Origin of the sequence: Chitinophaga rhizosphaerae (assembly GCF_003958645.1) — a bacterium.
Classification (GTDB): domain Bacteria; phylum Bacteroidota; class Bacteroidia; order Chitinophagales; family Chitinophagaceae; genus Chitinophaga; species Chitinophaga rhizosphaerae.
Genome location: NZ_RXLO01000002.1, coordinates 115,343 through 230,685, shown reverse-complemented (window position 1 = coordinate 230,685; position 115,343 = coordinate 115,343). Strand labels below are relative to the sequence as shown.

Sequence of the window (115,343 nt, the reverse complement as noted above, 5' to 3'; positions counted from 1 at the left end):
TTCTTACGAAACGCTGGAGCAGGTGAAGCGGGAACCCGGACTGGAAAATATTCCCATCATCGTGTTCACCGGCAAGAACCTCAGCCGCGACGAAGAATCGAAAATCCGCGGTTACGCCGATTCGGTGGTGGTGAAAGTCGCCAATTCTTACCAGCGGATCATGGACGAGGTCTCGCTTTTCCTGCACCTGGTGGAAGGGGAGAAGAAAGACGCGGAACGCCCGGGCAATGGGCTCGGCAGGCTGGCGGAAGTGCTCCGCGGGAAGAATATTCTGCTGGCAGATGATGATGTACGCAACATTTTTTCGCTCACCCGCGCGCTGGAAAGCTTCGGCATGAAAGTCATTTCCGCGACAGACGGCAGCGAGGCACTGCAACTTTTATCGAACAACAGGGACGTAGACATCGTATTGATGGATATGATGATGCCCGAAATGGACGGGTACGAATCCACCCGCCGCATCAAAGCCGATCCGGCCACGCGCCACCTGCCTGTGATCGCCGTTACGGCCAAGGCCATGAAGGGCGACCGCGAGAAATGCATCGCGGCGGGCGCGTCTGACTATATCAGCAAACCGGTCGATATAGACCAGTTGCTGTCTTTATTACGGGTATGGTTATACGATTCCGGAAAATAAAATATGCGAATGCAGCAGATAGATATGAAGGATGAGTGGCTGGACGGGTTTCTGTACGATGTCTTGGAGACGCATGGGTATAATTTCGTCAATTATGCGCGCCCCTCGCTGCGGCGGCGCCTCGGCCGGCTCATTGCGCTCGACCGCTTCGGTAGCCTCGACGATTTCCGCCGCCGCGTGCTGGACGATGAAACGTATTTCCGGCATTTCGTGGAGGAAGTGACGGTGAACGTGACGGAGATGTTCCGCGATCCGGCGTTTTACCGTTTGCTGCGGAAGGAGGTATTGCCGGCCATCGCGCATGCGCCGCTGATCCGCATCTGGCATGCCGGCTGCTCAACGGGCGAAGAGGTGTACAGCATGGCGATCCTGCTGCGCGAAGCGGGATTACTGCACCGGTCGCTTTTGTATGCTACAGACATCAATCCGGCGGTGCTGGAGAACGTGCGGAAGGGGATCTTCCCGCTCAGGTCCATGAAACAGTATTCGGAAAACTACATCCAGTCGGGGGGTACACAGGATTTCAGTCAATATTACACCGCCAAATACGACCTGGCCAAATTCGGCGAAGACCTCATCCGCCGGATGGTCATTTCCCCCCATAACCTTGCTACAGACCGGTCTTTCAACGAATTCCAGCTGATCCTTTGCAGGAACGTGCTCATTTATTTCGATAAAGACCTCCAGAACAAGGCGCTACAGTTGTTCGACGACAGCCTGGAAACGGGCGGGTTCCTGGCGCTGGGCACCAAGGAAAGCCTGCGCTATTCCCCGATAGCACCGAGGTACAGGCAATTGCCGCAACGGTTGCGGATATGGAATAAAATCAATTGAAAAATTTACGGAGGATTTCTTTCAGCGACGTGATGCTGTATTGCTTCACCACGTAGTCCGTGGCGCCAAGAGCTTTGGTATCCTGGATGTCTTTCGGGTCGGAAGAAGTGGAGTAGATCACGACCGGTATGCCCGATAAATTCGGCTGGCTGCGAATGGCTGCGAGGCAATCTTTGCCGGTCATCCTTGGCATGTTCAAATCGAGGAAGATGAAGGATGGCGTTTCATGTTCGCCCGACTGTAGGAGCTGAAGGCCTTCTACGCCGTCGTCGGCAGCCAGAAAATGCACTTCGTCGTTCACATCCTGCAAGGCGATTTTAAATATTTCCTGATCGTCCCTGTCATCATCAATCAAAAGGCAGCTAATTTTTGGCTTCATCGTCAGGACGGGTTTTGTCTTTTAGTATCAGCAAATGTAACAAAAAGACAGTTAAATCCAATAGGCGCACACGTTTGACTATATAAGTTGCCACATACAAAAAGGCCGGAGATCGACTCCGGCCTTTCGCATGTATGTATTATTTCTCCAATCCGCGGTTTTTGAGGAGGAATTTCACTTCCGGTGCGCGCATCCTGAACGCTTTGTAGAGGTCCATCGGTTCGGCCGTTCCTCCTTTTTCCAGTACGTTTTTCCGGAAAGAGTTGGCGGTGGCGGGGTCGAAGATATTGCCCGTTTCCTTGAACGCTGCGAACGCATCGCTGTCGAGCACTTCAGACCAGATGTAGCTGTAATATCCCGCAGAATACCCGCCGGCGAAAATATGCTGGAAATAGGTGCTGCGGTACCGCGGCGCGATCTGGGGGATGAGGCCCAGTTTGTCCATCTGATGCTTTTCAAATTGCAACGGATCTACCTTTTCGCCGGGAGCAAGGGTATGGTATTGCATATCGAGGAGCGAGGCGGCGAGGTATTCTACCGTCACGAAGCCCTGGTTGAATTTGGAAGCGTCGTCCATTTTCTTCACGAGGGATGCGGGGAGTTGTTCGCCGGTTTTGTAATGTTTGGCGTACATTTTCAGCACTTCCGGCTCAAAAGCCCAGTGCTCCATGATCTGTGACGGCAGCTCTACGAAGTCGCGCGGAACGGAGGTGCCGCTGAGGGTTTCGTATCTGACGTTGGACAGCAGCCCGTGCAGGGCGTGGCCGAACTCGTGGAAGAAGGTTTCCACTTCGTCGGGCGTGAGCAGGGCGGGTTGGTCGCCGGCAGGTTTGGTGAAGTTGCAGACGATGGAAACCACCGGCGCCACGCGCTTCCCGTTTTCGGTGGCCTGTTTGCGGTAGGAAGTCATCCAGGCGCCGCCGCGCTTGGAGCCGCGGGGGAAGAAGTCCATATAGATCACGCCGATATGGTCGCCGTTGGCTTCATTCACTTCATACGCCACTACGTCTTCCTGGTAAACGGGAATGTTTTTCAGTTGGGTGAATGTAATGCCGTAGAGCTTTTTAGCCACGGCGAAAACCCCTTCCCGCACGTTCTCCAGCTGGAAATACGGGCGCAGTTCTTCGGCGTCGTAGTTGTATTTTTCCTTGCGCACTTTGTCGGCGTAGTAAGACCAGTCCCACGCTTCGAGCTTTTCACCTTTTCCTTCCCGGTCCATCACCTGCTGCATTTCCGCGGCTTCGTTTTTGGCTACGGGCAGGGCGGCTTCCCAGAGGCGGTTGAGGAGATCGTTGGCCTGGGCGGGCGTTTTGGCCATGTTTTCTTCGAGCACGAAATCGGCGTGGGAGGCATAGCCGAGCATGCCGGCTTTTTCAGCACGGAGGCTGGCCAGCCGGCCTGCGATTTCCTTGTTGTCGCGCTCGTCGTTATTGTTGCAGCGGTTGATGTAGGCTTTGTACATTTTTTCGCGCAAGGGGCGGTTGGCGGAGTATTGGAGGAACGGCATCACGCTGGCGTTGTGCAGGGTGAATCGCCATTTCCCTTCCTGGCCGGCTTCTTTGGCGCTGATGGCGGCGGCGGTTTTCAGGGAAGCCGGGAGCCCGGCGAGGTCGGCCTCGTTGTCGACGATCAGCTCGAACTGGTTGGTTTCCGCGAGCAGGTGCTGGCCGAATTTCACGGTCAGCAGCGAGGTTTCCTTATTGATCTCGCGCATCCGGGCCTGTTTGGCGGCATCGAGATTGGCGCCGCTGCGCACGAAGGCTTTATAGGTTTTTTCGAGCAGGCGATGTTGCTCGGGTGTGAGTTGTAAGGCGTTGCGTTTTTCGTATACGGTTTTCACGCGGTGGAAAAGCGCTGGGTTGAGATAGATATCGTCGCTGTTCTGGGCCATTTTCGGGGCGATCTGCCGGGAAATGCCTTCCAGGTCCGGATTGGTATTGGCCGAGGTCAGGTTGAAGAATACGGCGCTCACATTGCGGAGGAGATCCCCGCTTTTTTCCAGCGCGGCCACGGTATTTTCGAAAGTGGGCACGCTGCGCTGCATCGTGATGGCGCCGATGCGCTGTTGCTGCTGACGGATGCCTTCCTCGAACGCGGGCAAGAAATGTTCGGCCCTGATTTCGGCGAAGGGCGGTACTTTGAAGGCGGTGTTGAATTCCTGCAGAAACGGGTTGGTAGCTGCCGGCGCCTGTGCCATGGCGGATGGTCCTGTCGTCATACTCACTGCAATTATCAGGTTTCGGGTAATATTGGCTATGCGCATTGTTGTAACAAAGTTGGCTTGGGGTAAAAATAGGGAAAAAAAGATAAAGCCCCGGCTGGCGGAGCTTTTGACATGTATTCAAAGGGTTTGCGGGGTCAGGGGGCCCGTTTCAACCGGAAATATTCCCGCTCGGTATCGCTGATCGTATTGATGAAAATGAGTGAATCTTCCTTGATGGTGTACTTGTATTCCCGCTTCAGCTGGGTGGCCGTGGGCAGCAGCATGTTTAAGGTGATTTTATCCGGCGGGGTGAGGAAAAATCCCTTTCCGCCCTGGTTGTAGCTGGGGTAATTCACCACATCCGAAACCCCGAATTCGTACTCCCACCCGTCGAACCGGATGCTGATGTTGGAAATGTTATAACTGATGCCGCCTTTTTCCACATAAAACTTGCCGGCATATTTCCCGCGGAAGGCTTCCGGGGGCTTGTTCCCGTCTTTCTTGCAGGCGGTCATTACCAGGATGGCGGGTAGGAATATGTAGAAAATTCTCATCGCGGTGTTTTCGGGTAAAACGGCGGTCCCCGTCTTTTTGTTACTCTTTCCATGGAAATAGGGTAAAAATGCGGCTGCCCTGCCACGCAGGCAGGGCAGACCGGAAATGTTTTGGGGCTGCAAGACCGGGTTGAGGTCTGAATGGATGTTTGGGATTAGATGGATTTTTGGGGTTAGCTGGATGATAGCTGTTGAATAATTTTTGAGGCAACGGATGGATGTTGGGGCTGGATGATTGCAGGTAAAACGGGCAGTAACGCGGATTTGTTACTTCGTTTCCCCGCTAATCGGCCGCCCTGCCGCATTTGGCAGGGCGAACCGGAGAATTTCGGGGCTGAACCGCCATTTTCATGGCCTGAAATGGATGCCGTTTTTGGGATAGATGGATGAACGCAGCGGTATTGAGGTCACAGCATGGATGTGCGGGGTATGGATGAATTTTTTTTTGGGGAATGGATGCGTCGGGGCTGCGGATGAAATGTATGTTCCGATAAAATCAAAGATCATGCCTTACGCAGAAGTATCCCTCGATATTGTTTTTGCCGATAGGCTCCTGGTCGTTGTCGATGAATTCGCCGCCGCCGGTCATGGTAAAACTGCCGCTGATGAATTCACCTTTGGCACCGAGCTCCACAACATGGAGCGCACCGCCTGCGGGAACGTATTGCTTGAGTGCTTTGTCGTAATAGATGCTGGCGGTTTGTTTATCGGCCCCGTCCACATACACCAGCGCCGTTTTCATGAGCCTGTCCCAATGGAAAGCCCCGGTGCCGCCGCCCCATGCCAGCACGATGTACCTTATCCCGTTGGATGCGGTGACCTCGAATCCTTCGTCTCCCGCGCCACCATCGGCCGGTAACAGGTGCCAGGGCCCGCCATTGATCCTGTACACGAGGCCCTGCGGGATCACCGTCAATGTGCTCACCACCATCAGCTGTTGCTTCCTGTCTTTGAGCGTAGCCGTCACGTTCGCGATCTCGGGCTTCTGTACGGTCGCGGGAGCGGAGTAGGTGCCCTGTCCGCCGTTACCATTCACCGTTCCCACGCCGCCTACCGTCCACGACTGTATGAAATTCCCGGGCAAGGGCCGCCCTTCGCCCAATGCGATATCCTGACCGTCGGCAGGCACCAGCGGCGTGAGCAGATCATCGCCCGAAAGCGGGATGTACGACTTCACCGTAAGTTGCGCCTGGCCGCCTGCTTTCACGGTAGTGGCCACGGGCTCGAGTTGCAGCCATTGCAGCAGGGCCCAGTTGGAGAAATGGTCCGTCTGCACGGAAACGGTTTTCTTTACCTTATCGATGACCGGCGCTTTGGCCAGCCGCCAGAAATTTTTCTCGTCCTGCCGCGCAATGCCGAGCGCTTCGGGAATGTTCACCCAGCTTTCGTGGCCTTCCCACGAAAATTCCAGGGTCACGGGTTTCTGAAAAACGGTACCGTGCGGCTGCAGCTCGAAACTTCTGCCCACGGCGCCTGGTGCGGTGTTCTTCACTTCCTGGATCAGGATGTCGGTATTGGCGTTCACCGCGCCAACGGGTATACGCAATTTGAACGAACCGTCGGCCGAAGTGATGGTGGCGCCGGCCGGCGTTACCATGGCGATTACGCCGGGGCCGATGGGCTCACCAACTGGACGGGCTTTCGGTTCCGAGGGGATTTTTCCCGGTAATTCCGTTCCCGGCTCCGCCGGCTTCGGATCTTTTTTACAGGCTGCCAGCAGCACAAAGGCCGGCAGGAATACGCATAACAACTTTTTCATTTGGGGGTTCATTTCTTTTCAGCCGCAAATATAGTTTGTGGGAAAAGCCGGCCTATAGGTAGTGCTACCTAGTTGTGGAGGTGGCGGTTATGTGCGGTTTTAAGGGCTGGATAAAAGGAATGCCGCCCGGATGGGCGGCATTCTGGTATAGGGATTTTCAGGGATGGCAAAGGTTATTGCTTTTGCGCTTCGCGTACGGCCTTGAACAGCGCCTTGAAGGCTTTTACGTTCTCTTTCGCCAGCGGACGATACTCGCCGCGCTCATAATACGCATCGATAAACTCTTTGGAATTGAACCACATCGTCTCGAAAACGCCCTGCATGCGCTGTCCCAGCGGCAGGGCCCATTCTGCACGGGTGGCGTCTTTCCGGATCTGGAGCACCTGCTTCAGCTGGTCGAGCGCAACTTCCGTGTTGGAACAGGGGCTGGCGAGCACATTGAAGCCTTTCAGCGCGAAGTAGCCCGGAGTGGGAGGGGCGCTTTCATATTTCCAGTCGGTGATCACGATGTCTTTGGAAATGCGGTCGATGGCGCGGTGCGTGTCGTTCATGCTGGCCTGCCAGGCGAGGAGGTTGGTCGTTTTGCCGTCGATGAGGCGGTCGCTCCACATCCACATTTCCACGTTCTTCTCTTTCAGGTGTGCGTGCAGCTTGTTGACGTACTCGGCGAAGATTTCCGATTTGTCGCCCCCGCCGCAGCGCGGACATTTATCGTAGCCGATGATCCACACTTCGTCCAGCCCCACATGCAGCGCGTCTGCCTCGAATGCTTCCACGAGCTCGTCCATCATGGGGAAGAACACCTTCAGCAGGTCGGGGTGGCGCGGACAGATGCTTTTGCTGTAGAAATCGAACATGCCGCCGCTTTTCCAGGGAACGGGCGGGTTGTAGTCGGGCGATTCGTCGAATTGGGGATAGGCTTTCAGGAGCGGCCCCATTTCCGTGGCTTCCGACTGGTGGGCCATGAGGTTCATGATGGGGATGAGCCTGATCTTCGCCTCCCTGGCGGCTTTCACGATCTGTTTCACGTCGCTTTCGGACAGGGCGTTCTTTTCCGCTACTTCCGGGTGCGATTTGTACTGGTATCCGTATTCGATGCGGATGGCCAGGGTGTTGACACCTTCTTTCGGCAACGCTTTCCGGACGAAATCACAGAAAACGGCTACGTCCTGCTTCGCCGGAGCGCTCATCAGCAGGCCCCTCACGGGCAATTCGTTCCATTTGTACGCGGCCGTCTGTGCGGCGGCGGTAAAGCTGGCGGTTGCAAGGATGCATACCGCCAGGAGATTTTTTAGAATGCTTTGCATAGTTGATTATTCGGCTATCACTTTTCTGATCCTGTCGTTTTTCCTGTCTACCACGTACACCGCCCCGTCCACCCCAACGGTAACGCCGGTGGGAGCGCTGAAGAGGGCTGCGGAGCCGGTGCCGTCTGCGAAACCAGCCGTGCTGCCGCCGGTGAAGGTGCTTACTTCCCACGAGGCCGTGTTCACGAAGCGGATACACTGGTTGGTATTGGTGGAACTGCCGTCCCAGGTGCCGTTCCCGGCGATGAAGAGGTTGTCGTTGGCGTCTACGGCCACGCTCCAGGGCAGGTCGAATTTCGCGGAAGCTGCCGGGCCGTTCACGAGGCCTGCCTGGCCGGGGATGCCGATGGTAACGCCGGGTTCCCAGCTGCCGGCTTTGTACTGGCGGATGATGTGGCTGCCGTTCACGACCACGTAAAGGTTGCCTTTGCTGTCTACCGCTACGTCTGACGGGTAGCTGAGGCCGCCGATGATCTTTTCGGAAGCGCCGGTCCCGGGGTCCACTTTATACACACTGCCGTCTCCACGCGCGTCGGTGTAAAAGAGCGTCCCGTTGCGCCGGTCGATGCCCATTCCCCAGGCTTCGAACCAGCCTACGAGGGAGGTGGTGCCGTTGGCGGTAACCTTCCGGATCGTCCAGGCTGCGGGGTCGGAAACGTACACGATCCCGTTGCCCGCGGCCACTACGTCGAATGGCATATGGAATTCCGCTTCGGCGGCGGTGCCTTCCTTATAGCCGCTGTTCCCGTTCCCCGTGAGCGTGGTCACCGTTCCGTCCGGCGCGATTTTGCGCACGCGGAGGTTGCCGGCTTCGGGAACATACAGGTTGCCGTTTTCGTCGATATCGATACCGCAGCGATTGCCGATGTTGAACGATGCGGCGGTGCCTTTCCCGTCTACGTAACTGGAATTGCCACTGCCGGCAAAAGTGGTTACGATGGTGGAGGGTCGGTATCCGAAGTCGTCTTTGCTCGAACCTTTATGGCCGCGGATGTTTACTTCGATTTTACCGGTCCCGGCCTTGGGAGGGATGGCGATGAGGATGCGGTCTTCCACCACACCGGCCACGAACGCCGGAACGCCGTTCACGGTTACGGAGACGCCGCTGGTATCTTTGGTGAAATTGCTGCCGTAGATGAGCACTTCCACGCCTGCGCCGCCCACTTCCGGCGTAAATTTCTCGATCACCACGGGCGCGTTGGGATCGTGCCCGAAGCCTTTTTCTTTTTTGCAGCCTGCCGTTGCCAGCAACGCCAGCGCGGCTATGAGGGAGAATGCGATATGTTTCATCATTGATGTCGGTTTGATAGGTTTTACCATCCGGTGTTTTGCTTGAATTCCGAATTGCGGCCGGCTACCTTGTCGATCTCGTTTTGCGGAACGGGCAGCCAGTAGTCGCGGTTCTGGTTGTTGTTGAAGATGCGCTTTTCCACGACCGGATATTCATACGTCACGTTCCCCTGGCCGGTCACCTTCACGCCATGTACCTCGCGGTTGTCGACGATGTGGGCGATGTTCCAGCGGCGTACGTCCCAGAAACGGTGGTCTTCCAGCGCCAGTTCCACCCTTCTTTCATTACGGATCTTCTCGCGGATCTTATCGCGGTCGGTGCCATTGTAATCGGGCATGTTCACACGGCTACGCACTGCGTTAATGGCTGCGTTGACATCTCCCGTGGGACCATTCGCTTCGTTCAGCGCCTCGGCATAGTTGAGGTACAGTTCGGCAAGGCGGATCAGTACCCACTTGCGGTCGGTAGCGCCGGTGAGGTTGAAGAGGTTCACGTTTTCGAGGAGGTATTTGCGGGGCCAGTAGTTGGAGATGACCTGGCCGGGCCGCGGAGCGTCTGCGCCATTGGGATCGAGCGCACGCCCTTTCCACATGGCGCCGGGGAACAGGATGGTTTCTTCGAAACGTTTATCGCGGCCTTTGTACGGCTCCAGCGGATTGTACCCGGATACGGGATCGGTGATGGGAAGACCGGTGGCTTTCATTTCATAAGCATCCACCAATTCCTGCAGAGGATTGATGTTGCCGTAACCGCCGGCACCGCGCGGGTTCATTTCCTGGTCGAGCCCGCCGTCGCGGTAAGCCCCCGGGGCCGGGCGGCTCCAGATCACCTCGCGGCTGAAATACTGGGTGAACGCGTCGCTGTACCTTGCATTCAGGACGTAGCCGTTGTTCAGCGCGGTGTCCAGCGCAGCGCGACAGGCCGTTGCCGCCGCGGACCAGCGCGGGCCGGCGTTGGTGGGGTTGTAGAGCGGACTGGCGTAATATAGCAGCAGCCTGCCTTTCAGCGCCAGGGCGATGGTTTTGCTGGCGCGTCCCCAGTTGTTGGGGCGTTGGTCGTAACCGGCGGGCAGCAGCGCCGCGGAAGCGTCGAGGTCGCTGGCGATCTGGGCTACCACTTCGTCGATGGAATTCCGTTTGTAGTAAATATCTTCCGGGTTATCGAACGGGTTTTGCACGGCCGTGAGCAGGGGCACTTTCCCCCAGCGGATCATCAGCTGGAAGTAATAGTAGCCGCGCAGCAGGAGCACTTCGCCGCGGAGGCGCGACTTGCGTTCGGGATAATTCGGATCGTTGGGAATGATGTCGTAGTTGGACAGGAAAAGGTTGCAGGAACGGATCTTCCCGAAGAATTCCGCCCACTGGCCCTGCATGGGGAATGCGGACGGGCTCATGGACGAATTATTGAAGCTGCCGGCGTCCGGGTAGGAGGCCGATGCGTCGATAGACTGGTTGGTTTCGTCGGTTGCGCTGCCGAGGACCCAGGCGCCGCCGGGTTTGAACATATTCGGAAGGCTCTGATAGATCACGTTCACGAACTTTTCAGCATTCTCGATATTCTTGAACACTTCCCTTTCGGTGATCTTGTCGCTGGGCTTCCGGTCCAGGAAATTCTTGTTGCATGCGCAGCAAAGGGGCAGCAACAGCCAGATGAATCGCTTCGTAATGCTTGTTATTTTCATGGTGCTGGTTTAGAGGTTGATGGTGATGCCTGCGTTGTAGACGCGCATGAGGGGATAAGGTTGCCAGCCCCAGCGGTCGCCGGTATTGGATTCCGGATCGATGCCCAGCTCGCGGACGTTGTCCCAGCTGATGAGGTTCATGCCGTTCACGAAGATGCGTGCGTTCTTGATCTTCACACGGTTCATCCAGTGTTTCGGCAGGCGGTACCCGATCTCCACGTTTTTCAGTTTTACGTAATCGGTTTTGCGGATCCAATAGCTGGAGTTGATGAAGTTGTTGCCCATGTTGCTTTCGCTGTAGTGCAGCGCGGGGAACGTGGCGTTGGCGGCGTTTTCCGGCGTCCAGCGGCCTTCGTGGATGGGGCGGTAGCTTTCACGGTAGTTCCATACCAGCTGTGCGGAATAAATCTGCCGGCCTCCGAGGGCGCCCTGGAAGAGGGCGCTGACGTCGAGCCCTTTGTAATCGATGCCGAAAGTGGCGCCGAAATAGCTGGTAGGCACGTTGAGCATGGGCATCATCACACGGTCGGCTTCATTGATCACGCCGTCTTCCACAACATCTTTATACTTGATGTCCCCGGGGATGAGCGGCGCAAAGTTCTGCTTCGCGTGTTTGGCGATTTCGTCCCTCGACTGGAACAATCCTTCCGCCAGATATCCGAGCCCGTAACCGATGGGCAGGCCCACCACGCTCTGGTGCGCATATTCCAGCTTGGGTTCGTCCATTTCCAGGATTTTATTCTTCACGAACTGGTAGTTGATCTTGGTGAAGATCCCCACGCGGCCCACGTCCATATTCACATGCAGGTCGCCTTCGATGCCGCGGTTCACGATACGGCCGCGGTTGCGGTTGATGTCTGCCGTGATGCCGAGATAGGAAGGGATGGTACCGGCGTAGGTGAGGATGTCTTTGCGCAGCTCGCGGAAGATGTCTACGTTAAACCTGATCCGGTCTTTCAAAAAACCGGTTTCGAAACCGAGGTTGGTTTTCGATGCTTTTTCCCAGGTGATGGCGGTGTTGCCGATCCGGCTTTCGTAATAACCGCCGTTGCCGGTGGCTACGCTGCCGAAGGTGAACCCGTCGGAGCGGGAGAAGTCAGACATATACAGCCAGCGCCCGCCACCGATCTGGTCATTGCCCACATACCCGTGCGAGAAGCGGGCTTTCAGGAAACTGAGCGCGCCGTTTTTCGGCATGAAATCTTCGTTGCTGATCATCCACGCGGCGGAAAATGCGGGGAAGAAGCCGTAACGCTTGCCCACCGGGAAGTTCTCCGACCCGTTGTACCCTGCGTTGAATTCGAGGTAATATTTTTTACCGTAGTTATACGTCACGCGGCCCACATAACCTTCATATACGCGGGGCAAATCGCCGGCCTGCGTGCGGAGGTTGCGATTGAAGAGGAAAAGCCCGCCCAGCGAATGTTTCCCGAAATCACGGTCGTACATCAGCTTCAGGTCATAATAGTAATAACGCTGTCCGCTGGTGGCGCCGGAACGTTGCAGGCTGGTGGCGGTGCGGTGCTGGAAATATTCGCCGTTGAACGTGCCGGGCTTCGATTTGTACCGGTAGGAATCGAACTCCTGGTCGAACGCGGTGTTGATATCGCCGAAATTTTCGAAAGTGAACAATCCTTTCACTTTCAGGCCGGGCGTGATGAAATCCAGCTTGCGGGTGAGCGCCACGGAACCGCTCGTGCTATGCCAGTAGGCGTCGAGGTAGCCGTTTTGCGTGAGCACGCCGTAGAGGTTATAGAAATCTTCCCGCATGTTCCCGGAAGAGATGCTGCCGTCGGGGTTTTTAACGGGTGTGAGGTGGTTGGTCATTTGCGACAGCAATACCCAGAACATTTCACCGCCTGCGCGGTCGAGCGATGGACTGGTACGGTTTTCCAGGCGGGAGGCCAGGTCTACCTGCAGGTCGGTGTTTTTGTCGAGCGTGATGTCGATGTTGGAGCGGAAGTTGAAACGGTCGTATTTATATTTGATACCATATACGTTTTCGTTGCCGTGTTTGTAGAGGGGCTCCTGGCGCAGGTACGATCCGGAAACGAAGTAGCGGACATATTTGGAACCGCCGTTGATGTTCACGTTCACGGTTTTCTGCGGGGAATAATCGCGTACCATTTCGGTGTACCAGTCGGTGTTGGGATAATCGTAGGGCTTGAGGCCGGTACGGAAATATTCCAGTTCCTGTTCGCTCCAGCGCGGGGCCATACCGTCGTTTTTAGCCGCTTCGTTCTGGAGGAGGCCGGAGCGGTAGGAGTCGAGGAACCGGGGGAACGTAACGGGCTGCTGGAGGGCGGTTTGCGCGTTGATCTGGATATTGGGGGGCCCTTCCTGGCCGCGACGGGTGGTTACCAGCACGATGCCGTTGGCGCCCTGGATGCCGTAGAGCGCCGTGGCGGAGGCGTCTTTCAGGATGGAGACAGACTCGATCTCATTGGCGTCGAGCTGGCCGAGGTCGGCGTTGCCGCGGGGAAGACCGTCGATCACGATGAGGGGATTGGTAGAGCCTGTGGTATTAATGCCGCGGATGAACAGCTGCGAATAGTCGGAGCCGGGCCGTCCGCTGCGCTGCACCGTGATGAGGCCTGGGAGGCGGCCGGCGAGGGCGTTGGTCAGGTTGGCTACCGGGCTTTGCTTCAGCTCCCTGGTCTGGATACTGCTGATCGCGCCGGTAACGCTCTGGCGCACCTGTTTCTGTCCGTAACCCAGCACCACGACTTCGTTCAGGCCGGAGCTGGAAGGTTTCAGCACGATGTTGGGGAGCTGCGTGCGCCCGTTCACCGGCACTTCCTGCGGTTCGTACCCGATATAAGACACAAGGAGCACGCCGTTGGGAGGCACGCTGAGACTGAAATTGCCCTGCTCGTCGGTGGCCGTTCCGGTAGCGGTGCCCTTCAGCTGGATGCTCACCCCGATCAATTCGGTCTGTTCGGCGGAAAGTACCTTTCCCTTGACGGTGATCTTTTCGTCCTGGCGGGGAGAAATGACCACCAGCCCGTCGTCGAGGATGCGGTAAGTGTGCGCCCGGCCTTGCAGGATGCGGTCGAGCACGGACGGCAGGGTGGCGTTGTCGAACTTGACGTCCACCTTATCCGCTGCGGGAAAGGTCTTGATATTGTACAGGAAGCGATAGGAACTTTTCGTTTCGATCCACTCCAGCAGCTTCTTCAGCTCGATCTGCCGGCTTTCGATGGAAAACCGGTTCTGCGAATATCCCACGGCTGCCTGCAGTTGCAGAACGGTCACAGTCATGAGAATCAGGCATAGCTTCATAAACAATAATGTTTTTCGCAAGAAATGCTTGGGTAATGCTGGTTTTGAACGCAGCGTTTTTTTCATAAATTTGGATTGAGTGTTGAACAATTTGAAACAAAAACCTTCCCGCACGGAAAACTTGTTTCATTCCATGTTTAGCTTAAAGGGTAGTGTGCCAGCACTATCCTTTTTTTAATTTGATGGCGGCCGGAGAGCGCCTAGTCTGATGTAATGCAAGGTGTGAATCGTTCCATAGCTGTTTTTGTTGGTTGACTATTGCTTGATGATGACGGTATCCCCTCTCATGTCGTACGTGAAATTTGCGATCAGCTGCAGGGCATTGAGCGCATCTTTGATCCCTTCCTTGCGGAATTCCCCCGAAAACCGGTTGTCGTTCAGCGCAGGATCGGCGATGATGATGCGTTTGTCGTACCACCGTTCCATGATTTTGGCCAGTTCGGTGAACGACTGGTCGCGGAACTGGAGGCGCCCTTTGCGCCAGAGCGTTTCTGTGGCGATCGTATCCTTTGTTTTGGTATTGTTTTGTACTTGTGCGTAGAAGCTGCCCCAATCTTCCCCGCCGGCGCCCGGTGTATTTTTCCGGGTGAGGAGGAGTTTCTGGCCGGGGGCCAGGAGCTGCCGGCGCGCGGGGGCGCTCAGCAGGGAAACGGCGACCTTGCCTTCGATGAGCGCGGTTTCCAGTGCGGCGTCTTCGTTATAGGCTTTGAGGTTGAAGGCGGTGCCCAGTACCTGGACAGACAGGTCTTGCGTCTGTACCTCGAACGGTTGTTGCTGGTCGGGCGCCACTTCGAAGTACCCTTCGCCTTTCAGGCGCACAGTGCGGCCGTTTCGGGCCATGTTGCCGGGGTATTCCAGGCTGCTGCTGGCGTTGAGCCACACGCGGCTGCCGTCGGGCAGTTCCACGAAGGTGCTTTCGCCGGCGGGCGCGGAGGCCAGGAGCATGGCGGGTTTGCGTAAAACGTTCCAGGTAACGGCGGCCCCTGTGATGAGGACGGCCGCAGCGACGGCGGCTTTCCACCAGCGGGCGCGGATGTGGCGAACGGGCGTGGCGGGGGCTTCGGGCATTTCGCCTTCGGCTTTCAGCCGGGCCGAAATACTGTCGTACACTGCGGCGAGCCTGGGCGAAGGGTCGGGGGCGGCATCCCGGAACGGGGATTCGTACCGCTCGAGCCAGGTTTCCAGGGCTTGTTTTTCCTCCGGGGAACAGTTGTTCCGGAGGTATTTATCCAGCAATTGCAACAGATGTTGGTCGTTCATTACGTGGGCTTGTGTGAGGATAAGACACGGTATTAATGCCGTACCCTACCCCTAACTGCCGAAAAACCTGATTTTTCTCCTATTTTTACCACCGATCATGGGATATACCGCACTGTCTGATAGGGAACTGGTGACGTTGCTGGCCGGAAACGATGCGCGCGCGTTCGAGACGCTGTACCAGCGGCATGCCGGGGCGATGTATGCCTATGCCTTCCGGAAAGTGCCCGTTCCGGCGATCGTGGAAGACCTGCTGCAGGAGGTTTTTACCAATGTGTACCGGCGGCGGACGGAGCTGGCCCATGTCGAGAACGTTCCTTCCTATTTGTACAACGCCCTCCGCAACCGGATCTTCAACGAGCTGCGGAACTCCCTCCTTCACGAACAGCATCACCAGCAAATGCCCTCCGGGCAAACGGCCGATCTGCATATCAATTACGACCTCCGCGAGCTGGAAAAGGCTTTCGCCGCGGCGCTCGACAAGCTCACGGAGCGCAGCCGGGAGATTTTTCTCCTTTCCCGCCGCGATCACCTCAGTTATAAAGAGATCGCCGAGAAACTGGGGATTTCCGTAAAAGCCGTGGAAAAACACATGACCCGATCCCTGAGCCTCATGCGCGAAGAACTGAAGGGATTCGGTATCATCGGCGCCGTGGTGATCGCTTCCGGCGCGCTGTACTGACGCGGAAAACCCTAAATTGCGAACATGAACATCCGAAAAGCGACCTCCGCCGATCATCCCGGTATCATGCAGGTTTGGGAATCGTCCGTGTTGGCCACCCATCATTTCCTCCGACTGTCCGATTTCGAATTATTCAAGAAGATCATTCCTGATCAGTTCCTGCCCGCGCTGGATTTGTACGTGACCGGCGGCGATGCGCAGCTCACGGGCGTGCTGGGCGTTTCCGGCGAAAACCTGGAAATGCTGTTCATCGATGCGGCGTCACGAGGGCAGGGGATCGGGCAGCAGCTCGTCCGTTTCGCGCTGTCGGAACTGGGCGTAACGAAGGTGGACGTAAACGAGCAAAACCACCAGGCCGTTGGCTTCTACCGGAAAATGGGGTTCGTGGAAACAGGGCGGTCGGAAAAGGATGGCATGGGGAAGCCTTATCCCTTGCTGCATTTCACCTATCCACGACAATAGCGTGAAATGAAATGCCCGGCGCTACAATCGTTATAATTACTGCTGCGATCTTAAACCCCACCTTGAACGATTTGCTGCTTGCTTAGCAGGACGTAGATGCGTCCGTTCATCTGTAACGCTGACTTCCGGCATGGAGATCACCGCAACGGGCGTCAACAAGTATCTGGCGGATACAAAAACTTCCCTGTTTCGAAATCAGTACGCTAGTTTCTGCGTTTATAATAGGTGGTCCTCGAAATGTTCTTCGGTGATATTATTGCCTTCCCAGATGTAATTGAAAAGTAGCAATGGCTTTTTCACAGGTTTAGCCATGGCAAATTCCGTAATACGGGAGTTGCGGTTGGTCGAAGTAATGGTCAACGGATCTGTGATCGTCGGTACAGTGCGATTATGCCAGCGTATATGGGTCAGTTGCCGATCCTTATAGTCAAAGATCGCATGATGGTTGAGGGAGTTGTCGTAGTGAGTGGCGAATGATAATTTGGTAAGCAAGCCATCGTCATCAATCCTAGTAGATATTTCATCGGTGTGGGATTGAAAGGTTAACAAAAAAAAGAGCCTTCCAGATTTTACTGAAAGGCTCTTTCCGATTGTGGAGGATAGGGGATTATCCCCTAACATTAATAATCAATCAGTTGCAAAAAAAAGTTGTTCCGTGGAACAGTGGTTTGATTTAATATAAAACTGATTGATTATGAACTCCTCTCAAGAAAACCCGAACAGTATCAGGACCAGGTTAATAATGATAAATTTTCTGAAAAGGGATGGCCTTTTGCCACCCCTCTAATTTGGCATTAGGCAATTCGTAAGGGACTTAGCTTTTCGACGGCATCCCGGATTTTTTCATTCAGTTCTTTCATAATTTGGGCTTTGTAGTACTCAATGATGAGTTCAGGTTTGTGTTTGAGCGTTTTTTCGCCCAGGAATTCGCATAGTTCCTGATGGGCTTTGTCAATGGTGAATGTATGCATGGTATGTGGGTTATTTGTGATCCGCCGCATTCCGCGGTGAATTACAATTAACCTGCGGCTTTCACGTTTGGGCTTTTCGCCTCTAGTAAGTCTATTAGTTTTTGCTGATAGGATATCTGCTTTCGTAGTTCGTCGATTTTTTCCAATGTTTGCTTCATGCTAATTTGATCATCATGCAAGATTTCCTTTAGCCTGTGATTTTCATCTGTGAGTAATTGAATAGAATCTTTTAGGCCTGTAATCTCCCTTGCATATGTAGCGGATGGTGGCAGGAGGAATGCGGCTCCATACTGTCCCCCGGTTGTAAGGTAATTGAGGTCGACATTAAATGTTTGGTGCAGGATCTTAAGCACCCTGTTCGATATGCTCCGCTTTCCATCAATCATTTCATGAAAATGGGATGTATTAACCCGCAAGATCCTTGCTAGATGGGCTTCAGACTTAACTTTATCAACTTCCCTAAGCGCATCGAAAATTTCCTTAAGTGCTTTCCCCATTTCGCGGTTGCTCTCTTTTGTTATGTCATTCATAAACTTATGCTTGACAGTAATAAATATATGTAAATGTGGTTCAAAATGAGGACAATTTGAACCAAAAGTCTATATTTACAGAACCAAATTTCAAGATTTGAAAACCAAATCTCTGAATTTGAGATCCATAGCTATGATAATCTCAGCCCATCTTGGGCAAATAATCGCCGCCTGGCCCCGTTTTCAGGACAAGAACCAAATTTCTACCAAGTTTGAACCAAAAATAAGCATTTTATGATTGCCCGCGAAAAATTAATGTGGATCCGAAAAAATTTAGTCCGAAGAGACATCAGCCGAATTGCTGGATCCCTTAAAATTCCCTACCACGTTGCCTACGACGTCTTGAAGCGCAATTTGGAGGGTAAACATTACAACGATATTCTCAATACCGCGGAGCGACTGATTGTTGAACGCGAAAAGGAAGCGGAGGAGGAACGTTTGAAATACGGCACATAAAAAGTGACTATGTATAACACCACTAAATTATCGGTATTCGTGCTGCAGGTCATAAAACAGCTCGTCGCAGGTGTCGAGGATGACTACCGAATTGCCCGGGAAATGGCACTTCTTCACAACCTGGACGAAGGCGCAGGGAGAGATTTTGATTATGTAGACCCCCCTGAGCGTCCAGCATTTCTTGATGCAATAAATGCCGTATTAAATGAGCATTGAGCGGTACCGGTCTGTTTTGTTGAAATATCGCCTCATCATGCGTGACCGAATATTATCGCAGCACCTTGGCGGACAGATCAGAAGGAAATATAAGAGCATCCTTTCTCGACTACATGATTTATATAAAATTGAACAAAATGGGAAAGCGGGATCCCCACGAGCGGGTCGCAGCAGCAATTAAATGCGGCATCGTGTTATGCGTGGCTACCGCCTACCTGATATTGCTTTCCACAATGCCGAATAGCTTACGAACAGGGGTGATATTGGCCTCGATATTTTTCATCACATATCTAAAAACGAAGAGATGACCTATATCCCCGAAGAAACGGTGACGAAGGTAAAGGAACAGGTAGATCTCGTCCGGGTGATTGGGGAGTTTACCGTTTTGAAGCGAAATGGAAAAGACTATAGCGGCGATTGCCCGTTTTGCGGCGGAAAATTCTCTGTAAATCCCAATAAGGGTATATATAAATGCTGGTCCGGCTGTGAAGAGGGTGGAAATGATCCGATATCATTTGTAATGAAAAAGACAGGAGTAGATTTCCCTGCAGCGATAAAATGGTTAGCTGATACGTATAATATTATTATTTCAGAACCTCTCCGTGTCGTAAAATCGGCTTCACAAACCCGTTCCGAAATTAAGAAGGGAGCATTTCTCAATAGTACAATGGAGATGCTTGGGTTGACTTCAGCCAGAAATAAAATATGGTTGAAAATGCCATCGTCGCAGGGCAGCGACGTGTATCCACTTATTGCAGAAGATCGAGATGGGAATCTTGAGTTCACCGTCTACGACATACACGGTTTTTTAATTACGTACCCCCGCGCACTGAATGGGATGACAAGAGACGAACCCTACAAGGTAGTTCGATATCAGAATCCGCAAGTAGATAGCAAAGGCGGGGTTATTAAATACAGGATACCAAAGGGTGTCGGAACTCGCCCTTTCTTCCCGCCTGGATTGTTAAGAAAATTCAGGGAAAAGGAAAGCATAACGACACTGTTTATTACTGAGGGATACAAAAAAGCTATTGCCGGATGGATCCATGGAATGGATATAGTTGGACTAAGTTCAATAAGTACATATCGGGATAAGGAAACCCTTCAGCTGCACCGCGACATCATTGAGCTTATTTTGGCCTGCGGCGTAAGAGATATAGTGTTTTTGTATGATGGTGATTGCCGCAATATCAGTTTAAAGGCGCTGGAAGAAGGGAAGGATATTTATATGCGGCCGAACAACTTTTTTTCATCTGCCCGTGGGATGAAGGAGTTGCTGAAAGACTACCTTTCCGATCATGAGATAAGCCTGTATTTTGGATATATTTCTTCAGAATCGGTTGTCGGCAATCCGAAAGGGCTGGACGACTTATATGAGGCGTTGCGAAAAAACCGCGAATCGGAATTTCCCGTGGGGAACGATATCAGTTTCCGTCGTAAAAGATCCAAGGTAATAATCCGTAAGACTGTAGCGGCTGAAGTTCTAGCCGATGCATGTGCATTTAGCCGGGAGGGTACTTATATAAAAAAGATCAATATTACCTATGGTTTTCAGCATTTGATCTCACTTCTAGCCCTAGATTCGGTGAATTCCTTTTATCACCGACATCAGGATGTGATTCAGGAAAAGCAGTTTGTCTATAATGGAACACAATATAGATATGATAAGGAAAAATCCGAATGCGAAATAATATTACCCGGCGCCTCCAAGTTGTACCTCCGGGTTGGTGATGATTATTATGAGAAGGTGCCTGTCCCAAATAAGTACAAGGATTTAGAAGTGCAGCTGCACCGCCGAAACAAGATTACCATTAGTGATGATCATGGAAAGGCTTTTTTAAATCATATTAAGAAGTACAAGGCTTTTTGCAACGTACCCGACCATGTTAGTTATCAAGAAGTTATACACAATTGTTTTAACATGTACTCCCCCTTCGATTGGGAGCCGGATGAAGGTGAATGCCCTGTTACCCTTGATTTCCTGAAGCACATTTTTGAAGAGCATTATGATTTTGGACTTGATTATGTGCAGCTTTTATATCAGCGACCTACCCAAATATTGCCGATACTTTGTCTGGTTTCGAAGGAAAATGCCACAGGAAAAAGCACGTTTGCCAAATGGCTGAAAGCGGTGTTCAAACAGAATATGGCAATAGTTGGTAATGCGGAACTTAGCTCCGATTTCAATGGCGCCTACGCCACGAAATTATTGACGGCTTGCGATGAAGCCTTTATTGATAAAAAGACTGTAATTGAGAAGATAAAATCCCTGAGTACAGCAGATCGCATAACCCTGAACCAAAAAGGAAAAGATCACGTCGAAATAGAGTTTTTTGGGAAATTCCTTCTCCTTACCAACAACGAAGATAATTTCATTTATGCATCCGAGGATGATATCCGGTATTGGGTGCGGAAAATTCGTAAGCCGGAGAAAGAGCGCGTATCAGTTCTTTCCGACATGATTGCAGAGATCCCATCTTTTTTGAATTTTTTGAACAAGCGGCCCATGAAATCTCAAAATGAGACGAGAATGTGGTTCCACCCGCGTCACCTCGTTACTGACGCACTAAAGCGTGTGGTAGCTCACTCCAAACCAATGATCGAAAAGGAAATCAGGATCAAATTGGAGAATATGTTCCAGGACTTTACCGAGAACATAATTTACCTGACACTCGGCGATGTGCGAAAGGAGCTGCTGAATAATAGATTCGAGGAAAAATATATTGATAATGTTTTACGGGAAAACCTTGGAGTGGATAACTATTGGGAGCCGGATCCTGCTGGAGGTAAGAAGTATAAAGTAAAGCGGTATAGCTTTCCGAAGTGGCATACCATTTATGTTAGTGGTAACCCGGAAAGCTCCCGCATCGATGTGAAAGCGACAGGACGACCGTTCGTTTTTTTCAGACCGGATTTTATATCGGCAGAGAAGGAACGGTTCCTCCAGCATGATCCGGAAATGCTCCAACTTGCCAATTCCGTACCGGAACATTACTGGCGCGAAGGAATGCTGGATATGAATAAACTGACTTCTCCAAATGTTGAATTGCCTTTTTGATGAAGTTTACAGAGCAACAATATCGCGGACTTATTGAGCATTGCCTTCTGTTTGAGGTAGTGGCCATTGATTTATTTGCCGGCGCCGGCGGTGTGAGCTTTGCGATAGAGAACGCACGAACGCCAGATGGTAGCCGCTTCGCAACGGTTGCTGCGTGTGTTAACCACGATGCATGGGCAATCCGAAGCCACGCGATGAATATGCCTCATGCAATCCACTTGAACGAAGATATCCGGACAGTTGAATTGGGGCTGATTGTTCAGGTAGTAGAAGAAATTCGTCGGCGTAAACCACGAATTCAAGTCGTCTTGTGGGCATCACCTTCCTGTCCTGGACATTCCGTCGCACTTGGAGGCCGGTCGCGGGATGAGGATAGCCGCTCATTGGCGGAACACCTTATAAGATATATTCTGGCAATTCGCCCGAATAAGATAATGGTTGAAAATGTAAGGGAATTTGAATTTTGGGGGCCGCTTGTTCCCAAAATTACATTCCTCCGCGATTCAGATGGATTCAAACGAGAGATTTGTCCGTTAGTAGTTAATAAAAAGGCCAACCGATTGGAGCCATGGATGGTTCCGGACCCGGAAAAAAGAGGGGAGAATTTCAGCCGTTGGATCCGCGAAATCGAGGAACACGGATATTGTTCCAGCTGGAGAGTTTTGAATTGTGCAGATTTTGGTTGCCCGACCATACGCAAGCGTTTGTTTGTCCAATTTTCTGCTGGGAACGGAGTGATTACTTGGCCAGTTCCAACCCATAGTAAAAATGGTGACTTGGGCCGGAAGAGATGGGTTGCCGTGCGAAACTTTCTGGATGTCATGGATACCGGTGAAAGTATTTTCAAAGATGGGCGAATTTCTTCGGAAGCGACATTTCGCCGATTGGAAATAGGGGCGCGAAAGTTTTGCCTGCAGGAGGATAACCTTGGCACCACTCAGTTTCTCGATGTGCAGTATGGGAACGGATTTGCTATTTCCCTTGATGCTCCGGCAACCACCCTTACAACAAAGGATCGCCTGAGTCTAGTTACGCTTGTGTTTGATGAAGAATTTATCACCTGGGCGGGTCAGGTTCAAAGTGGGATATTTTTTCCATCTCCGCCTGGTTGTGCAAAACACTCACGAAGCGGGAACGTAGGAAGGACATTAAACTATCCGCATATGAACTCCGATTCGCCAGCGGCAACACGGTTAAAGAAGTTGATGGCAGAATCCGGGATAATTGACATCAGGTCACGCCATCTGACGGATATTGAATTTCGCCGGATTACCACCCTCCCGGATAACTACCTTCTTTTGGGAGGGATTACCCGCAGTAAGAAGTTCATTGGCAATGCAGTTCCTGCGGAGATGGTACGTGTTTTATTTGAATCCGCATTTACTAAAAATAGACACATATGAACCAGCACATTTTAATCTACGGCGAAAATGCTGCAACCCAGCAACACCTTTTGCAGATGGTACTCTCCCCTTATCGCCCACGACAAATCGCTAGGGTTAGGAGTCCGAAAGATTGGCGCAGCCTGTGTTTGGAGGCGCAACTTACGGCTGAAACTGCCGTTGTAGTCGTGGAAGAGGCTACCGTGCAGTTGATTAGCAGGATGATATATTTTGAAGCATTGGAAACACCGTCCGGTGAGAAAATTACGCCAAGATACATATTCAAAGTTGTAGCCAGCATTTCATTTACTTCACCTCACATCCTACACAAATGTCTGATCACCCAAGTTATGAACTAACGGCGGACGTAAAGTTTCTGCATATCCAGCCAACCATGCTTTACCTGGTGCGCATCAGCGGCTGGCTCCTTCGTGCTGCATATACTCCTGAATCTGCCCACGGGATCGTAGTGGCTCACGCAGGTGCCCTCGAGCTGGAAGCTCCCACCTTGGAGGAATTTAAAAAGAGAATGAAACGGGAACATTACTTCGGAATTTCCGGTGGACGAGATCTTGCCGCTTATCTGATACCTGTCATTGAATAGTTATGAAGAATTTGAATCGACTCGGTGCGGCGCCGCGGCGTAGAAGGAAAGGAAGAACCCGTATTCGGGATTGTCTATAATGTCACCAAATGCCATGTAAATATGAAGTAGGTAAAATTCAGCAGGCCCGGCCCCTCAATTAATGATTTTATTTAAATTTGGGATCAATACTAGGACAGAAACGTCGGGCCTGCTTAAATCAAAATCTCTTATGGACGGTCAGTTAAAAATTCGGGACTTCACCCCTTGGTTTTCTTCAACAGATTTAGGCGCGGTATATTCGACTTACACCTGCGATTGTTGTCTGCAGGCTTTTCGGCATGCACCCTCACGAATTTCCCGAGGCGACGAAACTGTTTATTCGGCCTGCTGCGGATATTGTACGAATGCAATAATGTTTGCGGACAGAGGAATAGAGCCTTATTACGAGAAAAAATAATACAACATGGGTATAATCATAGACTGGTCCAGGAACTACAAACCACAGATCAAATACCAATCAACGCGCTTAGTTTGGAAGATATGGTTTGTATTCCCACAAGTTTGGCATCAGCGTAAGATCGTCACCTTGGGAGATGGAGTCGATTATTGGGTGCCGGTTGCTTCAACTTGGGTTTGGCTGTTTTTTCGTGTGAGGTATACACATTTCGTCGAGGTGGACTATGAAAAGAAAAGTCAAGATACTGATGGATTTCAGAATAATGATGGCCGCTCACGATAGCGGCCTTTTTTTTGCCTTCACCGCGTCATCGCCGGAGTAGTAGTAGCAGTAAAAAAAATATCTGCCTTTTTTGCAGTTGCAATTCTCGGGAAATTGGACTGTAACCCTTGTCTGAAAAGGATTTATGCGGTAACTGCATTGTAACAATCTAATTTGTTTGGGAGGGAAATAGCCATTTTAGTTACATCAGAGTTACAGGCAGTTACAAACCATTTATAATGTAACTATTGTAACTAAATGTAACTAGGATGTTACAAGGTGGGCAATTTACCTATAGTCGTTACTGATAATATGGCCTGCTGTGGCTAGTTTGATGGGATTTGTAACCGAGGACGTTGGAAATTTCCATACTCCAAATTCAATTTTGTTTAACATGGCGGAGATTAATTTGGGAAAATACCCTGGCAAAGAAGTCAGAAAAATAAAGTTGGTAAACAGAAATAGAAAAAAAAATAACAATGTGTTCTTTGAAATCAATTTTGCCCCCGTCGGCCTGGTGCCTGAGCGATTTTTTGCAGATACTATTTTCGCAGTATCTTGGGATGATGGGACAATAACATACACAAAGATGATTGACCTGTATAGACTGCCATTTGAGCGGATTTCCTCAGCATTTACTTTGCCCAGCCACTGCATGGTCGGTTCCGAATTTAAGAGATACTGGTTAGGACTCCATCCCACAACTCATGGGGGAACTGAAATGGCTGTGTATGTTTATCAACATATTGAGTTTTTTTCGTAATTTAAGATAAACGTAAAGCATGGTTGAATCGAGGATCTATCTTTCAAATATGCATACAGCAGCGAAAATTTCGTTCGAATGCGTTTACCTTACTGACCATCAGGCGATGGAAGTTTTGGCTGACCTATTAAAATATGTACGACTATCGATCCCGGCGCGCGCCGAATTTACTATTGTGGTTCAGCGGAAAGCGGGACCAAATTTATGGGAGGACAGGTCAAGGTTGATTTTTATGGCCAAACCAACGGTGAAAGAGTGGGAGCAAATAGTGAGCTGCTTGAATTTATCACAGGCTGGAGTTTTGCATGCCGCATTGAAGAGAGGGTTAAAGGTATTGGAGCAGGGTTTTCAGGCGAATTAAATAAATTTGAGATTAATTTCCATCGGTCTATTCAGCCATGGATTCAACCTCGCCCTATTCAAAATCTCTACCATTTTTTGTGGTGTAATGGGCTTGTGGAAGTAGTCCCTGGCCCCCAGCTGTATTGCGAGTTCGTGTCTGTTGCCGTTTTCAGGTTTCTCGTGTATTATAAGATATTGTCGACGCCATACGCCATAGGATTGCTTTTCCTTTACCCAATCTGGCCCCATTCCTTTTATGTTCCAATCCAAAAAAATAATTCCCCAATCTCTCTCCAGTAAATGGTTGGCGAATTCTATGTCTTCCGCCATCATGAATTCAAAGCAGTTTGGAAAAAAAATCCAATGGTTCCAAATAGCGCATGATTCCATAACCGGATCAATCATCAGTGCCGAATATTTTACCTCCATATGCAGTAATAGTACGTAATTAACTTAAAGTGTATATTGTTTGCCCGTATATGTCAAAATAAAATGTAATTATAATAGAGCCTATATAAAGGTACTAATAAAATACCACTAATATAATAGTGGTATTTTAACATTGTTTATTTTATGGAGGTGATAAAATGGTAATATTATAAAGTCTATGCGATAAATTCGCAAAATGGCGCCTGAGCAAACTCCCAATGAAGAACAAGTTATCCTGGATTTCCTTAAAAAGGTTGGACTCCGTATTATCGACAAAAGGATAGAAAAAGGTCATGAGTCTGTGGCTGATTTATCATTTGAGGCGAAAATAGGAGCGAACCAACTTCGGAACTACGAAAAGGGTAACAATATGACGATGTATTCTTTCGCCCGCATTTGTTTGGCGTTGAAAGTTAACCCCGAAGAATTCTTCAAAGGAATCAAGATTGTAGATGAACAATCTTAATTGTAAGGCGTATTTTGTACTGCAGAACCACGCCACTGATATCCTTCTTTAATTATCTCATAAAATATCTCAGCTGTGAAACAAGCCGAGATTTCGTTCCAATCTATCACTTTTATTAGGTTGAAGCTGTAAGGATCACCAGCCGCTTCGGCTTCTTCTTTAAATAAACGACGAGGAGGCTCGCCGTCTTTGGAAGGAGCATACATTGCTGGAATTTGATCGAGGTATCCTTTTTCACGAAAAAGGCAGAAGCGATCTGCCATTAGCTGCTGGCTTACCCCTTTCTTATTATTTGTTTCAAATGCGTAAATCTGCGGAATAGTGGAACGGTAGTCCATAATTTTTTGTTCGACATACGACTTTGCGCCAGTCAGCTCCATGTCTATAATTAGGAAATTGGGTGTAAAAGCAAACCCGCCGACTTTTTTTGCGTTGAACACTGAGTCAGTTTCAATTATCTGCATCGTTGGGTTGAACATTTTGAGGCTACCCCGCGCAATTCTGCGCCTGTGCGGATCTTTGTCAACAATGAGTGAATGCATTTTTGGGAGTTTTCGGCAAGTTTAATTCATTGGGAAGAACTTGGTGTTAAAAAGTCGTTATTATGGAATTTCGGCGGTGTCAAAACGTAGCTTTGCGATGACGTAAATAATCGCTGAAATACTTGCTGGTAGCGGTATCTAGTGTTATGTTTGCTTTGAAATAAATGTATGAAAAAAGTTCCCAGGTGGTTTGCCAGGGCAATCCCCCTGCATTTTACAATGATGGGGGATTATTCATAAAATGGGATTAATTTTGGTTCGGCCGGTCCGATCCCGGATCGGCAATTCACAATTTTACCGCCCTGAAAACGTAGCTTTAGGATGACAATAAATCGCCTGAAAGACTTGCTGGTGGCGGAATGTAGTGTTATGTTTGCTATGTAATAAACAACGAGCAAAATGACACTTCAAGAAATTTTAAACCTGAATACAACTAAAGCCGCGAAGGCAAGGATGCTCTTCGAGATAGGTAAAACGGTAAAGGAGGTTGGAGATCTTATATGTGGTGGAAACTACGGATGGTCGTATAATATTCACAAGGCATGGAAGGAAAAACTGAACGGCTCCGCCACATTTGACCCGCGCTTCGGTATAGAGATCGAAGCCTACAATATCCCCCGCGTAACCCTTTCAGGCGCCCTGCGTGAGGCCGGACTTTCAAATTGGACCGTAAAGTCCGACGGCTCCCTGCACGGTATTAACGCCTTTGAATTGGTTAGCCCGGTTCTTTCGGGAGTAGAAGGGATGGAGCAGGTAAAAAGGGTGTGCGAAGTGCTGGAACGCCTCAACGGCCGCGTTGACCGGAGCTGCGGACTCCATGTTCATCTTGAGGCCCGCACTTTTACAATCGATACATGGAAGAGGGTTTATAAAAATTACCTGCGGCTGGAAAGCGCCATTGATTCAATTATGCCAAGAAGCCGCCGCGGTAACACCAATCAATACTGCAGGTCAATTGGAAATGAAAGTAATATTAGGAGAATTGATACAGCGACAACGGTAGCGGAGCTGGTTGAACGAGTTGGAGACGGAACGCGCTACTGCAAAGTTAATGGCAGGGCCTTCGCGGCGCACGGTACCATCGAATTCCGCCAGCATTCTGGAACAGTTGAATACCGGAAAATTTCAAATTGGGTAAAGTTTTTGAAAGCCTTGGTTTCGGTTTCAATGCAACGGGAGGTAAATGATTTCAATTTTCTCTCCGACGAAATAAAATCATATATTAATGAACGTAAAGAAGAACTCGCATGATACAATTTAGAATTCTAACTCCGCGCGAAGGCGCGGAGATGACGGTCGCCGATGAAAAGGCGCTTGTGGCGAAGATGAACGAGCTGGCTAAATTCCCAAGCGAAACGCCAGACGCCTACATGAAGGACTACGCTGATAGGTATTATACCTATGCCGGTGTACGCCTGCGAACGAACGATTTTAAGCAGTTTGTGGAAGACTTAGTCCGCAATGGGCAAATTCATATCATATTTATTTAGTTCGTCTTTTTGCTTGTTTGTGTATTACGCAGGCCCGTGGGTGACCACGGGCCTTTTTTAGCAGTTGCGTTCTTCCGCCAGTTGTCGTCACCGGGTAATTTCGCATATGCAATTGCTCACAATATCAAATTGGCTTTCAGAGGGGCGGGATTTTCGAACTGGAATAGTTCTGTTGCAGAACATAAGCCGAAATCAGTTGCTCGTTCGGAATCTTTCGCGCAGGGAAACTCGATATAGCCGGGAAAAACTGGAATCGGAACTTCGAAAGTATTTGAACTATTCGGATTCCACCGACCACCGGACGGCGGCGGGCGACTCTTTCGGGGTCGGTATTTCCTCCGGATCGAAAAATAGTGAGTTATCGACGTCGGCACCTGGCAATCCAGTAAAAGTGTCGGTCGACGCGGCTGCCGAGGAGGGTGTGACTTCCGCCGCACCAGGTGGAAATGAGTTATTGGCATCGGCGCCTGGCAATCCCGTCAGATCAGCGGTGAGCGAGGCTTCCGGGGAGAATAGCCCCTCCGTCGCACCTGGCGGAAATGAGACATTGGCGTCTGTGCCTGGTAATCCCCTCGGAACTGCGTTGGGCGCGGCTCCTGGGGAGCATAACTTCGCTGCCGCACCGCCAAGTATTGAGTTTTTGGTGCCGGCGCCCCGAATTGACACCAGTGAGGAGGCGAATGAGTCGGACGATACTGTCGCAGTGGAACAACTTGAAATTACCCTCGCCCGGATGCATAATAAAAAGGGCTTGCTTTCGAACTCTCTGCGGGAATGTTCTCCACATGATAATGCCGGCCGGCGTTCGATTCTTCAGCAAATAGATGATTTGGGAAGCGCGATGGCAGAAATTCGCGGAAAACTTCTTCATTTCAGGCAACACGGGCGCCTGCCACCAATTTCAGCGAGAACGGAGCTTCCTGAAAAACCAATCCCTGACGATCCATTTCAGTTGTCCAGGATGCTACACAATGAAAGGAGTTCGCGTTCGAAAATTAAAAGCCGTTTGCACTTACTTCCGGCAAATGATCCTTTACGATTCGAGCTTGAATCACGACTTCGGATCGTATCGGATCGAATAAAAACCATTGAACAGCGTATTCATGGGAGCAGTTGAGTTGGCAAATCAGCATATCAATGATGTGTTGTCATCCTGGAGCAAGGATGTTACTTTAATTCTTCAACGCGCAATACGTGAGCGTGGGCTTGTTCTCACAGAGGAATTGGTTCGTTCGCTGCATTGGGAGCTGATTAAAGCATCTGAAGGTCAGGTTGCCCAAGCGAGGCTGGGATTTCGGCTACATGGCAGATGGCGTGATATGAGGACGATTGCAAGATACCGTAGGCCTCCTGTGGAAGTGATTCTTCAGGACTTTGTGGCGAGGCTGGGAACCGGTGCCTTTAAGTATATTCCCGGGTATGCGCCCGGCCGTGTGCCAACAGAATCCGTCGCCCTCCGCCGCCTCGCATGGGGTATTTCTTCGGGAATTCTGAAGCGAAAGCAAACCGCAGCTCGAAAATGGTATTCTAAAAATTTTTATTCATCAATAAATTCGCTGCTGGAATCCTTGCTCGTGAAGTATCAAGAGCTGCCTGCAGCAGCATTAAAAACTGAGTAGGATGGAATTAGTGTGGTCGACGGAAAAGAGGATGGTATGTGAATTAGTTCCTTACGAAAAGAATCCAAGATTCCTCACTGAAAAGCAACGCCAGGATCTTACGGCTTCGATGCAGAAATTCAATCTCGTCGAGATCCCGGCGATAAATTTGGACAATACCTTAATAGCAGGGCATCAGCGATGTAAGATATTGATGGCGTTAGGTCGCGGCGAGGAATTAATTGATGTACGTGTTCCCAGCCGGATGCTTTCCGCCGAGGAGCTTCAGGAGTATAATATTCGCTCAAATGCCAACACTGGCAGCTGGGATCTCAGTTTGCTCGAGAATGAGTTTGAAATTGGCGACCTGGCGGGCTGGGGGTTGGACTTCGAAAAGGCAGTAAAGCAAAATAAGCTGTTCGAGGTCGATATCCCTTTGGAGATGCACCCGGAGGAGGATCCTGTGCCAGATGTAAGCAGCAAGACACCCATTGTTTCCCCGGGCGACCTTTTTCAGCTCGGGTCGCACCGTGTACTTTGCGCTGATTCTTCTGTGGAAGGGAATATTCAAGTTTTGCTTGCAGCAGATGGCGCTCCTGTCGTTGGGGATTTGGTATTTACAGACCCACCGTACAATGTCAAAATAGATTCCATCGTAAACCTCGGCGCCGTTCAGCACAAGGAGTTCGGAATGGGTTCGGGGGAGATGAGTCCGGCTGAGTTTACGGGATTTCTCCGTACAGTTTTGACTTCGTTCCTACAGAATACCAAGCCCGGATCCATTTTTTTCGTATGCATGGACTGGAAGCATATGACCGAATTGCTCTCCGCAGCAGAAGGAAATTCTCTTGAAATGAAGAACCTGGTCGTTTGGGTTAAAGATAACGGCGGGATGGGATCATTTTATCGTTCCAGGCATGAGTTGATATTCGTTTTCAAGAACGGTGATGCTCCCCATATCAATAACTTTGAATTGGGCCAGTATGGCCGCTATCGCACGAATGTTTGGGAATATACCGGGTCGAATAGCATAGGTAATCCCGACAGAGAACATGCGCGATTGCACCCCACAGTGAAACCATTGAAACTTGTGGCGGATGCCATACTTGACTGCAGCCGCATAAATGGTATCGTACTCGACTATTTTTTGGGTTCGGGTACCACTTTGATTGCGGCCGAACAGACGCAGCGCCGGGCCTACGGCCTTGAGCTCGACCCATCGTATGTCGAACTCATAATTCGCAGGTACCACAATTATATGACTCGTCAATCGCAGCCGGTTGTATTCCGGCATATGAACGGACGAATCGAGCTTAATGACATAATTCGCAACGGATGAGGTATATGGCGGACAGCCGGAAACCTTCCGCCCTTGACAAGATCCGGGCGCACTATTTGGAAGGCCGGAAACTGTCGGAGAAACAGGAGCTTAAAAGGAAACAGTATGAACAGGCCAATGCGTATCGTGTGCAGGGATATTCTGTCGAACAGTGTGTTCATTTGCTCAGGGAGTTAGGAGTTGTTGGTAGTGTTGCTGAGGCATATCGGATCATCCGGTCGGCGGAGGAACTTTTTGGGGATGTGACAAAATCGAACAAAGACGGGTTGCGGCACATTCTCTCCGAGAATTTCATGCGGGTATATAGGAAGGCATGGAAGGACAACAACCTAAAGGAAGCCAACCGGGCGCTGGAGAATATAGCGGAAATTAACGGGTTAAGGGATCTGGATGGGAACCCCATCGATTGGAATCGCATCTTAATCCCAATTCCCGTATTTTCTTCCGATCCCGACGTGCTTCGCCGGCAGGAAACAGTAGATATTTCTCACCAAAATATCGGCGGAGATGAGTAACATATTACGGCCCTCACGGCGCCACGTATATGTTAATCCCAAGCAGGCTCAACTGTTGCAGTCGGTTCAACGGGTGAAAGTTTTCCTCGCCGGGCGTGGAGCCGGTAAAACTACCGTTGCTGGATACTTCATCCGTCTTGCATTGGCGCACCTACCCCGCGCGAAGTTCTTTATGCTGGGCCTTACCTACAATCAAATACAAAGCATTTTTTTGCCACCGATCCTCGCGGCACTGGAAAACTGTGGTTTTTTTGAACACCTGTCTGAGGATCGACCCGGTCACTATGTGGTTGGTAGGCGCCCACCTCCGCATTGGCAATCTCCTTGGCAAAAGGTAAAGAACTATGACAACACCATCACATTTTTTAATGGATTCACAATCGTATTACTTTCGTTTGACCGGGCGGACCGGAACCGTGGCGGGAATTACGATGGCGGAATAGTTGACGAGGCCGTGCTTATCAATAAGGATCGTTTCGATAAGGAAATTCGGACGATGATACGGGGTAATATATATAAATATCCAACCAATCGTTTCCACCACAACCTATTGCTAGTTTCCAGCCAGTCCTGGACGGCAGCGGGAGATTGGGTGCCGGATATGGAAATCGCGGCCGTGGAGAACCCCGAGGACATATTCTACATCGAGGGGACGGCATACGACAATATCGAAGCACTCGGTCCCCGGTATGTAAAAGACCTGCAGCGCGACTTGCCCATGTTAATTTTTCAGGTGGAAGTGCTGAATCAGCGCCGCCGGAAACTTCCCAATTCGTTTTATGATGAATTCGACGAGCAGCGGCACTGTTATTTTGATTCCTTTCTTTACGGGTATAGCGATGAAGGGCGGCTACAGACAGTTTCCGACAGTACTGATTATCGCCCTGATCTGCCTTTAGAAGTCAGTTTTGACTTTAATGCCGCATTTAACTCGTGCATTGTAGGCCAAGAAGCCCGCCGAGGGATCCAGCTGGAGGCGCGAGTTATTAATACTTTCTTCGTGAAGAATAAGACCTTTACTCATCTTGTGGAGCAGGTTGTGGAGTATTACGCCAGCCATAAAGCACCGATATTGATTTTCGGCGATAGAAATGGAAATAATAAGCAGGCAAACAGTGAACTTACATACTATGAGCAAATATTGAAACAATTTACTGAAGCGGGTTTCATGCCTAAATTGATGGTTTATGATCGACTGGATCCTTTCCATCCTTTGAAACACCATGTCATAAATACAATTTTGTCGGAATGTCGTCCTGAATTGCCAGTTATTCGGTTAAATCAGAATAAATGTAAAGCGTTAATTGTCTCAATTCAAAACGCTCCAATTACAGCAGAATTTAAGAAGGACAAGTCTGCCGAAAAGTCCAAAGGTATCCCGCAGGAGAAAGCAACGCACCTGTCGGACTGTTTTGATAATTGGATTTATCCTAAGTATCATGACCTCGTAGAAGGCCGGGACTACCGCTATGAAGTACGTTTATTATAAGCCCGCTTCATTAATTCTTTAGGATTTACCCCTACTGTATGCGACAACAGAACAAAGTTACTTAGTTCTAAATCCGCAGCGCCTTGCTCCGCTGTTTCGATTGCGGTAAGAGAAAGTTTGGTAATTTCGCTTACATCTTCCCTGGTTAATCCCGCAGCCATCCTGGCAAGGCGGAGTTCAATTCCAAGTGATTTGAAGAACGTCTCCCATTTCATTTTTTATAGCGAGTATAGGAATTCTCTTTGTTAAGATTGTTGGCTAACAACCCAACAAATTAGCTTATTGTGTTAATTATAAACGCTTAACAACGGAATAACAAGCAATGAGATTTTCCAGGTGTAAGTTGCGCCCACGTGTAAAAATTCTGTAATTCATTCTAAGCCTTCCACTTCTGTGGCGGGCTGTTTAATTAAATATGATATATGATTAATCCATCTCGCGGCTTTAAAATTATCACTTTGATGACACTCGGAACAATTGCCTGCAGTCTTATCATTTGGGGGGTTCCACTTGTATACCTTTTCACAATGGCTACAAAAATGGGGGTGATTAGGTTAAGACTTGGTGTGATGGAAACATTATGGAATACATATTTGATGGTGTCTTCCGGTGGCAGAGTGTTTGTTACCATTTTTGGCTGTCTCGGCTTAATTCCATTGCTTATAATCTCCAGGTTGATCTTAATGATATTAACAAGGCAACTGACAAATGAACAATTCGAAGAAGCTGCTGATTTCGCGGCGGAGGAAATGAAAGCAAGGTATAACATGACCGTCCCACTGGCTCAATATTATTCGGACGAAAGCGAAAAGGATAATGACAGCAAAGTAACCCATGGTGATTAAATGGCATATCCCCGTTTCATATTTCACCGTAACAAAAGATGCGGGTAATTGCCATCCCGTCAAAGCGCGTGCGGTGTACTGCGTCTGAAGTGGTAATATTAAATGTTTTGGTTCCGATAATCAATTGTTTATCAAATGATTATCGGATTTTTTTTGATAATTGAATCTGTGCAGATGCGTTCTTTTGCCAGAAGCCTTCGCTCGTTACCTTGCAACAGATTTATTTTTTAATGAAACAGATCAGTGTTGCAGTAATGTTAGCGCGGATGGAAATCACGCATGAGGAGGGGCGTCCTGTGTCTTTCTCTATTACTTTCATAAAGGAAAACGGGAGGACCCGCGAAATGGTTGCACAAAACCATGTGAAACACGGCGCGATAACAAAGCAACCGGAAGAAAAAAGTAAGTTTCGATTCAACCTGAAGAAGGCGGGGACAATTTTGCTATTCGATACGAAGGCAAATGGTTACCGTACCGTAAGGATTGACCGAATTTTAACATTCAACGGACTCGAAGTGATACATTGATGGTGACGAGGTTTGATGGTGGAGTTTATATTGTAGGAGGGCCGGTAGCGGCCAGCTACGTGTCGTTTGAAGCTGCGCCTATTGCTGGCCGCAAAGGCAAAGAGAAGCATTGGGCATATTGGTTCCAATCCTCAGATAGTGCTGAAGTGGATCGTGAACCTGGCATTTTATTAAATCTTATCAAAAACAATAACCTCCAGCTTCCCCTTTTGAATACCAACGTCGATTTCTTGGTGGGAAATGGAGTTGGTATATTCAGGAGAGATTTCTCCAGCGGGAAGTCTAAATTGGTTCCAGCCTTAAATCCGGAAATTGAAGCCTGGCTTGACCGAAATGATGTGGATGACATAATGGATAAGCTTGCGACGGACTTCTTTTACTTGGGGAATTTTTTTCTTGAAGGTCGCCTGCAGGGAGATCGTCGGGTATATTCTGTAAAGCACCAACATGCAACTGATGTCCGGGCGGAGCTGATCAACCAGCGCACCGGCAAAATTGAGCATTATTACCTTGGGGACTTTTTATCAGGTAAAGCCAAATATGTCGAAGGGAACCCGGAGAGATCGACGGTGCAACGTGTCCGTTCATTTAATGCAATTTATCCTCCGGCGAAATTCATATGGCATGGCAGGAAATACTTCCCCGGCCAAAAGTATTACGGCATCCCTTCTTGGTGGGGAGTGAAAACTTGGATTCGGCTTGCAAACCAAATTCCGATTTTTCATCTTTCGGGCCTCACCAAAGGATATAATATTCGCTGGCATATTAAGATCCCATTATCATATTTTGACCAATTCCCACCAGGAGAGAAGAGCGCCCGAGAGGAGGAGCTTATGGTGCAGCTTGATCAATTGTTGTCCGGCGCCGAGAACCATGGGAAAGCCTTTATAAGTAGATTCCAGGACGGAAAATATCCGGAATGGAAGATCGAGCCGTTGAAGGGAGAACTTTACGATGAGGCATACCGTGACACATATCAGCAATCCAATACTGCGCTTTCATCCGCGAACGGTGTTGATCCATCTTTGGCGGGTTATGATACCACAGGCAAGCTGTCCTCTGGAAGCGAAAAGAAGAACAGCTATAATATTCACGTAGCATTAAAAACTCCCCGGCCGAGGAAAATACTGCTCAGTTGGCTATACGATGTAGCCAGGTTGAACCGATGGGATCCGACAATTGAGTTTGGGTTTAAGGATTTCGAGATTACCACGCTGGATGAAAATCCGACGGGGGTACAAAACGTAATAGCAGGGCCATGAGTTTATTGAGAAGCACCGCTGATTTAAAGAAATACGTCGATATCCACAAGGCTACGAGCTGGGAATCATTACGTTTGTACGTTGTACAGGCGGAAGCTACCTACATAATTCCAGTCATTTCCCAGGCCTGCTTTGAGCAAATGGCTGGAGTAGTGGCTCTTCCGGACTTCGATCCGGAAACATCGTTTCCGACCGTGGTGATGAAGGGGCTATATACCCGGGTATGTTTTGCGCTTGCAAATTATACGCTATACGAAGCGCTGCCATTCCTTAACACACCTGTTGGAGATCAAGGTGTAATGCAGCAGTCGAGTAAAGAGGGTACAGCGGCTCCTGCCGCCCAATGGCGTTTTGATAACCGGCGCAATTCCCACCTCGAAGTTGGGGACAGGCACATTGAGATGGTTTTGGAGTTCTTGGAGAATAATGATGACGCATTCCCTGATTGGAAAGCAAGTAGTTCATACTCAATCACCAAAGACTTGATCATCTCATCCTCGGCGGCTCTGGGGGGTATTTTAAATACGCAAGGGGCGCGGCGGGCTTATTTAGCGATGCGTCCCTTCCTTCGCTTGGCGGAGAAGAAGTTTATTGTACCCGCCTTGGGAGAGCCACTTTTTTTAGCGGTTAAGGCGGAATTATTGGCTGGTGTGCTTTCTCCGCCAAATCAGCGCCTCTTCCCTTATGTAGCCGAAGCCGCAGCATGGACGGCACTCGTTGAGGCGTTACCTATTTTGCCCTTCAGGATTACAGGTGATGGGTTATTGATGTTGTCGAAATCTGACGGTATCGCTTCGACGTCGCACGGATCCGATAATCAGCGATCCCTGGCGTTCAACAGTGCAAAAGGGAATGCGGACAGCTTCCTCGCCGCGCTCAAATCATTCTTGGTAAAAAACAAGAATGACTATCCTCAGAGCCTCCCAAATGAGGTTGTTCCACAGCCGGAGTACGAATTAAAAAGAAATAAAAAATGTAGCGGCCACTTTAGAGTTTAGGTTATGGCAGCATGTGAAGTAGCGATAGAGGAGATTGGGCTGAATCCAGATTGCCCTGCCGGCGGCGACAAAGTATTGTTTACCCGTCCTGACGGCTTATCCGAGATGCGGGAATGGGCAACGATAAAGGCATGCCTTAACAATGGGCTTGTATCTCGCGCTGACATACGATTTCAAATTGGAGATGGAGGCTCACTTACACCTCCACCGGGCGCCGTGGAATACAGCAATCCAGACCTGGTTGGTAAGCGTTTCCGGGTTTTTCGGCGCGGTGTAGGGTATCTGTCAGAAGGTGTCGAGTTTTCCATACTTGCTACAGGTGGTTTCCGATTACTTTTACCCGGCGATGTGTTCTCGGAATCAGAAGTGTTTCACGTCCAGGAATATGAAACGATTGTTCAGGCCGGAGACGGCGCACTTTATCGAGGAATAATCCCGCTGTCAGCCGATACTGAGCTGCAAGCCACGGATGCGAACTTCCTTTTCGATCTTCGCGGCGGAAATAATCGTTTGCGTATCCTGCTGCCAGCCCATGCCGTTGTTCCAGTGGGATCACATTGGACTTTCCTCACCAATCATTATTGCAAGTTTCAGCCAGTTATCGAGGCCTCCGGCCCAACCATTTCTTTCAGAAGCCAGCTGCGGCAGCGGCTTTTCATGGGCCAGAACGAGTATGTAAGTCTTGTGGCTGGGGAAGATGGATGGCATGTCTGGCCGTCTTCCACCGGATATGAAGTTGTTGGCCGGCCATGTTTCGACTATATCATCCGTCCCAACACGGCCATCGCGGAAGGGCAGATTGGGCTTCGGGAGGATTATCCACGTATTGCTGAATTCCTTCAGGAAAACGCTACGGTAGCTGTATCAGAAACAGTATGGCAATCGACTCCGGTCCTCCAGCGACAATTGTTTTCTCTCGGCGACGGGATTACCACGTTTCGCTTTCCCGATTTGCGCGGCCTTCACTTTCGAACCCTTGACCGCGGCCGCGGTCTGGATACCGATACCCCTGCAGGTTCATTACCGGGTCGGTACCAAGCCGACGAAATTAAGAAGCACACCCACCAATCCGAGGAGTTTTCGGACAGGGGATGGCCGAGGCAGTCTGCTGATAGGACAAACAGCTACTATTTTATAAACAGGAATCAAGACAATGTGCTTCGGCGGCTCGAATTATCGGAAGTCGGCGGAGAGGAATCCCGTGGGAAAAACGTGGCGTTTTATGGATTAATTAATTTTTGATTGAATATGAGGAGACTGATTTTAGTTTCATTAATCTGTTTGCCACTGCTCAGTGCGGCACAAATTTTACAGGAAATCCCAGGAGCGGGATATATCTGGCAACGAGGCGTTTTTAAACAGGGGCTGCAGCTCCCGCAATCATCCTCAAGCCTATCAACAATTCCGGGGAGTCCTGCTGGTGCGATCCGGTGGAACCCATCTTTGGATTCCGTTCAGGTCTGGAATGGGACGGAATGGGTTGCCGTTGGCACCGGTGGATCGGACAGTTCAATTGACAGTATTCGTGTGAGCAACGACACCTTATACATAAGGCGACCTACTGGCGAAGTCGCTATAGCGTTGAACGTATACACCAAACCGCAGTCGTACTCCCGTACAGAACTCGCTACGCCTGGTCAAGCGGTGGTTGATTGGGGAAACGTAGTTAAGCCGGTGCCAATTATACCGGTGCGCAATGGAATAATGTGGGATCCCACAATGAGTATGCTCTCACTCGGTTATCGGAGCCAGGATGAAGTGGACTACGGGAGGCCGAGCTTCGAGCCAGATGCCGCGGTGATTCTCGTTGATACAGGTCAATCACATTCATTTTATTGGATAACTACCTCACTTCACAAGGGGGACAACACTCAGTTCGTTCTCGATTCTGTTTCCGGCGGGTTTCTTTCTCTGCAGGCGAGGCAGCTGTCCGAGGAATTTGGTGTAGGTCAAACTTATTTCAGACCGACGTCAGCATTTCGGTATGTGAATGACAGGAGTGGGGCGGGAGGAATGAGTTTTGAGCATGTTTCAGGAATGCCTGCGTTCGGGCCTTCGGTTTCCTCGCGGGTCTTTCAGCTGGGAAACGGTCGTGGCTGGGTAATGGCTGCACATAAATATTCTCCATCCAACCACTTAACTGTTCGCCGTTCTTATTTCCACCTGGGTACAGATTCCACGATTTCTTTTGGGTTTTCACTTTCGGATGGAGGAAATGATCCATTTGATCCATCATCAACACCGATCTTGGTAGTTGAAGGTATAGGAAACCGTGTAATTTCTAAGGGAGACTTTAAAGTTGAGAAGGCGGTATTTTCCAACCTTATCCATACCGGGTCTTTCAACTATACGGTTCAGGCAAGCGACTACATCATTTATTTAGATCCCGTAACAGTTGAACGAACCCTTACACTACCCACGGTTTCCGCCGGCAACCATGGGAGAGTGCTTATCCTGAAACTCGGGTTCGAGTTTTCATCGGCGCCGGCGACCTGGCGGACTTCAATGCCATTTTACTATTCCAATACAAGTAATAGTGATTTGATAAATAAGAGTATCAAAATTCAAGCAGATGCTTCCACCGGCAGGTGGGAGGTAATACCTTAATTATGAAAAAGACGCAGAAACTAGGTTTGAGCCAGGCAAATGCAGATACGCCGGCCTGGATAGTGAAGTTGGTAGCAGTAGTCGCTGTTGTTAATTTGGTGAAGGATGCCGTGGTGACAGGTTTTCCCGCGGGAAACACAGAGGTCATAATGGATTGGGTCGACTGGTCAATTACTGTACTCAATGCCGTTATTTCCGTGGTGGCGGCATTTTTGGGCAGGGCTATTTCTGATAAACGAAAGTATTATCAATGAAAAACCTCATTTTGATATTGCTGATCCCTTTCGTATCATGCGTTTCTTCCCGGAGACTTGCGGAACTTTGCGCTGAACGATTCCCACCCAGGGATTCCGTTCGAGTCGAGACAACTACGGAGATTGACACAGTTTTTTTCGTGGATTCAATTAGTATCGTGGACACCGTTGAGTGTCCGCCGGCGGCAATCCCCCAAAAAATCGGTGTAAATCTAAAGGCACCATGTCCTACAGCGAAGATCGTCACCCGCACCGTAAAGCGCGACAGTATTGTATTTCGGACCAATACGGCAGGTTTGGCAGTGCTAATGCGGGAAAAAGAACAGATGGTCATGGAATTGGCTAAATCCAGAACCGTGTCGAAGTGGCTGGGAATCGTTGCATTGGCATTATTTGCAGTAATTATATTTTTGAAATTTTTAAAGTGAATGTGTGGCGGAATTTGAACCTGCTTATTCAATTACGTTTCAGCATGAAGGTGGATACGTCCGGAATCCCAAAGACAGGGGCGGCGAAACAATGTGCGGTATTTCCAGGAGGAATTTCCCAGGATGGCAAGGATGGAGAAAAATTGATGAGATGAAGGTAGGTGTCGGCTTCCCTGATAACTTGCTAAAAGATACTGAGCTGATGCTGATGGTACAGAACTTTTACCGGGAAGAGTTTTGGAATTCAAATCGCTTGGGAGAAATAGTACATCAACCAATTGCTAACGAATTGTTCGATACAGGAGTAAATATGGGGGTTCGAACTGCTGCAAGATTCTTGCAGACGGCATTGAATTTCGCAAATCGTAGTGAGCGCGATTACAAGGATTTGCCTGTTGACGGATCCATCGGGCCACTTACTTTGGATTGTGTAAATCGGCATCGGTTTATCACAAAAATTTTCAACATCCTTAACATCCTGCAGGGAGAGCGTTACTTGTCTCTCGTTCGCCAGGATCCTACTCAGGAGGGATTCTTATTGGGCTGGTTAAACCGTATTGAAATTATGTGATAATGCAGGAAGTAATAATAAATAATCGCCGTTATTGGGTTCCCGCGAACTGGCATGAATTGGAATCTCCGACATTTCTTCGGATTGCACCATTCATACTTGGCCCAGCTTCTACATCACTTGACCGCCAGGCCAAAGTACTGTTCACCCTGCTTCCGGCAATAATGCATTACTGGACTCGGTCGAAAATCCAGACCTGGCTTGTTCAGCGGATGCCATTTCTCCGATGTGCCTTCCCCGTTTTAAGCCCGGCCCAGAAATGGGATCTTCTGGATACCGTGATATGGGTTTTCAACAGCCTTTCTGGGGAAAGTATCATGCGGGAATTCCGGCATAAAGGCGTGCGCTACCACCTCCCGGAATCAAACTTGGTAAAAGAGAGCGTTGTGGCCTTTGCTTTTGCCGATCATTATTTTACGAAGTTTGTAGAAACTGGGGATCAACTACTTATTGATTGGCTGGTGGCTTGTATAGCTCGACCCGTAGGAAGAGTTGAAAAATTTAGAGAGCATGCTTGGGAAGGTGATATCCGTGAACCGTTTTCTACCTCTCGTACAGCTGAACGCGCAGCTGCGTTTTCTGATTTGCCTGAAGGGATAAAGTTTGCGGTATTGCTTTATTTCATGGGTTCCAAAAAATTTCTACACGAACAGTATGCAGTAATATTTCAGCCGGAACAGGATGAACCGGAGGATGCTGCTGACGGGTTCGCACGTCGTCGGGCGTCTTTTGGCGTGAGAAAGGTTCCGCGTCCGGAAATGGGATGGTTCGCCGTGTTATATGACTTGGCAGAGCTTGGGACATTTGGTTCCTTTAACGAAGTAAAGCATATGTTTCTCCATACCTGCTGTTATTACTTGGCAAAGAAGAAGTATGATATTGAAGAACTGAAGAAATAGGGAAATATGTTTATTCGCTCATTTTCAGAATACCTTGGTTATTTTCGGCAGCTTGTTGAAAGCTCCACATTTGTGGATGGCTTCGAGCATGGGGGCGCCGAAAAAATTATATCTGAGCGCCTGGTACACAGCACACGATCTGAAGCAGAGTACCCACTAATGTTCTTGGAATGGCCAGAGGTTTTTCTATCGAAGGATACAGTCGTTTTGGTAGGTGGAATGGTGATCCTGGATAAGGTTCCCAAGGACGACTGGCCGGCTCAGGATATCGCAATGGATCAGACCTTAAATGCGATGCTCGAGTTTTTGAAGCATCTCATCAAGGATTCACAGGGTATTGGAAAGAAGTTTTTACATTTTGATGTGGAAAAGGCGATCTGTCAGCCCTTAGATAGTTTAACTATAGATGAGGCTTTAGGTTGGAGGGCGGAGTTGAACTTAACAATTCCGTTCTCAAACTGCCTGGATCCTCTAAAATGGAGATAATTTAGAAATAAGGTTCAGGAATATTGAAATATGGTTCAAAATGTACCAAGTGTTCGTACATTTATATGAAATTCACCAAATTATGTATGAAAAGTGCAATCTGGTAGAAATTCCCATACTTCCGCATGTTAAGTCATTTGTGACAGGTATGTTTGGTCCGGAGCCGATTCCGGTCCACGAAAAGCACATCTTAGGCCGTGAATTAGAGAATTTTATAATACAAAGACGGCGTTTAACTCCAGATAAAATACGTGGAAATACGCTTCAGTTGCGACTTTCGCAGAGAATTGCACCTTTTTATATCAAATTTAAAGAAGCCCTTAGCCTGGGCTGCTTTTTTGAGAAAACCTTTCATTCTTGCCTTTACTTCTATGTTAGCGCCCAGGAAGAGCTGGGGGTGAGCCAGAATGTAGCAATTCGCAGCTTCTTACAAAGGTTTAACATTGACGAGGAAACTTATGATACTTCTGCAGCCCGCATGGTATTGATTCGCATGAAAAAGCATCAAAAAAAGCGCGGCCTCACCGCAGTGTTCTTTAACGCCTGATTAACATTTGTGTCCGAATAATTGTCTTAACGTTGGCTTGTAAACCCACCCCAGCCATGCATATTACAGAATTTCGACACGCATGTGAAGCCTACATAGATTCTCTTGAGAAACGCACCCATAATTGGATTGCGAAATTCATGAAGAGATCCGATAATTTAATGAGGTTTTTACTCAATGATGCCAACACGGCTCAAATGTTATCTGTTATTACTGCAGTATTGGCATTTTTAGTTCTAACTTACGGAATCGTATTCTTCACCCTAACAAAGGAGTGGAGGGTTTTAATTGCAACCACAGTCGAATTCCTGTTTTTTTGTCATGCATTTTTTATAAATCGAGCTGGACATACACGGGCGGCGTCTATTTATGTATATTCGATCAATTTGGTAGCAATCGTATACTTTTCCGGCCTATTGGGAAAGACCACGGAAGTCCACCTGCTGGTAATATTCTTTGGCTTTTATGCCCTAACTTTTTTCAACAATACTTTGTCTAAAGTGCTGGCGATTTTTCAATGTATACTCGCGCTGACGGCATGTGAGGTTAATTATTTGTATCACATTGTCGAACCTATGGAAATGCGGCAGATGACAACGAGATGGATAGCCATGCCTCCTATTTGGGTCTTGGATTTCACAATGGTTTTTTTGTACCTGAAGAAAATGCAGTTCACAAGGGATAAAAAAAGGTCGGTCGCTTGCCATGAAATGAAATCACCAATCGACTCCTTAATAGCTATTGCTGAAGAGTTGAAATTTAAAACGGAGGAACCCTCGAAACTAGAGCTTTTAAGACATATACAGGTAATTGCTTATCAATGCAAGACTAACATTGATCTTACTTTAAGTAATGATGTGGATAAATTGATGGCCGCTGATAACCTGAAGGCTGTCGATATTAAGGAACTTATCGAATGTGTTGTCGAAGTCAAGTCAATACCTGCAAATAAAAAGGGCGTCGCTATTGAGTATGATATTGATCCGGCATTGGAAACGGCCATATCTACCAATTCCGGCGCACTGTCCATTATTGCAAATAACATCGTTGCAAATGCCATTCATTTTTCCCCGATAGGCTCAATCATTCATATTGTTTGCGGAGTTCGTCTTTCGGAAAACACTTTCTTTATGACTATTACAGACCAAGGCCCGGGAATCAAAAAGGAGGATCGAGAAAGGGTCTTCTCTTCCTTGTTCAGCAAACGAGAGGGGGGAACCGGGTTTGGATTGTCAATTGTCCGTGACCTATGTTCTGCACTCGGTGGAAGTGTTCGGGTTTTAGATACTGAGCCTCCTGCAGGAGCAGCATTTGAGTGTGTTTTTCCACTTAAATTTGCAGTAGATTGGCGGGAAGCGGCGTCTGCTGCGGCGGAATTATTGGCTACGCCCACGAAACCGACCCCGACAACAACCTTGATTACTTCGGAAATGCTGTCGGCGCCGTCGGATTTCGATTTGGCTGAAGTCCCGGAAGAAGCCCCTCCCAAACCTTACCGTAAGGCGCTTATTGTTGAAGATGACGCCATGCATATCCACCTCCCTAAAAGATACCTTGAAAAGGCGGGATATGAAGTCGCAGTTGAACGTACTCACAAAGATGGTTTAAACAGGGCTATGATTTTTTCTCCTGATTTAATACTCCTCGACATGCAAATCAGCGGCGAGTCTCGTACAGCAGAAGAGGTTATGCGACGATTAAATGAAATCGAACACTTAAAGGCAGTGCCAATTTTTATCATGACCTCCTCTACTGTCCAAGACGATATCGATAACAACCTTCGCCTTGGGGCAAAACTTTGTATAAACAAACCAATGATGCCCGAAAGCATGAATAGAATACTGGAATTGGCCTCAAAGGAGGAATTCGCTTAGTTCCCCATATCTTTTAGTGTCATTTACCGACCATTCAACATTGCCGCGGATCATTCTCTGCAGGGCAATAATAAATCTCTCACCTGCGACACCTCCCGCGTGTTTTGCTTGTTTCGGCAGGAATTTTATTTGGGAGATAAATTCTTCAATTTCTTGATTGTGCTGTTCAATTGCGAGTTCCTGAGCTTTTTCAACTGAAACATGATAAGTTTTTTGGATTAGCATTACCAAGTTCATTTCATCTCCTTCATCAAGTTCCTTGCGATAGGAAAATATATCATTAGCGAAACAGATAACATCCGCGCAGTATCCGAGCAAAGCCTGAACCTCAAAATTTTCGAAGAAATCTCCCGAGACGATACAATCTTCCATTAATTCAGCCAAGTGGCAGAAGAAGTTTGCACCGCCAATCATAGGTCGATAGTACATGTACTCTCGTAAAGTCGGCAGTTGCCCGGAATCCATAATTCTCATTCGCCATTCATTGGCTTCAAGTGCTTTTATTAGGCTCATACGAAAGCGAATTTGCCATTCCTTCGGCGCTCCGCACTTTTTTAGCCGTATCCAGATATCCTGAAATGCGCGTAAAACTGGATTTTCCGGATCGGTAGGTACATCATCGAGTATCAAAATAAGGCTCCTGACCACACTTTGGAAAGCCTTTATTTTTCCAGTCCCACCTGAATCAAAATGATCGTCGATGAGGAAAAGTAGTGCATTTAAGTCCGCGGCAATACATAGCTTTTCGTACTCAGCGGTATGGAACATTCGCCCTACCATCATGGTAAAGGCGCCAGCCTCGCTATGGGCTATTTCGGCTGGTGTGCGGAGTAATCCGAAGCCCCGCAGCCATTCCTGGGTGTGTATATCGGCTTCAGCAACGAAGGGGTTTACTCCCGCCTCGAACGGGCAAAAGATGGGCGTTTTCATCTGTGTCAGTTTATTTTATTTAATAATGGGATATCGGTAATAATATAGAAAAAATAGGTGATATAATATCGCGGTGGTTTGCAGATGCGTTCTTGCTTCTACAGTGCCATAAACTCATTTTTGCGTCAATGAGTTTGAGGCATAAATATCGGTTTCGTACTCCTTGTCTTTACCGGCAGAGTAATATTCAGGTGGAGGAAGGTATTATTCGAAACGTTGCTGTCTGTACTGCTGGTGAAGCAAAAGGGCATGACGTGTATCTCGAAGCTGATTTTATAGGAGACGTTGTTAGATTGGGTAATGAATTCCCGGCTGGGGTCAAATGTAGGTTCGGCCATCCCACGATGTGTGCTGAGGCGTTAGGTACGTTTATCGGACGGTTTAAAAACTTCCGGGTAGACGGTGAAAGGGCGATGGCCGACCTCCATTTAGACAACGTCGCAAAGAAATCACCCAAGGGCGATCTTTTTTCCTATGTAATCGCAATGGCAAACTCCAACCCCGATATGTTCGGGGCATCTATTTCTTTCGAGATTGATGATTATTACCATTATGATTCTGAGAACCAGCGGGTGGCTGGAGAAGGCGAAAAGACCTTTGTCAAAATCAAGTCCCTTCTGGCAACGGACGTGGTTGACGATCCTGCTGCAAATCCGAACGGCCTTTTCTCCGCGGCCAGTTTCGCTCCCGATAATTTCGCCGCAATAGCGACAAAGTTTCTGGATGATAACCCGGAAATATGGAACCATATCGAAGCGAACCCTGAAATTTTTGAGCCATTTTTTCACCGGTATGCCGAATATTCCAAACGGAAGCCGGTGAACCCATCTGAGGCGTTGCTTTCCGTTATCGACAGTATCATATCTACCGGTGAGCATATTCGTATCGTTTGCGTTGGCGAGGATCCCGCCATTGGAGATGAAGTATACATCGTCCAGGAAGATGGCAGTGAAGTTCCTGCGCCTGATGGTGATCTTGAGATTTCCGAAGGAGAGTTGCAGGGGAAAGTAATTACGGTTGTCGATGGTAAGATTACCGCAATCACCCAGCGGGAGGCGGATCCTGAAGTTGGTCCGCAGAATCCCCCAATTAACGATGAGCTTTCACCTGCATTGGGGGCAATCCATGAAGCTCTCGCGGCTGTTCGCGCTGAAGTAGTACAGCTTCGCGCACAATTCGCTGCATTTCGCGGTAAACCGTTGGTGGATCACACCAATGTGCATTCGGGAGATGATTTCGGGCAGCAATCAGCCGCCGGCGATGATAAATTTTGGCGCCAGCCCTGGAATCAGGGTAAGCGTAAGTAGGCATATTGATTTTGTGAAATTGAAAGTTGTGAAGCATGCCAGGCATTGACATTTCCGCGCTGACGGCCAGTCTCGGCGCATATCATCGGGAGAAGGCTTCCGAATTGTACTCAAAATTGCTCGAAAAGGAGTATTCCATGTCTCTTTTTTCGACTATTGCGGGGATAAAGGATGAGTACATTATCACCGAAACCGAGGTTTCTGAGATTCTGCAGCCATATCAAAAAGCCTGGACTCCCAAAGGTGATATTAAGTTCGTTCCGGAAACCCTTAAAGTTCGCCGTATCAAAGTAGATCTCCCGCTTGATCCCATCGATTTAGAGCGGAGCTGGGAGGGGAAAAGGATTGACGGATCCCTTCCGGAAGGCCAAGAACTGCTGGAGGGGTATATCCTTTCGGAAGTAATCAAACGCATCAAGAAGGATTTGGAATTTCGACTCTTATTTAATGGTGAGTACGTGGCGCCGACGCCGGGTACGCCTGGTGGGGCATCGACTTCGTTCGACGGATTGCTGAAGATCGTTTCCGATGCCATCACCGCCGCGAAGATCGTTCCCGTTGCCACTGGAGTTCTTAGCCAAACAAATGCGCGGGAGTCATTTGAGATGGTGTTCGATGCCGTTGATTCCGATTACCAAACTGAACAGCTTGTGGCTCTTTGCTCTCCCACATTACTTCGCTGGTACAAACGGGACTATCGCGCGGAATTCGGTAACCATCAGGATTACCGCGGTATTACCGGTGAGCTGCAGTCTGTGACGATTGATGGAACCAATACCGAAATTGTAGGATGTCCCGGTATGGCAGGTTCGCAACGAATAGTCATTACCAAAAAGGAGAATCTCAAAAGGCTCATCGATGGTACCTCAGAGGATTCTGATTTCAACCTCCGCTTCCAGGTGAACCGACGTGAAATTGAAGTGCTTGGGGATTTTAAGATGGGCGTAGGGATGCCGATCATAAAAGGGCTCGTCTGGACAAACGACCAAGAGTAAATTTAATTACCCGTAATTTTTTTTATATGTGTGAAGTTGGACCAATTACCAGGCAATGTGGAGCAGCAACCCCGGGGATCGCAAAATTGTATCTGGCCGAAGTTGGCGACATTACTAATATTGGACTGCCCGGGCCGACCGATCCGTGGACTATCGAAACTCCGATCACGCTTACCGCTGGAAAGTTTTGGAAGGATATTCCATTTGTCGAATTGGAGGCCGGGCTTGTAGATGAGATTGCTGACGCTGTTAATGGCGGCTTTAAAAAAGACATCCCTTTTAAATTGGCGCGATACAATGCCGCTAATAATAAATGGGTCAACGACCTGATCGGCGCTCGAGTAATCGCTATCATAGCAGATAACAACGATCAAATGATCATCGTCGGTTCGAAGAAACAACCTCTTCGACTCGAAAAGGCCAAGGGCGATACCGGCCAGAAGCCGGGGGACAAAAACGGCTGGGAACTTAACCTCACGGGAAACGGTGATAAACCATGTTTCTTTTACACCGGTGCGGTTCCGTTGAGTTGAATTTAAATATTAATAATATGTTGAAGCGATTTCAGGTTGTAGAGGGTGCGCCGGAGAAATTCGTCGCCTTTGCGGTCGGATATGGTGTTCATGAATTTTCCACCCAGCACCTTACCGACGAAGAGGCAGAAGCGTTGTTCAATGCGCGATGCCCTTATATCAAAGAGGTTAAAGCCATGACTGAGAAACCCAACGGTTCGAAACCCGTGTGAGGCGAGTAGACGATGTGCTATAAGCCCCATCCGCCCAGCGGGTGGGGCTTTTTTACTTTTTTTTATGCCGTTAGATCAAGATATCCTCGAGAGGAAAAGGAATGTGGAATTGTTGCGATATGTTCTGAATGGCGACGTTTCTGTCGGTGACCGGGCGTACTCACTCGATTTCGGACAACCAGTTTTTTTCGATGGTGTTACTTGGCGGGTGTATTGCGGCTGTGAGAGCGTAAGGATCCCGGTTGAAGTTCGAACCGGTATCCGTGTTAACGGTTGTTGTTTAATTGTGAATGGTTGTCAATTGGTGCTGAAGATTTTGCAGTGATATGGCGGTAAGGACAGACCAGGTACAGGTTCAAGTGGAGATAAATGGCCAACGTGCCGGCACTACACTTAAGGAACTGGAGAATAACGCGCGGCAACTGCGGCGTGAGCTTCGACAATTGCCAGTCGATAGCCAGGAATTTGCCGATAAGGCAGATGAGCTGCGGAAGGTGAATACACAAATCAGGCAGATCGGTGAATCTGTCCGCGGTGTGGACCGAAATCTACAGGCCAGTACCCAGCAGGTCGGATTTTGGCGGTCTGCCCTTTCCTCTGCCGCCGGAATTTTCACCGGCATGTTCACCCTCCAGGCGATAAGCGGAGCGATTCAAGGCGTGGCCTCCCTATTTCGTGCGGGGTATGAGGGCGCCGCTGAGGCCGCAGCTAATACAGCGCAACTTGAGGCAGTAATTAATTCGACCGGCGGCGCAGCCGGAATTGCTCGGGAGGATATTGACGCTATGGCCCGCTCATTGCGGGAATCCACCAATATAGACGATGAGGCGATTAGGAAGTCCTCCGCGGTTCTTCTGACATTCACAAATGTCACTTCGGAAACCTTCGGGCGGGCGCAACAGGCGATCCTCGACGTAAGTGTCGCGCTCGGACAGGATTTGCAATCTTCCACAACACAGGTTGGGAAGGCGCTGAATGATCCTGTTCGGGGAATAAACGCCCTTCAAAAAGTAGGGGTCAGCTTTACGGAGTCGCAAAAGGCCATGGTGAAGGAGTTGGTGGCAACCAATGATGTCGCTGGAGCGCAGGCAATTATCCTTTCCGAGTTGGAAAAGGAATTTGGCGGTGTGGCAGCTGCCGTCGGCAAAACTGAAGGAGGGCCGTTGCAGAAGTTTAAACTCGTTTGGGACGATATCACCGAGGCTCTTGCTGAGAAGGTAATCCCGATTTTCAATAATCTCATCAGTTTTGTTACTGATATTTTTCAAAAATCGGAGCCAGTTGTTGCTGTATATAATTCAATTTTCAAAATTTTCGGGCAAGTTTGGGACCAGGTGAAACAGCTTTTGGCTTCATTTGGTTTATTCTCCAGCCGGGTGGATGGCGCCAGCGTTGTGGTGAAAGTATTGACAGTAGTGGCTAACAGCCTGACCTTCCCACTTCGGATCGTTTCAACACTGCTGCGAGAACTCGTATCTGCACTCAATTTGGTGATTGCTGTTGGCAATGGCGTACTGAATGCGATTACCGTTGTTTTTACCGGGATCCGCGATATCGCTGTCAGTACGTTTTCCGGCCTTGCAGACATGGTAGCTGGGGCATTGACATTTGATGCGGATCAGATCCAGCGCGGACTAGATACTACCCGAGGTGCTTTTTCAAACTTCGGCAAGGAAGTAGCGGCTGCGTATAACCAGGGCTTTACTGAAGTCCGGAACAGGCAACGCGCGGCGCTGGTTGTTGAAGAAGAAAAGGATGCCGCCACCGACAAGGCTTTGGCAAAAAGAAGGAGTGCTGAAACTGCTGCTGTGGAATCAGAGGAACAGAGAAAGGCCCGCGAAAAATCGCACCAGGATGCTCTTCGCGCTAAAACAGAGCTGAGGAATAAGCTACTCGAGTTAGACAACCAGGTTCGCCAGGCCGAAGTGGAAGCAATGGCAGATGGAATTGAAAAGGATCGCGCACGTGAGGAGGCGCGATTTGCGCTGCAGACTCAGGCTATTTCCCGGCAAATAGCAGAGCTTCGTCGCCTGGGCGCATCGGAAACGGAAATTTCGGCCGTTTCCCTCCGACTTACAGAGGCGGAATACGATAAGCATGTTGCTGAACTGGCGAAAATCACTGAAAAGTACCGAAAGGAAGAGGAGGAAAAGGCCAAAAAAACGGCTGAGGAGGAGAAAAAGCGTGTCGAAACCCAACAAAAAGCCCGTGAGGAACAACATCAGCGAAATGCTGATGCCGATGATTTGTTTTTCGATAACCTTTTGCTTGCAAATCAGAACCGAACTGCGGTATTACTCGAAAACGACAGGATCACAGCGGGGGAAAGAACTCGAATTCTGGAAGAAAGTCGTATTGCCCAGGAACTGATCGAACAGCAGAGAATTGAGGCACTTAAACGGCTGAATGAAGAGTTTGGTAAGACGACAGTCGAGCAAGACCTGGCGCTCAGCCAAAGGCGACTAGATCAGGCGCAGCGCACCACTGAGCTTCGGCTTAAAAATGAGGATATTCTCCGCCAATCCCTCCGAGATTCCTTTCAGTTTGGCATTGAAATGTTGAGCCGCGATGAGGATGCCCGTCGGGAAAATGCCGTTTTAATCAAAGCATTCACGATTGGATCCATCATTATCGATACGGAGCGAGAGGTGGCGGGGTATTTTGCAAACCCAGGATCGACGGCTTCCTTCGGCATCGCCGGCGCATTACGCGCCGCAATCGCAATAGCCCGTGCCGCATTTTCAGTAGCCAAAGTCGCTTCCACAGAGTTTTTTGATGGCGGTTACACCATATCGGATCCATCGAATTCTCGCATAGCAGGAATTGTGCATGCTAATGAATGGGTAGCGCCTTCATGGATGACACAACATCCTCAGTTTTCGAGGGTAATTCATGCATTGGAAGGGGTAAGGATGAAGGGATTTGCACTAGGCGGTTTTACAACGACCCCGTCAAATGTATCCTTATCCCCATCGGTCAGTGATGAAAAATTGGACCGGCTCATTGCTGCAGTGGAATCATGGCCCCGGGTAGTAAAGGGGGTTTTTTCTTATTCGGAACTTACTGAACTGCTGGATGGCGGTGCTGAGGTGAGAACTCGAGGTCAAATGAAATAACCTATGTTGACAATTTCGCAAGACGTGAAAGGGCTCAGTTGCGTCCGAAATGACGTAACTCTTCGTTTGAGTACGGATGTGAATGCTTCCGGAGTTCGCTGGGGAAGTAGGATAAGTTTTTCTTCCGGTAATATTCAATCGGCAGATCCAGGCAAGCAATTGATATTTACCTGGGCAAGCGGCGCTGAGGCACTCACATTTACGTGTTCTGAAACGGGAGGTGATGGCAATTTTTATCCGCGTAGTTTGTTCATTAACGACAGCGCATTCATTGATGGGTTAGTTGCATCACTGGCCTCTTCGAATCAGTTTGCTCAGTTTTTTGATGTTAGTCGGGATGGAATAGCGCCCGCCATACTTATTCAGGCCCGCTATACCGGAATCCGGTACAATACCGTGATGTCCGGCAGTTTGCAATTTTCTGACCAAATTCAGGCCGTTGGCGCGGATCCCGCTGTAGACTATTCTATTCTTTTGGATATCTACGAAGAGCAGGAATTGAATTCCAATGAATTCAGGAAAATAATAGGCATGAAGTTGTTTCCGGATGCGGGCAGGAAGTTTAATGTCAACCTCCGCCGAATACTGGAGAACCCCGAACTGCTCCCCGGCAAGATACTTCCAGCCATTCCTCCCAATACGCTGGCGCGTCCTGTTGCCGTAAGCTCGTTCCTTAAACGATTTTACTACCGGATCCATGAAGTTACCAGTGGGCCATATCTGGGAACCGGATCCCATGTAGTGAGCGCGGTGAAATACGCTCTTCTTGGCGGGATAGGATACGACGCGGTACTGCAGGGGTTTGATCTGGAGGCCCATTTAATGCAACAATATGTGCCATTTTTGACCTGGTGTCCGGCCGGGAAATTGGTAGGTAAGGATCAGCCGGAATTCCTCTACTTTCTTCTTACAAACGCAGGGATGTATGATTCCGCTTCTCCCGCGACGGTAATGGTTGATATCCTACTCGGCAACGGGGTCCAGCTGCAGGGGCAGGAAGTGACTGACTTCCCTTCATTTAATCTTTGGCAACCTTACGTCGTACCTGTTGGAGTTTTTCAACTTGGCCTTCAGAGATTTTTGCCATCTCCAGAGGATGAAATCGCAGCTTACACGGTTTATATAAGGCACCGCGGTATAAGGATATCAGAAAAAAGGGAATTTCGAGTTGACTGGCAGTGTCCGGAGGATCGGCAGTATTTCCTGTTTCAAAATTCCCTCGGAGGAATGGATGTTTTATATACACATGGGCAGGAAATTTCGCTGTCCGTTACGGAAGCGATAGTGGAGCGGGTAGGGAGTGACGACATTCCTGATCCTACACATCGAGGGAGGTATGTTTCGGCATCGAGGACTCTGCACAGGGTGTTCACAACCTCAACTCGTGCGGTTGATAAGGGTTATCTGCGATACCTCCACGAGTTTTTTAACAGCAACCATATTTTCCTTTTCTATAAAGGCGTATACATTCCGGTGTTGCTTACTAAGAATTCCATGGAAACGCTAAAATTCAGACCTGATCTCCAAAGCATAACTGTTGAGTACAGATATGCATTTGATGATGCCGGCTACGGTGAATAAAATGTATACTGAGATGATTGAATTGAGCTACAACGGACAATTTTTTGATTTATCCCCCGAAACAAGGATAAACTTGGAAATAAACAACCCTATTTTCGATGATGAATTGGTTAATGGGAGCTTTTCATTTCCTTTCTTATTACCACTGACTGCAGCGACAAGGCGTATCCTGAACATGCCAGATATTGTCGAGAATATTCTCCCATTTCCGCGGACGCTGAAAGGAGTAAACCTCATCGTAGACGGCATTCCGCTATTCAAAGGAGATCTTGTCATTCGTCGGGTAACAGAAAGCAGCGTCGACACATTCTTTTTAACGGGTAACAGTTCGCTGCATGAGTTTGCTACCAAAACAAAAGTTATTGACCAATTGAGTTATACGCGAAGTTTCGATACTTCGGAGGAAGTTGGCGCTCATATGCTGGAGGCGGCGCAAGGAAATGTTGATACTTTTCCATATGTGTTTTTCCCTGTCGGGGCGCCGGATTTTTTTGGCGGAACTGAGCCACTGTTAACCTCATTGAGGACTATCCAGAATTTTTATCTGCTCCCGGGGTTTAAAGTAAGTGAAAGACTCGAAGCGACCTCCGCGGCGGCACAGTCATATCAATACATTGCCGTGACTCCCTTTCCCTACTTTACTTACATTTTACGTGAATGCTTAAAAGGTATTGATGTAAAATACAATATATTCGATCACGATACCAAACTTCGAACCCTCGTGATGTATAACAACTTTGGCCTTTCCAGGTATGTCAAAGAGTATCATCTCGGTATTGAATATTGGGTGAATAAAAATGATCGTTCCATTGATATTCGAAACCATATTCCTCCGGAACTTACAGTGGCCGACGTAATAATTGGCCTTAAATCGGTTTTTTGCCTTTTTTGTTATGTATCTCTTAAAGACGGCTCATTGGAATATGGTGCATTTTCCGAATTGCTGAACCGGCCAACTGAGCTTAACTGGACCAGTATGGCTGATTCCTCCTTCGAGATCAGCAACGATTTTGAGCGTGGAGTTAAATACGTGCCTGATATGAAAAGCGACGGAGCAGCCCAAAAATTTTTGCAAAGCATAAAGGGGCGACGAGTGCTTCCATGGTCGGCGGCGCCATTTCCTGCTGTACCAGGTGACGAAACTCTTTATCATGAGCCTGTGTTTGGCGAATATTGGATTTCGAGTGGCAATACGATACTGTATGAAAGGTTTTCCAAGGACTATACCGATTATTATTGGGAAGAAGCTGAGTACGAAGTGAAGTTCAGGATGGCACCATTAATTGGAGATAATATCACTGTGTGGACGGATGGAGTTGATCCCGGACTTACGATATATCAACTCGCTCCGATCGTGATGCTCCGTGGACGACAGTATGATCGAGAAGGCAAACTTAACGATTCCGCCTCCGCGCCGCGAATCACATTTTTCAACGGCTGGGCATTGGATAATAAGGGAAATCCGTATCCCTGGGGTAGTAGCACAACTTTAGCTTGGGAAGGTGCATCTGGCCTTCGAAATACTTGGTGGAAGTCATACCTTGATATGAGAAAATTCGGGAAAAAGGTAATTCGTCAAATAAGACTTTCTCTTACTGATTTAGCTGAATTGGATTTATTGAAGAAAGTACGAGTGGAAAATTCAAATTACCTTGTAAAGAAGATCAACATTGAATTGCCCATCCGTAGCCCCGCTAAAGTTGAGCTTTGGAAGGTCGAGTAAGCTTAAACATTACCATCAGATAGCCTGTTTCTGAGTACTTCAACCAAAGCATCTTTAAAATGGGCCTGAAAATATTTTTCAGGATCGCGTCTGATAAGTTTGAATGGTAGCCAGGTGCCAATTTCAGAGTGATCCGGTAAGGTACGCCGGATTTTTCTGTGCAAGGCCGGCAACTCTTCACTCACATCCATGCTATGGAGGTTGATAAGTTGCTTTGGAATTTTATAGATCCGTAATTTCCTGACAGCGGTGAAACTTGAATACCAGCCAACGCTTTTTGCAAAGTCATCCACCAATTCTTCAATCGAGTCGTAGCCATGAAACGATAATTGCCCATTTTCGGCAAATGTACCGTGCGAAATCAACATATATAAGTATGTCTTTTTTTCAATGTTGACAGTAAACCCCGGCAAGTAAATGTACCTGAATCTGCCTTTAAGGAATTGAAACATGGTAATTTTCGAATTCTGAAAATAGATGCACGTAGTATTGTTCTGCTTCTGCGGCCCGAAGGAGAAAGCCTGCGTACATGTATGGTTTGTCGACGAATGGAAGCTCCCGAAGGATTTCGTGAGAGGTAAAGTCCCCTTCAGTATAAACTGACGGCCTTTCAATACCGCTGGTAAAGAATGTGAACGGCAATCGAAATACTACTATTTGATCCAATATTTTCGGATAATTCTTGTAGCGTAATGTATAAAAGAAATGTTTGAAATATTCATAGTCGGAAATTAGCAAATGCTCGGTCCCGCGAATAGCTTTAACGGTATTACCCTCAGCACTTAAATCAGTAATATTTCTTTGAGCTGAAATGATTATAGTTCCTGACGTTTCGGCGAACTTTAAGCCGAGCGCATAAAATTTATCCATGTTGCACATTTTTTACTTTGAGTAATAGTACAAGAATGTAAAACTATATAGATCAGTGATATATGCATTTTTGATGTCTCCATTCCAATAAAAGTGCGTCCATCCTCCCTTTTCGACTTTCGGTATGATTTTCTCAATGCTATTTTGAAAATATTTCGGGGCGATCCTTTCTTGAAAACTTGCGGTTTCAAAAACGGCTATTGGAATTTCGTAGATACCGACATTGCGCCATAGCTGGCGCGGCCTATCAAAATAATCGACAACATCCTGATAAATTGCATCCATACTCGCGTATGGGAATATCTGATCTTTTCTTTCAAAAGCCAGCTTTCGTGGGAACAGGCTATTTTTTTTTAGACGTCCCAATGTAATTTTTGGACAAAGGAGATGAACCGTTTTGCTGGCTTCATAAGAGTAGCCTAAAACAAATCCGGAATACTCGTTTGCCATGCGTGAATACTCGATGTAATGTTTCATATAATATAATACGCACCACGAGTACCAAAAAGTCCAAATTGGAAAAAAAATATTTTGGAGTCGCAATATCCTCTTTCTGATTTGAACAATCAAGTCGATATTAACAATCGGATAACTACTTTTTATGCAACTGCCTTAGAAGGCTTTTCACCGCATATTGTGCCAATTTCAGGAAAGCAAGTTTTTAATTCCTCAATGTTTAGTGCGCCGAGGTTCGAAAGATAAATTTCTACCATATCCAACGAGAACCACCGGCCTTGCTCCTTCAGTCCTTTAATATCTTTTGTCGCTTTGTAGTAGGAAACTGCTCCGGTATGCTTCCATGAGTATAGCACATACTTCGAGTTAAATCGTAGTTCTCGGAGAATCGACCTGTGTAGGTTACCTAAATGATTTACTGACATTAATTCGCCGCCAGGATGTCCAAATTTTGAAATTAGGTAATTTGACTCTTCATATTTAAGAACAAATCGGAGCTGTTCAATAAAGGAATCGGGAATCATTACCGTCTGCGTTTTATTGTTTTTAGAAATTTCTGCTCTCACGGTAATTGTTTGGTCTGCGAAATTAATATCACCAACCTTTAACTTTCGGATTTCTCCTGGTCGCAGTAAGCAATAATAACTCAATTGGCATGCAAGCCAAAGATGAGGATGACGCTCTTGAATAATTTTTGAAAGGAGCTGTTGTTGATCAGTTCGAAAAGCACCGGCAGAAACTGAACTTTCCTTTAAGCGGCTGGTTCCTTTAAGTGGATTGTGTGGAATCACCTCTCCATTGACAAGGTATTCGAAGTAAGTTTTCAGGACACGGACATAGGAGTTTAGGGTCTTGTTAGACCGAGTCTTGTTTTTGTTGAATTTAATGCCAGTTTGGGTGCTGAGATATTCCAAGTATTCCTCTAAACAGGATCTTTCCTTATAGTTTTTCTTGGATTTGTCAAAGAAGCGGGCGCTAATCTCTTCCTTCGGAATTTCTCTGACTTCACAAAAATCCGTGTAGTTCGATTCCCTAAACCATAGGAGGAAATGTATGATTTTGGTTTGGTAGGTTGAGACGGTTTTTCCGCGGAGTTTAGATTTGGTCGCCTGGAAGACATTTTCCAGCATTTTTATCAATGAGAGTTTCTTTATCGTTTCCGGCTTCAATTGATGGCTGGGCGCCATTGTTCCGGTTACGCTTTTGTCGCGGTCTTTGTATGGCTCATTTATGGCCCGACCGTACTTGCGGCTGAGGTCTTTTAAGATCCTCAACAGTTCCTCTTCCTTTTCTTGTCGGGTGTGATACCGGTTTAGATTTCCCCGGGCTTTGTCTCTCTTACCATTGACCCTATATAATACGTACCATGCACGCGAAAGGTCACGATCCACCGGATAAACCTGGTAATAAAATTTTTTTTCAGTATCCATTGTCCAAAATTTTGGAGTCCAGATACTGTTCGGTGAAACTTGGGATCAATATTCAGCGAGGAACAACTTTTTTCGCACTCGTTGAACACTAAAAAAATGAAACCCGCCATGGTGGCGAGTTTCAGAACCTAAGTGGAGGATAGGGGAGTCGAACCCCTGACCTCTTGCATGCCATGCAAGCGCTCTACCAACTGAGCTAACCCCCCGTAGAATGGAGTGCAAAAATAGGCGCTTTTTTTAAAATTCAAAAAAAATCTTTTGCAATTTTTCCTGCGCCTGTTCACAACGTGAATTCACTGCGTATTATTAAAGCGTAGAATCACGCATTTTAGTCAGGGATACCCCGTTTTCAGCAGGCTTATTCTTAAATGAGAAAAATTTACATGTATATTGCCGTTGGAAATTTTAAACCATCCTACACTATGATTAAACATGTTACTGCCGCGTTGCAAAAATTCGCGGACTTCAAAGGCCGGGCTACCAGGCCGGAATTTTGGTATTTCTTCTTGTTCAACCTGATTGTTACCTGGGGCGTGTACTTCATCCTTGCCATGGTGATGGGAGAAATCGCGGCATCCATGGTTCAAATGATAGTTTCCCTCGCGCTCCTGATCCCTTACCTCGCCGTTGCTGTAAGGCGTATGCACGATTTGGGTAAAAGCGGTTGGTTCATCCTGATCCCGATTTACAATCTGATACTGTTTGCCACCGAAGGCGAAAAAGGCGATAACGAATATGGCCCCGATCCTTTGGAGACGGACACGCAGTTCGATTTTGAGAAAGATAGCGCCGCTAAGTAATTAACTTATCAGCATTTTACCTGAAGCCCCGCAGCCGCGGGGCTTTTTTCATTCCCGCCGTTCATCCCTCCCCAAAAACGATTAGCAAAACATCTCCCATCCCCCCACCACCGAAATTCCGTATTTTCATCCCGGAATTATGAAGATCCTCATCATCGAAGACGAAAAAGCCCTCGGCCAAAGCATCTCCGACTACCTCCAGGCGGAAGCATACACCTGCGAACTGGTGGCCGATAAACACTCCGCCCTGCAGCGCATAGAATCCTTCGACTACGACTGCATCCTCCTCGATATTTCCCTGCCAGACGGCAACGGCCTCCAGGTCCTCAAAGCCCTCCGGGAAAACAACAAGACAGACGGCGTCATCATCATTTCCGCCCGCGACGGCATCGAAGACCGCATCCGGGGCCTCCAGCTCGGGGCAGACGATTACCTCGTAAAACCATTCCACCTGTCCGAACTGAGCGCCCGCATCGCCGCCGTCATCCGCCGCAGGCGCTTCTCCGGCACTTCCATCCTCGAAGCCGCCGGCCTCACCGTAGATACAGCCGCCAGAACGGTCCGCGTCGGGAATCAACCCGCAGACCTCACCCGATCGGAATACGACCTGCTCCTCTACCTGCTCACCAACCGCAACCGTGTAGTATCCAAACATGCGATAGCAGAACATTTGTCGGGCGATGGGGAGGGACTGTTCGATAATTACGATTTTATTTACGCCCACATGAAAAACCTCAAGAAGAAACTCATCCAGGCCGGCTGGACCGATCATATCAAAGCGGTATACGGCATGGGGTACAAACTCGAAGCGCCCTGACACGTAAAAAGTTTCACCGATGAAGTTGCTCAACAAAACCCTCCAATATTATTTCTGGCTGTCGATCGTGTTGCTCATGGTTGCGATCCCGGTATTTTATTACGTGCTGCAACGCATCGTGTTGTCTAACATCGACGCCAGTCTCGTAGCCACCAAAACGCAGCTCATCCCGCGGCTCCGGGTCATGGAAATGGAGCCGGAAGCGCTCCAGCCGCAGCTGGACGATGGGGTGACGCTCGAAAAAGCGCCCCGCCGGCCCGAAAGCGATTCGCTGTACACATCCGATAAATACCGCCTGCTCACCTCTTACCTCGTCATCAACCAGGAAACGTACCGGCTGCAGATCAAATCGTCGCTGGCAGATCATCAGCGGCTGATCGGGAGCATTATTATTTTACAATCGGTGTTGCTGATTTTGCTGTTGACGGGATTGCTGCTCATCAACCAGTCGCTGGCGAAACGCATCTGGAAGCCTTTTTACCAGACGCTTCGCAAGTTGCGGGCGTATAAGGTCGACGATCCGGCACCGTTGCAACTGGCGCCTTCGGGCATCAGCGAGTTCGGGGAACTGAACTCGGCGGTGGAACAGCTGGCGGAAAGAAGCCGCCAGTCCTATCTTTCCCAGAAAGAATTCGCGGAAAACGCCTCCCACGAATTGCGGACGCCGTTGGCGGTTTTCCAGGGAAAACTGGAAATGCTCATGCAAACCACGCCGCTGTCCGAAGAACAGGCCGCGCTCATCAGCGAACTGGCAGACGCCAGCCACCGGATGACGCGGCTGAACAAGGGGCTGCTCCTGCTTACGCGCATCCAGAACGGACAATTCCCCGATACGGCAGCCGTGTTCGTCCGTGAAACGGCGCGGCATCTGCTGGCGCAATACGAGCCGCAGATCGCGCAGAAAGGGTTGAAGGTGGAAGAAGACTGGCTGGATGAATTGCCGGTAAACATGAGCCCCAACCTCCTGGAAGTATTGCTGGGCAACCTGCTTTCCAACGCCATCCGCCACAATCTGCCCGGCGGGAAGATCGTGGTGAAGGGCGCCAACGGTGTGTTGACCGTCAGCAATACAGGGCAGGCTTACCCGCTGCAGGAAGACCGCATCTACCAGCGTTTTGCCAAGAACAGCAAGGATGCGGAGTCTTTGGGCCTGGGCCTGGAGATCGTCCGCAAGATCTGCGACCTCTACGGTTTCGAAGTGAAATACGGCTGGGAGAAAGGCATGCACAACTTCCAGGTGATAATGAAAAGTTAAAATCGTTCCCCGCTTCCCCGATATTCAGAAAGTATTCAGAATGCCACGGCAGTTTTACACCATAAAACTCTGGATACTATGATCAATAAGAAACTCATTGCAGGCTTCCTCATCGGAGGGGCCGTGGTAGCCGGTGGATTCGCGCTCAGCGGCAAAACCGGCAGAATTTCGGATGGTATCGGCTTCGGAAACCCTGAACCCCTCATTCAAACAGCATATACAGGCCCGGCTTCGGCCCAGCCTACTGATTTTGAAAAGGCGGCAGGGAACGCAGTACCCTCCGTCGTGCATATCCGCACGCTCGTGAAAAGCAGGCAGGTAGCCCAACAAAATCCGTTCGAAGGGATGGATGACGACATTTTCCGCCGTTTCTTCGGTGAAGGCGGCCGCCGGCAATTCAGCACTCCCGAACAGCGGGCTTCCGGATCGGGCGTGATCATCAGCGAAGACGGTTACATCGTCACCAATAACCACGTGGTGAACGGCGCCTCCGAGATCGCGGTCACACTGACCGACCGGAAAAACTACAAGGCAACGGTGATCGGTACCGATCCCAATACCGACCTGGCCCTCATCAAGATCGACGCGAAGAACCTGCCTGCCATCCCGGTCGGCAATTCTGACGACGTTCGCCTGGGCCAATGGGTGCTGGCCGTCGGCTATCCCCTTAACCTCGACGTTACCGTAACGCAGGGCATCATCTCCGCCAAATCGCGCAGCATCGGCATCAACCGCCAGGGTTCCGCCCCGGTGGAAGCCTTCCTGCAAACGGATGCGGCCGTGAACCCCGGCAGCAGCGGCGGCGCGCTCGTGAACACGAACGGGGAACTGGTGGGCATCAACTCCGCCATCGCTTCGCCTACGGGCGCTTATGCGGGATACGCGTATTCCATCCCGTCTAACCTCATGAAAAAGGTGATCAACGACATCAAACAGTTCGGCAGCGTGCAGCGGGGTTACCTGGGCATCTCCATGGCGCCCGATAACCTCGACGATGCACAGAAAAAAGAGCTCGGCATTACCGCTAACAATACGGACGGTGTGTACGTGATGGATACCGATCCTTCAGGCGCAGCGGCAACAGCGGGTGTGAAGAAGGGAGACGTGATCACGAAAGTGAACGGCGCAGTGGTGAATTCCGGTTCCGAACTGTCTGAACAGATCGCAAGGCTCAAGCCCGGCGATAAAGTAGCGCTCACACTGCAGCGTAATGGCAGTGAACAGCAATTGCACGCAACATTGAAAGGTAAGCTCGGCAATATGACCGCAGGCAACGGCGCTTCGGTGAGCGCACTGGGGGCGGATTTTGCAGCCCTCTCACGCCAGGATGCAGCCAAATTGGGCATTGCAGGAGGCGTGCAGGTGAAATCCATCGAGGAAGGCGGCCTGCTCGACCAGCAGACGAACATGAAGGAAGGATTTGTAATTACCCGGGTGGGCGGCATCGCCGTACGCACGGTAGACGAGCTGAAAGCGGCCCTGGCGCGTCAGAACGGCAATTACCAGATCGAGGGTACATATCCCGGCAGTGGAAAAGCTTATTATTACGGTATCAATGAAAACTAGGAAGGAATTGTAACCAGGGGGTCCGTTTTCCGGGCCCGTTGCCCGGGGAACTTATATGGCTTCTTCATCTCGTATGAAGAAGCCTTTTTTTATTTACTGATCGCGGAAAATGCCCTCTATGACATCTTTCAGCTCCTTGGGCTGCAAGGGCTTCTTGAGCAGGCGGATCACCATCGGGTTGGCGTTGGTGCGGGAAATATCGCCGAAGTCGAGGGAAGAGGAAACCATGATGATGTAACACTGGTTCTTGATCTTCTGCGGATAGGAATCGAAGGAACGGAGGAACTCGAACCCGTCCATTTCCGGCATCTGGATATCGAGGAGGATGACGGTGGGCGGGATGTGGGGGAGGGTAATGTTGCTGGACAGGAATTCCAGCGCTTTATTGGCATTGCTGAATGAAAGGATCGTCCGGCTGATCTGCTGAATGGATATGAGCCGTTCATGCAGTAGCAGATCGATATCGTTATCGTCGATTAATATTACGCGGAGATCAGGTATCGAATTCATTTCTGTTCGGAATGGTAATTTCAAATTGCGTGCCTTCTCCGTAACGGGAATCTACGCCGATGGTGCCCCCGATCTTGTTGAGGGCTTCTTTTACAATATACAGGCCTATACCGCTTCCGGGTTTGTTGTTGTTCTTGGAGCGGAAGAACATTTTGAAAATGTTGCTCAGGTGCTCGCTGAGTATCCCGATCCCGTTATCTTCTATCCTGATCGTAGCTTTATGCGGCTCTACCTTCACGGAGAGGCTCACCTGCGGGGAGGTCTCGTCCGGCTTCTGATATTTAACGGCATTGCTGATCAGATTGTTCAGGATAACGCTGATCCGGAAGAAATCTCCCTTGAAAGGCACCGGCTGGTCTACATTCACATTGAAACCGATATTGGTATTCTGATGCTTGAACGTATCGATGCAATCGTTCATCAGCGCCTGGAAGTCGATTTTCTCATACTCCAGGTCCAGCCGTGAATTCCGGTAATATTCGATGATCTTCTGGATGAAACTGTCCAGCCGCGTGATGCACACTTCGATCATCCCCATGTACCCCTGCGGGTCGGTCATCGTATTATCGAGCCGGCTGAGGTTGATGATGCCCTGCACGCTCATGAGCGGCGCGCGGAGGTCGTGCGAGGTGGAATAGATGAACCGGTTCAGTTCGTCGTTCGTTTTTTCCAGCTCCGCCACCTTTTCCTTCAGCTGCTTGCGGGCGGAATAGATCTCGTATGCGTTATTGATGGTTTTGAACAGCTCGTGCTCGTCCCAGGGTTTTTTGATGTAGGAAAAGATGTGCCCCTTGTTGATGGCGTCGATGATATCTTCCACGTCGGTATAACCGGTGAGGAGGATGCGGATGGGGTCCGGCAGCAAATCCTTGATCTCGTTGAAGAATTCCACACCGGTGGTGGTGGGCATCTTCTGGTCTGCGATGATGATATGTACTTCGATTCCTCTCAGTACCTGCATGCCTTCGGCGGCAGAACTGGCGGTATATATCTCGTAAGTTCTGCGGAAATTCGCGCGGAATGCATTAAGGTTATGTACTTCGTCGTCGATGTACAAAATCCTGATACGGCTATTTTTCATGTAGGGTTCTTTCTGCTTTTATTTACGCATGACTCTGAGCGATAGGCACATTCTGGGGTAAATATATGATAAATTCCGCTCCGTTTCCGGGTTCGGAGTTTACCACGATCCTTCCGTGGTGCTTCTCGATGATGCTAAATACGATGGATAGCCCGAGGCCCGTGCCTTCGCCGACGTCTTTGGTCGTGAAGAACGGCTCGAAAATCTTTTCCTTTACCTTGTCAGACATGCCGATGCCGCTGTCTTTGATACTGATGCTCACCATCTGGTCGGCTTCCAGCCGCGTCTTGATCGTCAGCCGTTCGTCTCCCTGGTCCGGCTTCATTTTGATGGCGTTCAGCGCGTTGTTGATGATATTGAGGAACACCTGGTTGAGCTTGCCGGCGAAGCATTCGATTTTCGGCAGTTCGCCGTAATCGTAATGTACCGTCACGTTCTTGGGGATATTGTTGCGGAGCAATACCATGGTGGAGTTGAGGCCGTCATGGATGTCTACCGATTTGAGGTCGCTTTCGTCGAGACGGCTGAAGGTGCGGAGGCCTTTCACGATCTCGGCGGTACGGTTGGCGCCGTCTTCGATCCCTTTGATAAGGGTATCTATCTCCTCATGCAGATACCCGATATCGATCTGCTGCTTGAACCGTTCGATCTCCGCCAGTTGCCCGGCCACGTCTTCTCCCGGACGAATGGTGTCGTATTTTCGCAGCAGGGAACGGATATCCTCGAAATCGAGCTTCAGCGGCTTGATGTTGGACGTTACGAAGTTGATGGGATTGTTGATTTCGTGGGCGATGCCGGCGGTGAGCTGACCGAGCGAGGCCATTTTCTCCGATTCCACCAGTTGCGTCTGGGCGCTTTTCAGGTTGGTGAGCGCTTTGTTCAGTTCACCGTTGGCGGTTTGCAGCGCCTCGGTGCGTTCGGCCACTTTCGCTTCCAGTATCACGTTCTGTTCGCGCACCAGCTGCTCGTTTTCCTGCGAAATTCGAAGCGCCACCGCCTGGGATTCCTCCTTCTCCTTCCGGTAAATATTGATCTTGTTGGCCAGCGCAAAGGAAAGCAAGGTTACCTCCGCCGCGGAGCCCACCTGCAGGGCATAATACGTGAAGTCGTTATACGGCAGGATATTGAAATTCCGCAACACGAAAATACATACGCTCGCCAGGAAAATCCCCCAGGCCACGAGGAAGTAAGCCGCGGGCCCGTACCCTTTCCGCCACACCTTGAAGCCCACGAAAATCGCCAGCAGCGAAGCCGTCATGGCAATGATCTGCGTCATCATGTTCGCCACGAAGTGGTTGTCCATCAACGTGGGAACGAGCGCCAGCGAATAGGCGATCACCACGCCGGTGAGGAGTTTGTGCCCCAGTTTGTACTTTTCACGGGTATGCAGGAACGACTGGATAAAAAGCGCCGCCGTGATCCCGTTGAAAACCGGGATGATGAGCGTATCGTGCATCGCCAGCCATGGACTGTTCGGCCACAGGAAACGGAATGTATACCCTTGCTGCGAGGCCTGCGTAAGGCCCACGCAAATGATATAGCTCACGTAAATGAGATAGCTGTTGTCGCGCACCGTGAGCCAGATGAAGAAGTTGTACAGCGCCATCACGAGAATGATGCCGGCATACAGCCCGAAAATGAAGTTACGCTCGGTATTCTTGGCGAACAGCGTGGATTCGGCGCCGAGGTACATGGGCAGCTGAGCCTGTTCGCCGGCGCGGATCTTCAGGTAATATTCGCGGGTTTGCCCCTGCTGTATGTCGAGGGGGAAGATGTAGTTCTGATGGTTGATGGGGCGTACCTTAAAAGGCTGATACTGGCCCAGTTCGGTCACTTTGTACCCTCCGCCCGGGAGCAATTCATAGAGCGAAATCTCGTCGATCGTGGGGTATTCCACTTCGAGGAGGAGCCGGGTGATGGGCGTGGCGTTGCTGACGTGGATGCGTGCCCAGCTGGTGAAGGGTGTGATCTGGAGGTTGGGCACCCTCGTGCCGGAAGGCCGGAATTCCTGCTTGCGCACCTGGTCGATGGTAAGCTCGTTGGAACTGTCGATATAAAGATCCAGGTATTCGCCTACCTGCAAAAGCTGGGCGCTGTCGCGGAACACGACGGGCGTCTGTGCGCGGGTCGTCAATTGGGCAGCAAGGGTAACCAGGATCAGGGCGAATAAACGTATAGACATTTTAGTTCACGATTGTTATATAGTCAGGCGGCAAATTCCGCAGCAAACATACTGATTTTAAGGAACCATTTGTGGGAGGCCCAACATGTAATTGACTTCGAAGGTCCCTTTGGGGCCGGTTTCCGTGCGCACCTGGTTGGGATTGCTCCGCAAGTCGGCGATGAGTGCCTGCTCCGAGGGGTCGGCGCTGGCCAGCTCGTGGTTGTCGCGGATGATCATCGCCGTTGCCACCAGGTCGTCTTTTGGATAATAAAACACCCCTTCATTCCCCAGCGAGGTGTCGATGACCGCGCCTACACGCTTGGCGCCTCTCACCGTTACCGGTGCGCAAAGTACGTGTACGTTTCCCACGGGCAGCTGGGTGGTGAGTGCCACACAGACCCGGCTGAGGATGAGGCTCCCGATGCCCATGCCGGCCACTTCCTTGGAGTTCCACAGCCCGCAGATTTCCGCACTGCCGGGCACCACGTCCGTATACACTTTCGGATCGTACTTGCCCACTGCCATTTCGATGGGGAGCGGGAGTACGCCGTCCGCAATCTGAACCCGGGCGCCACCGTAGGTCTTGGTGCCTGTTTCGTCTTCCACGATCACCACTACCGTATTCCGGTGGCTGATCCAGTCCACATTGCCGGATGTGATTTTGTGAATGCCGAAGTAAATCTGCAACAGCTTACTATGGCCCTCGTAAAATCGCATGGCAGCTTCCGGGTCGTCTGGTGCGAAAAATGCCCTAACGTTGATCGGTGCGCTCATTGAATGCTTCGTTTAGTTAATTTGGGCGTTATTGAATGAGTTGATCGAAATCCACATAATATCTGCCGGAGCTTTTCAGCTGGTCCAGCAGTATCCTCCGGCAGGTGTCTGTCACCAACGCCCCGCCCAGCATAACGGAGGAGGCCAGTTGCGGCCAGGTGGTGATGGTTTTGCCGATCTCTCCCAGCGAATATTTCATGCGGGGGCTCATGTCTGCCATACCCGCCATCGGCCCCAGGATGGGAATCTTTTCCTCGTTGCTCAAATGTTTCAACATGCCCAGGTCTTCGATAGGAGGGATGAGCCCGTGCAACAGGGGGTATTCCGGGTCGAGGTCGAACCGCTCGATGTCCAGCATACCGCGGTCGTTGGTATCCATGACCACGGGGATGCGGTGCTTGCGGGCTTTCTGGCGGCTGAGGATCTTCACATCGATCCCGTCGCATTCCTCTACCAGAACGTCCAGCTTGCCGCCGCCGGTGAGAAAATCGTCTAAATTCGCTTCCGTAGCCCCGTCCAGGTACACTTTCACCTGGATGTAAGGGTCGATTTCCGCGATCTCCCGCGCCGCTACGATCACTTTGGGCATCCCCAGGTTGTCGACGGTCGTGCGCAGGCGGTTCATATTCGTCAGTTCCACATCGTCGAAATCCGCCAGCCGCAATTCCCCGCAAACCCGCTCCATAGCCAGTGTGAGGGCAATGGTCTGGCCTACGGAAAGACCGATGACACCAATTTTCTTTTCCTGCAGCACATCTCTTTCTGCCGCCGTGATCTTATGCATGTTCCGCGAAGTGCGGAGCGCGATGAATTCTTCCTTTCCGAGCAGGTGCACCAGCTTGGCCGTCCATGGGTAAAAAACCCAAACGCCGTACTGGTCTTGCGGAACGCCGTTCAGATGCGCTTCCACGGCCGCGGCCGATTCCGCTTCCGACAGCCGGCGCGCCGGGTGCTGGACTTTCACCAGTTCCCGGAGCTGGCCGGCCAGCTCATCATATACCCTAATATACGGTTGCGCCTGCAGCAATTGCTGCAGTGCTGCCTGATCTGCAGCCCGGTCCGGGTAGAAAAATTCCGGAGTGAAGGTGATAGGCACCGATTGTGTCTCTTGTATGCGTTCCTTTAGTGTCATACTGCCGCTACGCTCGATTTTCTTTTAATGATTTATTGCCTGAGCTCTGATACTTATATCCAAAAATCAAATGCCGCCCGGCTTCGTTTCGGCTGCCGGCCGGTGTAATTCGTTGCATTCAACCGTTTGCATAAGCCCAACGGCCGGGAATCCTGTGTCACCTTTTCCCTTTTCAGGAAACAGGGGTTTTAATTAATGAACTTGAATGGAAAAGAATAGCGCTTGATTTGACTTTTAAGGGGAGATGGACGATGCCCGGATTTCGCCGGATTTGGTAGTCAGGCTCGCCTGCGGCACACTTTTCGTACCGTCGGGGACTGATCCTGGCTCCAGGGATAAATGGCTTCATCTTTTCAAAATGATTAAGTACACTACAGCTTACACATGAATAGAAAAGTAAAATAGCAATTAATTTCAAATTAAACGAGAATCGAAGGCTTTATTTTGCAGTAACCGTAAAATAATGGCCTTCGCAGCTGCAAATTAATAAAACGCCCATCATTGGTGTAATATTTGCGTGGTTTTACGGTGGAAATAATAGATTTGTAATAATAATATGTTCATTATGAATAAGAGAGAATTCATAAAACTGGCCGGACTGGCCGGCGTGGCTGCGATAGCCAATCCGTCTGGGCTTTTTGCAGGGGAGCAACATAAAGACCTCCTCGCCGCCAAAGCCCCGTTCGAACTGCCGCCCCTTCCGTATGCCGCCGGCGCGCTGGAGCCCAATATCGACCAGCTCACCATGGAAATCCATCACGGAAAACACCATGCCGCTTATGTGAAAAATCTGAACGATGCCCTGAAGTCGAGCCCCCTCGCCTCCAAATCCCTTGCTCAGATCCTGTCTGCCGTTACCGCGGCAGCGCCCGCCATCCGCAACAACGGCGGCGGCCATTACAATCACTCGCTCTTCTGGAGCCTGTTGTCGCCCACCAAGACAGCACCCTCCGCCAAACTGAAATCCGCTATCACCGCGGCTTTCGGATCAGACGAAGCCTTCCGCCAGAAATTCGGCGACGCCGCCAAAGGCGTATTCGGCTCCGGTTGGGCATGGCTCATCGTGAAGAAAGGCGGCCAACTCGCCATCACTTCCACCCCTAACCAGGACAATCCGCTCATGACCCACCTCGCCAAAGAACCCGGAACTCCCATCCTGGGCCTCGATGTGTGGGAACACGCCTATTACCTCAAACACCAGAACAAGCGCCCCGACTATATCGCGGCCTTCTGGAACGTGGTAAACTGGGAAAAAGTGAGCGCGCTCTACGAAGAAGCCCTCAGGAAATAAGGCCCCCGGCCCAACATATGCCCGCGACCGTTGCCCTGCGCAACGGTCGCTTTTTTACGACCGTTTACCCAGCCATCACCGGGAATTTTCCCCGGATCAGGATTTCCGTCCAAACGAAAAAAGGCCGGCACCCGAAGAGGGTACAAGCCTTTCCATCATATTACTTCCCGGGAATTACCTTTTCGTTTCCATAGCCGTTCCCTGCGGCGCCAGTTGCACCTTTTCCCCGAAACTCACCGCCGCCAGCGTAATCAGCAGCATCCCGCCGAAAAGCAGCAGCATCAATCCCTCCTGCGCCCGCTTTTTTGCCACCAAAGCCGCGCCCACGGCCGTGAAGATCATATACAAAATACCATACGCCATCTCCGCGATATGCCAATCCGCATCGGGCCGGAAGTATTTCGGCAGCAATTCCGGGTGATATTTGCCCGCCAGCGGCAGCAACGCCAGCATCAACCCTCCGCCAATGCCCGGGAAGACCAGCAGCCCGAGGATCCAGGGCCGCATGCGGAGCCGCCCCTCCACCACACGGTGCACCTGCACCGCCGCCAGGTACGCCAGCGGCACATGCAGCAACGACGCACTTTCCAGCGGCGCGCGCATCACGGATAGCACCAGCAGTCCCGTCCAGAAAAACGCCCACATCCACCACGACATATCCCTGTTTTCCGCCGGCTCCGCCAGGTAAATAGACCGCGTGCGCGCCGTCTGCAACCAGGTCAAGGCAAACACCAGCGCCGGGAAACAGGCCACCATGGCCAGCCAGTGCAGCGAAAACGGGTTGCCGTAGGAAGCATAGGGTGGGATGCGAAGCCCCGCCAGTCCGCCGCGCCAGCCCAGCCAGGCATAATACCAGCCCGCCGTCACCGCGGCGATCATGACGATGAATAACAGCTGCGGCCACTTCATACCGGTATGGAACCGCTTCCAGGTCCAGTACACCAGCCCCGTCAAAGCCCAAATGACAGGCGCCATGAGCCCGGCAGACAAGGTCGCAATCCCCAGGCCTACGCCCGACAAGGCCGCCGCGCGCCAGGGCGAAGTGCTCCACGATACGCGGTAAGCCAGGTATATGGAAAGAAAAAGGAAGTAATTGCCCCAGATCATCGGCGCATCGCTCCTGAACAACAGTTGCGGCAGCCAGGAACCCACGAGGATCAGGGCCCACCACATCCCGAAACGCTCATCGTCGCGCCGCTTCCCGAGCTGGAAACAGGAGAGCACGGTCAAAATGCCCGCCAGCGCGTTGGGAACGCGGGCGGCAAATGGACCGTTGCCGAAAACCGCTTCCGCGGCAGATTGTAGCCAGCCGTACAGCGGAGCGTCGGCACCCGGCGCAAGGCCTGTCCGGAAAAAAATAGGAAAAGGAAGGAACAGCAGTGCTGCTGCCAGAACTGTCAGGATTTGCTTCATCGGTCGGTATGGTTTGCCGGTCTCTCGGGCCGTTTAACGGTAATAACGCCATTTTCCCAGCCGGTAGTGCCCGGCCGGAGAAAGCAGTTACCGCATCAACCGTGCCGCAAACTCAGGAAGGCTGTTTTTTGAAGCGTTTTTGCCACTCCTTTTTCACGCGCTGGAAGAAGCGGTAGTAGAATTCCTTGTTGAAAAGCTGGCTGTCGTTCATGGCCTTGTACACCAGGAAAGCCGAAATGGGCAACAAAACGATATTGGCGAGCCACATGCCGCTCCAGGAAGCCATAACTTCCCGCCGGGCCATTTTTTCGCCGGTCATGAAGAAGATGTTGAAGACGACGAAGAAGATCACCGCAAACACGAGCGGAGTTCCCAGCCCGCCTTTCCGGATGATGGAGCCCAGCGGCGCACCGATGAGGAAAAGCACCACGCAGGCCGCCGCCAGGGAGAACTTGCGTTGCCATTCCACCTTGAAAAGCGAGATTTTTTCTTTATTGTCGACGTAATCTCTGGAAGAAGTGGAAAGGCTCGACTCCGATTCCCGGAGGTTCGACTCCACCCGCTCGATCACGTACCTGCGGCTGGCTTCAGGGATCGAATTGAAAAAGGTATCCGTCGCCAGGGGCTTCACCTGCGCCGCCCAGCCCGTGTCTTTCCACTTGTAGAACGGATACCGGGTGGTCACATAGGCGTTGACGGTACGCACGATGGAGGAATCGATGCGGCGGAGCGAATCGATGCCGTAATCCAGCTGGCGGACGTTCAGCATCTGTTGGTTGCTGGCGAAAAGGTCCATCGGCAGGCGGTCGAACGCGAACGTCTGGAGGTCGAACGGTTTGATGTATTTCTTGAACCCGAGCCTGATCAGCTCATTGCCTTGCTGGGCGCGGGTATTGCCGCGTTCTTCATATCGCCAGCCGTTATAGAGCGTGAACAGGAGGAAACGTTTGTCGGCCGACAATTCCATCGTGCCTTTTTCGGCGAGGATGATGCGCGGGTTTTTATCCCCCAGGGAGTTTTCATAGATCATCACCTGGTGGATGGTCTTGTTATCCGCTTCTTTCTTCGCTACTTTGATGGTGTACCCCGGGATGTCGCCGTAAAACACGCCCTGTTTGATGTTGAAGGCGGGTTTGGAATTGGTGATATCGTAGAGGAGCGATTTGGCGCGAAGGTTGGCAATGGGGATGATATAGTTGGCGAAAAGGAAGGCGCCGATGCCGATGCCGATGGAAAGGAACAGCAGGGGGCGGATGAACCGGAGCAGGGAAATGCCCGCCGATTTGATGGCCACCAGTTCGAAGCTTTCGCCGAGGTTGCCGAAAGTCATGATGGAAGAAAGGAGCACGGCCAACGGAAGCGCAAGCGGAACGAGGCTGGCGCTGGTATAGATGAGCAGCTCCATGATCACCGGCGTGTCCAGCCCTTTGCCCACGAGATCGTCGATATATTTCCAGACGAACTGCATGATGAGCACGAACAGCGTCACGAAAAACGTGGCGATGAATGGGCCTACGAAGGTTTTGATGATCAGTTTATCGAGTTTCTTCACGAATCGGCGAATGAAAAATAAAACGGTAAAATGTAAAAAGGCCTGGTTTTCAGCTTATTTTTGAAAAGCGGCCGCACAAAGTTAATACGAATCCGGACAGGAGGAACAGCGGCCCGCTCAAAAATTGGTTAATATTTTCGGCATGGAAGACTACAGGCTTACGGAAAGCGAAATGGCGCTGGCGGCAGACGCGGAGATCATTCTCACGAAAAACCGGGTGATCGAAAAGGTGTATGCGATGTTTGGATCGCTGCAATCGGCCATGGAGGCGGATATGACGATCGGAGGGTTGAAGCTGGAAGGGGCGCAGCCGCCGAAGATATCGCGGGGAGAACAATACCTGGGCCTTCCGTACGTCATGCTCGACTATCCCCGTGCTTTTTCACGGAACAGTATATTCGCCTGCCGCACGTTTTTCTGGTGGGGGCGCTATTTCAGCCTCACGCTGCACCTGGCGGGGGAGGAGCTGGAGCGCCTGCGCGGCGTGTTAACGGGCATGCACGAACGGCTCGCATCCGCGGGATGGTACGTTTGTGTGAACGACGACCCCTGGCAGCATCATTTCGGCGAAGACAACTATCGCGCAGCTTCCACCCTCACGCAGGCGCAATGGGAAAGCTTACTGCATCAGCCCTTCGTTAAAATAGCAAAACAGTGTAAGTTGACAGATTGGGAAAATATCCTGCCCGTTGCGGCGGTAGAATATGCATCGCTGCTGGGCTGTTTGGGAGGCTCCTCAGTTCGTTAGTTGCCGATACGGTGGAAAAGGTCCTTGATCTGGTAATCCCAGAGCTGGCTTTGGTCCGCCACTTCCTTCTTCTCTGCGAAATCCTTGATTACCAGGATAGTCATGTTCGTTACTTCGGATATCCGAATCCTGAATTCGAAATACTCGTTTTTGGGAGCATGTGTCCAATGTAAGCGGATAAACTCGTCTTCTTCCTGTTCCAGCACTTCTGCTTCCTCTGCGGACCCATTCCAGGAAAACGAAAAAACATTATCCCGGAAATCCACCTTGTCGGCAAACCATTCCTGCAAACCAGCAGGGGTCGACAAAAATTCATAAAGAATACTTGGGGAGCACCGCACCGGATATTCTAACTCATATTGCACTTTCTTTGACATCGCACTGTATTATTATAGAAATCAAAATCATCTGCCTGCAATTATAGAAAATTATTTATTCTATCAAAATAAATCTTGAAAAACATTTTCCCGCCTAAAGCCTTCATTTTCACGATTTATAACAAAATGGAATATAAAAAAATTTAATTATGTATTTTGCGATTGAAGAAACGGTTAAACCAACCCCGTTCTCTACCCGCTGGTAATCATAAGTGAATCCAGCATCAGTGCCGGTTAATGCGGCATACACAGACGGATTATTACCAACAATCGATTTTGCTTGAAAAGGATTCAATGGTTAGTATTTTTTTTTGGGTCGTATCTAAAAAAAGTTATTTTTGTTGGGCATTCTTCTAAATTAACTTATTTATAACCTGTAACTGTTCCCGTGCTATGTCAATGCGCCAACTTAAAATCACGAAGTCTATCACGAATCGTGAGTCCCAGTCGCTAGAAAAGTATTTGCAGGAGATCGGCAAAGTGGATCTCATCACGCCGGAAGAAGAAGTGAACCTGGCCATCCGCATCAAGCAGGGCGACCAGCGCGCGTTGGAAAAGCTCACCAAGGCCAACCTCCGCTTCGTGGTGTCTGTAGCCAAACAGTACCAGAACCAGGGCCTTTCCCTTTCTGACCTTATCAACGAAGGCAACCTCGGCCTCATCAAAGCCGCCCAGCGCTTCGATGAAACCCGCGGTTTCAAATTCATATCATACGCCGTTTGGTGGATCCGTCAATCCATCCTCCAGGCACTCGCAGAACAGTCGCGCATCGTGCGCCTCCCGCTCAATAAAGTAGGCCTGTCCAACAAAATCAGCAAAGCCTACTCCCAGCTCGAACAGGAATTCGAACGCGAACCCTCGCCCGACGAGCTCGCCACCATCCTCGAAATCAACACCGAAGAAGTGGAAGCCACCCTCGGCGTTGCCGCCCGCCACGTGTCTATGGACGCTCCGTTCATCGACGGCGAAGACAACTCCCTGCTCGACGTGCTCGAGAATCCCAATGCCGTTAGCGCAGACGAGGAGCTCGATCACCACGATTCCCTCCGCCGCGAAATCGAACGCTCCCTTTCCACCCTCACCGACCGCCAGAAAGACGTGATCATGCTCTATTTCGGCATCGGCGTGGAACACCCCATGAGCCTCGAAGACATCGGGGAAAAATTCGGTCTCACGCGCGAACGCGTACGCCAGATAAAAGACAAAGCCATCACCAAACTCCGCACCACCTCCAGAAGCAAACTGCTGCGGAATTATCTCGGTGGCTGATTTTTTTCCCGCGAACGCAACAAAAACTTATTTTTGCAGTCCAAATGGTGAATATTCGAAATATTCACCATTTTGCATTTTTAAAGATCATACCAGTTTACCAATATGTTTGAATCATTATCAGAGCGGCTCGAATCGGCCTTTAAACAACTAAAGGGCGAAGGTCGTATCTCGGAAATCAATATCGCCACTACCGTGAAAGAGATACGCCGCGCCCTGGTGGACGCGGACGTGAACTACAAGATCGCCAAAGACTTTACCGATAAAGTAAAAGACAAAGCCCTCGGCGAAAAGGTGATCACCGCCATTTCTCCCGGCCAGCTCATGGTGAAGATCGTGAAAGACGAACTGGTGGAACTGATGGGCAACACCGAAGTGGAACTCGAGCTCAAAGCCAACCCCACCGTGATCCTCATCGCCGGCCTGCAAGGTTCCGGTAAAACCACCTTTTCCGGTAAACTGGCCAATTTCCTCAAATCCAAAAAGAACAAAAAGCCCCTGCTCGTAGCAGCGGATATCTACCGCCCTGCGGCGATCGACCAGCTGCAGGTACTCGGCGGCCAGATCGGGGTGGAAGTATATAGCGAGCCCGAAAACAAGAACGCCGTTCAGATCGCGGAAAACGCCATCAAACAGGCGAAAGCCAACGGCAACAACGTCGTGATCATCGATACCGCCGGCCGCCTGGCCGTGGATGAAGTGATGATGACCGAGGTAAGCAACGTGAAAAAAGCCGTGCAGCCCCAGGAAATCCTCTTCGTGGTGGATTCCATGACCGGCCAGGATGCGGTCAACACCGCCAAGGCTTTCAACGAAAAGCTCGATTTCTCCGGTATCGTGCTCACCAAACTCGATGGCGACACCCGCGGCGGCGCGGCCCTCACCATCACCTACACGGTGCAGAAACCGATCAAGTTCGTGTCTATGGGCGAAAAGCTCGACACGCTCGACGTGTTCTACCCCGAACGTATGGCCCAGCGTATCCTCGGCATGGGCGACATTACCACCCTCGTGGAGCGCGCTCAGGCCCAGTTCAACGAAGAACAGGCCAAGAAACTCGAGAAGAAGATCCGCCAGAACCAGTTCGATTTCGACGACTTTAAAGAGCAACTGCAGCAGATCAAGAAAATGGGATCCATCAAGGATTTGCTCGGGATGATCCCCGGCGTAGGCAAAGCCGTGAAAGACCTCGATATCAGCGACGATGCGTTCAAGGGCATCGAAGCCATGATCAACTCCATGACGCCCGCAGAGCGCGCCAACCCCGACCTGATCGACGGGAGCCGCCGCCGCCGCATCGCGAAGGGCGCAGGGAAGGAAATCGCCGACGTCAACCAGTTCATGAAGCAATTTGAACAAATGCGTCAAATGATGAAAATGATGAATAAGATGCCTGGAGGAGCCAAAGGGCTGAAAATGAAATAAGTAAAATAGCGGCAAAAGTGAAAAGTGAACTTTTATTTTGTAAAATTCAATTTTAGCTATACATTTGCTGCCCCAATAGAAACAATTTTTTTTCACCACTCGCAAAAAATAATTCGACTTATTTATGCCAGTTAAGATCAGATTACAGAGACACGGCGCCAAGAAAAGACCTTTTTACTTTATCGTAGTGGCTGATGCCCGCGCGCCCCGTGATGGTAAATTCATTCAGAAAATCGGTACCTACAACCCGCTGACCGTACCGGCTTCTATCAACATTGACACGCAGAAAGCGCTCCGCTGGCTGCAGAAAGGTGCTCAACCCACCGACACTGTTCGTAGGATCCTGTCCTTCAAAGGCGTACTGTACCTGAAACACCTGCTCCGTGGTGTGAAACTCGGTCTGTTCGACGAACCTACCGCTTACACCAAGTTCGAGCAATGGCAGGCTGATCACGAAGAAAAAGTGACCGCCCGCCGCGAAAGCCAGAAAAGAGTAGTACGCGCTGCCACTCCGGTAGTCCGTAAAGTTGAGGACGCCGCTCCGGCCGCTCCCGCCGCTGAAGAAGGCGAAGCACCGGCAGAAGCATAATCCGCTGTATAACACATTTCAAAAAGGGAAGATTTGCTCGCAAAGATTCCCTTTTTGCTTTTTTATCACACCTGCTCATGGCGAACTATTTCAATATCGGCAAACTGGCCGCCGTTCACGGCACAGACGGGGAATTCCTGCTGAAGCACAGCCTCGGCAAACGGTCTTCCCTCAAAGACGTGGCCGCTATTTTCATCGAAGCGCAGAAAAACAGTTTCCTGCCTTATTTCGTGCAGAAAGCCAAAGCCAAGGATGCGGAGCATATTTACGTTAAACTGGAGGGGATAGACACCCGCGAGGCCGCCAGGGCTTTTTTGCAGAAAGGCGTGTATCTCCAGGAAGAAGATTTCCAGGCGCAGGCTTCCGGCCAGGCGCCCCTGAGCCTCCTGGGCTTTACGGCGCAGGATACGGAGCATGGGGTGCTGGGAACGGTGGACGAGATCATCGAAATGCCGCACCAGCTGCTGGCACGCGTCACCTACAGGGAAAAGGAAATGCTGCTGCCGCTGAACGAACAGACCATGTTAAAGGTAGACCGCAAGGGCAAGGTGCTCCATCTCGAACTGCCGGCCGGCCTGCTGGACATTTATTTAGGGTAACAGAAATAAGTTATGCGGATAGATATCATTACCGTACAGCCCGATCTGCTGGAGAGCCCGTTCTCCCACTCGATCATGAAAAGGGCGAAAACAAAGGGCCTGCTGGAGGTAAACATCCACCAGCTGCGCGATTTTTCCACCCTGAAGAACAGCCAGACCGACGATTACCAGTTCGGCGGCGGGGCAGGAATGGTGATGATGATCGAACCGCTGGTGACCGCGATCGAATCGCTGCAAAAAGAAGTAACCTACGACGAGATCATCTACATGACGCCCGACGGGCAGCAATTCAACCAGAAAACGGCCAACCGGCTGTCGCTCAAAGGGAACCTGCTGATCATCTGCGGCCATTACAAGGGGATCGACGAGCGGGTGCGGGAGCATTTCGTGACGATGGAGATCTCGATCGGTGACTTCGTACTGTCTGGCGGCGAACTGGCCGCAGCGGTGGTGGTAGACGCGATCGGGCGGCTGTTGCCCGGGGTGCTGAACGACGAAACTTCGGCCCTTTTCGACTCATTCCAGGACAATATGCTGGCGCCGCCGGTGTATACCCGTCCGGAAGAGTTCCGGGGCTGGAAAGTGCCTGCGGTCCTCATGAGCGGGGATCACCGGAAGATAGACGAGTGGCGGCACGACGAGGCGTTAAAACGTACAAAAGCCCGCCGGCCGGACTTGTTGGACCATGACTGAATCAAATAAATTTTAAAAAACCGGGAAAAGGTGTTGGTTATTGGATATTCTTCCTTACCTTTGCCGTCCTAATAATAATTGAAAGATGAACGCGATTTCTTTTGTTCACGAGCAGTTGACTGCTAATAAGCAATTTCCGAAGTTTAAAGCCGGTGACAATGTTACCGTTAACTATAAGATCGTTGAAGGCAACAAGGAGCGTATCCAATCCTTCAAAGGTGATGTGGTAAAGATCCAGGGCACTGGTTTCACGGCTACTTTCACTGTTCGTAAGATTTCTGACGGGGTAGGTGTTGAAAGACTCTTCCCGCTGTACTCCCCCAACATCGACGGCATCGTGCTGAACAAGGTTGGTAAGGTAAGAAGGGCTAAACTGTACTTCCTGCGCGAGCGCCAGGGTAAAGCTGCCCGTATCAAAGAAAAAAGGGTTTAGTATTTTATACAGGGAAATTAGTATGCGGGGATCCGAAAGGATTCCCGCTTTTTTTGTTGATAGACAAGGGGTTATGAACGGATGCGGAGGAGACCTTAAAACTCGATTAAAGTGGGGTGGAAGGGTTGCGGAAGCCCAAATAAACGTTATCTTTGTTAGCTGAACATCTATAAAAAACTGAGAAATGACTGCTATTTTCGTTAAATCACCTTTTTTACTTTTCCAGGAACTCGGTATGACTGAACTGATTCTCATCGCCGCAGTGGTTTTGCTGCTTTTTGGTGGCAAAAAAATTCCCGAACTGATGCGTGGCCTGGGTAAAGGCATCCGTGAGTTCAAAGATGCAAAGGATAACGTGCGCCGCGAAGTAGAAGAAGGGATGCGTGAATCCGACGTTAAAAAACAGGCTTAATCCAAGCTCCCGCGACTAAATAGCAGGTGCAGAGATTTATGCAGAGATCTACCATTGTAAGATTTAAACTGGTTTGGGTTTGACTGAATACAGCAGTATATCGTCTTTTCAGGACGCGTTGTATGCCGGGAAAGCGAACTGCGAGGAAACGGTACGGATGTACCTTGACCGCATCGAGCAAACCCGTCATTTAAACGCATACCTGGAAGTTTTTACGGAAGACGCCCTCCGGCAGGCCCGTTCCCTGGATGAAAAGATCCGGAAAGGGGAGCGGCCCGGTTTGCTGGCGGGCGTTGTCGTTGGTATCAAGGACGTAATATGTTATAAGGGGCACGCCGTGAGTGCGGCAAGCCGGATACTGGAGGGGTTTGAGTCCCTCTACAACGCCACGGCCGTGGAAAGGCTCCTGGAAGCAGGGGCTATCATCATTGGCAGGCTGAATTGCGACGAGTTCGCGATGGGGTCTACCAACGAGAATTCCGCTTACGGCCCCACGCTCAATGCGCTCGACGAAACGCGCGTTCCCGGGGGCTCCTCCGGCGGTTCGGCGGTGGCGGTACAGGCAGGTTTATGCCATGTGAGCCTCGGTTCAGATACCGGGGGCTCCGTGCGCCAGCCCGCCGATTTCTGCGGCATCGTGGGCCTCAAGCCCAGCTACGGCCGCGTAAGCCGGCATGGGCTCCTGGCCTATGCTTCCTCGTTCGACCAAATTGGCATTTTTGGCTCGAATATTGCAGACGTTGCCAGAGTTTTGCAAGTCATAGCCGGTCCCGATGCCTATGATAGCACGGCCTCACAAAGTGATGTGCCTGAATATCAATTAAGTACCGATCTGCACAATAAAAAGCGCAAATTCGCGTATCTAAGGGATGCCCTCCATCACGAGGGCCTGGACCCGGAAATGAGGGGGGGATTTGAAAGTTTCTTTGAACAGTTAAAGGCGGAAGGTCATACCGTAGAACCGGTTGATTTTGAATACCTTGATTTCGTGGTAGCGGCATATTACGTGCTTACTACCGCCGAAGCATCGAGTAACCTGAGCCGGTACGACGGGGTCAAATATGGCCACCGGACGCCGGAAAAGGGCATCGATCTGACCGATTTTTATCGAAAAAGCAGGTCTGAAGGCTTCGGGAAGGAGGTAAAAAAACGTATATTGCTGGGAACCTTCGTGCTGAGCGCCGGATATTACGACGCTTATTTCACGAAAGCACAGCAGGTACGAAGGCTGGTGGTGGAAAAGATGCAGGCGATTTTGCAGCGTTACGATGCCATCCTGTTGCCGACAGTACCTACGACCGCGTTCAAAATCGGGGAGAAAATGGATGATCCGATCGCGATGTACCTTGCCGATATTTATACGGTACTGGCCAACCTCACAGGGGTTCCCGCGATTTCCGTTCCTTTGGCCAGGCATTCAAACGGGATGCCATATGGCCTACAGATCATAACGAGAGAACTGGACGAGCAGAACTTGTTAGAAATTGCACAAACCATGTTGCAGATGCAACAAGTAGATACAGTTTAAAACAAACCAACGCGTATGACGAAAGTCTTTTTACTTCTATCATTGCCGGCTTTAGTGGGGAGTACCAGTGTGGTTGCCGCCAGCGTTGAGGTGAATAAGGAGATGGTGTATCCGATCCAGGATGCATCCGCCGATACCTCCGTTACCTTGAAAAAGTCCGCGCACCTTCCCAAAGACACGACGGTGCACGGGGCTCCTGCCAGCGCTTCGGTAAAAAGAGCCGCCCAGGCTCTTCCATCTGTTATCAGAACACCGAAGGTGTACGAACAGATGAACAATAATTTCGTAAAGAATTATATCAACGATTATGCCACCCGCTATTCCCAACACCTCGCGGTGATGGTTGAACGGTCAGCGCCATATTTCGTGATGATCGAAAAGGTATTCCTTGACCACGGTATTCCCGAGGAAATGAAATACCTCGCCGTGATCGAATCCAGCCTTATGCACAACGCCCGCTCCCGCGTAGGCGCCGTAGGCATGTGGCAGTTCATGAGCGGCACCGCCCGCATCTTCGGGCTTAACGTCGGTAAAAAAGTGGACGAACGGAAGGATATTTACAAATCCACCGTGGCTGCCGCCAAATACCTTAATGAGCTCTATAATCAGTTCGACGACTGGTTGCTGGTAGTAGCCGCATACAACTGCGGCGCCGGCGGTGTTCAGCGTGCACAACGGATCAGCGGCCGTAGCGATTTCTGGGGAATCCAGTATTTCCTGCCCGCAGAATCCCGCTCCCATGTGTATAAATTCATCGCCACCGGTTATATCCTCGACAGGTTCAACACCTTCTTCGGCGTAGGCAGCAATTACACGGCCAAAGTGTCTTTGCCTGCAGCCAGAATGAGTACCGCCGCCGAATTCAGAAAAGCGGCCCCCCTCACCGAAGAAGATTTGTTCAACACCGTTGAGTTCAACATCTCCGGTAAATACCGGCTCGAAGCCATCGCCAAAAAACTCGCGATGGAAACCAACGAGCTGGAAAGGCTCAATCCCGGTTTCTCACAGGCTCTCGCCGGAGAATCCAATAGCTACGACCTCCGCGTTCCGAAAGAGAAAATGAAACTCTTCCAGGCCGAAAAAGATGAAATCCTCAAAGAATCCCTCCAGATGACCCTGGATGACAAGGCCGCCACCGTAGACAGAAGCAGGTTCCCTGCACCGGTGAAAAAGCCCGAGGTGAAAGCTGCCGTTAAAAAGCCCGTCGCCAAAAAAGCACCGGTGAAAAAACGGACCACTACCCGGAAAAAATAAATTCATTCCGATATAGAAAAAAGCGCCATTTGCCATGGCGCTTTTTTTTATGCACAATGATCTGTCCAGAAAAAACTGGACTGGTTTAGAAATCCTGGTCTGCATATCCAGCGCCAGGTCCAGCCGTTGTGGCTGTATGGCTTTATCACCTCCCGCGGTTGGATTTTGCCAGTAATGCTTTATCTGGAAGGCCTTCGCCAAGGGGGGCTTTTGCCGGTAGTCCGTGGTTTTTATGTAGCGATACCTGTAAGGCTCCAATAAATGCTGTTGCTTCAGCAAGCCATTCCCCCAAAGCTCCCGGAATTTCCGGGGCTTTGGGGTATTCGACCCATTTCACGGCTAATGATCGTACCATACTGTTGTTTTTATGAAGATCCGGATAAAAAGTGCGGCTCCGTATATGCTGGTCTATCGTCTTTAAACGCATGAAAATGTGGATAATGAAATTTCTATGACGGAATTGACCGGCCGGACCACTTTAAACGACATGCATAATACCATGTATCGCTTGTCTTGCGCATATGATGTGGATAAGTGGAGGCGCTTTGACGTGGTAATTGCCTTACCCCCCAGCTACATGGAACGCGGGTAATGATCACCCTTCGGCAGCGCGTATACCGATGACCAGTCGCGCCTCCTGACCTTCGGCTCCAAAAGTAATGTTAGTTGGGAGATAAGTGATTGGTTATGATTGGATTGTGGCGGATGAACGCGGCAGTCTCCGGACGACCGGCATACGTCAAACAGCGTTGTGCAGGAAAACGCGCGTTTCGTATTTTTGCAGGATGACAGCTGAAAAACTGCGTGTAGACAAATATCTATGGTCGATCAGGGTGTTCAAAACCCGCTCGGCCGCCGCCGCAGCGTGCGATGCGGGCAGGGTCAAACTGAATGGCGTGTCCGTCAAAGCCGCCAGGGCCGTGAACATCGGCGATGAATTCGATATCCGTGGCGACGCGCGTAAATGGAAAGTGAAGGTGACGGGCCTGCTCGCCAACCGCCAGGCGTATTCGGAAGCGATCAAATATTACATCGACCTCACCCCGGAAGAAGACCTGGACCCCAACAAGCGCGTGGCTTCCAGCTTCGATACCGGCAAACGGCAGAGCAAAATCGGGCGCCCCACAAAGAAAGAACGCCGCGACCTCGACGATTTTATGCAGGAAGATTAATTTCTTATTATTTTCGCACATTCAATTTACCCGATACAATGGCTAAACAAAGCGACGTACTCAGCGCGGACTTTCTCGTAAAAACAGCGCAGGAATTCGGCACCCCGGTGTATATCTATCACGCCGAGAAGATCAAAACCCAGTATGAAAAGCTGAAAACTGCCTTCAGCAAGGCCGATGCGCGCTTTTTCTACGCCTGCAAGGCGCTGACGAACATCAACGTGCTTCGTTACATCAACTCCATCGGCTGCGGGCTCGACACCGTGAGCATCCAGGAAGTGCAGTTGGGGCTGAAAGCCGGTTTCGATCCGAAAAACATCATTTTTACGCCCAACTGCGTGGATCTCGGCGAGATTGTCGCGGCCAAGGAATTGGGCGTGAACCTCAATATCGACAACATTTCCATCCTGGAGCAGTTCGGCAACCAGTTCGGCGACAGCTACCCGATCTGCATCCGGCTGAACCCGCACATCATGGCGGGCGGCAACTTCAAGATTTCGACCGGGCACGTAGACAGCAAGTTCGGTATCTCGATCCACCAGATGCGCCACATCGAGCGGATCGTGAAAAGCACGAAACTAAAGGTGACAGGGCTCCACATGCATACGGGCTCCGAGATCAAGGACGTAGACGTGTTCCTGCGCGGCGTGGAGATCATGTTCGAAATGACCGAGCATTTCCCCGACCTGGAGTTCATCGACCTCGGCAGCGGCTTCAAAGTGGCTTACCAGCAGGGTGATCCGGAAACGGACATCGATCTGCTCGGACGTAAGCTGAGCGAGGCTTTCAATAAGTTCGCCAAGTCGTACAAACGGCCCCTGCAGCTCTGGTTCGAACCGGGAAAATTCCTCGTGAGCCAGTGCGGTTATTTCGTCGTAAAGGCCAATGTGATCAAACAGACCACGGCCACCGTGTTCGTAGGCGTGAACAGCGGTTTCAACCACCTGATCCGCCCCATGTTCTACGACTCTTTCCACCTCATCAAAAATATCTCCAACCCGAAAGGCACGGAGCGTATCTATACCGTTGTGGGCAATATCTGCGAAACGGACACTTTCGGCTGGGACCGCAAGATCGCCGAGGTGCGCGAAGGCGATTTCCTGGTGTTTTACAACGCCGGCGCCTATGGTTTCGAGATGTCCAGCAACTTTAACTCCCGCCTGAAACCCGCCGAAGTGCTGGTGAAAGACGGGAAGGCCCACCTCATCCGCCGGCGCGATACGATCGACGACCTGCTGAAGAACCAGGTGGAAATCTCCCTGTAAAAAATATGCATTCACCCCTGCGCGACGAACTTCAGGCCCGAGGCTACACGGAGCTGGCTGCTTTCCCGATAAGTGAGCTGCTGGTGCCGGTGAAGGACGGTATGCGCAGGGGTTCCCTTTTCTACTGGCTCCTCCTGGCAGCCCTCATGATAGCCGGGGGCTTGCTGGCCCTGGGCATCGTGTATTGGAAGAAAACAGGGACGTTGACCCCAGGCGCTTTCATCCAGTGGTTCCTCGCCGGGGTGGCAGCCGTTTTCCTCCTCATTCCCATCCACGAACTGATCCACGGGCAGCTGTTCCGGTTGTTCGGCGCCCGCGACGTCCGGTACGGCGTGGTCTGGAAAAAGCTTATGTTTTACGCCGTGGCCCACAATTTTGCCGTGAATTACCGGCAGTTCCTCGTTATTGCCTTGGGGCCCTTTGTCGTTCTTTCCGCCGCCATGGGTGCGGCTGCCTGGCTGGCGCCCCCGGGCTGGAAGGCCTTTTTCCTCGGGATGTACGCATTCCATACGCTTTGCTGCATGGGCGATCTCGGGCTTTGCGGCTTTATGCACCGCTTCCGGAAACAGCAACCGCTCACCTTCGACGACGCCGATGCCCGGATTTCGTATTTTTACGTAACTTTGCCCTAGCAATTATTCCCCCCAGACATTCTGTTATCCTGCACTGTCGCTGTTAGCCATAAAGGTTTAGAAAATTATGAAGATACTTACCGCAAACCGGGATCAGCTGATAGAGGAACATCTGATTGAGAGCCATATCTCTTTCGTCCCTTTCGTGCGCTTCATGAAAGACAAGGCGAAAAAGGCCAAGGGGTCCAGGGCCGCATTCTTCTCCGAAATCGTAAGGCATTTCGAAAGCAATCCCGAACTGAGCCAACCCCTCGCCAGTGATGTGGATGTTGCTAAATACCAGGAATACCTGGACCTCGTGACCGCCACCGTGTTTCCCGTCACCATAGACGATTCCCGCGATATTTTCGGCATCGGCGTACCGTATCGCTTCGCCATATTTTACTATTCGGACAAGTTCCAGCAGATTTTTTCGGAAGATGGGAAGGAACTGCTGGCCATGCCCAAAGGCATGTCTCCCGAAAAGATCCGCCGCGACAAGCTTTCCTGGCTCTACAAACTGATCCTGGAACGCTGGTACAACCTCCAGATCAATTACGATACAGAAATCGTGCATCCCATTTCCTTTAACGGCGAAGGGCTTACGCAATATATCAAAGTGAATATCGATCCGCGGTTCGTGGACGTTAGGCTGAAAGGCGAATTGCCCAAGCTGGATTGCGGAAGCATCTGCGCCGGCGACTTCCGGTCGCAGGACCTTTCCATCCTGCAACAGCTCGTTCCGCTGGACGCGTTTGCGCTGGAAGGGTTCGTGATCTGGACGATCCAGGACGTGACGCGGGATTATGTGGTGAACGGCCTGAAGAGCCTCATCCTCAACATCCGGAAAGACAATGAGCTGAAAACCTATACCCAGGCGCGGGAGTACCTCAAGACACTGGCAGGCCGCGAAGACCTGAACGTTCACCTCGTTCCGTTCCTGAAAGTCAACAACCGCAGCGTTCTCGAAACAACGTACGTTTCGCAGAGCATCATTTTCAGCAGTGCGAGAAGCGAACAGGAGCGGTTGTCGCTCAACGATCAGCTCATGACCTTCCTCAAAGCCAATCCATTGCCGCTGGTGCTTCCGGAAGTGACGCGGCAGTCGGTGGAGCTGTATCCATTCCTCAAATATTTACCGCTGCACGGCATCAAGAGTTTTATCCTCTTCCCGATCCTGCATGAAAATAACCTGCTCGGAATGCTCGAGCTGGCCACTTCCGGATCTACCCCGCTGGATTTCGAAATACTCGCCAACCTGCAGCCCGTCTACGCGCTGGGCTCCATGTTGCTCCGCCGCAGTGTGGAGCTGGCCAACGAGCGGATCAACGAAGTGATCAAAGACCAGTTCACCGCCCTGCAACCCGCTGTGGAATGGAAGTTTACCGATGCGGCCTGGGAATATCTCCACACACCGAAAGGCGTGAAACAGAAAGATATCGGTAACATCCTGTTCGAAGACGTGTACCCGCTGTATGGCGCCGTGGATATCCGCAACAGTTCGGTGGAAAGGGGAACGGCCATCCGCGACGACCTTCGCGAGCAGTTACAGCTCATCCAGAAAACGTTCAGAAGCATCAACGGCAGTTTGCATCTGCCGCTGCTGGAAGAACTGCAATACAAGAACAACCGGATGCTCAGCGGCCTGCACGACACACTTTTCGCGGAAGACGAAGTGAAGATCAACGAATTCCTCGACCACGAGATCGCGCCCACTTTCCGGCACCTGTACGACAGCGAGGATGCTCTCAAACCCTTGCTCAACGAATACTTCACGAAAATCGACAAGCATACGGGGCACATCTACCACCACCGCCGGGAGTACGAGGAGAGCCTGCGCGAAATCAATTCCGTCATCAACAATTTCCTGGAGAAGGAAAAAGACGAACTGCAGCAATCCTATCCCTGCTACTTCGAAAAATACCGGACAGACGGGGTGGAGTATAATATTTACATCGGGCAGTCGATAGCACCGGAGCGCAAGTTCGACATGATGTACCTCCGAAACCTTCGCCTGTGGCAGCTTTCATCGATGGCGAAGATCGCACGGCTCACGCACGACCTGGCGCCTTCGCTCACGTTGCCGCTGCAAACCACGCAGTTGATCCTCGCACATTCCAACCCCATCGCCATCAGTTTCCGGAAAGACGAACGGCGGTTCGATGTGGAAGGAGCGTACAACATGCGGTACGAGATCATGAAAAAACGGATCGACAAGGTACGGGTCAGGGATACCAACGAGCGCCTCACGCAGCCCGGCAAGATCGCCATCGTATATTCGTATACCCGTGAAGCGGAAGAATATCGTAAATTTATCGACTTCCTTATCGACAAAGACGTGCTGCTCCGCGATGTGGAAATGCTCGACCTGGAAGAGCTCCAGGGCGTGAGCGGCCTCAAGGCCATCCGCCTCAGCGTGAACATGGGCCGCGCTTTGCCGGCGCCGGCTCCGTCTGAAAACGCCAATTAAAGATTGCCATAATACGAAAAAAAGGGCTGACCGATTTGGTCAGCCCTTGTCGTTTACGATCAGTTTTCAGGCGGAGGTATGACTACTCCGTTAAAAGTCTTGTTAAAAGTATAATTCCCTAAAAATTCGGTGCCAGTACCACCGGGGTTCTTCGGTCTTTTCGTGACAGACATATTACCAGCCACCTGACCCGTGTAGCTTAACCCGACAGGATTGGTCTTTTGAACGGATACACTGGTAACCGTTGACGTGATGTCGAAAATCCAGGCGGTGTCGGATACAGATTGCCAATGGGTGACGGCGCCGCTGATGGTGAGATTGTTCACATCCAGTTGCATCAGGCCGTTCGCCTTTACGCGGCTGACGTCTCCCAATACGGAGTAATCGTACTCGATGTACAGGTTGCCGCCTGATGTGTTGACCGTTTTAAGATTTGCGTAGCCGTACGAAATGCCCTGTCCCAGATACTCATAAAAGGTTACATTGGAAAGCGCGTTCGTATTGGGTTTGCGCTTTTCATTGTTCAATGCTTCTTTGTCTTTGGAACATGCTGCAGCGATCAGTAGTATCGCCGCCAGGGGAAACAGTTTTTTTCTCATCATACAAATAGGGATTGGGTTTAAACGGATAGTAATTTAACGAATAATAAATATCCCACTGGTGAAATCGCAGGCATGATAAATTCGGATCGGGGCATGAAAAAAGGCGCTCCCGGTCCGGGAACGCCTTTTCCGCTATCGGATAAAACGATCAGAATTTAAACCCGAACGTCACGTAAGGCAACGTGCCTTCAGACGAATGGCCCAGCACGGCCGTTACCACCACGAGATTGACCGGTGAGAAGTAAAGCCCGCCGCCGAAGCCGTTGTGCCATTGCCCTGAGTCTTCGCCCCGCAGCCAGACGCGGCCCACATCGTTGAATGCGATCATGCCTACCGATCCGGGAAGGATGTAGGAAGTGAAGTCGAACAGTTTGATGCGCAGTTCCATGTTATTATAGAACATTCCGTGGCCGGAGAACCGGTTGTTGCGGAAACCACGGAGGTTCGCCGTTCCCCCCAGCGACAGCGCCTGGAAGAATTCCGGGTTGCCCCAGGTATAACCGCCGCCGAGCCGCGTTACGAGCACTACGTTGGGCGGCAGCCCGAGACTGGCGTAGATGCTCATGTCCGACCGCACCTGCAGCATGTTGTTGCTGGCGCCGGTAAGGCCTTTGCTGCCGAGCACGCTCGTGTTCCAGAGCAGGCCGCGCGTGGCTACCAGCTTATTGTCGCGCGTGTCGATGCTGAAAGTGCCGCGGAGGCCGGCGTAACTTTTATTGGCGTAGAGCCGCGCGGAATCGGCTTTGTCGAAATCGTCGAGGAAGCGGCCGTAATTGTTCTCCGGTTCCAGCGTAGCCGCGGTAATGGAAGGTCCCACCGCGAAAGTGATGTTCTGCGCCACCCTGGTGCGCAGCATCACTTCGGCAGAATAGAAATCGAACCGGCTCCTGTAATACCGGATCGGCGGGTCGGATTTGTTTTTGTCGTATTCCGTTTCGTTGCCGAACCCGAAAAAGTTCACGGTATTATGCGGCGCCCGCGCCAGGCCATGCAGCAGCAGGTCCGATTTGCCGATAACGTCGTTGAACTGCCCTTCGTACCGGAATTGCCAGGCCTCCGTGGCCAGCGCGTGCATGCCGGTAAAGCGGTGGCGAACGGCGAAGGAATCTTTCCGGAACCCCTGGCCGGTATATTCCATGCCCAGGCCGAGCAGCAGCCCGTCGTCGAGGTTGAAGCCGCCGGTAACGAGCGGCATGAGTTTCTTGTATTTAAAGGCCATCCGGTTGTAGCGGACCACATCCGGGTGGGAGGAGCGGCGCATTCCGGTCCGGGAGCCCACGGCGAAGGAGTCTTCTTTCTGTTTGAGATCGTAGATCAATGCTTTTTTACCACCGCCGCGGGGCACACTGTCGATATACGTATCCTTTTCAGGCCCGCCGATCAGTCGCACGCGGATGCGCGGATTGCCGTCTCCGGTAAGGATGAACCGGTCTTCGCCGCCCAGGCCGTAAATCGCCACTTCGCGGGTATGTCTGGGATCGAAAGTACGGTCGAAAAGCTTTTGCTCGATGTCTCCCGACTTGCTGATCTTCCGGGATGTCACGCGCACTTTCCCGCCTTCCAGGCGATCGATGGTGAACTGTTCGTTTTTCTGCGAACCGGTTACATCAACACCTTTTGCCAGGAAGCGGTAATATTTGAGGGCTTCCTGCCGGAGGATTTCCCGTCTTGCCTTCAGCCTTTCCACCATCATCGGCCCGGTCAGTTTGCGGATGGAATCGGGGAGTTGCCGAACGGCTACTTCGATCACTTCATCCGTCATCAGTTTCGAGAATTCCACGGATTGCTTCGACCATTGTTCTTCCGGCAGATTGGAAAGGAAGTTGCGATCGAAGTAGCGCGGGTTGAAATTGAGGCCATTGATGTTGGGAATGTTTTTCCTGAATCCCTGGATATTGGGCATGAGCCATGCGCGGCTCGCCATCCGCGGGATGAGGCCTTCATTGACGAAAAACGCCTGGTCGCGGTCGCGGGGGATGGGGTTGAAGATTTTCCGTTTCTTTTTGGTTTCCGCCCACCAGCGCCACTGATCATCGTGCCGGTCCCAGTCGCCTATGAAAAAATCGAGCAGGCGCGCCTGGAGCACAGCCGTTTGGTCTACGGAATTATCATTGTCTTCGAGCAGTTTCTCGAGCACTTTCAGCGTGTTGTAGGTTTTGCTGGCGGTAACGGGCTCGCGTTCTTCGAAAAGATATACACCGTTGGCGAAATCCTGGCGGAAGATGCCGAGCGCGGTGTCATCCGGCAAATACACGAAAGCCGGGTTGGTATGCGGAACGCCGGCTTTTTCGGCGAGAGACGATACAACGAGCGGTGCATACGGATTGGAGGCCGAAATCTGATCCTGGACGATCTCCCGCGCGAAGGTCTCCCGCAGCGGCTCGGGAACGGCGGACGTGGGGTTTTTCACCAGCGACCGCAATACCCATTCCCTGCCGGAAGTGTCTTCCAGCCGGAGGGAACGCGTTTGCATGCCACCGCCGCGCTTGGTCACTTTGAGCCCGCCTTTGACGGTATCTATGTCGATCACGGGGAAGTTCAGCGGTGTGTTCCAGACTTTCCGGTAGTTTTCGCCGAGCATGAACCGGTGGAAACCGTTCACCTTTTCATACCTCGGATCGGCGGCCACCGTTACCGACGACGGGGTCGGCTTTGCGGCTTCCTGCGCCAGGTGGCGGCGATATTCGCTCAGGTTGAAAAGGGAATGGGAGAAGATGGGCGCAGCGTCGTTCTCATTATAAAAATCCACTTTCACTTTTCCGTTCTTCATCACCGTGATCACGCTATAACCGTAGAATTTACTGGCGAACAGGGACCCGGGCCCCTGTTTCACGCGACTATCCTTTGCGCCGGCGCCGCTCACGAGAAAATACCGGTGGCCTTCGTTGATGAGCTGCAACGTATGTTCATGGCCTGCTACGAAAACGGTGGGCGCATCGGCCGGAATGGCGCCTTCGATCCCGCGGATCAATCTTTTATACAAGGGGTGCGGGAGGTCTTCGCGCGTGCCGAACACGCCCCGCACCAGCGGATACACGCTGCCGATGACGGGCATGGGTACGTAGAGGTACGGTTTGGCGTCCGTCAAAGGGAAAATATGTTGCTTGATGGTATAATATCCGCCATGGATACCGTGGCTGCGCAGCGGGTGGTGTGCCGCGAAAACGAGCAGTTTACCGGGATTGGCGGCGGCGATATCCTTGATTTCCGCCAGCACTTCGTCTTCCGTCTTCTGATCGCAGGAAGATTCCAGGCCGGGTTTGGCGCCGGGGTAGAGCCACCATTCACTGTCCATCACGATGAGCATGACGTCGTCTCCCAACGGAACGGCCAGGGGGCCGGGGCAACCGTCTTTCGGCAGGAAATCCACGTTCGGCAGTTTCAGCGAATCGATGTATTGCTGCTGGTTGCGGATCTGCCGCCATCCGTCTGGCCGGTGTTTGGACCAGTCGTGGTTCCCGGGTACGAAAATCCCTTTCGCTGCGGTGCCCCTTACCAGGTTCACCTGGTAATCGAGGGTGGCGCGGGCTTCGGAGAAATTCTTCGCCAGGGGGCTTGGTAACCCGAGCGGATATACGTTATCGCCCAGGAAGAGCACGGTGTGCCTGCCTTCGTTGAGCTTGAAGTTGCGCCTGACCGCATCCACGACGGGGTTGATGCCGTTACGCATTTCGCCGGCGTCGCCGATGAGGATGATCCGCTGCTGGATGCTGTCGTCCTGCGCAATGGCGCGTAAGGAGAAACAGGCAAGGAATATGAGTGCGAGGTATTTCAATTTTTGGGATGGTATTTGAACTTGAGAATATCGGCTGTATGGTCTTCGTCGCCTTCGTTGGAAATGTACATATCGCCGTTCGGCGCGAAGGTGATGCCTTCGGGCTGGGAGAAATGTTTCCGCGGGAGGCGGTGTGTTTCGAGGACGTTGCCCTGAAGGTCGGTAATTACGAGCAATTCGTTCACGGAAGACACGATATATACCCTGTTTTCGATAGGATGCACAGCGGCGCCGGAGGGGCGGAAGTGTTTGGCGGGGCCTTCTTTCAGGCCGTGGATACTGTCGTACGGAACGCGGAACACGGGCTCGGGGCTCCAGGTCATGGAATCGGGCCGGAAGCTGAAGGCGCTCGTTAGCTGTTGGCCTTTATCGGTTTCGCAGTTTTTGCAGATGGCGATGATACGGTCGGTTCCGCGGTCGTAATACGCCGCTTCGAACTCGCGTTTCCAGTTATGGGGGAAATGCGCGATGGTAGCGGAAACGGAGTCGGAGAACATGCCGTCTACCCGGTTCATGCTACCGTTGCTTCTGAGCACGAACCAGTCTTTCCCCGTGAACACGGTTTCTTCGTAATCACCGCCTTTGCCGAACTTCCAGGAAGGGTAGGGGGCGGCGGCGCGGAGGTCTACCTGGAAGAGTTTGCCCTGTTCATCGTTATTGGCGATGAAATGCGCTTCATCGCGGTAGAACACGAGGCCGGAGATCTCCTGGAGCGATTCGCGCACCCTGAAACGTTCGAATTGTTCGAGCCGGTAGCCTTCGGGGGAAGTCTGTTTCCGGGCATCGTTCTGGCCGGCCGGCTGGCAAGACAGCAACAGAATAACCGGCAACAGGCAAGTTAACATCTTCATAAGCCATTCTTTATCGGATAAAATTAACGCAAAAAATGCCGTAATTTGGAATATAGTAAATACACCACCAGATGGAAATTAGTTCAGTGATAGCAGCCGCGCAAGCCTATGTGACCCGGCAGTACGAATCGCACCCGGACCCGGTGCTGGTATACCATAATCTCGTGCATACCAGGCAGGTAGTGCAGGCGGCCGACCAGATATCGGCCTATTACCGGCTTTCGGAGACGGACCAGCTCATCGTGATGCTGGCGGCCTGGTTCCATGACATGGGGTACCTGGAAGGGGAACGCTCGGTCCACGAATCGGCCGGCGCCGATGCGGTGATCGCTTTCGCGAAGGAACAGGGTCTCCCCGAAGCTACGGGCCGCGCGGCGGCAGATTGCGTGCTCGCCACCAAAATCCCCCAGCAGCCGAAAAACCTGCTGGAGCAGATCGTGTGCGACGCCGACCTTTTCCATCTCGGCAGCAAGGAATTCTCCAAAAGGAACAAACTCCTGCGCACCGAAGCCGAACTATCCGCCGGCAAAAAAATCAGCAGCGCCGAATGGACGCGCACCAGCATCCAGTTCCTCGAATCCCACCAGTATCACACCGCATACGCCAGAACGCTACTCAATCCGCAAAAGGAAGATAATATCGAAAAACTGAAAATAAAGCTGGAAGAAAAACAGCGGGAAGCGATGGAAGAAAGCATCGGCATCGCGCCGGAAAAGAAGAAAGCGGAAAAAGCGGAGAAAGCGGAGAAAGAGAAAGACAGGGAGAAGGACGAAAAGAAGAAACCCGGTGTGGAAACGATGTTCCGGACCACGGGCACCAATCACATCCGCCTGAGCTCCATGGCCGATTCCAAGGCGAATATCATGATCTCGGTGAATTCCATCATCATTTCGGTATTGCTGTCTGTGCTCCTGCGCAAGCTGGAAGATTATCCCAACTTCATCTTCCCCGCCGTCCTTTTCCTCGCCACCTGCGTCACCACGATCGTGTTCGCCGTGCTGGCCACCCGGCCCAACGTGACGAGCGGGCGCTTCACCCAGGAAGATATCAAAAACAAGAAATCGAATCTCCTGTTCTTCGGGAATTTCCACCAGATGTCGTACAAGGAGTACGAAGCCGGGATGGATACGATCATCAAAAATACCGACTATCTCTACAGCAACATGATCCACGATATCTATAACCTGGGCGTAGTGCTGGGCCGGAAATACCGCTTGCTGCGCCTGGCGTACAATACTTTCATGTTCGGGCTCGTGTCTTCCGTGATCGCATTCACGGTGGCGGCCATATTTTTCCCGGTAAAAGGTTAAGCATTGGAGCAACAAACGATACCCTTGAACGACCGCGACCTGAGCTGGCTGTATTTCAATCACCGCGTGCTTTCCATGGCAGCAGCATCGTCGGTCCCTTTGTACGAACGGGTGAAATTCCTTTCTATTTTTTCTTCGAACCTCGACGAGTTTTTCCGGGTACGTATGCCGGCGCTGTTGGCTTTGCATCATTTGCACGAAGGGGAGAAAGGCGCGCTCGCCGCGGCGCAGCAGGAAATTGCGCGACAGTTGAACGAATACGGGCAAATCTTCACGCAGTCGGTATTGCCGGAACTGCGGGAGAAAGGGATCCGGTTGTATTACGGGGAATCCCCCGCGCCGGAGCACCTCCCTGCCATCCGCGATTACTTTTACAACACCGTGCTGGCCTATCTTCAGCCCGTGCGCATCCAGTTCGGGCAGCCGATGGAACTGTTCCTCGAAAATAATGCACTGTACCTCGTGGTTTGCCTGGAAGACGGCGGCACGGGTGTCGTCAACATCCCGTCAGACCACCTGCCGCGGTTTCTGCGGCTGTCTGGCAACGATGTGATATTTATGGATGACGTGGTCCGGCAGCATCTGGGGGCCCTGTTCCCGCATGTGGGCATCAAGGCGGCATATAGTATCAAGGTGACGCGGGATGCGGAGATCGATGTGGACGAATTCAGCGGCCATCTCCTGCAGAAAGTGGAAGATATGCTCGTGCAGCGCCAGATGGGCGTTCCCACGCGATTCCTGTTCGATGCCGCCATGCCGGATACGCTGCGCGACCAGCTCGGCGAATATTTCCGGATCGCGGCACTGGAAATGGTGCCGGGCGGGCGATATCACAATCTCCGCGATCTTTCCGATCTGCCCTTGCCGGCCGATCCTTCCCTCGAATATCCGAAAATGCCGTCCGCGCATTGCCACGCCATCGATTTGGACAAGCCCCTGCTCGACCAGATACAGTCGGGCGACAAAATGCTGCACGTTCCCTATCAATCGTACGACTACATTTTACGATATTTCAACGAAGCCGCCACCGACCCCGATGTGCGCGAGATTTACGTGACGCTGTACCGCGTGGCGTCTACCTCCCGCATCGTGCATGCGCTCATGAGTGCGGCGAAAAACGGGAAGAAGGTAACGGTGATGGTGGAACTGAAAGCCCGGTTCGACGAGGCCAACAACCTCCGATGGGCCAAGCGCATGAAAGCCGCGGGTGTCAAGATTTTGTATAGCATCCCCGGGTTGAAGGTCCATGCGAAAGTGGCCCTCGTAAAGCGCAAGCGCGGTTTTTCGTGGGACCATACGGCCCTGCTGGCCACGGGTAACTTTAACGAAAGCACGGCGCGCTTTTACGCCGATCATATCCTGTTTACCCGCCACCAGGGCATTACGCAGGAGCTGGAACTGCTGTTCATCTACATGCAGACCGGCATTGCCCCGGGGAAATTCAATTTCATGCATTTCGAACATTTGCTGGTGGCGCAGTTCAACCTGGTAGACCAGTTTACATCCATGATCCGCGCCGAGGCAGACGCGGCCCGGGCCGGGAAGCCAGCGCGCATCACGATCAAGCTGAACAACCTGCAGGAAAAAAGCATGATCGCCGAGCTGTATGCCGCGGCAGCCGCGGGTGTGGAGATCGATCTGATCGTAAGGAGCATTTGCTGCCTGGTGCCCCGCGAAGGGATACGGGTGCGCAGGATCGTGGACCGGTTCCTGGAACATGCGCGGGTCTTCATATTCCATAACGGAGGCAGCGAACGGGTGTACCTGGGCTCGGCCGACTGGATGAACCGCAACCTGCACCGCCGCATCGAAGTATGCTTTCCCATATACGACCCCGTGTACCGCCGGCAGCTGAAAGATATTATCCATTTGCAGCTGACGGATAACACAAATGCCGTAATATTGGGGGCAGACGCCCGCAACCTGCCGGTGCCCCGCAACACGGGTGCCCCCGAAGTGAACGCCCAGCGGGATACATATGCATACGTCCGGCAACTGTAAAACCCTCGGTATGGCAACAACCCGAAGCACGGCAACATTCTTCAACAGGGTCAACAACCGGTTCGGTTTTTCCCTGTTCCTCCTTTACAAGCTCCCCAGCGCCTGGATTTCCGGTGTGCGCGCGGGCGCGGCGTCGGAAGAATCTTGCACCACATCGGTGCCTTACCGCTGGCTTTCGCAAAATCCCTTCCGCAGCACGTATTTCGCCTGCCTGGCCATGGCCGCGGAAATGAGCAGCGGCATCCTGGCCATGGGGCACGTGTATGCCGCTCCGGCAAAGGTGTCTATGCTGGTAACGGGTATGGAAGGCATCTTCCTTAAAAAAGCAAAATCGAAAACATATTTTACCTGTAACGACGGCACCCGGATCCGGGACGCCATCGCGAAGACAGTAGCAACCGGCGAACCCGTAGCCCTTACCGTTGAAGTGACGGGCAAAAGCAAAGACGCAACGGAGATCGCACGGTTCAGGATTACGTGGAGTTTTAAAAAAGCATCATCATGAAAATAGCATTTCACGGAGCAGCACGCACAGTGACGGGGTCCAAGCACCTCATCACCCTGAAGAAAGGACTGAAGATTTTACTGGACTGCGGCATGTACCAGGGTATGGGGCGGGAAACCATCCCGCTCAATCTCGACTTCGGATTCAACCCCGAAGAAATAGATATTATGGTACTGTCGCACGCGCACATCGACCATTCCGGTCTCGTGCCGCGCCTCAGCAAATTGGGTTACAGCGGCAAGATCTATTGCACGCCGGCCACCAGGGACCTTACCGAGATCCTCCTGCTCGATTCCGCGGAGATCCAGGAAGACGATGTAAAATACGTGAACAAAAAGAACGCCCGCGAAGGCAAACCTTACATCGAGCCGCTGTATAAAGTCGAAGATGCCAAGCGCGCCATCGATCAGCTCGTTCCCGTCAAATATGGCGAATGGTTCAGGATCGATGAAGACGTGGAAGTGCTTTTCACGGACGCCGGCCACATCATCGGCAGCGCCTGTGTGCATTTACGGGTGCAGGAAGGCGGGAAGACGGAGCACATCACCTTCAGCGGCGACATCGGCCGGTATGGCGATCCCATCCTCAAATCGCCGGAAGAATTCCCGCAGGCGGATTACATCATCATGGAATCCACTTACGGCAGCACCCTTCACCCGCACATCGCGCCGGCAGACGAAGAGCTGTTGCGCTTCATCCACGAAACCTGCGTCATGAAGAAAGGGAAACTGATCATTCCCGCATTCAGCGTCGGCCGCACTCAGGAGATCCTTTACGCCCTCAACCGCGCGCAGCTGGCCGGGAAACTTCCGCCAGTAGACCTTTTCGTGGACAGCCCGCTGTCACTCGAAGCCACGCAGGTAACCCGCACGCATCCGGAATGCTTCAATAAAAAAGTGGCCAAACTGCTGGAAGTGGACGAAGACGTGTTCAGTTTCCCCGGGCTTCGCTATATCAAAACGGTGGAGGAATCGAAGATGCTCAACTTCCGCAAGGAGCCCTGTGTCATCATTTCCGCATCCGGCATGGCGGAAGCTGGCCGTGTGAAGCATCACATCGCCAATAACATCGAACAGTGGAAAAATACCATCCTGATCGTAGGATATTGCGAACCGCAATCCCTCGGCGGACGGCTCATGCGCGGTGCCAGCGAAGTTTCCATCTACGGCGATAAATATGAAGTGAAGGCCGAAGTCGGCATCATCCGTGCCATGAGCGCGCACGGCGATTATGAAGACATGAGCCAGTGGCTCGCCTGCCAGAACCCGCGCGACGTAAAGAAACTCTTCCTCGTGCACGGTGAATACGAAGTACAAACCGTATTCCGCGACTGGCTGCTGAAGAAAGGATTCCAGGATATTGAAATCCCCACGCGGCATTTCGAGATCGGGCTGGCTTAATCTTCCGTGAGCGGGAACCAGAGGTTCACCCGTGTTCCGGCAGGTTGTCCGTTCTCATTTTTCAGATCATCGATGTCGAAAGACGCATCCATATTGTACCGGCTGTTGTAAATCTGCAGCCGGTCTTTTGTTATCTGGAGGCCCCGCGACACGTGCGCGGGATGGCTATGCTGCTTCAATGCAGTGGCGGCTTCGCGGCCGATGCCGTCGTCTTCGATCACGCAATGCACCTGCCGGCCTTCGCGGGTGAAGCGGATGAGGAGATGGCCGTGTTCGTTTTTATGCTGCAACCCATGCCAGATGGCATTTTCGACGAAAGGTTGCAGTACCATTGCGGGGATTTCCGCGAAGTCGGGCTCGAGGCCGGGATCGATCGTGATCGTGTAATCGAAGCGCCCGTCGAGGCGGAGGCGCTCCAGTTCCAGGTAATTTTCCAGCATTTCCGTTTCCCGCGTGATGGAAATATTGTTCAGCTGCGAATGATCGAGCACATTGCGAATGAGCTTGGCGAAGCGGCTGAGGTACACCAGCGCCGTGTCTGTCTCGTTTTTCAACATGAATGTCTGGATCGAGTTGAGGGCGTTGAAGATGAAATGCGGGTTCATTTGCGCGCGGAGCGCTTTCATTTCCAGCTGCGATAATTCCTCCCGGAAAGCCGCCCTGCTGCGGGCTTCCTTCCTTACCAGGTACATCCTGAACCGGAAATATCCATACACCAAACCGGCTGCCAGCAAGATCAACAGGGTCCGGAACCATCCCGTTTGCCAGAACGCAGGCCGGATCACGATCTCCAGGGATGTGGTATTGCGCGAGAAGATCCCGGCCGTGTTCATGCTCTTCACCCGGAATGTGTACTCGCCCGGCGGCAGTTTCGTGTAGCGGGCAGACAGTACGTTTTCCGCCGGCACCCAATCCTTGTCCAACCCTTCCAGTTGGTAAAAATATTGCAGTTTTTCCCCGTGGTATTGCAGCGATTTGAAATCGATCCCCAGGAAGTTTTCATTATACTTCAAATAGACCGGCCAGTTGAAAAACAGCGCGGAATCCACGATGATCGGCTGATTCAGCACCCTGAACCCCACGATCGTTACATCGGAAGGCGGCGGCCTAACTTCCAGTTTTTCGGGAAGGAACGCCACGGCGTGGTCGGATGCGCCCACGAGCAGCCGCCCGTCTGCCAGGCTAATGATACAGCGCCGCACTTTCCTAGGATCGGTAATGATGTCGTTGTTTTGCTCGAATGTGGAAATCGTCCGGGTTGGACTGTTCAGCCGGTAGAACCCGGCCGTTGTGGTGAGCCAGAAGCGGTCGTTGCCGGCCGGCGCCATGGAGAGGATCCATTCGTCGAACTGCAGGTTGTTGATCAAGAGGGTTTCCCATCGCCCGGATCCGGGATAATAGAAATAAACGCCGTGATCGGTCCCCGCCAGCAAGGTGGTATCGTTAACCCGCAGCAGCGCCGTTACGTTGCGGACGGTATCCGTTCCGCGCATGAACATCACTGAAGACGTGACCTGCCCGTCCGATTTCCGGAAGCGCAAGACCCCGCCGCGGCTAGACCCCAGCCACAGGAGGCTGTCGCCGCCGGGAACGATGGCGGTAATAGCCGTATTCCGGCGGATGAACCCCATGAGCTGCGGATAATTGGTGACTTTCCCGGATTGCGGGTCCCATTTGGCCAGGCCGAATTTGTAGAGGCCGGACCATACGGTGGTATCGTTTTCGGGCCACATGGTGAGCACGGTCTGGTCGTGCAATTGCGGCGGGCGATGATGTTTGAACCGCTGCGTTTGCGGATCGTATTCGGAGACCATCCCGTTTTCCTGGCCTACGAGCACTTTCCCTGACGGCAGTTCGGCCAGGCTCCAGACGAGGTTCCTGTCTTCCGGGATGCCGCCGGGCCCGTGCGTGTAATGCTTCACGGGTGTGAGGTCGGGCCGCAGATGGGAGAACCCTCCGCCCCAGTAAGCCATGTACACATCTCCGTTCTTCCCTCTCAGTAATCCTGTCATTTCCACGCCGGAAATTTGTGGCGCCGGCGGATCGATGCGGGTGAAACCTTCGTTGTGAAGGCTTAATATATTGACGCCCAGGTCTGTCCCGACCCATAGATGTCCGTCGCGGTCGGGGAGCAGGCAATTGGTTTCATAGTTGAGATGCAGGCCCAGCGGCGAATTGGAGGGCGCGATGTGAAGGGAAAATTTCCCCTGTGCGTCGGTGTACCGGAACAGGCCGTTGGTTTTCATGCCCGCCCAGATATTGCCGTGATGGTCTTCCGCCAGCTCGTACACCTGGTCGGGCTCGGCGCCGCCATAATGGAACTGGAAGCGCCGCAAGCCGCTGCTGTCGGGCGGCCAGCACAGCAGTTCGTTGGTGCCGCGGGTGGCGGCCCAGATGCGCCCGCGATCGTCTTCCAGCAATTCTTTCACGCTCGTGTGGATACCGAGCAGGGGATAACGATGCGGATTGTTGTAGGTACTGAAAATCTGGCGCCGGTCCCGGGTCACCATGTACATTTCCTTTGTTCCGCTGATCCAGAGCCTCCCGTGTGCGTCTTCCAGGATGCCGGAATGCATTTTGGTGCTGATGCTGTCGGGGATTTCGGCGGGCCGGCGGAAGCGGTGGAGCGCGGGATCATATTGCAGCAGCCCCGCATCGGCCGTCATCCATAGCCGTCCTTTATGGTCCTGCAGGAAAGCATAACACCCGATTTCCGAACCGGGCGTCAGGCCGGCTTCGATGGGAACGGTGGAAATGCGGGCGGTAACGGGATCGTAAATCCGGATATTGTCCGGCGCACCGATCCAGATGCGGCCCTGCCGGTCTTCGTACAACGCGATGTCGTCGTAGAAAATGGAACCGGGCAGCCGGTCGAACTGGGTGATGGTAATGTAGTTTTCGCCGTCGAACCGCTGGAGCGCGTTGCTGGCGATCCAGATGAACCCTTTTTTATCCTGCAGAACTGCGGAAACGTGGTTGCCGGTGAGGCCGTTCTGGATGGAAAGATGGGAGAAGACGTAGGCCTGCCGCGAAGACTGTGCTTTAACGGTGTAAACGGAGATCAGGAGTGCGAGCAGGTACAGATACTTCATGCAGGTGAAATACTGCCGGAAAGGGGTTGTTGCTTTCCGGCAGTATATGGATTAGTTGATGGTGAGTTGATAGGCGGTGACGTGGTTGCCGAAGAAGGTGGGGATGTACACGATTTTCTTTCTCGCGTCGTACCCGATATCTGCGGTCTGGCGTTTTTCGGCCTGGGTGTCGAGGATTTTGTCGGCGGTGTTGTCTTTGATGTTCACGTAATACACATCGCCTTTCCAGCAGGAAACGATGTATTCGTCGCCCTTCACATGTTCGATGCCGTCTGCGCCGGAAGAAGCGGGCGCTACTTTCTTGAGGGATTTGTCGGCCTGAACGAGGTTCACGGAATTATCGTCGAGCACGAGGAGCCCTGCGGGGCTGGCCAGGATGCCGTTGGGGCCTTTGAGGCCTTTGGAAACGTAGGCGTCGGAGACCGTGGGTACTACGAGATGGACGGTTTTCTGCTTGGAATCGGTAACGAAAACATATCCGTTGGGTGCCACGGTAACGTCGTTAAGGCCGGTGGCGCCTGCGATGGGGATGCGTTTTTCGATCGCGCCTTTATCGATATCGATGACTACGACGGCGTCGAGGTCGGCGACGTACAGGCGGTTTTTATGGACGCCCATGCCTTTGGGGGCGTTTAGCCCCTCCACCCAGCGGAGTTGCTCGATCTTCCCGGTTTTGGGAGACACTTTGGATACGAACCCCTGTCCATCTGCCCCCCAGGGCTCGCCGTCGATATTGGTGACATAAAGCACGTTGCGCTTGCCGTCGAAATACACCGATTCGGGTACTTTCAGCGTGGTGTCGGTAGACCAGAGCTTCGTCAGCGTGGCTTTCTGTGCCAGGGCAGCCATGCCCGGCGCGCCGGCGAGGAAAAGACTAAGGATGGCATATTTCATTTTCATAACACGTAGAGATTAGGGTTTAAATTTAATAAATGTATTTTTATCGACTATGAAACAATACCTGACTATTACCTTCGCGCTACTCTTATCCGCTGCGGTACAGGCGCAGTCCCGCAAGGCCGTTTTCATCATTGTGGACGGCATCCCGGCAGACGTCTTCGAGCGTGCCGAACTTCCTCATTTCAAACGCATTATCCAATCTGGCAGCTACCTCCGCGCCTTCGTAGGCGGGGAAAAAGGCGGCTATTCCCAAACCCCGACCATCTCCGCCGTGGGCTACAACAGCGTGCTCACGGGTACCTGGGTGAACAAGCATAACGTGTGGGACAACGATATCAAGGCGCCCAATTATCAATACTGGACCATCTTCCGGACGTTCAAATCCCACTTCCCCCAAAAGAAAACCGCCATTTACAGCAGTTGGGAAGACAACCGGACCAAACTCGTGGGCGACCGCCTGGCCGCCACCGGTAACCTCGCGATCGATATCAAGCACGACGGCTTCGAGCTGGATACCGTCCGTTTCCCGCACGACCGTAAAAAGGCGTACATGGAGCGGATAGATGCGCACGTGGCCGAAGAAGCGGCGAAATCCATCCGCCAGCAAGCCCCCGATCTTAGCTGGGTGTACCTCGAATATACCGATGATATGGGCCATATGTACGGCGACAGCCCGGAATTTTCTTCCGCTATCCGGAAAATGGACGAAAAGATCGGCAAGATCTGGGAAGCGGTGCAATATCGCCAAAAGCAGTTCAAGGAACAATGGCTGATCGTGATCACGACCGATCATGGCCGCGACGAGCCTTCGGGCAAGCACCATGGCGGGCAAACGTTCCGCCAGCGTTCCGGGTGGATCGTGTCCAACATCAGGCAACCGAACGTATATGCGAAAACGTCGTACCCCGGCGTGGTAGACATTATGCCCACCATTGCGCGGTTCCTGGGGCTGCCGCTGCCGCAGCATGTGGCCCGCGAATCGGACGGGGTGGCGCTGACGGGCAAGATTTCCGTGGCCCGCGCCAACGTGAACTATTTCCAGGACGTACTGGATATTTCCTGGGTAAACCCCGACCCCGGCGGCAATGTGAAAATCTGGGTGGCCACTACCAATAACTACAAAACCGGCGGAACGGACGAGTACAGGTTGCTGGCTGAAGTTCCCGCGGCGCAGGGGCATGCGGTGGTGAACGTGAAAGAGCTGCCGTCGAAGTTTTATAAAGTGGTGCTGGAAGGGAAGGAAAACACCGTGAACCGCTGGTGGGTGGCGGATAAATAATTGATGGAAGAATATGTTAAACGCTGGATGGTCTGATGACGAGATTGTATAGCGTTTACGAATATGCTATTAATGATGCATAAATACATCGTAAGTGCTTGGAACAATCCCCCTCGCATCGAGGGGGATTGTTGTTTTTATAATGTTTCAGTGTTATGATTTGATCTTCAGCAATCCTGCATTGATAGCTACCACCACGGTGCTGATGCTCATGAGCACGGCGCCTGCGGCGGGACTGAGCAATATCCCCGCGCCGGAAAGCACCCCTGCGGCCAGGGGCATGGCTACCACGTTGTAACCCGTTGCCCAGGCGAGGTTCTGCACCATTTTCCGGTATGTGGCCTTGCCGAAAAGCACGAGGCTGGCCACGTCTTTGGGGTTGCTGTTCACGAGAATGATGTCTGCCGTTTCGGCGGCCACATCGCTGCCGGAGCCCACGGCGATGCCAACGTCAGCCCTGGCGAGGGCGGGCGCGTCATTCACGCCGTCTCCCGTCATGGCAACGAACTCTCCGGATTGCTGGAGCTGCGCGATCTTTTCCAGTTTTTCATGCGGCAGCACTTCGGCGAAGAATTGGTCCATGCCGAGGGTGCGCGCCACGTCTTCCGCCACCACTTTATTGTCGCCGGTAAGCAATACCGTTTTGATGTTTTGTTCGTGCAGCGTGCGGATGGCGGCTGCGGATTCCGGCCGGATCTGGTCGGATAGCGCGATAAAACCGATGGGTGTTTCATTGCGGAGCACGTACACCAGCGTTTCGCCTGCGCGGATTTGTTCCGGAGGGTTTTGCAGCGCGTTGGGGCTTACCACTGATATCTTGGTCCCGTTCAGCTCCGCCGTGATCCCTTTGCCAGTGATGGCCTTGATTTTACCGGCCTGTTCGGCAATGATGCCCAGCAATTTTGCTTTCGCCACGATCCCCGTGGCAATGGGGTGCTCTGAACTTTGTTCGAGCGCATAGGCGAGGCGGAGCACTTCTTCTTTCGTTACATCACCGGCCAATGCTTCGAAACGGGTCACGGCGAATTGGCCTACCGTGAGCGTTCCTGTTTTATCGAATACCAGCGTAGTGATCTTGCGCGCGTTTTCGAAAGCGGTCCGGTTGCGGATAAGCAGCCCGTTGCGCGCCGCCAGGGCGGTAGATTTGGCGACCACCAGCGGAATGGCGAGCCCCAGCGCGTGCGGACAACAGATCACGATCACCGTTACCATCCGCTCCATGGCGAACGCCAGCGTGCTCCCCGTGAGGTACCACGCGAAAAACGTGACGAGCCCTGCCAAGATGGCGATGGCCGTGAGCCAGCGCGCGGCTTTATCGGCCAGCAGCTGCGTGCGGGATTTGTCTTGCTGTGCTTCGTTGACCAGTTGGATCACCTGTTGCAGGTATGATTCCTTGCTGCCATGGGAAACTTCGATGCGAAGGGCGCCGTTACCGTTGATGGAACCGGCGATCACCTTATCGCCCGGATGTTTTTCCGCCGGTTGGGATTCTCCCGTGAGCATGGATTCGTTGACGGCACTTTCGCCTTCGGTAATGACACCGTCTGCAGCAATCTTTTCACCGGGTTTCACGAGAATGAAGTCTCCTTTCTGGAGCTGGTCGGTCGGTATTTCTGAGATCGTATCGTTTTTGATGATATGGGCGGAGGAAGGCATCAGTTTGACGAGGGCTTCCAGTTCGCGCGAAGCGCCCGCCACCGACGTCATTTCGATCCAGTGACCCAGCAGCATGATAAGGATCAGTGTGGCCAGTTCCCAGAAGAAGTCCATGCCTTCCAGCCCGAATACGGTGGCTGTGCTGTAGGCGTACGCCACGGTGATGGCGAACCCGATCAGCGTCATCATACCCGGATTGCGGGATTTCATTTCGCTGTACCAGCCTTTGAGGAACGGCCAGCCGCCGTACACGAAAATAATGGTCGACAGGCCGAAAAGTATTTTGCCGGACCCGGGGAACTGCCATGGCAGGCTGAGCCAGTGCTGGATCATTGGCGACAGCAGTAAAACCGGCACCGTGAGCACCAATGTCACGTAAAACCTTTTCCTGAAATCGGCGATCATGCCGTGGTGATCGTGGCCGCCATGCCCGCCGTGTCCTGCATGCATCTCATGGCCCGCGTGCTGGCTGTGGTCTCGCACAGGAGCGGGTTGCGGATGGTCATGATGGACGTGGGTGTGGTCTTGCGGCGGATGGGAATGCGGTTCCGGATGGTGGTGGTGCTCGTGCGGATCATTAGGGCTCATGGTACGGTAGTTTGAATGGAAAACAAGTTTGCGGGATGAATGTTCAAATGCCTTGCCAGTATTGGCTATAGCCAAAATTGTATAACAGAAAACCGGAAAGTTGTAAAAGAAAGATTACGGTTGTTGGAGATGTTTTTCCAAAACATGGCCCAGGGCGGTCAGTTCGATAGGTTTCACGACATAATCGCAGGCCCCCTGGAGCCGGAATTTATCGGCCGATTCGGAGTAAGCGTCGCCGCTGGCGATCACCACCGGGATGTGCTGGAGCCGGGGATCGCTTTTCAGGTGTTCCAGCATTTCGCTGCCGTTCATGTTGGGCATTTGCGAATCGAGGATGATGAGGTGGGGCGTTTGTTCCCGGGCGATCGTCAACCCTTCGTTCCCGTTATCCGCCGCCAGCACATGGATGCCTTTCGCGCGCAGGTAATTGCGCAGGATGATCTGGCTCATGCGGTCGTCTTCCACCACCAGCACCGTACTGCCCGCGAAGCTCGTTCTGCCGGGTGTTTCAACCTTCAATTCGGGAATCGCCGCGCCCTCCGGAATGGGGAAAGAGATGGTGAAAGTGGTGCTCGCGCCGTCCACGCAATTTACCTCGATGCGGCCGCCGAGCAATTCCGCGAAATACTTGGAGATATGTAGTCCCAACACGGTCCCTTCCACGAATGATTTTTTAACGGTCACGAACGGCTCGAAAATAACTTCCTGCTTGTCTGCCGGGATGCCGCCGCCCTGGTCCGTCACGCCGATGAACCACTCTTTTCCCGCCACGCCGCATTCCACGAGGATTTCGCTGTTGTTGGGGGAAAACTTGATGGCGTTGGTCATGAGGTTGTTGAGGATTTGCGACAGTTTCACTTCGTCTGTCGTCACAACGGGCAACATGCGCGGCGAAATGCAGAGGCGTATGGTGACGGATTTGGTGAGCGCCAGCAGTTCGTAGATACGGACGATGTTGTGAAGGAAGGAATGCGTGCGCACTTCGGCCGGATGCGCCTCGTCCCGCTGCCCGGATTCAATGCGCGAAAGCTCCAGCACGTTGTTGATAATGTCTTTCACGTTGAAGCTCGCCACGTAAAGATGGTCTACCATCCCGCCCATCGTTTCCGGCGGACGGCCGTTCTGCAAATCCATGCGCATGAGCTGCACGATGCCGAAAATGGCGTTGAGCGGATTGCGGATTTCGTGGCTGGTTTCCTGTAAAAACAGTTTCCTCGATTTGTTGGATTTTTCCAGCTCGTCCCGCTTATGCAGCAATTCCTTCAGCAGGTCGTTATATGATTTTTTATAGTGGTAAATGCAAAGCAGCGGGATGAAAACGTGCCATGCGACGTTGATCCACCGCAAGGAGCGGATCACCGGCTCGGGTTGCTGCAGGTAAGGCGGGTTTCCGTTTAGCAGATGCCATTCCATGAACACGATGGAAATGCTGAGCGTGGCCACGGCAAAGATTTGCCAGGATTGGTTTTCTATCGTCAGGTAAGTGAGGCTGATCATCGACATGCAGGCGATGATGAAGAGCACTCCCGGCCCCAGGAGCCAATCGAAATACACCGCCCACGCAGATTGGAAGATAACGAGCAGCATGGTGGCGGTTTTCAGTTTGCCGGCCCGGTTGTACATCACCGGGATGCAGAAACACCCCAGCGCCAGGGTATTGCCGAAGAAAACGATGGGCGCCCGGCTGATGAAATAATAAACGACACCGAGCATGAAAAGACTGCTCCCGATCGCCAGGGAAAGGGAATTGATGATCCGGACCTGGCAACGCTTTTCCTCCGGAAAGCGCGTGCAACCGGTGTCCAGCAGTCGGGTTATCGGGGCGATGATATTCATGTTTTCCGGGTAAATTTCAGGAACAAGCATCCATAACGATCAGGGGCTTTCACATCTGTCTATCCAGCTCGTTTCAAATGTAATCAATCCATCCGTGCAGGCAAAAACATAATATCCACGCCAATTCGTTTGTGTAAATACAAAAGGCTCCCTATCCGGGAAGCCTTTTCTCTTCTTTCCTCGCCTATCACACGCAGTCGTTATTTTGCGCCGGCCTTTTCGAGGAGGCTGGCGATAGCGGTCTGGTTTTTCTGCCGTGCATGTTGCAGTGTCGTAACTCCATCTTTATCAGCGATATTGAGATCGGCGCCTGCATCAATGAGCAGTTGCACGATGCGGATGTGCCGCGGTCCCCCGTCGCCGAGGATCACCGCTTCCAGCAAACCGGTCCATCCGAGCCGGTTGATGTGGTTGATGGGGAATTTTTTGTCTTCCAGCAGGGCGATCACCGTTTCCACATGCCCGCGCTCGCAGGCAGGGATGAGGGCGGAGCCGCCGTACCGGTTGTAAACGGTGTAGTCCGCACCGGCTTTCATGCACATCCGCACGATGCCGGTCATTCCTTCGGCCCCGGCATAGAGGAAGGGGGAATTCAGGATTTTGTCCTGCGCGTTCACGTTCGCTCCCGCATCGATCAGCGCCTGCGCGGCGGATGTGTGGTGTTTGTATACGGCCGTCATCAGCGGGGTACGGCCTTCCGCGTCGCGCGATTCGAGTTGCGCGCCGGTGCGCAGCGCCTCGCCGATGGCGGCGGTGTCGCCCGCAGCTGCGGCGGCCTGTAATCTTTTATTTGCGCTGTTTTCCATCCTGCTCATCTCATTTTCTTGCTGTGCGCAGGCGGGCATGGTTACGCCCAATACCAGCGCCAGTAGCATGGTTTTCAACATCTGGTGTCGTTTACCAAAATTACCCGTAATCAAATGGACGGAAAGGGGAAAACCGTGCGGATCAGGGTACTTTCTGAACCTGTTGACGGAATTCCAGCGGCGTTTGGCCGGTATAGCGGCGGAAGAAGCGGGAAAAGTAAGAAGTATCGGAAAACCCCAGTTCATACGCGATCTCTTTCACATCCTGCGTGGTGAGCGACAGCAGTCGGCGCGCTTCCAGCAGCAGCCGCCGGCGGATGAGATTGCCTGCCGTGATGCCGGTTTCCTTGCGGCAGACGATGTTGAGGTATTGCGGCGTAACATGGAGTTGTGCGGCGTAATGCTCGACGGTGGCGTTTTCCCGGTAACTTTTTTCGAGCATGGCGAGGAACTGCTTCACGAGGCGCTGAACGGGCGGCTGGTTGGTGGTGGGATGGGCTTCGTCGTACCGGCGCTCGAGCATCGTGAGCAGGGAAAGCAGGCGGTAGGTGATGATGCGCACGGTGAGGTAATCCGCCAGGGCATATTCTTCGAGGATGCATTCCAGTTCCCGGACCACTGCATTGAAGGGCGCTTCCTCCAGTTGGAGGTGCGGATTGGCGGAAAATGAAAAGAACGGCCACTGGAGCGTGTCTTCCGTCAAAAAATCCCTGCCGAACATCAATTGGAAACCTTTCGTGCCCGGATGCAATTCCCAATCATGCGGCTGCCCCGGCGCCAGGAAATACACCGAGCCCGGGGTAACGGGGTAGGGAGAAAAATCGATCGTGTGGGTGCCGCTGCCGGCAGTAACAACCAGCAGCATGTAGAAATCGTGCTTGTGGGGCTGCGGAAGGCTCGCCCGGCCCTGTTCCTCATGCCGGAATATGCTGAACACCTCCGCCCTGAGCGGTGTGCAGATGTCCTGTATGCGGATAACGGGCAGGTGCCGGTTGGAAGCCATACGCGAATATAAGCGTTATCGCAACAGCGTGGCCGTGCCGCTGAGGAAGAAGTCGGCCCCGAAATAATCCACAGCGTTCACCTGCCAAACGTACGTTCCATTATCCTGCAATACGCCCTTCGTGCGCCCGTCCCATCCGCGGTTATTTTCATTCCCGCTGTAAACGAGCTGCCCCCAGCGGTTGTACACCCTGAAATACCGGATTTCGCTGATCCCCGCGCCGATGGGCCGCAACCAGTCGTTGACGCCGTCGCCGTTGGGCGTGAACGCCGTGGGCACGAACACCTGCGGCAGCGTATTGTAGACTTTTACCGTAAGGAACGCCGAATCCGCACAACCCGCCTGGTCCTGTACGAGCACCTTCAGCCGCAACCCCTTATTGGCACTGCGGTACACGGCAATGGGATCGGGATTGCCGGGGTCGGAAAGCCCTGCCGCCGGCGACCATTCGTACCGCGTTCCACCCGAAGCATGCAGTTGCAGCGGTTGCCCCACCACCACCGCCGTATCTCGCCCGGCGTAAGCCATCACTTTCGGTAGCACCGTCACCAGCACCGTATCCCGCGATGGCTTGGGGCATCCACGTGTATCCGTGGCCGTGAAAATATAAGCGGTGCTCTCCGCCGGCCGTACCACCGGGTCGGGCGTTCCCGGTAACACGGGCGACCACGCAAATCCGCTGCCGTCGGTAACACCGTGCAATTGCGCTTCCGTTCCGAAACAGATGATCGTATCGTTCCCTGCCCGCGCGAGCGGGTAGGGAACCGTGCGCACCCAAACGCTGCCGCTGGCCGTGCAGGCGCTCACACTGGCCGTAACGAAATAGCGCGTATCCCCCGGCGGATTCACCAGTGGCGCGGGCACCGCGGCCTGCAACAATCCCGGCGCAGCCGTCCAGTTGTAAATCAGTCCGTTGGATTGAACCCGCAACCTGATGGTGTCTCCCTGGCAGATCAGCGTGTCTGCCGGCATCTGCAGCGTCACCTGGTCGGTGGTACGGATAAAGACCGAGTCGCGGTTCTGGCAGCCGTTCTGGTCGAGGTCTACGTAATATTTCGTATCGGAAGTAACGTTCACATTCGGCGTGGCGGTTTGCGAACCGGTCATGTTCACGGCGGGCGACCAGGTAAAATTGCCCGAGCCGGAAGCGCGGAGCGTGAGCGGGTCAGGCGGACAAATCAGCGTATCCCGGAACGCCAGTCCGATAAGAGGTTTGTCGAGAATATCGATCGTTTGCTGCACGGTATCCTTGCAGCCCACGGAATTATGCGCGATGAGCGTAACGGTGTAGCGGCCGTTGGAAGGGTACGTCCAGCTTGGGTTTTGATCTTCCGAACGGTCGGACATGGTGATGGCCTCTCCGAAATCCCAGTTCCAGTAATTTACCGTTCCGAAGGCCGTGCTGGTTTGATCGGTGAAGGAAACGGGTCTGGCGATACAGTTGCCGGCGGAAGAGAAGGCGGGGTTGAAGCCGGGGTACACCAGGGCGAGGGCTTCCGTGGAATCCGGGCATTGCAGGCCGCGGTTGGTAGTGAGCTTCACGGAATAGGTACCCGGCTGCGAGAAGGTGAAATCCGCGACGGGGTTGGCGGAGGAATACACGAGCTGGCCGGCGGCGTTGCGGAACTCCCAGTTCCAGCGGGCGATCAACGGGCTGGTAGACTGGTTGGCGACCACCAGTTGCTGCGAAGTGCCGCAGAGCATGTATTCCGGCAGGAGTGTGGCAGACGCGAGGGTACAGCCGGTGATGTTGAGCTGCAGGTCTTTTCGTTGCGTGGCGATGACGATGCCGTTCCGCAGTTCCTGTACGCATACGGTGACCACGTAAATCCCCACTTCCGGCGCGATGCCGGTGATGAGGCCCGTGACGGGATCGATGGAGACGCGGACGCCGAGGGGCGCATCCTGGCTGTATCCCGCGCCGTACGGCACGCTTTGGTAGGGCGGCGGCACGGTGGGCTGGCTGGTGGCGCCTCCGCCTCCGGGGCCGGGGCCGCCGCTGGCGTAGCCGATCGTTTGGTAGGCCTCACAGAAATAATAACGAAGCTCGTCGCCGTCGGGGTCTTCGGCCGCGAAGCTGTATCTGAACGGGTTGTCGGCACAAACGGTGACAAGGTCGGTACCGGTGAACCGCGCGCTGTGGTTGTTGGTGGCGGCGGCCAATTGCGCCGTGCCGGGGATTTCGGCGGTGTAGGTGGCGCCGATGCGGTCGTAGCCCGGTTCCAGGTTACTGATCTGGTTTACACGGTTGGTTACCTGCGAAGTGAGGATATATCCTTCCGGGGAATCCTGCAGCGTAACATGGAAGTTCCAGTACCCGACGTAATAGCAAATCAGGGGCGGACGGGTGATGCAGGGATCGTTGCTCGTAAAGCTGAGCTGTTCTTCCCGGGCGAGGGGGACCGACAGTATGGAGATCTCCGCGTTGGTAGCCCGGTTGTACACGCCGATGTAAATGGGATTGTAGAAGGAGCGGTTCTGGGTGGCGCAGCTGCGGAACTGCTTGAGCGTCACCTGGTAAGTAGTGCTGCCATTCGCGCGGGAGACTACGGTGTAATACATTTCCCCGCCGGTAATATGGTCCGCGCGCAGGCCGGCAGAAAAGGCCATGATCAGCATCAGGAGCGACAGGTGCTTCATGCAAAGGTATTGTTCGGGATACGGAAAATCCGTTCGGGCGGTTGCTTGCCCAGGTCGCAAGTAGTCAGGCTGATGGCGGGTATTCCGGGAATGGATGCTATCGTGTGGCGGGGTACAGCAGGCTGTGTAGCATGCTCACCAGTTCCGAGAATTTTTCCGGTTTCGTGTAAAACTGGAAAGCGCCCAGTTCCAGCGCCTGCCGGATCGTGTGCTGGTCGGATGCCGTAGAATAAATGATGACGGGGATGTGTTTGGTCCGCTGGCTGGTTTTTAATTCCTGTAAAAACTGCATACCATTCATCACCGGCATGTTAAGATCGAGGAAAATGAGGTCCGGCAACGATTCCGATGCGTCAAGGTGCGAAATGCCTTCCTGCCCGTTCGATGCCAGGGAACACCGGATGGAATTGTCTATGAACGCCAGTGCAGACAAAAATATTTCCTGGTCGTCCGCATCATCGTCTATCAATAAAAGATTGGGTACAGCAGTTGTCATAGATTACACGATTACAAAGGCCAGAAACTCGCATGAGGAAATAAATGCATTTGTTTATCGCCCGCCGCATATCCCTATCAAATTAATCATTTTAAGTTGAATTATGCGGAAATATTGAGTAAGATTGCGCGGAACAATTCTATCCGCATGAAACGGTTACTCTTTATGTTTTTATGCGGCACGCTGGCGGGAGATGCAGTAGCCCAGCAGCGGCCGAACGTCATTATCATTTACGCAGACGATGTTGGATACGGCGACCTGAGTTGCTACGGCGCCACCCAGGTGCAAACGCCCAACATCGACGCCCTGGCCAAAAGCGGCATCCGTTTCACCAACGGCCATACCACATCCGCCACCTGCACGCCGTCGCGATACGCCCTGCTCACCGGCCAGTATCCCTGGCGCAAGAAAGGAACGGGCGTACTCCCCGGCAATGCGGCCATGATCATCCCGCCTGGTTCCCCCACGCTCGCGTCCATGATGCAGCAAGCCGGGTACCAGACCGCTCTCGTCGGGAAATGGCACCTGGGGCTGGGCGACGGTTCCCCCATCAACTGGAACACCGCCATCAGGCCCGGCCCCAACGAAGTCGGATTTAATTACGCCTTCTTCTTCCCCGCAACGGCCGATCGCGTACCGACCGTTTTCGTGGAAAACGGCGCCATCATCGGCTCCGACCCAAACGATCCCATCGAAGTCAATTACCAGGCGAAAGTCGGCAACGAGCCCACCGGAAAGGAAAATCCGGAACTGCTCAAAATCCGGTCATCGCCCGGACAGGGCCATAACAATACCATCGTAAACGGTATCGGAAGGATCGGATGGATGAAAGGTGGTTTCCGTGCCAGGTGGACCGACGAAGAAGTGGCCTATGCCTTTACCGACAAGGCCATCGAATTCATGGAAGCCAACCGCAAGAAACCTTTCCTGCTTTGCTTCAACCTGAGCGATATCCATGTGCCCCGCATGCCCGCCACCGCCTTCAAAGGCAAGAGCAAGCTGGGTTACCGTGGAGACGCGATCCTGCAGATGGACTGGAGCGTGGGCCGCATCATGGACAAACTCCGCCAGCTCGGTCTGGAGAAAAACACGATCGTCCTCTTTTCCAGCGATAACGGCCCCGTGCTCGACGATGGCTACGTGGACGGCGCCGTGACCCAGCAGAACGGCCACCAGTCCGCAGGCCCGCTGCGTGGCGGCAAATACAGCGCGTTCGAAGGCGGCACCCGCGTGCCCTGGATCGTAAGCTGGCCCGGCACCGTGAAGGCCGGCGGCAAGTCGGACGCGCTGATCAGCCAGGTAGACCTTTACGCCACTTTCGCGAAACTGACCGGCCAGAAATTACCCGGGAATGCCGCGCCAGACAGTCACGACCTGTTGCCCGCGTTCCTGGGCAAAAAGCCGGAAGGCCGCTCCTGGCTCGTGTTGCAGGGCGGGTCATTGTCGCTCGTGCAGGGTAACTGGAAATACATCACCCCGTCGAAAGGCGCCAGGCTCCTGAAAGAAGTGAATATCGAATCCGGTAACGACGAGGAGCCGCAGCTGTATGATCTGCGGGCAGACATCGGAGAAAAACAGAACCTCGCGTCGCAGTATCCGGACAAGGTGAAAGCCATGGCCGCAGCGCTCGAGCAATTGAAAAACGCATCGCAGACCCGATAGAAGAATAATACAAACGGAACGGCCCGGAGCGTTTGCTTCGGGCCGTTCGTTTTTTGTTATCATGGAAAATCAGAACGCGCTGGCGGTATTGAGCATTTCCATATCGTCGGCATCCAGCTGCAGCGAAATGGCGCCGATGAGCTCATCGAGCTGATGGAGGTTGGTGGCGCTGGCGATGGGTGCGGTCACGGTGGGGCGGTTCTTCACCCACGAAATGGCTACCATGCCGGGTTTGGACTGATGTTTGGCCGCTACGGAATCGAGCGCTTCCAGGATGCGGGTGCCGCGCTCGTTGAAATATTTTCCGAGGAATTTGGCGCGCGGGCTGCCGGCAATATCGGCTGCGGAACGGTATTTGCCGGTAAGGAAGCCGCTGGCGAGGGAGAAATACGGGATTACGCCGAGGCGGTGTTCAGATGCGTAGGCCGCGTATCCGGTTTCGTATTTTTCGCGGTCGAACAGGTTGTATTCGGGCTGGAGGGTTTGATAAGCCGGCCATCCGTGGTCTTTGCTGATGGCGGCGGAAGCCGCGATGCGCGGCAGCGTCATGTTGCTGGTGCCGATATGGCGGACTTTCCCGGCGGAAATGAGGGATGCGTAGGCTTCGAGGGTTTCTTCGACCGGCGTTTCCGGATCGTCGTAATGCGACTGGTAAAGATCGATGTGATCGGTTTGCAGGCGGCGGAGGGAATCTTCTATGGCAGAAAGGATGTACGCCTTGCGCAGGCCTCGCTTTTCTTCCGAAATCACCCCGCCCACTTTGGTGGCCAGCACGATGTTGCCGCGTTTCCCGGAAGCCTTGAGCCATTTGCCGATCACCCGTTCGGAGGTGCCGGGACTGTTGCCCGGGGCCCAGCGGGAATAGGTATCAGCCGTGTCGATGGCGTTGAATCCCGCGTCGGTAAAGGCGTCCAGCAGGCGGAAAGACATTTGTTCGTCGGCCGTCCAGCCCAGCACGTTCCCGCCGAACATCAGCGGAGCGATGGCGAGGCCGGTATTACCCAAAGTTCTTTTATCCATGCGCATGATTTTTAAGGGTCATAAAGCTAAAACTTAAATTGCAGGAAAAATGTTTACACACATATCAAATCCGTTCACATGAAAGTATTCATCACCCGGCAGATTCCAGAAACGGGTATTCAACTGCTGCGCGACGCAGGTATCGAATTCACGGAGCATACGGAAAAGCGGAACCTCTCACCGGAAGAGCTGGTGGCGGCCTGCAAGGCGCATGATGCGTTGCTGAGCGTGGGCGGGAACAGGCTGAAAGCGGATTTTTTACAGGCATGCCGGCATTTGAAAGTGATCGCGCTCATGTCTGCCGGGTACGACAACCTGGATGTGGATACCGCAAAGGCACTGGGGATCCCGGTGGGGAATACGCCGGGTGTTTTGAGCAATGCCACGGCCGATACGGCTTTCCTGTTGATGCTGGCCGTTTCGCGCAAGGCGTTTTACATGCATAAGCGGATCGAAAAGGGCGAATGGGGATTCTTCGACCCCACGGCCAATCTCGGGATAGAGCTCAACGGCCGGACGCTGGGCGTTTTCGGGCTGGGGAGCATCGGCACTGCGCTGGCGCGGAAATGCCGTGGCGCGTTCGATATGGAAGTGATCTATCACAACCGCAGCCGGAACGAAGCCGCGGAAAAGGAACTGGGCGCGCGATATGTGTGCTTCGATGAACTGCTGGCCCAAAGCGACGTACTGAGCGTTCATGCTGCGCTCTCACCGCAAACGGAAGGGATCTTCAATGCGGAGGCCTTCGGGAAAATGAAGCCCACGGCCATATTCGTGAATGCCGCCCGCGGATCGATGCACCAGGAAAACGATTTGCTGGAAGCCTTGCGGACGCACCGTATCTGGGGCGCCGGCCTCGATGTCACCCACCCCGAACCCATGGACCGGAACAACCTGTTGCTGCAAATGCCCAATGTGGCCGTGCTGCCGCATATTGGTTCGGCTACGGAAGAAGCGCGCGGGGGAATGGCGCGGATGGCGGCGGAAAATATCATCGCGGGCCTGAAGGGCGGACCGCTCCCGCATCCGATCCGGTAAAACAACCGGCGCCG

107 protein-coding genes and 1 tRNA gene (1 of these 108 cut by a window edge) are annotated in these 115,343 nt (G+C 51.7%); 66 read left to right on the top strand and 42 right to left on the bottom strand.

What is annotated here, in order from left to right; translation table 11 throughout:
• Positions 1–637 carry the 3' end of a response regulator gene (locus tag EJ361_RS04490; protein WP_126244166.1) on the top strand. 2,948 nt of this gene lie to the left of the window's left edge, so only the last 637 of its 3,585 coding nucleotides appear in the window; its start codon lies beyond the left edge, outside the window; the stop codon is at positions 635–637.
• Positions 638–646: 9 nt separating this feature from the next.
• Positions 647–1,471: a CheR family methyltransferase gene (locus tag EJ361_RS04485; RefSeq protein WP_126244165.1), complete on the top strand. Its 825-nt coding sequence runs from the start codon at positions 647–649 to the stop codon at positions 1,469–1,471.
• Here EJ361_RS04485 and EJ361_RS04480 read toward each other — a convergent pair.
• The 9 genes from EJ361_RS04480 to EJ361_RS04440 form a co-directional block, all read right to left on the bottom strand.
• Positions 1,464–1,850 (bottom strand): response regulator, encoded by a 387-nt coding sequence (locus EJ361_RS04480; RefSeq protein WP_126244164.1) that lies wholly within the window; start codon positions 1,848–1,850, stop codon positions 1,464–1,466. The genes EJ361_RS04485 and EJ361_RS04480 overlap by 8 nt on opposite strands.
• Before the next feature lie 139 nt (positions 1,851–1,989).
• Entirely contained in the window at positions 1,990–4,068 is a 2,079-nt protein-coding gene (locus EJ361_RS04475) for a M3 family metallopeptidase (protein WP_240646543.1), read from the bottom strand.
• 140 nt (positions 4,069–4,208) lie between these two features.
• Positions 4,209–4,607: a hypothetical protein gene (locus EJ361_RS04470; RefSeq protein WP_126244162.1), complete on the bottom strand. Its 399-nt coding sequence runs from the start codon at positions 4,605–4,607 to the stop codon at positions 4,209–4,211.
• A 496-nt stretch (positions 4,608–5,103) separates the two neighbouring features.
• Positions 5,104–6,366, bottom strand: a complete 1,263-nt coding sequence (locus EJ361_RS04465; RefSeq protein ID WP_126244161.1) for a hypothetical protein — start codon at positions 6,364–6,366, stop codon at positions 5,104–5,106.
• Between the two features lie 173 nt (positions 6,367–6,539).
• Positions 6,540–7,673, bottom strand: a complete 1,134-nt coding sequence (locus tag EJ361_RS04460) for a family 20 glycosylhydrolase (RefSeq protein WP_126244160.1) — start codon at positions 7,671–7,673, stop codon at positions 6,540–6,542.
• A 6-nt stretch (positions 7,674–7,679) separates the two neighbouring features.
• Positions 7,680–8,966, bottom strand: coding sequence for an IPT/TIG domain-containing protein (locus EJ361_RS04455; protein WP_164714083.1), 1,287 nt, complete (start codon positions 8,964–8,966; stop codon positions 7,680–7,682).
• 20 nt (positions 8,967–8,986) lie between these two features.
• Entirely contained in the window at positions 8,987–10,645 is a 1,659-nt protein-coding gene (locus EJ361_RS04450) for a RagB/SusD family nutrient uptake outer membrane protein (RefSeq protein ID WP_126244158.1), read from the bottom strand.
• Positions 10,646–10,654: 9 nt separating this feature from the next.
• Positions 10,655–13,927 carry a SusC/RagA family TonB-linked outer membrane protein gene (locus EJ361_RS04445; RefSeq protein ID WP_164714082.1) on the bottom strand — a complete coding sequence of 1,091 codons (3,273 nt, stop codon included), beginning with the start codon at positions 13,925–13,927 and terminating at the stop codon, positions 10,655–10,657.
• Between the two features lie 255 nt (positions 13,928–14,182).
• Positions 14,183–15,187, bottom strand: a complete 1,005-nt coding sequence (locus EJ361_RS04440) for a FecR family protein (RefSeq protein WP_126244156.1) — start codon at positions 15,185–15,187, stop codon at positions 14,183–14,185.
• A 97-nt stretch (positions 15,188–15,284) separates the two neighbouring features.
• On the opposite strand from EJ361_RS04440, the gene EJ361_RS04435 reads away from it, so the two are divergent.
• Both EJ361_RS04435 and EJ361_RS04430 read left to right on the top strand, forming a co-directional pair.
• Complete coding sequence (locus tag EJ361_RS04435; RefSeq protein WP_126244155.1) at positions 15,285–15,866, top strand: RNA polymerase sigma-70 factor; 582 nt, start codon at positions 15,285–15,287, stop codon at positions 15,864–15,866.
• 24 nt (positions 15,867–15,890) lie between these two features.
• The gene (locus EJ361_RS04430; protein WP_126244154.1) at positions 15,891–16,328 is read left to right on the top strand and encodes an acetyltransferase; all 438 of its coding nucleotides are present in this window, start codon (positions 15,891–15,893) and stop codon (positions 16,326–16,328) included.
• A gap of 794 nt (positions 16,329–17,122) precedes the next feature.
• On the opposite strand, the gene EJ361_RS25520 is transcribed toward EJ361_RS04430, so the two are convergent.
• Positions 17,123–17,299, bottom strand: coding sequence for a hypothetical protein (locus tag EJ361_RS25520; protein ID WP_164714081.1), 177 nt, complete (start codon positions 17,297–17,299; stop codon positions 17,123–17,125).
• A gap of 47 nt (positions 17,300–17,346) precedes the next feature.
• Positions 17,347–17,829 (bottom strand): hypothetical protein, encoded by a 483-nt coding sequence (locus tag EJ361_RS04425; RefSeq protein ID WP_126244153.1) that lies wholly within the window; start codon positions 17,827–17,829, stop codon positions 17,347–17,349.
• Positions 17,830–18,063: 234 nt separating this feature from the next.
• Between EJ361_RS04425 and EJ361_RS04420 the strand changes: the two genes are divergently transcribed.
• From EJ361_RS04420 to EJ361_RS04385, 8 genes are all read left to right on the top strand, one after another.
• On the top strand, positions 18,064–18,285 hold the full coding sequence (locus tag EJ361_RS04420; protein ID WP_126244152.1) for a hypothetical protein: 222 nt from the start codon (positions 18,064–18,066) through the stop codon (positions 18,283–18,285).
• A gap of 9 nt (positions 18,286–18,294) precedes the next feature.
• Positions 18,295–18,501 carry a hypothetical protein gene (locus EJ361_RS04415; protein ID WP_126244151.1) on the top strand — a complete coding sequence of 69 codons (207 nt, stop codon included), beginning with the start codon at positions 18,295–18,297 and terminating at the stop codon, positions 18,499–18,501.
• Between the two features lie 304 nt (positions 18,502–18,805).
• Positions 18,806–21,559, top strand: a complete 2,754-nt coding sequence (locus tag EJ361_RS04410) for a CHC2 zinc finger domain-containing protein (protein ID WP_126244150.1) — start codon at positions 18,806–18,808, stop codon at positions 21,557–21,559.
• Positions 21,559–22,962: a DNA cytosine methyltransferase gene (locus EJ361_RS04405; protein ID WP_126244149.1), complete on the top strand. Its 1,404-nt coding sequence runs from the start codon at positions 21,559–21,561 to the stop codon at positions 22,960–22,962. The genes EJ361_RS04410 and EJ361_RS04405 overlap by 1 nt, the downstream gene beginning before the upstream one ends.
• Positions 22,959–23,300 (top strand): hypothetical protein, encoded by a 342-nt coding sequence (locus tag EJ361_RS04400; protein WP_126244148.1) that lies wholly within the window; start codon positions 22,959–22,961, stop codon positions 23,298–23,300. Before EJ361_RS04405 ends, EJ361_RS04400 begins: the two co-directional genes overlap by 4 nt.
• 35 nt (positions 23,301–23,335) lie before the next feature.
• Entirely contained in the window at positions 23,336–23,545 is a 210-nt protein-coding gene (locus EJ361_RS04395) for a hypothetical protein (RefSeq protein WP_164714080.1), read from the top strand.
• A gap of 1,094 nt (positions 23,546–24,639) precedes the next feature.
• A complete protein-coding gene (locus EJ361_RS04390; RefSeq protein WP_126244146.1) occupies positions 24,640–25,008 on the top strand; it encodes a hypothetical protein in 369 nt (122 codons plus the stop codon).
• Positions 25,009–25,027: 19 nt separating this feature from the next.
• Positions 25,028–25,369 (top strand): hypothetical protein, encoded by a 342-nt coding sequence (locus tag EJ361_RS04385; protein WP_126244145.1) that lies wholly within the window; start codon positions 25,028–25,030, stop codon positions 25,367–25,369.
• Here EJ361_RS04385 and EJ361_RS04380 read toward each other — a convergent pair.
• On the bottom strand, positions 25,366–25,779 hold the full coding sequence (locus EJ361_RS04380) for a hypothetical protein (protein ID WP_126244144.1): 414 nt from the start codon (positions 25,777–25,779) through the stop codon (positions 25,366–25,368). The two genes, EJ361_RS04385 and EJ361_RS04380, sit on opposite strands and share 4 nt — an antisense overlap.
• A 196-nt stretch (positions 25,780–25,975) precedes the next feature.
• Here EJ361_RS04380 and EJ361_RS04375 point away from each other — a divergent pair, with 196 nt between their 5' ends.
• The gene (locus EJ361_RS04375; protein ID WP_126244143.1) at positions 25,976–26,245 is read left to right on the top strand and encodes a helix-turn-helix domain-containing protein; all 270 of its coding nucleotides are present in this window, start codon (positions 25,976–25,978) and stop codon (positions 26,243–26,245) included.
• Here the strand turns inward: EJ361_RS04375 and EJ361_RS04370 are convergent.
• Complete coding sequence (locus EJ361_RS04370) at positions 26,242–26,787, bottom strand: hypothetical protein (protein ID WP_126244142.1); 546 nt, start codon at positions 26,785–26,787, stop codon at positions 26,242–26,244. The genes EJ361_RS04375 and EJ361_RS04370 overlap by 4 nt on opposite strands.
• A 399-nt stretch (positions 26,788–27,186) precedes the next feature.
• Between EJ361_RS04370 and EJ361_RS04365 the strand changes: the two genes are divergently transcribed.
• The 7 genes from EJ361_RS04365 (at position 27,187) to EJ361_RS04335 (ending at position 33,218) form a co-directional block, all read left to right on the top strand.
• The gene (locus EJ361_RS04365; protein WP_126244141.1) at positions 27,187–28,038 is read left to right on the top strand and encodes an amidoligase family protein; all 852 of its coding nucleotides are present in this window, start codon (positions 27,187–27,189) and stop codon (positions 28,036–28,038) included.
• On the top strand, positions 28,035–28,277 hold the full coding sequence (locus EJ361_RS04360) for a hypothetical protein (protein ID WP_126244140.1): 243 nt from the start codon (positions 28,035–28,037) through the stop codon (positions 28,275–28,277). Before EJ361_RS04365 ends, EJ361_RS04360 begins: the two co-directional genes overlap by 4 nt.
• A 106-nt stretch (positions 28,278–28,383) precedes the next feature.
• On the top strand, positions 28,384–29,394 hold the full coding sequence (locus EJ361_RS04355; RefSeq protein ID WP_126244139.1) for a P1/P2 acidic ribosomal protein: 1,011 nt from the start codon (positions 28,384–28,386) through the stop codon (positions 29,392–29,394).
• A complete protein-coding gene (locus EJ361_RS04350; protein WP_126244138.1) occupies positions 29,381–29,896 on the top strand; it encodes a hypothetical protein in 516 nt (171 codons plus the stop codon). Before EJ361_RS04355 ends, EJ361_RS04350 begins: the two co-directional genes overlap by 14 nt.
• Before the next feature lies 1 nt (position 29,897).
• On the top strand, positions 29,898–31,214 hold the full coding sequence (locus EJ361_RS04345) for a DNA modification methylase (RefSeq protein WP_126244137.1): 1,317 nt from the start codon (positions 29,898–29,900) through the stop codon (positions 31,212–31,214).
• A 5-nt stretch (positions 31,215–31,219) separates the two neighbouring features.
• Entirely contained in the window at positions 31,220–31,729 is a 510-nt protein-coding gene (locus EJ361_RS04340; protein WP_126244136.1) for a hypothetical protein, read from the top strand.
• On the top strand, positions 31,722–33,218 hold the full coding sequence (locus tag EJ361_RS04335; protein WP_126244135.1) for a terminase large subunit domain-containing protein: 1,497 nt from the start codon (positions 31,722–31,724) through the stop codon (positions 33,216–33,218). The genes EJ361_RS04340 and EJ361_RS04335 overlap by 8 nt, the downstream gene beginning before the upstream one ends.
• Here EJ361_RS04335 and EJ361_RS04330 read toward each other — a convergent pair.
• Positions 33,197–33,433: a helix-turn-helix domain-containing protein gene (locus tag EJ361_RS04330; protein ID WP_126244134.1), complete on the bottom strand. Its 237-nt coding sequence runs from the start codon at positions 33,431–33,433 to the stop codon at positions 33,197–33,199. The two genes, EJ361_RS04335 and EJ361_RS04330, sit on opposite strands and share 22 nt — an antisense overlap.
• Before the next feature lie 207 nt (positions 33,434–33,640).
• Here EJ361_RS04330 and EJ361_RS04325 point away from each other — a divergent pair, with 207 nt between their 5' ends.
• The 13 genes from EJ361_RS04325 (at position 33,641) to EJ361_RS04265 (ending at position 44,516) form a co-directional block, all read left to right on the top strand.
• Complete coding sequence (locus EJ361_RS04325) at positions 33,641–34,063, top strand: hypothetical protein (RefSeq protein ID WP_126244133.1); 423 nt, start codon at positions 33,641–33,643, stop codon at positions 34,061–34,063.
• Between the two features lie 230 nt (positions 34,064–34,293).
• Positions 34,294–34,590, top strand: a complete 297-nt coding sequence (locus tag EJ361_RS04320; protein ID WP_126244132.1) for an SH3 beta-barrel fold-containing protein — start codon at positions 34,294–34,296, stop codon at positions 34,588–34,590.
• Positions 34,590–35,852, top strand: a complete 1,263-nt coding sequence (locus EJ361_RS04315; RefSeq protein WP_126244131.1) for a hypothetical protein — start codon at positions 34,590–34,592, stop codon at positions 35,850–35,852. Before EJ361_RS04320 ends, EJ361_RS04315 begins: the two co-directional genes overlap by 1 nt.
• Positions 35,849–36,850 (top strand): DUF6712 family protein, encoded by a 1,002-nt coding sequence (locus EJ361_RS04310; protein WP_126244130.1) that lies wholly within the window; start codon positions 35,849–35,851, stop codon positions 36,848–36,850. The genes EJ361_RS04315 and EJ361_RS04310 overlap by 4 nt, the downstream gene beginning before the upstream one ends.
• 3 nt (positions 36,851–36,853) lie before the next feature.
• Entirely contained in the window at positions 36,854–38,092 is a 1,239-nt protein-coding gene (locus EJ361_RS04305) for a hypothetical protein (RefSeq protein WP_126244129.1), read from the top strand.
• Positions 38,093–38,098: 6 nt separating this feature from the next.
• On the top strand, positions 38,099–39,457 hold the full coding sequence (locus EJ361_RS04300; RefSeq protein WP_126244128.1) for a hypothetical protein: 1,359 nt from the start codon (positions 38,099–38,101) through the stop codon (positions 39,455–39,457).
• A gap of 2 nt (positions 39,458–39,459) precedes the next feature.
• Positions 39,460–39,711, top strand: coding sequence for a hypothetical protein (locus EJ361_RS04295; RefSeq protein WP_126244127.1), 252 nt, complete (start codon positions 39,460–39,462; stop codon positions 39,709–39,711).
• A 158-nt stretch (positions 39,712–39,869) separates the two neighbouring features.
• Positions 39,870–40,139, top strand: coding sequence for a hypothetical protein (locus EJ361_RS04290; RefSeq protein ID WP_126244126.1), 270 nt, complete (start codon positions 39,870–39,872; stop codon positions 40,137–40,139).
• A 4-nt stretch (positions 40,140–40,143) separates the two neighbouring features.
• Complete coding sequence (locus tag EJ361_RS04285; protein WP_126244125.1) at positions 40,144–40,710, top strand: glycoside hydrolase family 108 protein; 567 nt, start codon at positions 40,144–40,146, stop codon at positions 40,708–40,710.
• Positions 40,711–40,712: 2 nt separating this feature from the next.
• Positions 40,713–41,609, top strand: coding sequence for a hypothetical protein (locus EJ361_RS04280; protein ID WP_126244124.1), 897 nt, complete (start codon positions 40,713–40,715; stop codon positions 41,607–41,609).
• Positions 41,610–41,615: 6 nt separating this feature from the next.
• Positions 41,616–42,095: a hypothetical protein gene (locus EJ361_RS04275; protein ID WP_126244123.1), complete on the top strand. Its 480-nt coding sequence runs from the start codon at positions 41,616–41,618 to the stop codon at positions 42,093–42,095.
• Positions 42,096–42,177: 82 nt separating this feature from the next.
• A complete protein-coding gene (locus EJ361_RS04270) occupies positions 42,178–42,642 on the top strand; it encodes a hypothetical protein (RefSeq protein ID WP_126244122.1) in 465 nt (154 codons plus the stop codon).
• Between the two features lie 56 nt (positions 42,643–42,698).
• On the top strand, positions 42,699–44,516 hold the full coding sequence (locus EJ361_RS04265) for an ATP-binding response regulator (protein WP_126244121.1): 1,818 nt from the start codon (positions 42,699–42,701) through the stop codon (positions 44,514–44,516).
• On the opposite strand, the gene EJ361_RS04260 is transcribed toward EJ361_RS04265, so the two are convergent.
• Positions 44,496–45,446 (bottom strand): terpene synthase family protein, encoded by a 951-nt coding sequence (locus EJ361_RS04260; RefSeq protein WP_126244120.1) that lies wholly within the window; start codon positions 45,444–45,446, stop codon positions 44,496–44,498. The genes EJ361_RS04265 and EJ361_RS04260 overlap by 21 nt on opposite strands.
• A gap of 128 nt (positions 45,447–45,574) precedes the next feature.
• Between EJ361_RS04260 and EJ361_RS04255 the strand changes: the two genes are divergently transcribed.
• The 7 genes from EJ361_RS04255 (at position 45,575) to EJ361_RS04225 (ending at position 54,913) form a co-directional block, all read left to right on the top strand.
• The gene (locus EJ361_RS04255; protein WP_126244119.1) at positions 45,575–46,753 is read left to right on the top strand and encodes a hypothetical protein; all 1,179 of its coding nucleotides are present in this window, start codon (positions 45,575–45,577) and stop codon (positions 46,751–46,753) included.
• Positions 46,754–46,788: 35 nt separating this feature from the next.
• Positions 46,789–47,748: a hypothetical protein gene (locus EJ361_RS04250; RefSeq protein WP_126244118.1), complete on the top strand. Its 960-nt coding sequence runs from the start codon at positions 46,789–46,791 to the stop codon at positions 47,746–47,748.
• Between the two features lie 26 nt (positions 47,749–47,774).
• Complete coding sequence (locus tag EJ361_RS04245; protein ID WP_126244117.1) at positions 47,775–48,281, top strand: hypothetical protein; 507 nt, start codon at positions 47,775–47,777, stop codon at positions 48,279–48,281.
• A gap of 17 nt (positions 48,282–48,298) precedes the next feature.
• Positions 48,299–48,493: a hypothetical protein gene (locus EJ361_RS04240; RefSeq protein WP_126244116.1), complete on the top strand. Its 195-nt coding sequence runs from the start codon at positions 48,299–48,301 to the stop codon at positions 48,491–48,493.
• Positions 48,494–48,819: 326 nt separating this feature from the next.
• Positions 48,820–51,609 (top strand): phage tail length tape measure family protein, encoded by a 2,790-nt coding sequence (locus EJ361_RS04235; protein ID WP_126244115.1) that lies wholly within the window; start codon positions 48,820–48,822, stop codon positions 51,607–51,609.
• Between the two features lie 3 nt (positions 51,610–51,612).
• Positions 51,613–53,190 carry a hypothetical protein gene (locus tag EJ361_RS04230; RefSeq protein WP_126244114.1) on the top strand — a complete coding sequence of 526 codons (1,578 nt, stop codon included), beginning with the start codon at positions 51,613–51,615 and terminating at the stop codon, positions 53,188–53,190.
• The gene (locus tag EJ361_RS04225) at positions 53,159–54,913 is read left to right on the top strand and encodes a hypothetical protein (RefSeq protein WP_164714079.1); all 1,755 of its coding nucleotides are present in this window, start codon (positions 53,159–53,161) and stop codon (positions 54,911–54,913) included. The genes EJ361_RS04230 and EJ361_RS04225 overlap by 32 nt, the downstream gene beginning before the upstream one ends.
• A 2-nt stretch (positions 54,914–54,915) precedes the next feature.
• On the opposite strand, the gene EJ361_RS04220 is transcribed toward EJ361_RS04225, so the two are convergent.
• The 5 genes from EJ361_RS04220 to EJ361_RS04200 all read right to left on the bottom strand — a co-directional run bounded on the left by EJ361_RS04220 (position 54,916) and on the right by EJ361_RS04200 (position 57,875).
• The gene (locus tag EJ361_RS04220; protein WP_126244112.1) at positions 54,916–55,281 is read right to left on the bottom strand and encodes a hypothetical protein; all 366 of its coding nucleotides are present in this window, start codon (positions 55,279–55,281) and stop codon (positions 54,916–54,918) included.
• Positions 55,282–55,348: 67 nt separating this feature from the next.
• The gene (locus EJ361_RS04215; RefSeq protein WP_126244111.1) at positions 55,349–55,783 is read right to left on the bottom strand and encodes a hypothetical protein; all 435 of its coding nucleotides are present in this window, start codon (positions 55,781–55,783) and stop codon (positions 55,349–55,351) included.
• A gap of 12 nt (positions 55,784–55,795) precedes the next feature.
• Positions 55,796–56,260: a hypothetical protein gene (locus EJ361_RS04210; protein WP_126244110.1), complete on the bottom strand. Its 465-nt coding sequence runs from the start codon at positions 56,258–56,260 to the stop codon at positions 55,796–55,798.
• A gap of 122 nt (positions 56,261–56,382) precedes the next feature.
• Positions 56,383–57,669, bottom strand: a complete 1,287-nt coding sequence (locus EJ361_RS04205; protein WP_126244109.1) for a tyrosine-type recombinase/integrase — start codon at positions 57,667–57,669, stop codon at positions 56,383–56,385.
• Positions 57,670–57,802: 133 nt separating this feature from the next.
• A tRNA-Ala gene (locus tag EJ361_RS04200) sits at positions 57,803–57,875 on the bottom strand.
• A 177-nt stretch (positions 57,876–58,052) separates the two neighbouring features.
• Between EJ361_RS04200 and EJ361_RS04195 the strand changes: the two genes are divergently transcribed.
• The 4 genes from EJ361_RS04195 (at position 58,053) to EJ361_RS04180 (ending at position 62,107) form a co-directional block, all read left to right on the top strand.
• A complete protein-coding gene (locus tag EJ361_RS04195; protein ID WP_240646542.1) occupies positions 58,053–58,469 on the top strand; it encodes a DUF805 domain-containing protein in 417 nt (138 codons plus the stop codon).
• Positions 58,470–58,608: 139 nt separating this feature from the next.
• Positions 58,609–59,286, top strand: coding sequence for a response regulator transcription factor (locus tag EJ361_RS04190; RefSeq protein ID WP_126244108.1), 678 nt, complete (start codon positions 58,609–58,611; stop codon positions 59,284–59,286).
• A 19-nt stretch (positions 59,287–59,305) separates the two neighbouring features.
• Complete coding sequence (locus EJ361_RS04185) at positions 59,306–60,541, top strand: sensor histidine kinase (RefSeq protein WP_126244107.1); 1,236 nt, start codon at positions 59,306–59,308, stop codon at positions 60,539–60,541.
• Positions 60,542–60,619: 78 nt separating this feature from the next.
• Positions 60,620–62,107 carry a trypsin-like peptidase domain-containing protein gene (locus EJ361_RS04180; protein ID WP_126244106.1) on the top strand — a complete coding sequence of 496 codons (1,488 nt, stop codon included), beginning with the start codon at positions 60,620–60,622 and terminating at the stop codon, positions 62,105–62,107.
• Between the two features lie 93 nt (positions 62,108–62,200).
• On the opposite strand, the gene EJ361_RS04175 is transcribed toward EJ361_RS04180, so the two are convergent.
• Genes EJ361_RS04175 through EJ361_RS04155 form a run of 5 tightly spaced genes read right to left on the bottom strand, consistent with a single transcriptional unit; the run spans position 62,201 to position 67,732 of the window.
• Positions 62,201–62,617 (bottom strand): response regulator, encoded by a 417-nt coding sequence (locus tag EJ361_RS04175; RefSeq protein ID WP_126244105.1) that lies wholly within the window; start codon positions 62,615–62,617, stop codon positions 62,201–62,203.
• Positions 62,601–63,698: a sensor histidine kinase gene (locus EJ361_RS04170; RefSeq protein ID WP_126244104.1), complete on the bottom strand. Its 1,098-nt coding sequence runs from the start codon at positions 63,696–63,698 to the stop codon at positions 62,601–62,603. The genes EJ361_RS04175 and EJ361_RS04170 overlap by 17 nt, the downstream gene beginning before the upstream one ends.
• A 22-nt stretch (positions 63,699–63,720) precedes the next feature.
• On the bottom strand, positions 63,721–65,880 hold the full coding sequence (locus EJ361_RS04165; protein WP_126244103.1) for a sensor histidine kinase: 2,160 nt from the start codon (positions 65,878–65,880) through the stop codon (positions 63,721–63,723).
• A 57-nt stretch (positions 65,881–65,937) separates the two neighbouring features.
• The gene (locus EJ361_RS04160; RefSeq protein WP_126244102.1) at positions 65,938–66,636 is read right to left on the bottom strand and encodes a hypothetical protein; all 699 of its coding nucleotides are present in this window, start codon (positions 66,634–66,636) and stop codon (positions 65,938–65,940) included.
• Positions 66,637–66,664: 28 nt separating this feature from the next.
• Complete coding sequence (locus EJ361_RS04155; RefSeq protein ID WP_240646541.1) at positions 66,665–67,732, bottom strand: ThiF family adenylyltransferase; 1,068 nt, start codon at positions 67,730–67,732, stop codon at positions 66,665–66,667.
• 601 nt (positions 67,733–68,333) lie between these two features.
• Between EJ361_RS04155 and EJ361_RS04150 the strand changes: the two genes are divergently transcribed.
• The gene (locus EJ361_RS04150; RefSeq protein WP_126244100.1) at positions 68,334–69,059 is read left to right on the top strand and encodes a superoxide dismutase; all 726 of its coding nucleotides are present in this window, start codon (positions 68,334–68,336) and stop codon (positions 69,057–69,059) included.
• 174 nt (positions 69,060–69,233) lie between these two features.
• On the opposite strand, the gene EJ361_RS04145 is transcribed toward EJ361_RS04150, so the two are convergent.
• Entirely contained in the window at positions 69,234–70,472 is a 1,239-nt protein-coding gene (locus EJ361_RS04145) for an ArnT family glycosyltransferase (RefSeq protein ID WP_126244099.1), read from the bottom strand.
• 112 nt (positions 70,473–70,584) lie between these two features.
• Positions 70,585–72,024 carry an LptF/LptG family permease gene (locus tag EJ361_RS04140; protein WP_126244098.1) on the bottom strand — a complete coding sequence of 480 codons (1,440 nt, stop codon included), beginning with the start codon at positions 72,022–72,024 and terminating at the stop codon, positions 70,585–70,587.
• A 142-nt stretch (positions 72,025–72,166) separates the two neighbouring features.
• Between EJ361_RS04140 and EJ361_RS04135 the strand changes: the two genes are divergently transcribed.
• The gene (locus tag EJ361_RS04135) at positions 72,167–72,772 is read left to right on the top strand and encodes a hypothetical protein (protein WP_126244097.1); all 606 of its coding nucleotides are present in this window, start codon (positions 72,167–72,169) and stop codon (positions 72,770–72,772) included.
• Here the strand turns inward: EJ361_RS04135 and EJ361_RS04130 are convergent.
• The gene (locus tag EJ361_RS04130) at positions 72,769–73,149 is read right to left on the bottom strand and encodes an START-like domain-containing protein (RefSeq protein WP_126244096.1); all 381 of its coding nucleotides are present in this window, start codon (positions 73,147–73,149) and stop codon (positions 72,769–72,771) included. The genes EJ361_RS04135 and EJ361_RS04130 overlap by 4 nt on opposite strands.
• Positions 73,150–73,542: 393 nt before the next feature.
• Here EJ361_RS04130 and EJ361_RS04125 point away from each other — a divergent pair, with 393 nt between their 5' ends.
• The 9 genes from EJ361_RS04125 (at position 73,543) to EJ361_RS04085 (ending at position 81,351) form a co-directional block, all read left to right on the top strand.
• Positions 73,543–74,418, top strand: a complete 876-nt coding sequence (locus EJ361_RS04125; RefSeq protein WP_206614510.1) for a sigma-70 family RNA polymerase sigma factor — start codon at positions 73,543–73,545, stop codon at positions 74,416–74,418.
• A gap of 105 nt (positions 74,419–74,523) precedes the next feature.
• Positions 74,524–75,843 carry a signal recognition particle protein gene (gene ffh, locus EJ361_RS04120; RefSeq protein WP_126244095.1) on the top strand — a complete coding sequence of 440 codons (1,320 nt, stop codon included), beginning with the start codon at positions 74,524–74,526 and terminating at the stop codon, positions 75,841–75,843.
• Positions 75,844–75,967: 124 nt separating this feature from the next.
• The gene (gene rpsP / locus EJ361_RS26125; RefSeq protein ID WP_126244094.1) at positions 75,968–76,432 is read left to right on the top strand and encodes a 30S ribosomal protein S16; all 465 of its coding nucleotides are present in this window, start codon (positions 75,968–75,970) and stop codon (positions 76,430–76,432) included.
• Between the two features lie 77 nt (positions 76,433–76,509).
• Positions 76,510–77,031 carry a ribosome maturation factor RimM gene (rimM, locus tag EJ361_RS04110; RefSeq protein ID WP_126244093.1) on the top strand — a complete coding sequence of 174 codons (522 nt, stop codon included), beginning with the start codon at positions 76,510–76,512 and terminating at the stop codon, positions 77,029–77,031.
• A gap of 12 nt (positions 77,032–77,043) precedes the next feature.
• The gene (trmD, locus tag EJ361_RS04105) at positions 77,044–77,724 is read left to right on the top strand and encodes a tRNA (guanosine(37)-N1)-methyltransferase TrmD (RefSeq protein WP_126244092.1); all 681 of its coding nucleotides are present in this window, start codon (positions 77,044–77,046) and stop codon (positions 77,722–77,724) included.
• Positions 77,725–77,809: 85 nt separating this feature from the next.
• Complete coding sequence (gene rplS / locus EJ361_RS04100) at positions 77,810–78,157, top strand: 50S ribosomal protein L19 (protein WP_126244091.1); 348 nt, start codon at positions 77,810–77,812, stop codon at positions 78,155–78,157.
• Positions 78,158–78,341: 184 nt separating this feature from the next.
• Complete coding sequence (locus EJ361_RS04095) at positions 78,342–78,569, top strand: Sec-independent protein translocase subunit TatA/TatB (RefSeq protein ID WP_126244090.1); 228 nt, start codon at positions 78,342–78,344, stop codon at positions 78,567–78,569.
• Positions 78,570–78,648: 79 nt separating this feature from the next.
• On the top strand, positions 78,649–80,097 hold the full coding sequence (gatA, locus tag EJ361_RS04090) for an Asp-tRNA(Asn)/Glu-tRNA(Gln) amidotransferase subunit GatA (protein WP_126244089.1): 1,449 nt from the start codon (positions 78,649–78,651) through the stop codon (positions 80,095–80,097).
• Between the two features lie 15 nt (positions 80,098–80,112).
• Positions 80,113–81,351 (top strand): lytic transglycosylase domain-containing protein, encoded by a 1,239-nt coding sequence (locus EJ361_RS04085; RefSeq protein WP_126244088.1) that lies wholly within the window; start codon positions 80,113–80,115, stop codon positions 81,349–81,351.
• Positions 81,352–81,496: 145 nt separating this feature from the next.
• Here EJ361_RS04085 and EJ361_RS04080 read toward each other — a convergent pair whose 3' ends face one another.
• Positions 81,497–81,778, bottom strand: a complete 282-nt coding sequence (locus tag EJ361_RS04080; protein ID WP_126244087.1) for a hypothetical protein — start codon at positions 81,776–81,778, stop codon at positions 81,497–81,499.
• Between the two features lie 358 nt (positions 81,779–82,136).
• Between EJ361_RS04080 and EJ361_RS04075 the strand changes: the two genes are divergently transcribed.
• From EJ361_RS04075 to EJ361_RS04060, 4 genes are all read left to right on the top strand, one after another.
• Positions 82,137–82,523, top strand: coding sequence for an RNA-binding S4 domain-containing protein (locus EJ361_RS04075; protein WP_126244086.1), 387 nt, complete (start codon positions 82,137–82,139; stop codon positions 82,521–82,523).
• 38 nt (positions 82,524–82,561) lie between these two features.
• A complete protein-coding gene (lysA, locus tag EJ361_RS04070; protein WP_126244085.1) occupies positions 82,562–83,788 on the top strand; it encodes a diaminopimelate decarboxylase in 1,227 nt (408 codons plus the stop codon).
• Between the two features lie 5 nt (positions 83,789–83,793).
• Positions 83,794–84,420 (top strand): DUF3267 domain-containing protein, encoded by a 627-nt coding sequence (locus tag EJ361_RS04065; protein WP_126244084.1) that lies wholly within the window; start codon positions 83,794–83,796, stop codon positions 84,418–84,420.
• 67 nt (positions 84,421–84,487) lie between these two features.
• The gene (locus EJ361_RS04060) at positions 84,488–86,869 is read left to right on the top strand and encodes a hypothetical protein (RefSeq protein WP_126244083.1); all 2,382 of its coding nucleotides are present in this window, start codon (positions 84,488–84,490) and stop codon (positions 86,867–86,869) included.
• A 59-nt stretch (positions 86,870–86,928) separates the two neighbouring features.
• Here EJ361_RS04060 and EJ361_RS04055 read toward each other — a convergent pair whose 3' ends face one another.
• The 3 genes from EJ361_RS04055 to EJ361_RS04045 all read right to left on the bottom strand — a co-directional run bounded on the left by EJ361_RS04055 (position 86,929) and on the right by EJ361_RS04045 (position 92,097).
• Positions 86,929–87,471 carry a hypothetical protein gene (locus EJ361_RS04055; RefSeq protein ID WP_126244082.1) on the bottom strand — a complete coding sequence of 181 codons (543 nt, stop codon included), beginning with the start codon at positions 87,469–87,471 and terminating at the stop codon, positions 86,929–86,931.
• A gap of 148 nt (positions 87,472–87,619) precedes the next feature.
• A complete protein-coding gene (locus EJ361_RS04050; protein WP_126244081.1) occupies positions 87,620–91,246 on the bottom strand; it encodes a BamA/TamA family outer membrane protein in 3,627 nt (1,208 codons plus the stop codon).
• Positions 91,243–92,097: a hypothetical protein gene (locus EJ361_RS04045; RefSeq protein ID WP_126244080.1), complete on the bottom strand. Its 855-nt coding sequence runs from the start codon at positions 92,095–92,097 to the stop codon at positions 91,243–91,245. The genes EJ361_RS04050 and EJ361_RS04045 overlap by 4 nt, the downstream gene beginning before the upstream one ends.
• A 71-nt stretch (positions 92,098–92,168) precedes the next feature.
• Here EJ361_RS04045 and EJ361_RS04040 point away from each other — a divergent pair, with 71 nt between their 5' ends.
• Genes EJ361_RS04040 through EJ361_RS04025 form a run of 4 tightly spaced genes read left to right on the top strand, consistent with a single transcriptional unit; the run spans position 92,169 to position 97,313 of the window.
• Positions 92,169–93,407: a Pycsar system effector family protein gene (locus EJ361_RS04040; RefSeq protein WP_126244079.1), complete on the top strand. Its 1,239-nt coding sequence runs from the start codon at positions 92,169–92,171 to the stop codon at positions 93,405–93,407.
• A gap of 3 nt (positions 93,408–93,410) precedes the next feature.
• A complete protein-coding gene (ppk1, locus tag EJ361_RS04035) occupies positions 93,411–95,408 on the top strand; it encodes a polyphosphate kinase 1 (protein ID WP_205686934.1) in 1,998 nt (665 codons plus the stop codon).
• A 10-nt stretch (positions 95,409–95,418) separates the two neighbouring features.
• A complete protein-coding gene (locus tag EJ361_RS04030; protein WP_126244078.1) occupies positions 95,419–95,913 on the top strand; it encodes a DUF4442 domain-containing protein in 495 nt (164 codons plus the stop codon).
• The gene (locus EJ361_RS04025; protein WP_126244077.1) at positions 95,910–97,313 is read left to right on the top strand and encodes an MBL fold metallo-hydrolase; all 1,404 of its coding nucleotides are present in this window, start codon (positions 95,910–95,912) and stop codon (positions 97,311–97,313) included. The genes EJ361_RS04030 and EJ361_RS04025 overlap by 4 nt, the downstream gene beginning before the upstream one ends.
• Here the strand turns inward: EJ361_RS04025 and EJ361_RS04020 are convergent.
• Together EJ361_RS04020 and EJ361_RS04015 are read right to left on the bottom strand one after the other, a co-directional pair.
• A complete protein-coding gene (locus EJ361_RS04020; RefSeq protein ID WP_126244076.1) occupies positions 97,310–100,405 on the bottom strand; it encodes a ligand-binding sensor domain-containing protein in 3,096 nt (1,031 codons plus the stop codon). The two genes, EJ361_RS04025 and EJ361_RS04020, sit on opposite strands and share 4 nt — an antisense overlap.
• A gap of 51 nt (positions 100,406–100,456) precedes the next feature.
• On the bottom strand, positions 100,457–101,305 hold the full coding sequence (locus EJ361_RS04015; RefSeq protein ID WP_126244075.1) for an SMP-30/gluconolactonase/LRE family protein: 849 nt from the start codon (positions 101,303–101,305) through the stop codon (positions 100,457–100,459).
• A gap of 49 nt (positions 101,306–101,354) precedes the next feature.
• On the opposite strand from EJ361_RS04015, the gene EJ361_RS04010 reads away from it, so the two are divergent.
• Entirely contained in the window at positions 101,355–102,584 is a 1,230-nt protein-coding gene (locus tag EJ361_RS04010) for an alkaline phosphatase family protein (RefSeq protein ID WP_126244074.1), read from the top strand.
• A 153-nt stretch (positions 102,585–102,737) separates the two neighbouring features.
• Here the strand turns inward: EJ361_RS04010 and EJ361_RS04005 are convergent, their stop codons facing one another.
• From EJ361_RS04005 to EJ361_RS03980, 7 genes are all read right to left on the bottom strand, one after another.
• Positions 102,738–104,690, bottom strand: coding sequence for a copper-translocating P-type ATPase (locus EJ361_RS04005; RefSeq protein WP_205686933.1), 1,953 nt, complete (start codon positions 104,688–104,690; stop codon positions 102,738–102,740).
• Positions 104,642–104,818, bottom strand: coding sequence for a hypothetical protein (locus EJ361_RS25735; protein ID WP_205686932.1), 177 nt, complete (start codon positions 104,816–104,818; stop codon positions 104,642–104,644). Before EJ361_RS25735 ends, EJ361_RS04005 begins: the two co-directional genes overlap by 49 nt.
• A gap of 124 nt (positions 104,819–104,942) precedes the next feature.
• Positions 104,943–106,664 (bottom strand): hybrid sensor histidine kinase/response regulator, encoded by a 1,722-nt coding sequence (locus tag EJ361_RS04000; protein WP_164714078.1) that lies wholly within the window; start codon positions 106,662–106,664, stop codon positions 104,943–104,945.
• Positions 106,665–106,864: 200 nt separating this feature from the next.
• Positions 106,865–107,551 carry an ankyrin repeat domain-containing protein gene (locus EJ361_RS03995; protein WP_126244071.1) on the bottom strand — a complete coding sequence of 229 codons (687 nt, stop codon included), beginning with the start codon at positions 107,549–107,551 and terminating at the stop codon, positions 106,865–106,867.
• Positions 107,552–107,612: 61 nt separating this feature from the next.
• On the bottom strand, positions 107,613–108,473 hold the full coding sequence (locus tag EJ361_RS03990; protein WP_126244070.1) for a helix-turn-helix domain-containing protein: 861 nt from the start codon (positions 108,471–108,473) through the stop codon (positions 107,613–107,615).
• Positions 108,474–108,488: 15 nt separating this feature from the next.
• On the bottom strand, positions 108,489–111,113 hold the full coding sequence (locus tag EJ361_RS03985) for a PKD domain-containing protein (RefSeq protein WP_126244069.1): 2,625 nt from the start codon (positions 111,111–111,113) through the stop codon (positions 108,489–108,491).
• 97 nt (positions 111,114–111,210) lie between these two features.
• Entirely contained in the window at positions 111,211–111,609 is a 399-nt protein-coding gene (locus tag EJ361_RS03980; protein WP_126244068.1) for a response regulator, read from the bottom strand.
• A gap of 147 nt (positions 111,610–111,756) precedes the next feature.
• Here EJ361_RS03980 and EJ361_RS03975 point away from each other — a divergent pair, with 147 nt between their 5' ends.
• Positions 111,757–113,271 carry a sulfatase family protein gene (locus EJ361_RS03975; protein WP_126244067.1) on the top strand — a complete coding sequence of 505 codons (1,515 nt, stop codon included), beginning with the start codon at positions 111,757–111,759 and terminating at the stop codon, positions 113,269–113,271.
• A gap of 69 nt (positions 113,272–113,340) precedes the next feature.
• Here EJ361_RS03975 and EJ361_RS03970 read toward each other — a convergent pair whose 3' ends face one another.
• Complete coding sequence (locus tag EJ361_RS03970) at positions 113,341–114,291, bottom strand: aldo/keto reductase (protein WP_126244066.1); 951 nt, start codon at positions 114,289–114,291, stop codon at positions 113,341–113,343.
• A gap of 78 nt (positions 114,292–114,369) precedes the next feature.
• Between EJ361_RS03970 and EJ361_RS03965 the strand changes: the two genes are divergently transcribed.
• Positions 114,370–115,329, top strand: a complete 960-nt coding sequence (locus tag EJ361_RS03965; RefSeq protein WP_126244065.1) for a 2-hydroxyacid dehydrogenase — start codon at positions 114,370–114,372, stop codon at positions 115,327–115,329.
• Positions 115,330–115,343 lie beyond the last annotated feature (14 nt).

Coding starts and splice junctions, on each gene's coding strand:
- EJ361_RS04485 (WP_126244165.1), top strand. CDS start 647: ATGCAGCAGATAGATATGAAGGATGAGTGGCTGGACGGGTTTCTGTAC.
- EJ361_RS04480 (WP_126244164.1), bottom strand. CDS start 1,850: ATGAAGCCAAAAATTAGCTGCCTTTTGATTGATGATGACAGGGACGAT.
- EJ361_RS04475 (WP_240646543.1), bottom strand. CDS start 4,068: ATGACGACAGGACCATCCGCCATGGCACAGGCGCCGGCAGCTACCAAC.
- EJ361_RS04470 (WP_126244162.1), bottom strand. CDS start 4,607: ATGAGAATTTTCTACATATTCCTACCCGCCATCCTGGTAATGACCGCC.
- EJ361_RS04465 (WP_126244161.1), bottom strand. CDS start 6,366: ATGAAAAAGTTGTTATGCGTATTCCTGCCGGCCTTTGTGCTGCTGGCA.
- EJ361_RS04460 (WP_126244160.1), bottom strand. CDS start 7,673: ATGCAAAGCATTCTAAAAAATCTCCTGGCGGTATGCATCCTTGCAACC.
- EJ361_RS04455 (WP_164714083.1), bottom strand. CDS start 8,966: ATGATGAAACATATCGCATTCTCCCTCATAGCCGCGCTGGCGTTGCTG.
- EJ361_RS04450 (WP_126244158.1), bottom strand. CDS start 10,645: ATGAAAATAACAAGCATTACGAAGCGATTCATCTGGCTGTTGCTGCCC.
- EJ361_RS04445 (WP_164714082.1), bottom strand. CDS start 13,927: ATGAAGCTATGCCTGATTCTCATGACTGTGACCGTTCTGCAACTGCAG.
- EJ361_RS04440 (WP_126244156.1), bottom strand. CDS start 15,187: ATGAACGACCAACATCTGTTGCAATTGCTGGATAAATACCTCCGGAAC.
- EJ361_RS04435 (WP_126244155.1), top strand. CDS start 15,285: ATGGGATATACCGCACTGTCTGATAGGGAACTGGTGACGTTGCTGGCC.
- EJ361_RS04430 (WP_126244154.1), top strand. CDS start 15,891: ATGAACATCCGAAAAGCGACCTCCGCCGATCATCCCGGTATCATGCAG.
- EJ361_RS25520 (WP_164714081.1), bottom strand. CDS start 17,299: ATGCATACATTCACCATTGACAAAGCCCATCAGGAACTATGCGAATTC.
- EJ361_RS04425 (WP_126244153.1), bottom strand. CDS start 17,829: ATGAATGACATAACAAAAGAGAGCAACCGCGAAATGGGGAAAGCACTT.
- EJ361_RS04420 (WP_126244152.1), top strand. CDS start 18,064: ATGATTGCCCGCGAAAAATTAATGTGGATCCGAAAAAATTTAGTCCGA.
- EJ361_RS04415 (WP_126244151.1), top strand. CDS start 18,295: ATGTATAACACCACTAAATTATCGGTATTCGTGCTGCAGGTCATAAAA.
- EJ361_RS04410 (WP_126244150.1), top strand. CDS start 18,806: ATGACCTATATCCCCGAAGAAACGGTGACGAAGGTAAAGGAACAGGTA.
- EJ361_RS04405 (WP_126244149.1), top strand. CDS start 21,559: ATGAAGTTTACAGAGCAACAATATCGCGGACTTATTGAGCATTGCCTT.
- EJ361_RS04400 (WP_126244148.1), top strand. CDS start 22,959: ATGAACCAGCACATTTTAATCTACGGCGAAAATGCTGCAACCCAGCAA.
- EJ361_RS04395 (WP_164714080.1), top strand. CDS start 23,336: ATGCTTTACCTGGTGCGCATCAGCGGCTGGCTCCTTCGTGCTGCATAT.
- EJ361_RS04390 (WP_126244146.1), top strand. CDS start 24,640: ATGGCGGAGATTAATTTGGGAAAATACCCTGGCAAAGAAGTCAGAAAA.
- EJ361_RS04385 (WP_126244145.1), top strand. CDS start 25,028: ATGGTTGAATCGAGGATCTATCTTTCAAATATGCATACAGCAGCGAAA.
- EJ361_RS04380 (WP_126244144.1), bottom strand. CDS start 25,779: ATGGAGGTAAAATATTCGGCACTGATGATTGATCCGGTTATGGAATCA.
- EJ361_RS04375 (WP_126244143.1), top strand. CDS start 25,976: ATGGCGCCTGAGCAAACTCCCAATGAAGAACAAGTTATCCTGGATTTC.
- EJ361_RS04370 (WP_126244142.1), bottom strand. CDS start 26,787: ATGCATTCACTCATTGTTGACAAAGATCCGCACAGGCGCAGAATTGCG.
- EJ361_RS04365 (WP_126244141.1), top strand. CDS start 27,187: ATGACACTTCAAGAAATTTTAAACCTGAATACAACTAAAGCCGCGAAG.
- EJ361_RS04360 (WP_126244140.1), top strand. CDS start 28,035: ATGATACAATTTAGAATTCTAACTCCGCGCGAAGGCGCGGAGATGACG.
- EJ361_RS04355 (WP_126244139.1), top strand. CDS start 28,384: ATGCAATTGCTCACAATATCAAATTGGCTTTCAGAGGGGCGGGATTTT.
- EJ361_RS04350 (WP_126244138.1), top strand. CDS start 29,381: ATGGGAGCAGTTGAGTTGGCAAATCAGCATATCAATGATGTGTTGTCA.
- EJ361_RS04345 (WP_126244137.1), top strand. CDS start 29,898: ATGGAATTAGTGTGGTCGACGGAAAAGAGGATGGTATGTGAATTAGTT.
- EJ361_RS04340 (WP_126244136.1), top strand. CDS start 31,220: ATGGCGGACAGCCGGAAACCTTCCGCCCTTGACAAGATCCGGGCGCAC.
- EJ361_RS04335 (WP_126244135.1), top strand. CDS start 31,722: ATGAGTAACATATTACGGCCCTCACGGCGCCACGTATATGTTAATCCC.
- EJ361_RS04330 (WP_126244134.1), bottom strand. CDS start 33,433: ATGAAATGGGAGACGTTCTTCAAATCACTTGGAATTGAACTCCGCCTT.
- EJ361_RS04325 (WP_126244133.1), top strand. CDS start 33,641: ATGATTAATCCATCTCGCGGCTTTAAAATTATCACTTTGATGACACTC.
- EJ361_RS04320 (WP_126244132.1), top strand. CDS start 34,294: ATGAAACAGATCAGTGTTGCAGTAATGTTAGCGCGGATGGAAATCACG.
- EJ361_RS04315 (WP_126244131.1), top strand. CDS start 34,590: ATGGTGACGAGGTTTGATGGTGGAGTTTATATTGTAGGAGGGCCGGTA.
- EJ361_RS04310 (WP_126244130.1), top strand. CDS start 35,849: ATGAGTTTATTGAGAAGCACCGCTGATTTAAAGAAATACGTCGATATC.
- EJ361_RS04305 (WP_126244129.1), top strand. CDS start 36,854: ATGGCAGCATGTGAAGTAGCGATAGAGGAGATTGGGCTGAATCCAGAT.
- EJ361_RS04300 (WP_126244128.1), top strand. CDS start 38,099: ATGAGGAGACTGATTTTAGTTTCATTAATCTGTTTGCCACTGCTCAGT.
- EJ361_RS04295 (WP_126244127.1), top strand. CDS start 39,460: ATGAAAAAGACGCAGAAACTAGGTTTGAGCCAGGCAAATGCAGATACG.
- EJ361_RS04280 (WP_126244124.1), top strand. CDS start 40,713: ATGCAGGAAGTAATAATAAATAATCGCCGTTATTGGGTTCCCGCGAAC.
- EJ361_RS04275 (WP_126244123.1), top strand. CDS start 41,616: ATGTTTATTCGCTCATTTTCAGAATACCTTGGTTATTTTCGGCAGCTT.
- EJ361_RS04270 (WP_126244122.1), top strand. CDS start 42,178: ATGTATGAAAAGTGCAATCTGGTAGAAATTCCCATACTTCCGCATGTT.
- EJ361_RS04265 (WP_126244121.1), top strand. CDS start 42,699: ATGCATATTACAGAATTTCGACACGCATGTGAAGCCTACATAGATTCT.
- EJ361_RS04260 (WP_126244120.1), bottom strand. CDS start 45,446: ATGAAAACGCCCATCTTTTGCCCGTTCGAGGCGGGAGTAAACCCCTTC.
- EJ361_RS04255 (WP_126244119.1), top strand. CDS start 45,575: ATGAGTTTGAGGCATAAATATCGGTTTCGTACTCCTTGTCTTTACCGG.
- EJ361_RS04250 (WP_126244118.1), top strand. CDS start 46,789: ATGCCAGGCATTGACATTTCCGCGCTGACGGCCAGTCTCGGCGCATAT.
- EJ361_RS04245 (WP_126244117.1), top strand. CDS start 47,775: ATGTGTGAAGTTGGACCAATTACCAGGCAATGTGGAGCAGCAACCCCG.
- EJ361_RS04240 (WP_126244116.1), top strand. CDS start 48,299: ATGTTGAAGCGATTTCAGGTTGTAGAGGGTGCGCCGGAGAAATTCGTC.
- EJ361_RS04235 (WP_126244115.1), top strand. CDS start 48,820: ATGGCGGTAAGGACAGACCAGGTACAGGTTCAAGTGGAGATAAATGGC.
- EJ361_RS04230 (WP_126244114.1), top strand. CDS start 51,613: ATGTTGACAATTTCGCAAGACGTGAAAGGGCTCAGTTGCGTCCGAAAT.
- EJ361_RS04225 (WP_164714079.1), top strand. CDS start 53,159: ATGCATTTGATGATGCCGGCTACGGTGAATAAAATGTATACTGAGATG.
- EJ361_RS04220 (WP_126244112.1), bottom strand. CDS start 55,281: ATGTTGATTTCGCACGGTACATTTGCCGAAAATGGGCAATTATCGTTT.
- EJ361_RS04215 (WP_126244111.1), bottom strand. CDS start 55,783: ATGGATAAATTTTATGCGCTCGGCTTAAAGTTCGCCGAAACGTCAGGA.
- EJ361_RS04210 (WP_126244110.1), bottom strand. CDS start 56,260: ATGAAACATTACATCGAGTATTCACGCATGGCAAACGAGTATTCCGGA.
- EJ361_RS04205 (WP_126244109.1), bottom strand. CDS start 57,669: ATGGATACTGAAAAAAAATTTTATTACCAGGTTTATCCGGTGGATCGT.
- EJ361_RS04195 (WP_240646542.1), top strand. CDS start 58,053: ATGTATATTGCCGTTGGAAATTTTAAACCATCCTACACTATGATTAAA.
- EJ361_RS04190 (WP_126244108.1), top strand. CDS start 58,609: ATGAAGATCCTCATCATCGAAGACGAAAAAGCCCTCGGCCAAAGCATC.
- EJ361_RS04185 (WP_126244107.1), top strand. CDS start 59,306: ATGAAGTTGCTCAACAAAACCCTCCAATATTATTTCTGGCTGTCGATC.
- EJ361_RS04180 (WP_126244106.1), top strand. CDS start 60,620: ATGATCAATAAGAAACTCATTGCAGGCTTCCTCATCGGAGGGGCCGTG.
- EJ361_RS04175 (WP_126244105.1), bottom strand. CDS start 62,617: ATGAATTCGATACCTGATCTCCGCGTAATATTAATCGACGATAACGAT.
- EJ361_RS04170 (WP_126244104.1), bottom strand. CDS start 63,698: ATGAAAAATAGCCGTATCAGGATTTTGTACATCGACGACGAAGTACAT.
- EJ361_RS04165 (WP_126244103.1), bottom strand. CDS start 65,880: ATGTCTATACGTTTATTCGCCCTGATCCTGGTTACCCTTGCTGCCCAA.
- EJ361_RS04160 (WP_126244102.1), bottom strand. CDS start 66,636: ATGAGCGCACCGATCAACGTTAGGGCATTTTTCGCACCAGACGACCCG.
- EJ361_RS04150 (WP_126244100.1), top strand. CDS start 68,334: ATGAATAAGAGAGAATTCATAAAACTGGCCGGACTGGCCGGCGTGGCT.
- EJ361_RS04145 (WP_126244099.1), bottom strand. CDS start 70,472: ATGAAGCAAATCCTGACAGTTCTGGCAGCAGCACTGCTGTTCCTTCCT.
- EJ361_RS04135 (WP_126244097.1), top strand. CDS start 72,167: ATGGAAGACTACAGGCTTACGGAAAGCGAAATGGCGCTGGCGGCAGAC.
- EJ361_RS04130 (WP_126244096.1), bottom strand. CDS start 73,149: ATGTCAAAGAAAGTGCAATATGAGTTAGAATATCCGGTGCGGTGCTCC.
- EJ361_RS04125 (WP_206614510.1), top strand. CDS start 73,543: ATGTCAATGCGCCAACTTAAAATCACGAAGTCTATCACGAATCGTGAG.
- ffh (WP_126244095.1), top strand. CDS start 74,524: ATGTTTGAATCATTATCAGAGCGGCTCGAATCGGCCTTTAAACAACTA.
- rpsP (WP_126244094.1), top strand. CDS start 75,968: ATGCCAGTTAAGATCAGATTACAGAGACACGGCGCCAAGAAAAGACCT.
- rimM (WP_126244093.1), top strand. CDS start 76,510: ATGGCGAACTATTTCAATATCGGCAAACTGGCCGCCGTTCACGGCACA.
- trmD (WP_126244092.1), top strand. CDS start 77,044: ATGCGGATAGATATCATTACCGTACAGCCCGATCTGCTGGAGAGCCCG.
- rplS (WP_126244091.1), top strand. CDS start 77,810: ATGAACGCGATTTCTTTTGTTCACGAGCAGTTGACTGCTAATAAGCAA.
- EJ361_RS04095 (WP_126244090.1), top strand. CDS start 78,342: ATGACTGCTATTTTCGTTAAATCACCTTTTTTACTTTTCCAGGAACTC.
- EJ361_RS04085 (WP_126244088.1), top strand. CDS start 80,113: ATGACGAAAGTCTTTTTACTTCTATCATTGCCGGCTTTAGTGGGGAGT.
- EJ361_RS04080 (WP_126244087.1), bottom strand. CDS start 81,778: ATGCGTTTAAAGACGATAGACCAGCATATACGGAGCCGCACTTTTTAT.
- EJ361_RS04075 (WP_126244086.1), top strand. CDS start 82,137: ATGACAGCTGAAAAACTGCGTGTAGACAAATATCTATGGTCGATCAGG.
- lysA (WP_126244085.1), top strand. CDS start 82,562: ATGGCTAAACAAAGCGACGTACTCAGCGCGGACTTTCTCGTAAAAACA.
- EJ361_RS04065 (WP_126244084.1), top strand. CDS start 83,794: ATGCATTCACCCCTGCGCGACGAACTTCAGGCCCGAGGCTACACGGAG.
- EJ361_RS04060 (WP_126244083.1), top strand. CDS start 84,488: ATGAAGATACTTACCGCAAACCGGGATCAGCTGATAGAGGAACATCTG.
- EJ361_RS04055 (WP_126244082.1), bottom strand. CDS start 87,471: ATGATGAGAAAAAAACTGTTTCCCCTGGCGGCGATACTACTGATCGCT.
- EJ361_RS04045 (WP_126244080.1), bottom strand. CDS start 92,097: ATGAAGATGTTAACTTGCCTGTTGCCGGTTATTCTGTTGCTGTCTTGC.
- EJ361_RS04040 (WP_126244079.1), top strand. CDS start 92,169: ATGGAAATTAGTTCAGTGATAGCAGCCGCGCAAGCCTATGTGACCCGG.
- EJ361_RS04030 (WP_126244078.1), top strand. CDS start 95,419: ATGGCAACAACCCGAAGCACGGCAACATTCTTCAACAGGGTCAACAAC.
- EJ361_RS04025 (WP_126244077.1), top strand. CDS start 95,910: ATGAAAATAGCATTTCACGGAGCAGCACGCACAGTGACGGGGTCCAAG.
- EJ361_RS04020 (WP_126244076.1), bottom strand. CDS start 100,405: ATGAAGTATCTGTACCTGCTCGCACTCCTGATCTCCGTTTACACCGTT.
- EJ361_RS04015 (WP_126244075.1), bottom strand. CDS start 101,305: ATGAAAATGAAATATGCCATCCTTAGTCTTTTCCTCGCCGGCGCGCCG.
- EJ361_RS04010 (WP_126244074.1), top strand. CDS start 101,355: ATGAAACAATACCTGACTATTACCTTCGCGCTACTCTTATCCGCTGCG.
- EJ361_RS04005 (WP_205686933.1), bottom strand. CDS start 104,690: ATGCATGCAGGACACGGCGGGCATGGCGGCCACGATCACCACGGCATG.
- EJ361_RS25735 (WP_205686932.1), bottom strand. CDS start 104,818: ATGATCCGCACGAGCACCACCACCATCCGGAACCGCATTCCCATCCGC.
- EJ361_RS04000 (WP_164714078.1), bottom strand. CDS start 106,664: ATGAATATCATCGCCCCGATAACCCGACTGCTGGACACCGGTTGCACG.
- EJ361_RS03995 (WP_126244071.1), bottom strand. CDS start 107,551: ATGTTGAAAACCATGCTACTGGCGCTGGTATTGGGCGTAACCATGCCC.
- EJ361_RS03990 (WP_126244070.1), bottom strand. CDS start 108,473: ATGGCTTCCAACCGGCACCTGCCCGTTATCCGCATACAGGACATCTGC.
- EJ361_RS03985 (WP_126244069.1), bottom strand. CDS start 111,113: ATGAAGCACCTGTCGCTCCTGATGCTGATCATGGCCTTTTCTGCCGGC.
- EJ361_RS03980 (WP_126244068.1), bottom strand. CDS start 111,609: ATGACAACTGCTGTACCCAATCTTTTATTGATAGACGATGATGCGGAC.
- EJ361_RS03975 (WP_126244067.1), top strand. CDS start 111,757: ATGAAACGGTTACTCTTTATGTTTTTATGCGGCACGCTGGCGGGAGAT.
- EJ361_RS03970 (WP_126244066.1), bottom strand. CDS start 114,291: ATGGATAAAAGAACTTTGGGTAATACCGGCCTCGCCATCGCTCCGCTG.
- EJ361_RS03965 (WP_126244065.1), top strand. CDS start 114,370: ATGAAAGTATTCATCACCCGGCAGATTCCAGAAACGGGTATTCAACTG.